We start from the raw sequence: 115,343 nt of genomic DNA on the forward strand, positions 1-115,343 counted from the left end.
CTGTTGAACAGCAGCATTATAAGCATCGACGAGAGGCTTTAGTTCGGTCTGCAAAGCAGTAGCCCGGGCGTTTGTCGCATCAATATCCGACTTATAGGTCGTTTTCATCTGCTCCACAGCGGTACGGTAAGCCTGAGAGCGAACAACTGCTGCTTCATAATTGGCAACTGCGATGCTGGTTCTGGACTGAGCTGCAGCCGGTGATGCCACCATTGCCGGTACCGACAAGGTCGCGAGGGCCAAAGCGGCCGATTTCAAAAGTGTCTTGGTTGAAAAAGTCATTAGAATTGTGTTCCTACATTGAAAGTGAATAGCTTTGTATCATCGCCAGGCTCTTTTAACAAAGCGCGGGCGACATCGATCCTGAACGGACCAAATGGAGAGTTCCAATTGACACCGATGCCAACGGAAACGCGGGGCTTGGCACTATCGCCAAAAAATTGTTCGGAGAAGCTGCCAGCAACCAGCGACGGTTCATTAGCCACACCATTAGCATCAACCGCATCGGTTGTTGAAACAACTCCACCATTGGCATCCACAGTGATAAAGAGCGGCGCGCCATTGGCATCGAGAGCCTGAACGCGTTGGTCAATCAATAGAGGCTGTGTCACGTTGAACACCGCGCCAGCATCAACAAAAATCGATGGCCGCAGCCCCAGTTCACGCGCGCCGCTGCCCAGTGGAATCTCCAGTTCAGCCCTACCCAGATAATAGGCCCGGCCGCCAATCGCATCATCGGTCACGTTGCTGCGGTCTTCGCGGAAATCAATAATTGTATTTACCGCGCGACCATCAACAACATCAGGCGTGAAACGTGATCTGATCACGCGTGGCCCAACGCCGCGAATATCAAAGCCGCGAATCTGTGGCTCGCCGAGGAAAAAACGGTCGGTCAGGCGAATATCATCAATTCCGTCCGCTGCGCTGCCACGATTTTCGAGCGGGTGGATATATCCACCCTCAGCGCTAACCGAGAAAATGAAGTTTCCGAGTACCCGCCAATATTTAGCTGCGTTTAAGCGACCTCTGAGATATTTAACGCTACCGCCCAAACCAGCAAAATCCAGACTGCCAACTACCGTTTGACCTCTGGTCGGCCGGACCCGGTTGTCGCGATCATCATAGATTAAGGACGCACCGATGGAGGATGTTGTCCTTTTGCCAATTGCATCACACAGAAAACGGCCGGCGACCAGTGGATCACAAGTATCATTAGGATTATTGCCACGAACATTATCGCCATCGGAATCGGTGAAAAACAAATCTCTGTCCAACGTCACGTCATCGTAGCTCAACCCATAGCGTAGAGAAGCCGATAAATATTCGGTGATTGGAACACCAGCACGGACTTGAAAGCCGGTGGTCAATTGCTCGAAGGTTGTTTCCCGATCATTGCCGACAAAGTTAAAACTGTTCAAATCACGACGAAAAACATCGACACCGACCGCAATGTTCCGGTCGAAAAGATATGGTTCGGTAAAGCCAAGTTCAACCGACTGGGAGAAACTGGAATAGCTAACACTGGCGCGAAGTTCCTGCCCCTTGCCGCGGAAATTGCGTTGGCGAACCGAGGCCTGCAGAATGAAATTCTCAACACTGGAGAAACCGGCAGACAATTGCAATTCGCCGGTCGCGCGCTCTTCGACATTCGCTTCAAGGATGATCCGGTCTGGCGCACTGCCTTGTTTCTGTTCAATTTCCAGCTCGTCCTGGAAAAAGCCCAATGACTTAATCCGGTTGGCAGAACGCTTGACTTGGAAACTGTTAAACGCATCGCCTTCATTCAAACGAAATTCGCGGCGTACCACTTTATCAACCGTCAGTGTGTTACCGTTAATGTCGATCCGCTCGACATAGACACGGTCACTTTCAGCCACCTGGAAATTAATTCCCATAGTAAGCGTTTCTTTATCGCGATTAAATTCTGGCCGAACATCTGCGAAAGCATAGCCGAACAGACCAGCAGTCTCTGACAGGCTTTCTACCGTGTCTTCCACTTGTTTTGCATTATAAAAATCGCCTTCCTTCATCGGAAGCAGCGGCGTCAGGGTTTCGGGTGTAAAATCACGAATTTCACTTTCAACCGTTACATCACCAAATTTGTAGCGATCGCCTTCTTCAACAACATAAGTAATGATGAAGTCTCTTTTATCTGGCGTAAGCTCTGCGACCGCTGAGATAACACGGAAATCAGCATAGCCCTCGGTCAGATAAAATTGGCGCAATTTTTGTTGGTCGAAAGCAAGCCTGTCTGGATCATAGGTGTCGCTGGAACTGAAGAAACGATAGAAACGCGATTGTTTCGTCGCCATTTCGCCGCGCAACTTGCCATCGGAGAACACATTGTTACCGATAATGTTAATTTGCTGAACTTTTGATTTCGGGCCTTCATTGACTTCGAAAACAATATCCACACGGTTCTGGTCCAGCTGAACCATTTTTGGTTCCACGCTGGCTGCAAAGCGGCCTTTGCGTTTGTATAACTCAACAATACGGGCAACATCGGCTCGTACTTTGGAACGGGTAAATATCTGGCGCGGTGCAAGGCGGATTTCCGGGCGAATCTTGTCTTCCTTGATCCGCTTGTTGCCTTCTAGCAATATCCGGTTGATGACGGGGTTCTCGATGACATCGATAACCACAGCACCGCCATTGTTGCGAATGCTGACATCTTTGAACAATTCCGTTTCAAAAAGATCTTTCAGGGCTTGGTCAGCCGCTTCCTGTGTATAGGTCTGACCGACGCGAAGCTTCATATAGGATAGAACCGTAGTCGATTCCAAACGCTGCGATCCGTTCACCACTATCGACCGGATCGTATTATCCACTGCTATGGTTGGTTGAACCGCCGGTGGTTGCGACGCAGGAGGCTGGGCCGCTGGCGTATCCTGCGCATGAGCGGGCACCGCGGTGCCTGCCAGAATTGTACCACTCATCAATATGGGCAGGAGCCGTTTTTTATGCTTCACAGACAAACTCGCTTTCACGCCTTAAACTCAAAAAATACTAACCAGTGCAAACTATGCATTAGCTTTTGCGAAACCCCTGCCTCAACCAGGCCAATCAATCAACGGGCAATTAACCCGAAAACACCCTGAATAGTCCGAAAGAGGCCAAATCATTAAACGTCACCACCAACATGAACATCACCACCAGTGCAAAACCCGATTGAAAGGCCCATTGTTGCACCACCGGACTGGTTGGCTTTCGCCGCACTGCCTCTATGGCGTAGAACATCAAATGTCCCCCATCGAGCATGGGGATTGGCAGGAGGTTGATGAACCCTAAGTTAATTGAGATTAACGCTACAAAGAATATAAACTGGTTCAACCCGGCAACAAATTGCTCTCCGGAAACCTGAGCGATTTTAAGCGGCCCGCCCAATTCTTTGACCGATCGCCTACCGCTGATAACCTGACCCAATGTCGTTACGATCAAGTCCACGATTTCCACTGTCTGGCGCGTGGCCACAATCGGCGATTCCCACAGTGAAACATCGCGGCGCTCAATACTGCCCGGCGCAATTCCCAACAGGCCAATCCGATATTGATTGCCAAATCGATCTTCCTCAAGACGGACACCAATTGTCGCTTCTTTTGAAAGGATTGAACCGTCACGTTCAAATTTAATCTCAACCTTTTTGTCGGGAATGATAGAAATTTCACGCGAAAGATCGGAAAAGCGACTGATGCTATCGCCGTCTACTTCCACAATTTTGTCGCCTTTTTGCAGACCAATTGCCTCAGCAGTCGATTTTTCCGCCACCGTTCCGACAATTGGGGGCGTGACGCTCTCCCCATAGGTCAATGCAAAACCGGCTAAAATCAAAATGGCAAAAAGGAAATTAATTGCTGGGCCAGCAAAAACAATCGCAGCCCGCTTCAAAAGCGATTTGGATTGAAATGTCTGATTACGCTCTTCTGCCGGTAGCTTCAGCCACTCTTCACTGGCCGAACTTGATGGGTCCATATCACCGGCAAACTGAACATAACCGCCTAAGGGTAAAGCGCCGATTTTCCAACGTGTTCCGCGCTTGTCGTGCCAGCCGAACAGCTCTTTGCCGAAACCAATTGAAAAAACGTCTGCTTTGACGCCGCACCAGCGGCCAACCAGATAGTGGCCCATTTCGTGAATGAAAACGAGCACTCCGATTGTGATCAGAAACGCAAATAAGGTTATCAATATACCGGGATTTTCGGTCAAACTTTAACATCCTCAATCATAGCCATGGCCCGCTTGCGCGTCTCTTTGTCGATAGCAAAAATATCCGCAAGATCATTCGGGTCAAGCGGGCTATAGCTGTCAACTAAACGCGATACAATCTCAGTAATTTCCAGAAACTGAACACCGCCTTTTAAGAAAGCAGCCACAGCTATTTCATTGGCAGCATTCAATATCGCCGGGACAGCACCGCCAGCCTCAATCGCTTCGCGTGCCAACTTGATCGCCGGAAAACGATCAACATCGGGCGCTTCAAAATCCAGTCGGCTAATTTTAGCCAAATCAAGCGGCACACAATCTGTGTTCATACGTTCCGGCCAAGCCAAGGCACTGGCAATCGGAATTCGCATATCCGGCGATCCGAGCTGCGCCAGCGTAGACCGATCATGATATTCCACCATCGAATGGATCACCGATTGGGGGTGTACCAATATATCAATATTTTCCAGCCCCACGGGGAACAGATGATGGGCCTCAATCAGCTCCAGCCCCTTGTTCATCATGGTAGCGCTATCGACTGAAATCTTGGCACCCATATCCCAATTGGGATGCGCAACTGCTTGTTCGGGCGTGACCGAAGCCATTTGCTCTTTGGACCAGGATCGGAAAGGCCCGCCACTGGCAGTCAAGGTGATCTTACGAACCTGATCGGTCCTGCCGCCCTGCAGACATTGGAAAATCGCGTTATGTTCAGAATCAACCGGCAAGAGCGTCGCGCCAGCCTCTTTGGCCTGCGCCATCATCAGTGCGCCAGCCGACACCAAAGCTTCTTTATTGGCAAGGGCAACCGTTTTCCCGCCTTTCAGAGCGGCCAAGGTGGGCGGCAAACCTGCACAACCGACAATGGCGGCCATCGTCCAATCGACATCCAATGCAGCGGCAGTAACGAGCTGATCAGGGCCAGCGGAGGCTTCCGTATTCGATCCCGCAAGCAATTGCTTCAACAGCGCATATTGTTCGGGGTCCGAAATAACCGCTACTTCAGCGTCAAATTCCATTGCTAGCTCGGCCAGCGCGGCGGCATTGTTGTGAGCAGTCAGCGCAACGACACGATATTTGTCACGATCCAACCGTATCAGATCGAGCGTGGACGTTCCGACTGATCCGGTCGCGCCGAATATCGAGACTGTTCTGGTTGTCACGTCTCTCATAGGCTGCCAAACAAGATGATGATCGCAACCACGGGTGCCACTGGAATCAATCCATCCAGCCTATCCATAACACCGCCATGACCAGGGAATATGGTCCCGCTATCCTTCACCCCTGCCCTACGCTTCATTTGGCTTTCAAACAAATCACCCATTTGCGCCAATACCGCCAGCGGCAAGCTGAGCAGGACTAGCCGAAACGGCAGCTGGAAATAGACATGCAGTGCGAAACTGAATAATCCCGTGACAATCACCCCGCCGATCAAACCAGCCCAGGTTTTGTTAGGGCTGAACGTCGGTGCCAGCTTAGGCCCGCCGATGGCGCGTCCCGAAAAATAGGCTCCGATATCGGTCGCCCACACCAGTGCCAGTGTCCAGAATACGATCAACAAGCCATTATCAACCCCGCGCAGGTAGAGAATGGATAGCGCCGGTAATCCGGCATATAATATACCCACAGCCAGCTTATACGAACGATCGAAGGCAGCGATGAACATCGCGGCACCAAAGATCAATCCAAGCACCAGAAACGATGGACCAGCGGCCATATAGGACATAATCGCCAGCGGTACGGATAGCGCATATTGCGCCAGTCGCTTATTCTCCAGCCGTCCCGTAAGGCCGGCCCATTCCGACAATATGCCAAGCGACATAAGAACAATGAGAAACCAAAAAGCATGCCGGCCGATAGGATGATCGCCCACAACGAGAGTAGCCACGGTGGTGGCGACCAATGCGACCCCCACAATGATCCGCGTTACCAGTTCATTTGGCGGCTTTTTCGCAGGACTGGCGGGATCGTTCATGACTTAACGGCCACCGAAACGGCGATCCCGATTACCAAAGGATTTCAAAGCCCGCTGTAATTCCCGCTTATCGAAATCCGGCCATAATGTGTCGGTAAAATAAAGCTCCGAATAGGCGGATTGCCACAAAAGGAAATTGGACAGACGAAGCTCACCCGATGTGCGAATAAGCAGATCGAGCGGCGGCATTCCTGCAGTATCCAGCGCGCCTGATATATGATCGACACCAATTTCCTGCGGATTGACAACGCCTTGCTTGACCGATTCAGCAATGCCCTGCACCGCACGCAGCATTTCATCCTGCGCGCCATAGTTGAGCGCAATGGCCAGCGTCATCCGGTCGTTATTCGCTGTGCGCTCCAATGCACTGTCGATGAGCTGGACGATATCGCTATCAAGCGCCTTGTAATTGCCGATAACCTTTAACCGGATTCCATTTTCGTCAAATTCATCAATGTCAGATTGGATATATTGACGAAGCAGCCCCATGAGATCGGTAATTTCGTCCGCCGGCCTGTTCCAGTTTTCCGAAGAAAATGCATAGAGGGTCATCGCCTCAATGCCCATTTCACCCGCAACTCGAACAATGTCACGAACGGCTTCGACGCCCTTTTTATGACCAAGGGCACGTGGCAAATGTTTCTTTTTCGCCCAGCGACCATTGCCATCCATGATAATGGCAATATGGCGCGCACCATGAATGGGATCAGCCACCTGCGCCATATCCGGGTCTACCGACCCTTTTTTTGTGGGCATCAGCCTCACTGTGTCAGGATTTCCTGTTCTTTGTCGGATGATAATTTGTCCGCTTCAGCGATCATATCATCGGTTAGCTTTTGAACTTCGGTTTCCAAACGCTTTTTATCGTCTTCACCGATTTCTTTCTTATTCTCGTCAGCCTTAATGTCGTCCATGCCGTCCCGGCGTACATTGCGGATGGCAATGCGGGATTTCTCGGCAAACTGACCGGTCATTTTGGCGAGCTCCTTGCGGCGCTCTTCCGTCAGATCGGGAATTGGCAAGCGGATATTAGGGCCATCGATCATCGGATTAAGTCCTAGGCCAGCGGATCGCACGGCTTTTTCAACTGGCTGAATATTGCCTTTGTCCCACACCTGAATGGACAGCATACGCGGCTCGGGCACCGATACGGTCGCCACCTGATTAAGCGGCATTTTTGCGCCATAGACTTCAACCGTAATGCTATCGAGCAACGCCGTATTGGCGCGGCCGGTGCGCAAACCGCTCAGGTCATGCCTCAGTGCTTCGATTGACGCCTTCATGCGTTTTTCTAGGCTGCTTTTATCATATTTCGCCATGGCTATACTCTCCTAATATCTATTCTGTCGCGCCAACGATGGTCGCTGTTCCACCGCCGCCAAGGACCGTCGCCAGATTGCCTTGCTCACGGATCGTAAAGACAACAATCGGGATATTATTTTCCCGGCACAGAGCAACCGCGCTGGCATCCATGACTTTCAAATTATCGGTCAGCACTTGATCAAAGCTCAGCGCATCGTAGCGCACAGCATCCGGATTTGTTTTCGGGTCCGCATTGTAGACACCATCGACGCTGGTTCCTTTGAACAGCGCCTCACAACCCATTTCGGCTGCGCGCAAGGCTGCCGCTGTGTCGGTGGTAAAATAAGGGTTGCCCGTTCCCGCTGCAAAAATAACGATCCGGCCCTTTTCCAGATGCCGAACCGCTTTGCGGCGGATATAGGGCTCGCAAACACTCGCCATCGGAATGGCTGACAAGACCCGTGTGTCACAGCCCATTTGTTCCAGCGCATTTTGCACCGCCAGCGCGTTCATGACGGTCGCCAGCATACCCATATAGTCGGCGCTGGTCCGATCAAAGCCCTTGGCCGCTGCGGCCAGGCCGCGAAATATATTGCCGCCGCCAACGACGAGACAGAGTTCATAGCCAGCTTCTTTCGCTGATTTCACTTCGGCTGCAATCCGATTCACGGTTTCGGGGTCGATTCCGAATTCACCCGAACCCATCAGAGCCTCGCCGGAAAGCTTCAGTAAAATGCGCTTAAACGCTGGTCTTTTCATGCAAAATCCATCCCACAAACTGTGACGCCTTGGCGTCTGGTCAGCCCCAAATATGACAATGGCGCAGACCATAGATAGTCCGCGCCATTGCGCCAAGTGTTAATGCGCCCAACTGATATTTGGACGCAATTTTGGGTGCTTAGCTGCCGAGCGTTGCGGCGACTTCTGCGGCGAAGTCTTCCTCTTTCTTCTCGATGCCTTCGCCCAGTTGAAAGCGGACATATTCGGTCAACTTGATCTCAGCACCGGCATCCTTGCCTGCCTGCTCAACAACCTGAGCGATTGGCGTCTTGTTATCCATGACGAAAATCTGGCTCAGCAGAGCGTTTTCTTTGGCAAATTTTGCCATCGCGCCGTCGACCATTTTCTCGACGATGTTCGCTGGCTTACCGGATTCAGCAGCTTTCTCTGCGGCAATCGCGCGCTCGCGTTCCAGCATGTCCTGATCCAGGCCATCAGCGTTCAACGCCAATGGGAAGGCCGCAGCAATGTGCATAGCGATCTGCTTGCCGAGTGGCTCGAGAACGTCGGCGCCTGCCGTACTTTCCAGTGCAACAAGCACGCCGATTTTGCCCATTGTAGGAGTAACGGCATTGTGGATGTATGGAACCACGGTGCCGCTGCTCACTGCAACAGTTTTCATCCGGCGGATCGCCTGATTTTCGCCGATGGTTGCGATATTATTGGTCAGGGTTTCCTGAACCGTGCCACCAGCAGGATAGTCTGCCGCAGCCAAAGCTTCGACATCATCGCTGCCCTGCCCAAGCGCAACTTCGGTCACGCCGCTAACAAAAGCCTGAAACTGATCGTTCTTGGCAACAAAGTCGGTTTCACTGTTTACCTCAACAGCAACACCTTTGGTACCGGATACAGCCACGCCAACCAGACCTTCAGCAGCGGTACGGCTCGATTTCTTCTGAGCGGCAGCAAGACCCTTGGTACGTAGCAAATCAACCGCTGCTTCCACGTCGCCATTTGTTTCGTTCAATGCTTTTTTGCAATCCATCATGCCAGCGCCGGTGCGCTCGCGCAGTTCTTTCACTGCTGCTGCGGTAATAGCCATGTTTATGTTCCTCAATTTTCGTGTGCGAGAATAGTGTGGTTTTAATAAAATGAAGGGGCAGCACCAATGCCGCCCCGCCATTTTCCTATGCGGTCAATATATGACCGAACGAAGACGCTTCAAGCTTAGGCTTTTTCGTCAGCTTTCTTGTCGTCGTCTTTTTTGGCGGCAGCTTTCTTGGCAGGCGCTTTCTTTGCAGCAGCTTTTTTCGCTGGTGCTTTTTTAGCGGCTGGCTTTTTCGCCGGAGCCTTTTCTTCTGCAGCTGGTTTTTCTTCAGCAGGCTTCGCTTCTTCCGCAGGAGCTTCTGCAGCAGGTGCAGCTTCTGCAGGAGCTGCTTCAACGATTTCTGCAACAGCAGCTGCTTCACCAGCAGCCATCGCGCTGGCATTGGCTTCGCTAGAAACAATCGCTTCGACCGGAGGCGCTACTTCCGCGCCCAAATCCTTGCCGGATGCGACAGCCGCTTCCTGGCCGCCTTTGGTCGCAGCCGCAGCTACTGATTCGCAGTACAGACGAATGGCGCGGGCCGCGTCGTCATTGGCTGGAACCGGGAATGCGATATTGCTGGGATCAACATTGGAATCGAGGATCGCAACAACCGGAATGCCAAGAACATTGGCTTCTTTAATCGCAAGCTCTTCCTTGTTGGCGTCGATCACGAACATCACGTCCGGAATACCGCCCATGTCGCGGATACCGCCCAAAGAAAGCTCCAGCTTATCACGCTCACGTGTCATCTGGAGGGCTTCTTTCTTGGTGAAGCCCGCCATGTCACCGGAAAGCTGCTCTTCGAGCGTCTTCATGCGGCGGATCGAGTTGGAAATGGTTTTCCAGTTGGTCAGCATGCCGCCGAGCCAGCGATGGTTGACGAAATGCTGTCCGCTCATCCGCGCAGCTTCTGCGATAGGCTCTTGCGCCTGACGTTTCGTACCAACAAAAAGAACCTTGCCGCCGGACGACACTGCGTTAGCAATGAAATCAAGCGCGCGAGCGAACAAGGGAACGCTCTGCGACAGATCAAGAATGTGGACGCCGTTACGGGCACCGAAGATATATGGTTTCATCTTCGGGTTCCAACGGTGAGTTTGGTGGCCGAAATGCGCTCCGGCTTCAATCAATTGCTGTAGGGTGACGACAGGGGCCGCCATAGTACTTCTCCTTATCCGGTTATGCCTCTGGAAAGCTGAGAACCTCAAACGACCTGAAAGGCCGCTATCAGCACCGGTATAAGTGCTTTCCATGTGGAATGAGCGTGCCGTTAGAGCGATGCGCAGGGAAATGCAAGGTTAAAGTGGGAAATTGCAGCCAGCATTGTGTGTGATATCCATTTAGCGTTTGAGGCGCAGGCGAGAATGTGATGATTTGCAGGTGCCAGAAACAATCATCGGCAACCGAACTGCGCGTCCAGGTAATGAATTGTTGATCGGGCTCCAATCCAAGGTTTGTGTCCGATTGCCGACTTAACTGCCGCCTAACGCCTGCCACAATGCAACCCGCGCGCGCGATGCTCGACCATTGGCAATGGCGACCTTCGTCCGTGTGGTGTTGAGAACCCGGCGAGCGTTGAGGACATCGCGAAAATCGCTCAGGCCATTGCGGTAGCGAATGCCGAGCAAATATTCGGCATCCTGTTCGAGCTCTTCTTGCGCTATCAGAGAGTTGAATTCGGCATCGACAGAAGCAACTTGACCATAAGCGGTCTCGACCTCTCCCAAGGCGGTGAAGACTGTCCCGCGATAGGAAGCAAAGGCTTCGCGGGCATTGGCTTTGCTCTGGTCAATCTGCGCACCTACCCGGCCGAAATCCAGCAATGGCCCAGCAATACCTGCGCCCAGACTGCCGACCACAGCATCACTACTGAACAGATCACCTAGCGCAAAAGACAATAGGCCGATTGCCCCTGACAGGGTTAGCTTGGGGAAGCGCTGCGCAGCGGCAGCTGCAATGTCCGCATCGGCGGCGGTCAGCCTGGCTTCGGCAGCGGCGACATCAGGACGGGCGCGCAACATTTCAGACGGTGCGCTCAGCGGCGGTTGCGGCACATCGGACAGCACCGTCTCGCCTTTCAGGCTGTCCAACACCATTACAGTTTCTTGGCCGGTCAGCGTTACCAGCGCACCGACAATGATGGCGCGTTCGCCGGGCAGAGCAGCCAATCGGGACCGGGCATCGGCGATCAGGCTTTGCGCCTGCACCGCATCCAGTCCGGGAGAAATCCCGGCTTTGGCTCGTGCTTCGGTCAAGCGCATCAAATTTTCAGCCGCCGCCAGGTCTTCCTCCAGAACGGTCGCGCGGGCCTGCAAAGTTCGCCAGTCCACGACATTGGCGGCGATGGCAGATATTAGGCCAAGCCGAACAGCGGCCGCATCGGCGGTGGCGGCGTCGATCCGAATATCGGCCGCGCGCGCACTGGCGCGCAAACCGCCAAAAATATCCGCGTCCCAGTTGGTAGTGATATTGGCGCCATAGCTGGTCTGATTACGGTCAATGCTAATTCCGGCTGGCAGGTTTGCCCCGATACTATCGGGGTTAATGCGTGTTCGCGTGATGCTGCTGTCAACGTCCACCGAGGGAAGGCGATTGGCGTTGGCACCTTTCGCTACCGCGCGTGCCGCATCGATCCGCGCCAAAGCAGCGGCCAATGTCGGCGCATTCTCTTCGGCGGCGTCTCGCAAGGTGGTAAAGGCCGGATCATCGGCGGGCAGCAGATCATCCAGCGCCTGACGGTCCTGCGCAACAACATCAGAGGCCAGCGCAAATGCAGTGGGAGGGACGACGCTTGCCGGGTTCAGAGCGGGGTCGGGCTTGCCAGACCCCAGCGTGGAGCACCCCGCCACCAGGAGAGATGTTGTCAAAGCAAGGGCAATCCTGATTGACTGGGTCATTTGGTTTCACTCGCCTGTTTCGCGCCATTTCTGGCACCATTTTTAGCCCGAACGAAAGCATCCACTTGCTGGCCGACAAAAAAACCCTGATCGGAAGGGATTTGATAGATGAGTTGCAAGACCCTTACATCGACCCGTTCTGTGGCCGAATTCGTCAGCGAGGTTTTGGGTGTGACCAGCGGTTCGGCCCGGACAAATTGTGCTTTGACGCGCTGATTGGCTTGTCCGCGCGGACTAACCACGGCTTCTTTGCCCATCTCGACTCGGCCAATTTCATTTTCGTCAATATCGATCCGAACATGCAGCGGCGCGGTATTGCCGATTTCCATATAAGGATCACCGCCGCCACCTTGCGGCCCGCCGGGATTGGCATATTCACCGGGGCGGATATTGACCGATAATATTTCCGCCGCAATCGGCGCTTTTACGGTGAGCCGCCCGAGATCGGTCGTGGCGCGGGCGCGGGCGGCCTCGGCGCTGCGAATATCGGCTTCGGCCTGTCTAAGCTGGGCTTGGGCGGTTCGGACGGCGCCGCTGCGATCAATAACCTCCTGCCGCGATACGGCGCGAGGGTCTTCGATGCCGCCGTACAGGGATGATTGCTGCCGGGCTGTCGTCAGTTGCGCTCGGGCGGTTTCACGCGCAGCGCGGGCCTGCGCTATCGCCGCGCTGGCCTCGCTGATTTGCGAGCGGATGGCGCGATCATCAACCAGAAATAGCGGTTGGCCGGCGATTACCTGGTCGCCGGGAGATACATAGACTTTGGTGATAATGCCCGCGAGGCTGGTGCCGATACTAATCACTTCGCTCGACGGTTCGACAACGCCTGCGCCGGCAACGCTGGGATCATTGCCAAAAGCGGCTGTCGCTGTGGGCGGGCTAGTCGCTGGCTGTTCCTCGCTGCGATCCGGTTGGCCGCTCAAGACGATAATGATAGCGATGATGATTGCCACCACCGCTAGGATAGGCAAAATCGTGCGCACGAAACTCACTTCTTTGAGTCGGTTCAATAATGTCTCTAGCACCTTGTCATCCTTTGCTTATCTCTCCCGATCAATGATCGGGCATTTCTTTGCCATCATGGGTGATGCGGCCATCTTCCATGACCAATATGCGGTCCGCCAGATCGAAAATGCGGTTGTCATGAGTCACGATGATTACCGTCCGTTCGGGCGCAAGCGCGACTTCCCGCAACAGATCCATCACTCGCCGTCCCGATTTTGCATCCAGCGCCGCGGTGGGCTCGTCGCAAACCACCAGCCGCGGTTCGTGGACCAGCGCGCGGGCAATTGCGACGCGTTGTTGCTGGCCACCGGATAACTGCCGGGGTAACTTGTCCGCCTGATCGGCAATATTGAGCTTGTCGAGCATCTCGCGACCGCGCTCCACCGCTTCGTCGCGCTTCATGCCCGCCGCGACCAGCGGCACCGACGCATTTTCCGCAGCGGTCAAAGTCGGAATGAGATTATATTGCTGAAAAATGAAACCGATATTCGATAGCCGGAACCGGACCAGATCATTGTCGGACAGGCTGTAAATATCCTGCCCAAAAACCGAGACCGATCCGTCGGTCGGATAAAGTATTCCGGCAATAATCGAGATCATTGTGGTTTTGCCCGAACCGGATTCTCCCACCAGATAGGTCAACTCACCAGACCGGATTTCAGCGTCGATGCCGTGCAACACCCGGATCATCTGGCTGCCAGCGCTGAATTCCTTGACGATGCCGTTAATCGTGATCGCCGTGCGTTTCTCGCTCATCTGAACACCTCGGCCGGTTCGGTTTTCAGCACGCTGCGCAGGGCGAGCCAGCCGGTGATCAGGATCATCGTCATGACCACAAATGCGGTGAGGACAGGAATTTCCCAGGGTGTATAAAAGCCCTTGAAATCAGGCGAGTTGGCGGCGCCCGAAGCGATGAAAATAGCAGCCAGCAATATCCCGATCCCATAACCGACCAGCCCGACCAGCAACGCTTGCGCGGCGACCATCATGCGGATTTTATTGTTGGTAACACCAATCGCTTTGAGCGCGCCAAATTGCTTGATATTGTCGCGAATGAATAGGCTGAAAGTCAGGCCGACAATCGCCACGCCGACAATGAAACCCAGCGCGACGGTAATGCCAAAATTGACTGGGATGCCGGTATTTTCGATGATGAAGTCAACTCCGTCACGGGCAAATTCTTCACGGGTCCTTGCTTTCAGCCCGGTGGCTTCGGTAATCCGCGTAGTGACCTGTTTGGCCGTCAGTCCATCGGACGCGCTGGCCAAGATGAAGGACATGCGGTTGCGCGTGCCGGGCACGAAAGCCAGCGCGTTGGAATAGCGGGTGTAGAGGATGACCTGGCTGGTGAAACTGGGGTCCACATCCACAATCCCGCGAATAACGGCGCGCCGGTCGTTCAGTTCCAGACGCACGCCGATGGGATCAAAGCCTTCGGGAAATAATTTTGCCGCGCCGACACTGTCGATGATCACGGCATCCGGTTCGTAAAGCGCCTCGCGGCTGCCCTTGATGAATTTTTTGGGTAGACCGATCAAGGTCGCATCATCCACGCCGACGACGGTCACACCCTCCAGATCACCCTCAGGTGTGCGCACCGTGGCCCCGGATCGCAGCAGCGGTGAGGCCCATTCGACGCCATTGACCGAGCGGACCTTGTCCAAGGCCGTCGGCGGCATTGGCAATGCGACATCGGTCGTGCGGCTGACCGGATCCATGACCCAGATATTGGCAGTCGGAATATTATAAACGGCGGTTGCCCCGCGTTCGATAAGATTGATGAAGATGGTCAGCTGCTGCGAAATAAGCAGCGCCGAAAACGCGACGCCGAATAGCAGGCCAAAGAATTTCTGGCGATCTCCCGTCAACATTCTGATGGCAATCCACGTCATCCTGTCCGGCCTTTTGTGATTAGGGTTGAACAAGGGGATAGTAAGAGACATAATGAACGTCAACGTTTTATTATACGGAACCGTTCATTAATGTTAGATAAGGCTTCCGCCTCGAATAAGTCCACTGCCCCAAATAAAGCATTGGGGCGCCCGGTCGATACGGCCAAGAGTGCGATCATATTAGATGCTGCGCGCCATGAGTTTTTCAATATCGGCTTTGCCCAGTCCAGCATCGAATCCATCGCCGCGCGCGCCGGTGTTTCCAAGGTGACGGTCTATAACCGGTTCAAAACCAAAGAAGCGCTGTTCGCGGCCGCCGTTGGCAATGAATGTGCGGTGATGCGCAACGCTCTCTCGGTTGAAGCTACGGCAGGTGGTAGCATAAGGGAGCGGTTGGTTCATTTTGGCATGGAAATGGTTGCGTTCCTGTGGCGCGATGAGATGGTCCGCTTTGAACGGCATCTTGCGGTTGAGGTGGAACATAATCCGGAAATCGGACTGTTGTTCCTCGACGCCGGACCGCGCCGACTGCATCAAGCACTTTCGCACTTGCTGGACGAAGCGGTGGAGGCGGGTGAGTTGCAGATTGACGATACCGAACAGGCGGCAGAACATCTGTCTGGCATGATCAAGGGACTTGCCGATCTTGAACGCCGCTTTGGTGCTAACATCTCGCAGGCAAAAATACCGGACCCCAAAGCCAAGAAACGGGTGAACAGCGCAGTGGACCTGTTCCTTAAAAGCTACAGCAAAAACTGAGAAGCTGTAAAGAGGTCAAACGATATGATCTCACCTTCTGTCTTTATCACTGAGATTTATCGCCGAAGTTTAAGTGAAATTTAGTTGGATAACCTATCACTGTAGCTCCATTCCAGTGTCCGCTTTGAAAGCCGAGGGCACGGATGTGCCCGCCCGGCGCTTGAGGTCCCACAAAAAAGTAACCTTTTCGCTTCTCGCTACGTATTCACAGTCATGTTCCAAAAAACATTTGACATGAGAACATATTTAGAACATTACTGGTTCATAGAAAGAACATACTGGATTTTGCCATGCTAACCATCGCTATTGCTTCCTTTTTTGCCCTTGCACTCGCCGGTGCAATTTTGACCATCGGAATGATGTTTCATGCTTATCAAGACAAGATAAAAGCAGTGATCATGGCTGAGCTTGGTGATGCAAATATGGCTGCCCCTGCCGTCTCACAGCGCAGTTCCAATGTGGTGATCAAACCCTATCGGGCTAATGTGCGCCGCCGCTCTTTTCAGCAAGTTCCGCTACGCGCTGCCGCTTGACCTTTGCATAGCTTCGGATGCTGAATGGGATCAGCACAATATAGCTGATGCTTATAACGCTGAGCGTGATCCATGGATTGTTGATCAGCGCCACACCGAGCAAAGCAAAACCAGCCAGCGCTTCCAGACGGATATTTTTCCGCAGGCGAAGCGATGACCAGCTATAAGTCGCAGTGTTGGATATCATCAAAAACGCAATCAGAACGATCCATGGTCCGACCACAAAATAATGGCGAAACAGCTCCTGATCCGTAATCACCCATAAATAGAGCGGAAGCATGGCTAGTCCCGCCGCAACAGGTGCCGGAATACCGGTCAGAAAGCCTGCTGACTTATGCGGTTGGTCCTCGTCATCAATATGGGCGTTGAAACGCGCCAGACGCAGAGCGCAACCGACAGCCATGGTCAGCGAAATGACCCAACCAAATTGCGGCATATGCTGCAAGGACCAGAAGAACATAACAACCGCTGGCGTCACACCAAAGGCGATAACATCGGACAGCGAATCCAATTCTGCACCAAAACGGCTTTGAGCATTGAGCAAACGCGCAATCCGGCCATCCAGCCCATCCAATATACCGGCCAGGACAATTGCCCCTGCCGCCAGCACCCAATTTTCCATAAACGCAAAACGTACACCGCTCAGTCCCACGCACAAAGCCAGCGCAGTAACTGCATTCGGTGCAAACGCCCGAAGGGAAATGCCGCGTTCCGGTCTCTGGATAGGCTCTATATCTGCCATTAGCGGTCAGATATGCTCTGCATCATCGCTATTGGGCTCATTGCCCGATGCCTTCAATTTCCTTCATCTGACCAATTTCAGCAATGACGGTTTCACCGGCAATGGTGCGCTGTCCCAAAACCACATTGGGCGTCGTTCCCTTGGGCAGATAAACATCTACGCGGCTACCAAATCGGATAAGCCCGATACGCTGTCCAACCGCAACAAAATCACCCTCTTTGACAAAGGACATAATGCGCCGGGCGACCAGTCCGGCAATCTGAGTGAAACCAACTTTCAAGCCATCATTCCGCTCGACCATGAAATGCTGGCGCTCATTCTCGTCGCTGGCCTTGTCGAGATCGGCATTGAGGAACTTGCCGGATATATAGGCCTGCCTTTTCACCGTGCCTTCAATAGGGGTTCGATTGATATGGACATCAAAAACACTCATGAAAATGGAAACCCGGATCAGCTCTTCATCGCCGAGACCACCCTCCCCTTGCAATTCAACCGGAGGCACAACTGGCATGATCAAATTTACTAGTCCGTCAGCTGGCGCAACAATATATTTGTCATCCAGCGGCGTCACTCGCTTCGGATCACGAAAGAAGGCCAGCACCCAGATCGTGATTCCTGCCATGGGCCACGCCAGCGTCTCCCACGCAAAAAAAGCAAAGGCCGCGGTAATTGCCGCCGAAATAACCGCAAATTTGCGGCCTTCAGGGTGGACCGGTGGAAAGGACCATTTGGCTTCGCCAAGGCCCTTGTTTGAATATTTTTCTATCGCCATGCATGTTCCTTAGAAGCAGTGTCCTGCTGTGACAATACTCCTACGTGAGTTTTGCTGCATCAATCATGAGAGTTTTGAACAGATGGTTGAACATATTGCGATCTTTGCTAAGAGATCGACATCTTAGATTCCTCCCACTGAGTGCGTCGATACATATTGCTTCCAGGAAAGAATAATCTCTATGTCAAAAATTAAGGTCAAAAACCCGGTCGTCGAACTTGATGGCGACGAAATGACACGCATCATCTGGCAATGGATTCGTGAAAAGCTGATCGAGCCTTATCTTGACGTGGAACTGCATTATTACGACCTCGCCATCCAGGTGCGCGATGACACAAATGACAAAATTACTGTCGATGCTGCCAATGCGATCAACAAACATGGCGTCGGCGTCAAATGCGCAACCATCACCCCAGATGAAGCGCGGGTAGAAGAATTTGACCTGAAACGTATGTGGAAATCGCCCAACGGCACCATCCGCAACATTCTTGGCGGCGTTGTATTCCGCGAACCAATTGTCATAGACAATGTGCCGCGTCTGGTCCCTGGCTGGACCGACCCCATTGTGGTTGGCCGTCACGCTTTTGGTGACCAATATCGTGCGACTGACTTCAAAGTTCCTGGCCCAGGTAAATTACGGCTGGTTTTTGATGGCGACGATGGCACCAAGATTGACGAAGAAGTCTTCCAATTCCCATCACCCGGCGTTGCGATGGCTATGTACAATCTCGACGATTCCATCCGTGACTTTGCCCGCGCATCGATGAACTACGGCCTGAACCGCAACTGGCCGGTTTATCTGTCGACCAAGAACACCATCATGAAAGCCTATGACGGGCGCTTTAAAGACTTATTCGAAGAGGTCTTTGAGACCGAGTTTAAGGACAAGTTTGAGAAGGCGGATATACTTTACGAACACCGCCTGATCGATGACATGGTAGCTTCCGCCATGAAATGGAGCGGTAAATTCGTCTGGGCCTGTAAGAACTATGATGGTGACGTTCAGTCCGACACCGTGGCCCAAGGCTTTGGCTCGCTGGGTCTGATGACTTCTGTATTGATGACACCAACCGGCGAAACCGTTGAAGCGGAAGCGGCCCATGGTACTGTTACGCGGCATTATCGCCAGCATCAGCAAGGCAAAGCAACCTCGACAAATCCGATTGCTTCGATCTTTGCCTGGACTCGCGGCCTGATTTATCGCGGCAAATTTGATGGTACGCCTGAAGTAACGCGCTTCGCTGAAACCCTCGAAAGGGTCTGTATTCAGACAGTCGAAAATGGCGACATGACGAAGGATCTCGCGATCTTGATTGGTCCTGATCAAAGCTGGATGACAACCGAGCAGTTTTTTGAAGCGGTGCGTTCGAACCTCGAAAAAGAAATGGAAAACTGGAAATAAATTCCAGCCTGTTTTGACTTGCTGACAAACCGGATGTTTCGCGTATAGGTGTCTCTTATGAGTACGCCTCTCGACAATCCGGCATTTATTGACGCTATCGTGATATTGGGCGCGGCGGGTATTGTTATTCCCGCCTTCGCGCGTTTTCGAATCACACCAATTATCGGCTTCATCTTAGTGGGCGTCTTGCTCGGGCCATCTGGTTTGGGTGCCCTGTCGGGGCAATATGATTGGCTGAAATTTGTCACGATAAATGACCGAGAGGCGATCGAACCCTTTGCTGAGTTCGGTATCATATTGCTCCTTTTTTCCATTGGTTTGGAGCTTTCGTTCAAGCGGCTCTGGTCTATGCGACAGCTTGTCTTCGGCGTTGGCGCTGCAGAACTAGCGATTTCAGGTCTGATAATCGGCTTCGTGCTTTATCTCATCGGGCAAAATCCAGCTGGAGCATTGGGCCTTGGCCTCGCGCTTGCCCTGTCATCCACGGCACTGGTATTGCCCATGTCCGGGACAAAAAGCCCAGTGGGACGAGCCGCGCTGGCCATGCTTCTATTCGAAGATGTTGCCATTGTACCGATCATCTTCCTGCTCGGTGCTCTCGCTCCCTCGTACGCGAGCGGCTCTTCGTGGGAAGAGCTGGTTCAAACATTAGTCGTCGGCGGCGCGGTGATTATTGGTATGCTGGTGCTCGGCCGGCTCCTGTTACCGCGTATTTTCGCGCAAGCAGCTCGTACAAAGAGCCCGGAACTCTTTTTATCCGTCAGCTTGCTCGTGATAATTCTAGCCAGCCTCGCAACCGCCGCTACCGGTCTTTCTCCGATCGTGGGGGCATTGCTGGCGGGCTTGCTCATCGCTGAAACAGAATATCATGGCGAAGTTGAGGTCATAACTGCCCCCTTCAAAGGCTTGGCACTGGGTGTATTCCTGATCACGGTGGGGATGCAAATCGATATCCGCGTCATTCTGGACAATTGGGCTAGCCTAATCATCGCGGTGGTTGGTGTCGTTCTAGTCAAAGCCATTGTCACCGGCGGGCTTCTACGCTTTGCTGGCGCACGCCCCGGTACGGCAACCGAAGCGGGTGTGCTAATGTCCAGTCCTTCCGAAACCACCTTGATCGTCTTGGCAGCCGCCACCCAGGCACAGTTGATTCAACCACAAACCGCGGCGTTCTGGCAGATCGTAACCGCAATTGGCCTAACGATCACTCCTCTATTGGCACGATTCGGCCATGATATGGCCCGGCGGATTGAGCTGCGAGGCGAGAATATCCAAGCTACTCAAGATCAAGTTATTGATGCAGAAAAGACCATCATCATTGGATTTGGACGGGTTGGTCGATTGGTTGCCGATATGATGAAAGCACATGACCAAAACTACCTCGCCATCGAGTCCAATATAGACGTTGTGGCGGGCGCACGGCGTGAGGGATATCCTATTCTTTTTGGGAATGTCGCCCGCAACGAGATGCTCGACCGTCTTAGGCTTGGTCATGCCAAGGCGTTGGTCCTCACGATGGATGAGCCCGTGCTGTCCGTCCAAGTTGTAAAGCGGGTTCGGGCCTGGGTTCCCGATTTACCGATAATCGTTCGGGCCCGCGATACGGATCATGCCGCCGAGCTCTATCAGGCAGGAGCGACCAATGCCGTTCCCGAAGCATTAGAGGGGTCGTTGCAATTGTCCGAAGCTATATTGGTCGAAAACGGCGTGGCAATGGGGCCGGTTATTGCTTCTATACATGAGAAACGTGACCAGATACGGCACCAGATTCAGGAAGACGGAAACCTTGCTGTCGAACCCAAGCTTAAATCATCGGCGTTAGACAATGATGCAGCTTCCGAGGCCAAGCTCAACCCGCAAGAATAGCTTTGATCGCTGCAATCGCATCGTCGGCCTTCGCTCCATCAGGACCACCGCCTTGCGCCATATCGGACCGTCCCCCGCCACCTTTGCCGCCAACGGCGGTAACAGCAGATTGAACTAGCTCAACCGCACTACGCGTGTCGGTAAGATCATCCGTAACGCCGACCGCAACGGTCGCGCGTCCGTCATTCACAGCGATCAGAGCGCTGATACCGCTCCCCATTTTCTTCTTCGCCTCATCAATCAAACCGCGAAGTTCTTTGGGATTCAGCCCGTTGATCACCTGACCACTGAAAGAGATATCACCTATTTTTTCAACATCGCTCGTTGCTGCACCGCTGCCATCGCCGGCCAAGGCCAAAGCCTTTTTGGCTTCGGTTAGCTCACGATCGAGCTTTTTGCGCTCTTCCACCAATACAGACACACGCTCCGCGGCCTCATCGGGAGAGGCTTTCAATGCCGCGGCGATGGATTTCAATTTACTATCGCGGTCGCCAAGCCACAGCCGGGCCGCTTCCCCGGTCAGCGCTTCGATACGGCGAACACCGCTTGATACAGCGGATTCAGAGATGATCACCATCAACCCGATATCACCAAGCGCATTGACATGGGTTCCGCCGCAAAGCTCAACCGAATAGTCGGTATCATCTTCAACACCCATGGAAAGGACACGGACCTCATCGCCATATTTCTCACCAAATAGGGCAAGCGCACCAGCAGCCACAGCATCATCCGGGCTCATCAAGCGCGTAACAACGGTGCCATTGCCGCGAACCTGTGCATTGACATCAGCTTCAACCGCTTTGATTTCCGCATCGGTTAAGGCCGCAGGATGTGAGAAGTCAAACCGCAGACGGTCCGGTGCGACCAGACTACCCTTTTGGGTGACGTGATCGCCGAGATGGTGACGCAGCGCTTTATGCAGTAAATGGGTTGCGCTGTGATTGGCGCGCAGTTGAGTTCGCCGCGTTGAATCGACGGTCAGATGGACCGTATCGCCGACGGACACAGAACCCTTATCTATTGTCATTTGATGTGCGTGAAGACGGCCAAGCGGTTTGCTCGTGTCAACAATGCTGGCAGAAAATCCATCCTGGCTCGTTACCGAACCACTATCACCCATTTGACCACCGCTTTCACCATAGAAAGGGGTCTGGTTGGTCAACATGATGACTTCATCACCGCTATTGGCAGATTGGATTTCAGCACCATCTTTGACCAATGCAATCACGACACCATCGCCAGCCTCGGCGCTATAGCCGGTGAATTCTGTGCTGCCTTCGCGTTCGGCTATGTCGAACCACACGGTTTCAGATGCCTGATCGCCCGAACCTTTCCATGCTGCACGAGCCGCGGCTTTCTGTTCCGCCATGGCTGCATCAAATCCTTCGCGGTCCACGCCAAGTGATTGCGCCCGTAATGCATCTTCGGTGAGATCATAAGGGAATCCAAATGTGTCATAGAGTTTGAAAGCCGTCGCCCCGGGCAGTGTATCCCCTTCGCTCATGTCGGCAATTTCAGCATCCAGCAGCTTGAGCCCCTTGTCCAGCGTCCTGCGGAAACTGGTTTCTTCCCGCAGCAAGGTCTCCTCGATCAGCGGTTTCGCACGGATCAGTTCGGGAAACGCGTTACCCATTTCACCTGTCAGCGCACCCACCATACGGTGCATGAGCGGATCTTTCGCGCCAAGCAAATGCGCATGACGCATAGCGCGGCGCATGATCCGGCGAAGCACATAGCCGCGGCCTTCATTGGCTGGCAAAACGCCATCGGCAACCAAAAATGATGATGCGCGCAAGTGATCTGCGATAACACGGTGACTAGCCTGATTATCGCCAGTTGTTTCTGTTCCGGTCAGCGTGCCCGACTGTGCAATCAATGCCTTGAACAGATCAATTTCATAATTATCATGGGTGCCCTGCATCACCGCAGCAACGCGCTCTAAACCCATGCCGGTATCGATGGATGGTTTTGGCAGGTCTATGCGATTGCCGTCGCCATGCTGTTCATATTGCATGAACACTAGGTTCCAGATTTCCACAAAGCGGTCACCATCTTCATCCGGGCTGCCTGGTGGGCCGCCGAAGATATGATCCCCATGATCGTAGAAGATCTCGCTACAGGGTCCACAAGGGCCGGTGTCACCCATGGACCAGAAATTATCGTTGGTCGCGATGCGGATGATGCGTTCTTCAGGAATGCCTGAAATTTTGCGCCACAGGTCGAAGGCTTCGTCATCGGTGTGATAGACGGTGACGGTCAAGCGATCTGCAGAGATTTCCCAAGTCTTGGTGATCAATTCCCAGGCGTTGTGAATCGCCTGCTCCTTGAAATAATCACCGAAGGAAAAATTGCCGAGCATCTCAAAAAATGTGTGATGCCGAGCCGTATAGCCGACATTGTCGAGATCATTATGCTTGCCGCCAGCGCGCACGCATTTCTGGCTTGATGTAGCGGTCGGATATTTGCTCTTCTCGGCGCCCGTAAAGATATTCTTGAACGGCACCATGCCCGCGTTGATGAACATCAATGTCGGATCATTATGCGGAATCAACGGAGATGAGGGAACAATTTCATGCCCCTGCGCCGCAAAATATTCTAGAAAAGAGCGTCTTATATCGTTCGTTGTAATCATGGATTCGACTTAGGCGAGGCCCGTCCGCTTTACAATCCCGTCAATGGAACGATTGGCGAAATTTGCGGCTTGATCAGGCATAAGCATAAGGTCCGCCTTTTTCGAGGGCGGTCTGATATTGCGGCCTGTCATGAATGCGTTTGAGCCAAGCTTGCAAATTGGGGAAACGATCATCAAGGCCAGCACGTGATTGGCTGGCTTCTAGAGGAAAACTCATCATCACATCGGCTGCCGTGAGTTCACCACCGGCAAAATAGGGACGCGATGCCAATTCGGTTTCAAGCCAGGCGAGTAATTCCTCAACCATGCCTAAAATCGGCTTCTTTGCGGGCCAGCCCAGAAAGCCGAGACGGTTGATGACGAGCGCACCAAATAGCGGCGGCATCATCGATCCTTCGGCGAAGTGCAGATACTGGGTATAGAGCTGTGCGCCGGTCTTGTCCTCTGGCGCGCCCAATGTCCCACCAGCCTTGGTTACGAGATATTCGACAATTGCCGCTGTTTCGATAATCACCTGACCATCATCTTCGATCATCGGTGATTTGCCGAGGGGATGGATGGCCTTCAGGCTATCGGGCGCACGCTGTGTCTTGGGATGGCGTTCATAGCGTTTAATTTCATAGGGCAGTGCCAATTCTTCAAGCAACCAGAGAATCCGCTGGGACCGGCTATTCTCAAGATGATGGACGATGATGGTCATGATTTGCCCCTTTTCAAATGATCACAAACTGGCTTGCCAGATATCGGCGTATGTCCAAAGTTCACACACATCACAGCTAAAAACCCAGAAAGACAAGAAACCAATCAGGTTCTTCCAACTTGTGACATGAAACCGCAGGATAGCAAACGAAAAGGGGCCGTCCTCAGTGTCGGGGGACAGAAGGACGGCCCGGATGCCATGGTTCGCCTCGGGGGAAACGAACCGGCAAACTCAAATTTTAGAGATAGAAGCAGAAGAAGGAAAAGCTCGCTTCTGCATCTTTCTTATTCGCTATCTTCGCTAACATCGGTATCGCCATCGGCGCCTACCGGGCCAGTCATCATTTCCTCGGCAATTTCTTCTTCATTGCCGCGAATCTGATTTTCCAGCTTCGCCATCATTTCAGGATTCTCGAGCAGGAAGCGTTTTGAATTTTCGCGCCCCTGACCGATACGCACCGAGTCATAGGAGAACCAAGCGCCGGATTTTTCGACCACGCCTGCCTTGACGCCAAGGTCAATAATCTCACCGACTTTGGAAATCCCTTGCCCGTACATGATATCAAATTCGACCTGTTTAAACGGCGGTGCAACCTTGTTCTTCACCACCTTCACGCGCGTGGAGTTTCCGACGATATCGTCGCGTTCCTTGATTTGACCGGTACGGCGGATATCGAGACGAACCGATGCATAGAATTTCAGCGCATTGCCGCCTGATGTGGTTTCCGGATTGCCGTACATCACACCAATTTTCATCCGCACCTGGTTGATGAAGATCACCATACATTTGGAGCGGCTGATTGAACCGGTCAGCTTGCGCAGCGCCTGGCTCATCAAACGGGCTTGCAGGCCGACATGGGTATCACCCATTTCGCCTTCAATTTCCGCCCGCGGAACCAAAGCGGCAACCGAATCGACCACCAGAACATCAATGGCATTGGAGCGTACCAATGTATCGGTAATTTCGAGCGCCTGCTCTCCCGTATCGGGCTGCGAAATGATCAACTCATCAATATCCACGCCTAGTGCATTGGCATAAACGGGATCCAGCGCATGCTCGGCATCAACAAAAGCTGCCGTACCACCTGCTTTTTGCGCTTCTGCAATGACATGCAGCGCCAATGTTGTTTTACCCGAACTTTCAGGGCCATAGATTTCGATCACGCGACCTTTTGGCAATCCCCCGATGCCAAGCGCGATATCCAGTCCCAAAGAACCCGTGGAGATCGATTCGACCTCCATGGCTTTGCGAGAGCCCAGCTTCATGGCTGAGCCTTTACCAAAGGCGCGATCAATCTGCGCCAATGCGGCGTCGAGCGCCTTTTGTCTGTCTGATGAATTCAACTGATTATCCGATTCTACGACTTTTAAATTGCCGGCCATTTGCCTGTCCCCTTCGCTAAATGCTTGTACGTTATCAATCAATGATGGATATTATGTACCGCATTTGTTCTACCAGAACAAGAGTGGAACAGAATTTTTCTCAAATTCCATTTATTGCATATATTATAATAACTTAAATACCATTTGACCTTCTATTTGGCATGTTCGGCCAAAATTTCTCCAACGGCTTCCGCAATTTGCGCGACGGAAAATGGCTTGGGCAGAAACGCGACATTGTCGAGATCGATCGACTTACGTAATTGTTCCTCGGCATAGCCGGACATGAACAGGATCGGCATATCCGGATATTGTGCACGGACCTCTTTGGCCATCGCCGGACCATCCATATTCGGCATGACGACATCAGATACAACCATATCGAAAATATCTTCCCCTTCGGCAAGGTCTTCGAGATGCTGCAATCCTTCCTCGCCATCGCTAGCGGTGACCACCGTATAGCCTTGGCGCGTCAATGCCCGTTCCGCGACAGCCCTAACCATGTCCTCATCCTCAACCAGCAATATGTGGCCACTGCCCCAAAGCTCTTTCTTGGCGACGGCCTTCAGCGGCTCCATCGTCTGAGCCGTTTCCTGCTCCGACATTTTGTGCACTGGGAAATAGATGGAAAAGGTTGCTCCCTTACCGGGTTTGGAGTCAGCAAAAATATATCCGCCCGACTGTTTGACAATGCCGTATACGGTAGAGAGCCCGAGGCCAGTCCCCTTGCCCACTTCCTTGGTGGTGAAAAACGGTTCAAAAATCTTGCCGATTAGTTCTGGCGCAATGCCTTTGCCGGTGTCGGTCACAAACAATGCGGTATAGTCTCCCACTGGCAAGATATCGCTTTTGAGCGCCCGTACATCGGATGCGGCAACCATTTGCGTGGTGATGGAAATCTTGCCGCCTTTAGCGCCGGTGGATTCAATCGCATCACGCGCGTTCACGCCCAGATTGATGATGACCTGCTCCAACTGCCCCGGATCAGCACGGACGAGCCCGAGATTACGACCATGCTTCACTTCCAGTTCGATACTGTCATCAAGCAGACGTTTGAGCAGGTTGGAGACATCCGCAACCACGTCGGGTAGTTGCAAAATTTGCGGCCGCAGCGTTTGTTGGCGAGAGAATGCCAAGAGCTGGCGGGTAAGACCAGCGGCGCGGTTGCTGTTATTCTTGACCTGCTGAATATCGTCATAGTCACTGTCGCCTGGTGCGTGACGGAGCAACATCAAGTCGCAATGCCCGATAATGGCGGTCAATATATTGTTAAAATCATGCGCCACACCGCCAGCCAGTTGCCCTACTGCTTGCATCTTGGTCGCCTGCGCCACCTGACTTTTAAGCTTCGTTTCTTCGCTATTATCCTTGATCGACAGCAACACCGCTGCATCACCCAATCCGCGTATCCCGGCAATGCCCAGTGCCACCGGATCTTCGCCGCCCGAGCGCAGCCGTACCGCAAGATCACCCGACATAGTCGGCCCGCTGGCATAGCGGCGGACGGCATCGGCCACTGCCGATTTATCATCACGGATCATCAGATCGCCTGGATAAAGCGGTTTCTCACCCTCCCGCAATCCGGCAACTTTACCAAATGCGCTGTTGAAGAACAGGAACCGGCCATCGCGATCGGTCAAAGCAAGACCAAGCGGCAGCAGCGAAAGCATCGATTCGATCTGTTCCAATGCCTTGCCGCGCTCAACCATCCCGCCATCATCATCGATCAGGAGGATTAGCGCAGGGCCCTTTTCCTGACTGCGGTCCAGCGGGATATGAAACAGCCGCACGGGCGTGCCATGTCGGCCATCACGTTCAAAAAAGATCGTGCCCTTGTCATCCGATCGCATGAAGTTGATGAAATTGCGCCCGGATATATTGGCTTCTTCTCGGCCCGTCGCTCTTAGTGCAAAACCTTGATTGGATCCCCTGATCCGTCCCTCACCGCCAATGACGCAAGTTAAAACACCCGCTTCAGACAACGCGCGACCAGTGGCGCCACCGACCATGCGGATCGTGTCTTCCAATATATCGCTGCGCCGTTGTGGTTTGAATTGCCAGAGCAGATATTCATCGCCCTGCCCCGCACGTATCACCTTTGCATTATATTCTGCGACGCCGCGCTTCAAACCCTCGGCATAGCCGCGGCCATCGCGCCATGCGTTCCGCCCGGCCGTCGCGAGAAGTTCGTTTCCACCATCCTGAAACGGTAATTGCGGCGGAACCGCCGGACCATTAAACCATTTTGTGAACAGTTCGTTGGCGCAGACCAGCCGCCCAGCGCGGTCGGTAATCGCCAATCCTACATTGGATTGATCGGCCACCAGACGGGTTACCGCCCAGTCAGCCAAAGCAGATGTCTCTTCATCCGCCGCACTATTCTGAGGCCTGAGGAAATAGACAATCGCGCCGGTTGTCGCCGCTAGCGCCAGAAAAGCGAAGAGCAGAGCAACATTTTGCACCTGCCAATAGAGCAGCCCCAAGGATCCGACTATGGCAATCACCAACAATGTTATGCGCAACCGCGCGTCATTTGCCGTCTTTTGCGTACTCTGGTTCAATAACCCGATATTGTCTCTTGCTTCACTCGCCATCAATTTTGCTGTCTAAACCTAATTTCCTGATCCGCCGCTCCCATTTTCGGGCCGTCCACCAACGCCACCCAAAAGAACTGATCAAATAGCCTAATGACGAAAATGCGATGCCTAGCAACAGAAAACCAAAGGCTGTCACTCCGGCTTCGCGGACAAACCAGCTTAGCCAGATACCAAATTCCCCGCGAATCTGATTGTTAATCGGCTGACCATAGGTGAGCGCGTCCACCCGCAGTACAAATTTCCCGATTTGATTGGCGATCGCAATCCAGAAGGGATAGGTGAACGGATTGGTGATAAATGTGGTCAGCGCCGCAACCGGGACATTCGCGCGAATAGGAAGCGCTAAAAACACGGCACCAAATATCTGTCCCACAGGAATCAGAAATGCTGCGAGCATGCCCAAAGCAACCCCACGCGGGACCGAACGGCGCGTAAACCGCCACAGGTCTGATCGTAAGAAGCGGTGCGCAATAGGCTTGAGATAGCGGTTCTCAGCCATCCCCTTGCGTGTCGGCATTTTGTTTTCGAGCCAGCGAAAGATGCGCATAATCGTACGCGCACCCCAATCTTTGCCCGGAGAGTTTGGATCAGCCATGTTCGCGCATCAAACGCCCTTGTTGACGCTTCCAGTCGCGATCTTTTTCGGTCGCGCGTTTGTCGGGGGCCTTCTTACCCTTGGCCAGAGCCAGTTCGATCTTGGCTCTACCCTTGCTGTTGAAATAGATCGACAGCGGTACAATGGTCATGCCTTTGCGCATCACGGCGCCATAAAATTTATTAATCTGACGCCGGTTGAGCAGTAGTTTGCGGGGGCGCTTGGGCTCGTGATTGTGACGATTACCATGGCTCCATTCCGGGATATTGGCATTGATCAGCCAAACCTCGTCATCCTTCACCTCAGCATAGCTTTCCGCAATTGTCCCCGATCCGAAACGCAAGGATTTCACCTCGGTCCCGGTCAGCATGATGCCCGCCTCAAATTTCTCATCAAGATGATAGTCATAGCGCGCACGCCGGTTCTCGGCGACGACCTTTTGCTTGTCATATTCGAGAGGACGGGGTTTGGCCATCAGATCAAGCCTGCTCCTTCTAGCGCAGCATCCACGGCTTTTCGCGCTGCATCCGAAGGCGGTGTCATCGGCAGACGTAAATCCGTCGGGAAACCATCAACCACGCGCGACAAGGCATATTTCACCGGCCCCGGCGAAGCATCAGAGAACATCGCTTTATGCAGCGGATAGAGTTTATCATTCAACTCCCGCGCTTTTTCATAGTCACCCGCAGCACAGGCTGCTTGAAATTCCGCGCATAATTTTGGCGCAACATTAGCGGTCACGGAAATACATCCGGCACCTCCGGAGGCGTTAAAGGCAAGCGAGAGTTCATCCACGCCAGACAAGAGACAGAAATCATCATCGCAAGCAAGCCGGTGATCGGTGACCCGGTCGATTTCACCGCTGGCATCCTTGATCGCAATGACGCTTGGTAATTTGGACAAGGCCGCGACGGTTTCGGGTAAAATATCGGTAACGGTTCGCGCAGGCACATTATAAAGAACGAGCGGAAGGTCATTGCCTTTAGTCAGCGTTTCAAAATGGGCATAAATGCCTTCTTGATTGGGGCGATTGTAATAAGGCGCCACAACCAGTCCCGCAGTCGCCCCACATTTTTTGGAGAAATTCAAATGCAACAAGGCGTTAGTGGTATCGTTGGAACCGCAACCCGCAATGACAGGCACACGCCCCGCCGCTTGCTCGATGCAAACTTCGATCACACGATGATGCTCGGCATTGGACAATGTCGAGGATTCGCCGGTCGTCCCGCAGGGGACCAGACCGCTACTACCCTGTTCAATCTGCCAGTCTACCAGGGCCCGAAATTCGCCTTCCGCGAACGATCCGTCGCGAAAGGGAGTCACCAGAGCCGGAATTGAGCCGGAAAACATGGAAATACTCCTTTAAATTTGGCTAAGAAATTGCCAAGGCTTACTCAAGCTTAACAATGATATAGTTCTTCGTTCAGCGCCTGATAAGGAGCCTACCCCCAAAATGTCCAGTATGGTATCAAGAATTATTCTCGCAAGCCTGCTTTTGACCCCGGTGACCTGCATGGCCGCCGAACAAAGCGGTGGGGCGACACTCTCCGATCCAACCCGTGGAAACGCGGTGCTTGGACTGCAACGCTGGCGCGTTCTGACCCAGTCTGACAATTATTCATTCGATGATTATGCCGGATTTCTCGTCACTTATCCAGGCTGGCCCGAAGACACCCGGATGCGCCGCAATGCGGAGCAGGCAATTGATATTAACAATTTCTCCGCTAGCCGGGTCATTGCCTTCTTTGACCGCTTTGCGCCGCTGACCAATGCCGGTGCTGCGAAATATGCTGTAGCCCTTCAATCCAGAGGGGAAACGCTGAAAGCCAATGCCATGGCACAACAGGCGTGGCGCGGCGGTACTTTGACAACCGAGGATGAAACAGCGCTGCTCAACCGCTTCCGCTCCGCACTGACGGTCGATGATCATGATGTGCGCATGGATGCGCTGCTCTGGGCCCGCGCGACGCGGGCCGCGGCCCGCCAGCTTGGCTTTGCCTCGTCTGGACGACGTGCGGTGTTTGAAGCGCGACTGGCTCAGTTGACAGACGCGCCAAATGCCAGTGCCAAAGCTAGCGCAGTCAACAGTCTGGCCCAATATGATGCAGGCTATATCGCCGACCGCGCTCGCCATTTGCGTAACAAGGGGCAAAGCTATAATGCCCGTCAGTTGATGGCTAACCGGCCGGTCTTACGCCAACGGCCCACCAGCGATTCTCAAATCGCCACATGGTATGAGGCCAATCTGATCAATGCCAAGGCCGCCGCCAACGATCGGCAATGGACCGTTGCATATAACATAGCTTCGAAAGTTGATGACGCCTTTGCCGGACCCACTGATATTGCCGCACAGAGCAGCCGTATCCGCGACAAATATTCCGATTTAACCTGGCTTGCCGGCAATGCTGCTCTTTGGGGGCAACGCAATCCGGCCAAAGCGGTTGCGATGTTCGACCGCTATGCACGCTCCTATAATAGCCCCAATATACGCTCGAAAGGTTATTATTGGGCAGGACGCGCTGCCGCCGATGCCGGACAATCCACTGAAGCCACAGCCTATTTTGAAAAGGCTGCTGCCTTCCCTGCCTATTTTTATGGGCAATTAGCCCATGAAAGGCTTGGCCGCTCTTTGCCCGCCTTTAGCCGCAAACCAGCAGTCGAGATTAGCGATCAGGACCGGCGAGCTTTTGATCAGGATCCTATGACTATTGCCGTTAAAGCCTCCGCACGAACCGGTCCATGGAGAGAACAGATTCGTTTCTATCGCGCGATGTCCTTCAATGCCCAGACCGACAAAGATTATGCCATGATCAGCGACTTATCCGCCCGGATTGGTCAGCGCGACCTCGGCGTCATATCAGGTATCAGCGCGCAAGGACAAAAACGAACCGCGACAGATTCGACCCTGTTCCCAACGTTGAAAGTGCCAAATGGTTATGAAAATAACTGGACCAGCATTCACGCAATTACACGTCAGGAAAGCCAATTCGCCCGAGGCGCGATCAGCCATGCGGGTGCCCGCGGACTGATGCAGCTGATGCCTGGGACCGCCCGCGAACAATCGGGCAAGGCCGGATTGCGCTATAACCTATCATCCCTGACCGCTGACCCACAATATAATATCCGCCTCGGCAGTGGCTATTTTCAGCGCATGCTACGCTATTATGGCGGATCACGCCCATTGGCAGTCGCAGCCTATAACGCCGGCCCCGGCAATGTGAACAAATGGCTACGCCGCAACGGCGACCCGCGTCAGGGCGGGATCGACTGGCTCAAATGGATTGAAGACATCCCCATTTCCGAAACGCGCAATTACGTCAAACGTGTGCTGGAAAATGCAGTGGTGTACGACACCCTAAACCCCCGCGGACCGGAACTGAAAAGCGATACGCCGCTAACGCGCTATATCGGGAAAAATTATAAGGGCTGAGCTGCGGTCTGTTTGATCCCGAAAGCGGACGTTAGCCTTGTCCGTTTTGAAGGCAAATTTTGGGCGGTTAACGGACTAGAGATTCGCCTTGTAGTAGACGCGAGAGGGTTTGACCGGACTGTTCTTCACCTTGATCGTCTGGTCTAGAGGTACCCGGCTACCATATTGCTCCGTGAGCAATGATTTCGAAGGGAAACGAAGATGATATTGGGGCAACCCACGATCGCCAAGATTGGCGGCTTTTTGCCGCAATTCCTCAAGCTCTTCGTAGGAGCAGTTTTTATCGTAGAGCCCCAAGTTCAACCTACAATAAAGCGAAACATAGGTCTCTTCCAAACTCAACACCTCGGGCAACCCAGCTAAGCACTCTCTATAACGGTCTCGGGCTTCTTCATGACGGCCTTCCAGACACATCAATTTAGCATCATAAGCCAAGAGGTAGTAAGGCGGATCATCGCATAAAGAGAATGCTGCGTCCAAACAGGCTCTTGCCTTTTTGTCCAGTCTGCGACTGCTATGATAGCGCGCAAGAAGTGAGTTTAACTCGAACTGTAGTTCTTTAATAAGTGCCTGAATTCGCATCCCAACATCATGAAGACTTTCGCGAATATTGGCAACTCTGCCGGTATGTCCGCTTTTGCGCCCATAGCAGGCCCTAATCGAGTTGAGATTAACTTGAGTATGCCATTTCTACAGGGCGCTTTCATAAAGAGACGGATTTAATTGCACTTGGAATTTTTCGTTCGAATGTTCCAGCACGGTCGGCGCATTACACCCTTGCTCGCGCTGCGGGAGTTTTTCCGAAAATCGTCTCCAAGACGATTTCTTCATGGGAAAAACTGGTAGCGGAGGAGGGACTCGAACCCCCGACACATGGATTATGATTCCACTGCTCTAACCACCTGAGCTACTCCGCCATTGATTTTTCATCGCGACCGGAGTCGCTGTAAAAATCCTTGGATCGCGGCGCTATAGTCATAGCATAGTTATCGGTCAACAAGTTGCCTGTCATTTTCTTATGCTTGCAACGAAGCTGGCTTCCGCGCTAACAGTCTTTCCCTTGCCGCTGGGCGGCGCAAAGGGGCCGAAGATGAACAAATCCTACGACATATTGATCGTTGGCGCGGGCCATGCTGGCGCGCAAGCTGCTATTGCGCTGCGTCAACAGAAGTTTGAAGGCACTATCGGTCTGATGGGTAATGAAAAATATCCGCCCTATGAGCGGCCGCCGCTATCCAAGGAATATCTTGCCGGCGACAAGCCATTTGAGCGCATCATGCTGCGTCCAGAAAGCTTTTGGGCCGAGCGTAATATTGACCTGCTTACCGGTTGCCGGGTTTCGAAAGTCGATCCGATGGCAAAAACGGTAACGCTGAGCACGGATGACGAGTTTGGTTATAGCAAATTAATCTGGGCCACTGGCGGTTCGCCGCGAATGCTCGACTGTCCGGGCAGCCAGGCCCGCAATATTCACGCGGTGCGGTCGCGCGCAGATGTGGACAAGATCATGGCAGCCCTGCCCTCTACTGAAAAGGTCGTGGTTGTTGGCGGCGGCTATATTGGCCTTGAAGCAGCAGCGGTGCTCACAAAGCTTGGTAAGAATGTAACGATTGTCGAATCGCTCGATCGGGTCTTGTCGCGCGTAGCCGGTGAAACTTTGTCGCGCTTTTATGAGGAAGAACATCGCCGGCAAGGTGTGACGGTAGAACTTGATGCGATGGTTGAGGCTTTTGAAACCAATGATGACGGCATGGCAACCGGCGTTAAACTCTCCGACGGACGCGTACTAGATGCGAATATGATCATTGTCGGTATTGGCATCATTCCGGAAACAGGCCCATTGGTTGCTGCTGGCGCCGCGGCTGGCAATGGCGTGGATGTCGATCAAACCTGCCGGACCAGCTTGAACGGAATTTATGCCATTGGTGACTGTGCGGCACATAGCAATCGCTTTGCCGATGGTGCGCATATTCGGCTGGAGTCTGTACAAAATGCCAACGATCAAGCCAAAGTGGCAGCGCTGGATATTATCGGCGAGGAATGCGAATATAATGCGGTGCCGTGGTTCTGGTCCAATCAATATGATCTGAAGCTTCAAACGGTTGGCCTTTCCACTGGTCATGATGAATATATCGTGCGCGGGGATCCGGCAAACCGATCCTTTTCGGTCGTCTATTTGAAAGACGACAAAGTGATTGCGCTGGACTGCGTCAACGCCACCAAAGACTATGTACAAGGCCGGAAGGTCGTGGAAGGCGGGCTATCGCTAGATCGTACGCAATTGGCAGATCCTGACATCCCGATAAAGGAAGTCGAACGCGTCTAGCCGCGAAACGGCCATTCGCCGATTAACTGCCAGGGACCATCCATATAATAATGAAGCGCCAAGCCTTTGATTTCAAATGGTCGCGATTCAAAATCCAGCAATAGTCGTGTCATCAGCTCTTTGGCTTCTTTCGCCGAAACCTTATTCTGCACCGTGATATGCAGCCGCGGCGTCTGTTGGTCCTGAGCGACCAGCAGCCCATGAAACTGGTCCGCCATTTCCATCCGCATATCGATAAGTTCAGGCGAATGGAGCTGATAACCAACACCGGTGCCCAGATGGATCAATCGCTGCAAGGACGTCGTGGGAGGCGAGCTGTGCCGAGTCAGTTCGATAACTGCCTGCTTGACCTCATTCAGCGCTTGTGGCGGCAGATGATGGAACAAAGTGATATGCGCTGGCAGGACATTGCGCTCTGACGGATAATATTGGCGGCGCAGACTATCGGCCCAGGCAAAATCCTGTTTGGCCATGATCGCCGTCATGATGATTGGTTTGTTCAGCGCCGTCATCCGTTCAGACTATCGCCAAAAAGAAAAGACCGCGAACGAATAATCACTCGCGGTCTTCTTGAGCATAAGACTGTCCAGCGATTAAGCCGCTTTCTGGACAGCTCCATTGTCATCAAGCCATGCGAGCATGGTTTCTGGTGACGTTTCGCCATAAGGGTCACTGTCAACGCCATCATCGTTAATGCCGGGCTCTTCAAACCACGCGCTGATTACGCCATCGTCAGCAATCATTGCATAGCGCCAGCTGCGATCACCAAAACCGAGATGGTTTTTCTTGATCAGCATGCCCATCCGCCGGGTGAAATCACCGGAACCGTCTGGCAGCAATTTGACATTTTCCAGACCAAGAGACTGGCCCCACTGATACATGACAAATGCATCATTGACTGAGATACAATATACTTCATCAACGCCTTTGGCTTTGAATTCGTCATAGAGACGTTCGAATGCCGGGCATTGTTCGTTCGAACAAGTCGGTGTAAAAGCACCAGGCAATGAAAACACAGCGATACGCTTTCCGCTGAACAAATCTTTTGTATCAACATCTTGCCAACGGAAAGGATTCGGACCTTCGATGCTTTCATCACGAACGCGTGTACGCAAGGTAACTTGGGGGATATTTCTACTAATCATTAACTTACTCCATCAGATTGAGAGCGGTCCTATAGAGACGTTTTAGGCGCATAAAAATGGATAAAATCAATCGTGGCTATTCACTGTTTCGATTAGTTCGATGGGGCCAGGAAAATCAACTTTCTCAGCGCTAGATATGCCAGTTGCAACCTCACCAGAATGGATCAGAAGAAACGTCCAAAACAGAAACCGGCGAGCAATTTGCCTTTGAACGGATAGCCATAAAAATCTCGATATAGTCTCGCGGAACATTCTGGTTTATAAAGGGTAATGTTCGAGACCTGGCCAAACAGAAATTGGCCGCGGGGAGGGAAAGGCACATGATACAAGATAAGAAAGTACCGATCTGGTTCTGGATCATAGGAATATTTGCCGTGATATGGAATGGTCTCGGCGTCGCCGCTTATGCCAGTGACATCATGATGACCGCAGAGGACTTTGCAAAACTGACCGAGGCGGAACAAAATTTATACGCCAATCGTCCCTATTGGGCGACTGCTGCGTTTGCGGTGGCGGTGATTGCTGGCTTTTTGGGATCCGTGATGCTGTTGCTGCGCAGACCGATTGCTGTGCGGTTGTTCCTCCTTTCGCTGCTCGCGGTGTTGATCCAGTTTAGCAGCTATTTCATTCTTGATGGCTATGCGGATTATATTAGCAAGACAGGATGGTTCATGCCGATATCCATACCGGTTCTAGCGATTGTATTTTTGATGTTCGCCCGGTGGGCAGAGAAAAACCACCTGCTCAGATAGCGCGATTCGAGGATCAAACCGTTGTCTTAAATGGTGTGAAATTCGTTGATTCATCATAGATATCAACGCCCTCTCGCCGTTTCAGCCAACCAACGACTGCGTAGGTAACGGGTGTCAGAACGACTTCCCATAGCACTTTAAGCAACCAATTGGTGACCATGACCGTCAACACGGCGGATGTCTCCCATACACCCCAGAAGGCCAGCGGATAGAAGATCAGGCTATCGACCCCCTGCCCGACAACCGTGGACCCAATGGTCCGCGACCAGAGCATTTTACCTTGCGTCCAGACCTTCATCCGCGCCATGACATAGCTGTTCACAAACTCACCAGCCCAAAAAGCGATGATAGAGGCCGCCACAATCCGGGGAACCTGACCAAAAACGCTTTCATAAGCGGCTTGCCCTTCCCACCCCTGTGCGGGCGGCAGGGATACCACCACCCAACTCATGAAAGCCATAAACACCAACGCCGCAAAACCGGCCCAGATCACTCGTCTTGCGCGTGCATAACCATAAACTTCAGTCAGAATATCGCCGATCACATATCCCAATGGGAAGAATAATATCCCCGCGCCGTAAACCCACTGCTCACCGCTAATGGTAACAAAGGTCGGCTTAGCCGCGCCAATAATATTCGACAGCAGCAGGATGGTGACAAAGGCCGCCATCACAAAATCAAAATAACGAAAATGATGACCAGCCTGACTGGCGGCGCTGCTACGTTTGATGGGATCGGTGCTCATCACGGGATGATTAACTGATTGCCGTGAAGTTTCAATGATATAACTGTTCGTTGCCTGCGCAACGCCCCGCGCAAGCAGATGCTTGGTCCGGCTAAAGTGGAGGGCCGAACCGGAAATCCCATATCGCTATGTTTCAACAGGCCGGCGCAAATTTCGAAAGCGGACGTTGGAGGTCCATACCTACGACATCCTCGGATTCCATACCCAATATACCTTTTAATCTTCGCCCAACACCGTTTTATCCACGGTCCCAGTGGTGACCGCATGATAGCGGCCGCGTGTTTTGGCATAGATGCGTTTGGCAATCGGTTTTCCCCATTCGCCTTGCTCCATCAGCGTCTCGAACAATGGCGCCACGAATTTGCGGCGACCGACAGTGGCGAGAAATTCTTCGGCTAGTGGTACTGCCGGATCATAGCGGTTCTGTAGCGATAACTTAAGCCAAGCGAACAGGATTTCATTGTTGGCCGATGCTGTCAGGCCAAGGTCGCCATCAAGCTTCGCCAATTCCTCGTCCGGCAATTGCTGCGGCAGTTTGCTCAACAGACGCAGGCGTTCCGCGCTGGTCCACTTCTCCCACACAGCCTTATCGAGCGTGCGGTTGGCTACATAGGCCGCCGCCGCCTTATCTACTTCGGCAAAAGCGGCTGGATCAGGCCGCAGCGCGTTTGATGGCAGGCCCGGCTGATAGACCCATTCATCCAGCAAAAGCTTCGCCTCCAATTCTTCGTCGCCCTTCACCAGATTTTTCCGCATATCAGCGAGGATCATTGCCGATGTCGCTGGTTCGAATGCATGTCGATCAAACCAGCTTTCCAGCCACGTATCGAATTTCTCTCGTCCTACTATCGCTTCTACAGTGTGAAAGAAACTCGCGCCTTTGTCGTATATGACACCGCTCGCCCCGCCTTCTGGACTAGCGTTCTCACCGGTTAGATGCAGCGCAGTAATGTCGGCGTCTGAGCCTTTTTCGGCAATTGTTTCTTCCATTGCCGCAAAGTTCAGAGCGCGTTCTTGGCTCGCTCGCTTGTTGCCGTATAATTTCTCGATAATCCGGTTTTCGAAATAGCTTGTAGTACCTTCATTCAGCCAACTGTCTGACCAATTGGCATTGGTCACCAGATTGCCGGACCAGCTATGCGCCAACTCATGCGCCACAAGGCCAGTCAGACTGCGATCACCGGCGATAAAAGTTGGTGTCAGGAACGTCATGACCGGATTTTCCATCCCGCCATAGGGGAAGCTTGGCGGCAGTACGATCATGTCATAACGGCCCCAGCGATAGTCGCCGTAGAGTTCTTCTGCCGCGTCGATCATCTTTTCCGTATCGGCAAGTTCTGCCGCCGCTTTGTCAAGCATTGCCGGCTCGGTCCACACGCCAGAGCGGGGTCCGAGTTCTTTGAACACAATATCGCCTGCCGCAATCGCGATCAGATAGGGCGCAACTGGTTTGTCCATCGTAAAATTGAAAACACGGCGTCCTTTGCCTGCATCCGTTGGATCGCCGCCTGAGAGGCCAGACATAACCACTGTCAGCGGTTCAGGTGCAGTGATTTTCGCCTCCCATGTTTGGCGGATGCCGGGGCTGTCTTGCGTGGGTATCCAAGTTCGATTCAGTGTCGGTTGGCCCTGACTTAGCAAATAAGGGTGTTTGCCACCGGCAGTCTGTTCGGGCACGAGCCATTGTAGAGCCTTGGCTTTGGGACCCGACTTATAAGCAATTATAACCTGTCGCTTGTCCCCCAACGTGATCGTAAGCGGCGCGCCTATCCCTTCTTTTGTCTCGCCCACTTCGAACGGCAGATCACTGCCTGCATTATCGGTGACCGACAATATCTCTAGCCCCATGGTATCAAGAATCACCTTATCAGCACTGTCCGCCGCCAGTACATCCAGCGTGGCTGTGCCGCTGACATCCCTATTTTCAAAATTCAGCTCAAGATCTAACGCCACATGGGTCACCCGCGCCACTTCGGGTTGGGCATAGCTATAGGGGTCTTTCGCATCCTCCGTAGTAAGGATGGGTGAAACCATCGGCGAACCATCGGCATCAGGCGCGCTGCCCTGCATGGAACAGGCACCCAGTGTAACGATGCTAAGGACTAAGGATAGGATAGCGAACAAACGCATAGAGGCTCTCCTGAAGAGGGAAATATCTCTGCGTCACTAGGTTCTGGGAGCGATGGTTGCAAATTATATTAGCGAAGGTTCAGGCAAGAAATGAGACGATCAACGTTACACAAATGGGGTCAATAGATCTCAACATAGAAACGGCCATACCAATCAATGAAAATCGTTTCGAAAGCGCCGATCGGTCTCCCAAAATCAATGTGCGGGTTGGTGTACATTTCTGACATATCTCAGATTCCGCTTTTGCCGCCAAAGCGGACAACAACACCGCTCAAAACACCCCACCCCGCCAGGCCGGCATCGCCGCGTCACCCAGCGCAACCGCAACGGCGGCTTTCGCTTGCAGCCGTGTGCTGTCGATGATTGGCAGGGGTGACACGTCTTCGGTGATCAGTAGCGGGATTTCCGTGCAGACCAGCGCGACAGCGTCGCAGCCTTTGCGTTGCAGATCGCCGATGATGCGGACAAATTCCGCGCGGGTCTCGGCGCGAAAATCGCCTAGGCACAGTTCATCGAAAATCGCTGTGTGAATGGTCTCCCGATCCACAGGCGTGGGAATGGAGCGTTCCAGCGTGCGGCGCGCTAGGGCATCCTTATACACCGCTCCTTCCATTGTCCAATTGGTGCCGAGCACGCCAATATGCCGCCGCCCGTCCGCCGCTGCCTGCGCCGCGACGACCTCGGCTATGTGCAGACACGGGATAGGAAAATCGGGGCCGGGTTCTTCCAGCGCAATATGCGCGGTATTATCTGGCAGGATGAAGAAATCCGCCCCTGCCGCGGCCAATCGCTTCGCATCGTCCCAGAAAATCTGCCGCAGCGCCGCCAGATCGCCGCGCTCCCATAGTTCCAGCGTCGGCGCCATCGCCCCGCCGCTCATCGTGATCCGCGGATGCTCATGCGCACCCATTTTGCGTACGCCTTCCTGCCACACAGTCCGGAACGACAGCGTCGCGCCCTCCGCGCTATGGGCGAGTATGCCGATATGGAGGGGCTGCGGTTTCGTCATCCGGCTACGCTTCGTTCTGCACCGCGCGCTCGCGGAGCTGTTTCATCCGCAGCAATAGATAGAGCGCAAAGCCTACCGCAACGCCGGGAATGATACCCAGCAATGCACAGATCCAGCCATGGCGGATATCCTCGGCGCGCGCTTCATAAGCGATCCATGCCACTAATATGATCCAGCAGGCCAGCACATCCGCCGAATAGCCGCTGGAATAGGGATTGACGAAACCCGCGGCAAACGCGCCGATTATGTCCGGGTCAGCAATCAGTGGCGGAATGATCCAGATGCAAAAGAGCAGTGTGAATATCAACGCGGCCGCGATGATGATGGATTTGAAAATAGCTTCATTCATGCGCGGTTCCTGCTCATTGTCTGGCTAGTGTGCTATCATTGCGCCGGATCGACTTTCAAGCTCGTAATCGCCGGAAAATCAATGCTCATCACCGCTCCGCCGCTGTCATACTGCTTGCCGGTTCCCAGGGTGATGGTCGCCGGACGCCGTTCAAATTTCGAGGCAAAAGATTGTTCTGTCATCCAGCTGATGCAACCGCCAACGGTGCATAAGGCAGTTTTCACCTCGCCCTCCGGCTGGCCCAGCGGGCGATAATGGACATAACAATTATCACCACATTCAAAACCGGTGAGCATGACCCGCTGCCGCTGCTCCGCCGGTGCAGTGATGCTCGAAGGCGTTTTGTTTGTGGACGGCCCGCTGCTAACGCAGGCGCTGACAGCCAAAAGAGCCATAGCGACGAAGAATAATATCTTCAACGGAGAGTTCTCCATTATTTGTCAATTCGTTGCTGCATCACCGCAACGGCTGCATCAATTTGCGCGCGCTTCGTCTCGCTAATGGTCCCGCCAATCACCCGGTAGCGAATTTTTCCACCCCGAAGCTCATAGATAATCGTTGCAGCATCTTTCTTGCCCGCCAACATCAGACTATTTGCCTCTTGCAAAAGCTCGGCATCTTCTGGCAGCGGAACCACACGATCACGAAGACGCAGAGCTCCCCCCGGTTCATCCGTTGTTCGCGGTAGGTTTTCCGTACTGGTATCTTGCGCTGCTGCATGGGGTACCATCGTCATGGCGGATAAGATTGTACCAAGGGACAAGGTTATGGTCAGTTTTTTCATGGCCCCGTTGTTCCACTACTCCGCTGGTTCGTCAACCATAGGGGTCGACCGAAAAGGCTTAAGCTTCAAACGGTACCGGATAGGTTGGCAGGTTCAGAATTTGCGCCGCCTGTGCGGGCGTGGCGATAGGCCGCCCCAACCGACCCGCCAGATCGACCACTTCCTGCACCAGCTCCACATTGCGCGGCGTGCGCGGGCCGCCATAGGGTTCGATGCCAACCTGGACATGGCCGCCACGTTTAATCGCTTCTTCGGCGAGGCCGCAGCCAACACAGTCGTCACCAAAAGCGGACACCGACCAAGGCAGATTGCTGCCCTCGATCATCTCCAGATAGGCGTCGAGCGCCTTGGCCGTTGGCGGCAGGCCGAATGACATGCAATCCGCACCGAAATAGAATTTCATGATCCCGCCCGGCGGCAATTTACCCGCGCGGTGCAGTGCCATGATGAACTTAACGAAGCCGGGTTCAAAGATTGAAATGCTCATCCCCAGCTTGAGCCGTCGACACGCTTCAACATAATAGTGGCTGTCATGCGCGTCATTGCGATAAACTAGGTCCGTTGGTGCAAAAACGCCATCTTCCAATGGCACCGAAACGCTGAAACTGCCAGGATCGCAGAGACCTTGTGCTATCAGACCTTCCTTCGCCATCGCCTCGATATGGGCGAAGCGTACCTCCACTGGAACACCGCCCGGATCGGCTGGCATGGTCGGCGTCAATATCGCATCAGGCCGGATCGCGAGCAGCTTGCGCCAAGGCCGGGCATAATCCTCAGCGTCCATTGATCCCGTCGGCCCGAACACTGGATCACGCGTATGATTATGAACCAGCGCTGCGCCCACTTCCATACATTCGACCGCCTGAGCAACGATATCATCGTCGTCATAAGGCACGGTCGGGTTCTGCTCCGGCTTCACCGAGCCGTTGAGCGAAACTTCAATTATGAGCGGTTGGTGGGTTTGGATCATATTTCGAAGCTAGCAGATGTGCGTAGGCTGAGAAAGAGAGGTTTGAGCGTTGGTTTGGTGACGGAATAATAACGAGCAGGCCGGGGCAACAGGTAAATGTTGGTTCCCGACCCACAAGTAAATGCGTTTACTTTGCTACCATCAGATATTGAACCTTAACCGGTAAATCACGATAATCGTTTCTGTCCCAAAATCTGAAAGCGCTGGACGAACTTATTTCCCATCCGCTGCCATTGCCCAACTCACGAGCTGATATCGTAAACTGCATAAGAGCATTGTCGTTCTGACTTCCAAGCTCATTTACACCAGCATGGTTGGGTGAAAGCATCAGATTCCAATCTTCTACAGTACCCCAAGGTACAAAAATTTCTTCGCCGTGTCTTACGAAACCACTTTCGGAAAGCACAAATTGATTTTCAATTGCTTCCTGTCGCTGCATTTCTGGATTGCTTGTTTGTTCAGTAGCCATAGTTTATCCTTTCATCGTGATTGACAGTAGGAAAGTAGATCGCAACCAACTCAAAATAGCGTGATGAGGGTCACGGCAGTTAGAAGAAATAATGCAAGCTAAATGCTGCGAACGAGAACCGGTATCTGGACTATCCCGCCTGATGCTTCCTATTGCGATCGCGGGTATTTTTTACGTCCATTAACAATCTGTTATCCAAAATAACATAGGACTGTTCCCGACGCATATGTGGGGATTGGAATGGCGAAGGCCGCTTATCAGGACAGCTTTACCGGCGCGCTGGATATTCCCGCGATCGACAAGCAGGAAGTCTCGCGCAAGCTGCTCATTGACGGGCTGGAGCGGCGGATTGCCGGGCAGCTTAGTGTCATCGTTCCGGTCGGGGTGATCGGATGGATAGCGAGCCTGACCGACAACCGCGCTTTATGGATTTTCCTGGGCCTGCAGATCATCGCGCAATTTGCCATCACCGCCTCGTCACAGTGGCTGCGCAGCGCCATCGAGATGGGCAAAAAAACCACGATACGCAAAAACCTGTGGATGATGGCAGAGGCATCCAGCGGCATCATATGGGCCGCGATGATGCTCGACGTTGGGGTGCTTATCGGCGGATCGGATGCGGTGCTGACCACCTGGGTCACGATATTGGTGACGATGGTCGTCTCCGTCCTGCTCGCCGCGCCGATTGCCGGCATTGCTTTCCCGCTACTTGGCGGATTTACGGCGGCGGTCGCTGCGGGCATATTGCTGTTTGGCAAGGATTTCAGCAATTTCGCCGAACTCGCACTGGCCTTCATGTGCCTCGCCCTGTTCATCATTGCCAAGGCGGTCAATCTTCAGGCACATAAAAGTTGCCACGACGGTATCGAGGTGGAACGGCTGAGCCAGCGACTAGCGGAAGAGCTGCAGCGCACGTCGTGGCTGTCGCAGCATGACAGCCTGACCGGACTGTTGAACCGCTCTGCCCTGCAGGAGCGCATCGCGGAACTCGGTGATATGCCGTCGCCGCTGATCCTGCTCGACATCGACCATTTCAAGCAGATTAATGACAGCTATGGCCACGGACAGGGTGACGAGGTGATTGCCGCCGTCAGCGCGTGCATAAGCGAAACACTCGAAGAAGCGGCACCCGATGCCTTGGCCGCGCGTTGGGGCGGGGAAGAATTTATTATCGCCCTGCCCGACTGTAATTCGCCCGACTGTAAAACAGATGCCGCCGATATCGCCGAGCATCTTCGCAGCGCGGTTGCGAAACTGACGCATCAGGACTGGCCGGCGCGGCTGCGGGTCACCGGCTCACTCGGCGTGGCATGTGGCCCAGCCAGCGCCTTTTCCGTGACATTCAAGAGCGCGGACAGCGCCATGTATGAAGCCAAGGAACAGGGCCGCAACCGGGTAGTCTGCGCGCCAGAAGGCGGCAAAAAAGCCCCTCGCGTACCGCGCGCCGCTTAAGCCGCCTGCTATTTAGGCCGCCTGCTGGGCAATCCGTCCGGTGGTCATATCCTCCAGCGTGATGGTGGTCAGCGTCTCGCCATCCGGTCCCAGAAAATCGGCCAGCCGGCCATCGGGCGCATAGAGGTTGAACAGCACCAGCGCGCCACCTGGCCCGCCATGCTCCATATGGACATCGCCCGGATCCTTCGCCGCATAATCCCCGGCGGCGCGAATGCGCTTCTCCCCGGCCCTCTCTATTTCAAATGGGCCACCTTCATAATCCACCACATGCAGCTCTCCCGCCAGCACCGTCGAGGTGGTCGCGCAGACATGGCGGTGGAAATGGCAATAGGCGTTCGGCTCCCAGCGGTAGAGCAGATCAATATGCCCGCCTGCGCCATCCGCGTCCGGCCGCACGGAAAGCACCGCGCCGTGATAGTCGATGGGATAGGCAAAACGCTTATCCGCGTCGGTAAAGTGGATCCATTTAAGGGCGGGGTTTTCGAGCAAATTCATGGCGTTACCTTATGCTGATTTGGCGCGAGCATATCATGGAATAATATGCACCAAAACCCATATTCATTATGGACTCACACGCGGCTAGCCATACTGCATCGCTATGGAGACCATCATGACACTATCGGCCACCCAAAAGCTCGCGCTTAGCCTGTTACCCTTTGCCCTGATCAGCGCCTGCGCTGGCAAGCCCGGACCCGTCGGCAATAAAACGGTGCCAGAGCCCGCCAAGGCGGTGGAGCTGGATCGCTATCTCGGCAAATGGTTTGAAATGGCGCGCTATGAAGCGCCGTTTCAAAAAGGCTGTGACGGCGTGACCGCCGATTATTCCCTGCGCGATGACGGTAAAATAAAAGTCCTCAACAGCTGCACCAAAGCGGGCAAGACCACCACCGCCAACGGCAAGGCGAAAATCGTCGAGGGCAGCCAGAATGCGAAGCTGAAAGTCTCTTTCTTCGGCCCCTTTTACGGCGACTACTGGGTGCTGGACCGGGCGGAAGACTATAGCTGGGCGATTGTCGGCGAACCCAGCGGGCGCTACCTGTGGATGCTCACGCGTCAAGCGCAGCCCGAACCGCAAGTGCGCGCCCAGATTGAGGCGCGGGTGAAAGAGCTGGGCTATGACTGGAATTTGGTGAGGGTTACGGAACAGGGTTGAAAAACATCGGTATTTGGCGGTCGCTTATAACAGTCTCGCTTAAGCCGCCTGCTATCTAAGTCGCCTGCCGCGCAATCCGCCCGGTGGACATGTCTTCCAGCGTGATGGTGGTCAGCGTCTCACTATCCAGCCCGAGAAAATCAGCCAACCTACTATTGTAGCGGAACAAAACTTTCTGGAGTGAAAGACAAAAGGTCTTAGAGCACTGGAAATCGTCATTTCCGTCCTGGTTGCGAAAAATATGCGCAGTGTTAGCGATGAAAATCTGACATTGGCATCCGCATGGCGTACGACCGCTTCCGCCCCGGTTGTCGCCATTCGCGTTTGTCCGATCTAATGTCCGCTTTGGGCGCAAAAGTGGATGATAATATTCCTCAAAATATAACTTTGGTCAAACAACAGAGCCGTGCCCGAGCATATTTTGTTGCATTTTTGGGAGTGACTTTGCGTATTTCTCCGTCAAGCATGCTCTTCTGCGCGATGCTTCCAACCAGCCATTAATATTAAAGAAATCAGATATAAAGTTGATGGGAAAAGTCCAAATGCAAGCATGATGCCTTGGACGGCCATGTCGCTCTGCGGAAGACCGGCGGCCGCTTTGGAAGAGTCGAAGCCTACTGCCGAGAGAGTTATGCCTATCAACAAGGTTCCTCCCAACGCAAAGCCAACCTTGTCCGCTGCAACCCAAAGCGACGAGAAAATTCCATCTTTCTCCTCTGCTTCCAGATCCGCGACCATAGAAAATCCCAGCATTGTCCATCCTGAATTTCCTACACCGGCAAGGAAAGCCCAAACGCATATGATCTCAAAAGGTGCTGTTGGCCAACCGATCCAGACCAAAATCGAACCGATATGCAATGTTGTAGCAGCCATATAGGCTTTCCGTTTGCCAACACGCTTTGCTATCGCGACCCACACCGGTTGTGACAAAATGATACCCAAAACAATAGCAAACATAAGGAGGCCAATCACAGATAGGGCATCGGCACGCTGCATATTGTAGGTCATGAAGTATAATAATGCTGCATAGTTCATGCCGCCGCCGGTCAGTTGAAGAATGTTGGCAATCAGCAATTTGGAAAAGCGCCGATCCTTCATGGCGGAGATGATTGCCGCCATGGACAGTTTGTTCAGTTCATGCGGCTCTATAACGTCCGCATTTGTCTCAACTGCGCCCTCCGCTGTGCTTACAACAGCAGCTTTGTAGGTACCGAGATATGCAATGAGCAACGAAATGGAGCAAATAATCGAGAGCACCACCGCCATTTCGATATATGCCGTTTCCCCTCCGCCACGCTGAGCCACAAAAGCTGGCGCGGCCCCGGCTGCGATGAGCAATCCCAATCCGGTAAACGCCAGGCGCCAAGCCATTAATTTTGTCCGCTCTTCCGGTGTCTGTGTCAGGGAAGCGGCAAGTGCCAGATAAGGTACTGAAAAACTGGAATAGATGGACATGTACAGAGAAAAAATAAACGCGACATAGATAAGTTTCATCTGCCACGCGATATCCGGAACGCTAAACAGCAATATCAACGGTATCGGTGCTAGAAATGCGCCCGTTAACAGCCAGCGCGACATCGGAAATTTGGCTTTGAGCCTGCTCGACAGGGAACCCATAACGATATCGCTACCAACGCCCACGAGAAGTTTTGGGAAGAAAATCGCAATACCTGCAAAAACGGGTTCTATGCCCTCAATATTTGTAAGAAAAAATAGAAGCAATAGAGAGGGCACATCTCTAAATATTTGACCAGCTATCTGCCCCAAGCCGTAACTTGCTTGCTTCCCAACGCCAAGTGGTTGATCCATAGGTTGTCCAATCATTCTAAAGGCAGAACAAGCATCTCAAAAACAGCCAATCGACCGTTTCGCGATGTTAGAATGATTGCATTGCGAGAATGTGGATCGTGAAACGCCTGCAAACTCAAGGGTATCTGCTGTGCGGTTATTCAGAGTGGTATGGGTACGGGTGAAAATAGCTATTCGGTCCATTTTCAGGAACCAATGTTCAAGACCGCCTCTGAGATCGGGTCGCATCCGATATTACCAACAATCAAGCTTGCCGACTAACACGAATGTCTGCTTTCGGGATAAAGCGGTCACTAAGTTCAAGGCTTCTCTACGACAAAAACCCACCCCAAAACTCCGCATAAGCCGCCATCACATCCGCGGCCCCTTCGGTCTGCGGATAATGGCCCAGATGGTCCAGCCGCCACGCCGGAACCGCTGGGTTCAGCGCCGCGACCGCGTCGACCAGATGGCCGCCGGAGACCGGGTCCTGGGTGCCGTTAATCAGCGCGATCGGGCATGGCGGGTGGGTCAGCTGGGCTTCCCAGCGGGGACCGTGGGTGCGGCGGTCGGCGATATAGTGGAGCAACCTGTGTTGCAGCCGGTGGCCGCCATGGGTGCAGATGACGGCCCAATAGGCGTCGAGTTCCGCTGCGCCGGGCTGCGTATCCTTGCCGAACACCTCGCTAAAGCTTTTGCCGAAACGCTCCCGGCTCATCAGGTGCACGAACAGCCAGCCAAAGGGTCCGGTGAGCAGCTTTTGAATAGGCCGCGCGCGATGCTGCGCGGGGAGCAGGCCGCCGTTGAGAAAGGCGCAGCTCAGCACCCTGTGCGCCAACTTGCCCTCGCCCTGCCGCGCGAGCAGTTCCTGCCCCGGGCTGACGCCATAATCATGGACAAGCAGATGAAAATCCTGACCCAATAAGATCTCGGCCAGATGCGCCGCGAGATCGCTCTGTTCCTGCAGATCATAAGCATGCCGCTTCGGCTTGTCAGAAAAACCAAAGCCGAGAAAATCAAACGCCACCACCCGATAACGCGCCGTCAGATCCGCCCACATCGGCAGCCAATCGAGGCTGGAGGTCGGAAAGCCGTGGAGCAAGAGCAGCGGCGGCGCGGATGGGTCGCCGCCGGTGCGGACGAATATCTGGTGGCCCTTCCACGCGATAAACTGTCCGTCCTTGCGCCATTGTTCTGCGCTTTGCGGGGTGATGGCGGTCGGTGTCTTATCCATAAAGTCTCCGGAATGGTCAGCTAGCCATTTATGTCATGGCCGTATGCTGCGTAAAGTTCCAACAACTTCTCCGCTCCAATCCCGTCCTCTTGCGCGATAGCCAGTGGATGATTGTCATCGTCAATCACAAATGTCGGTCGCTGACGAGCCGGTTGTGGATAGACCCAAGATTCAAAAGGAACTTGCTCGGTATAGCCCTTTATCCATGTGGAGAACCATCCAAACCATGGCCCGTCATCTGCATATTTGCCGTCGTCAAAACCTTCGACATAAATATCGAAGTTCTTTCTTGAAAGCGTCGACCAACTGCCAAAACCGAATTTCTCGGCGACGCCTGCAACTGGAATTTCCAACACGCCGCGCACGAAAAAATCCTCGCCGCCAAGGACACAGAAATCCTCGGATAGAAAATCGCCATCCATACGAATAGCGGAATTGGATTCTACCGGAAGATCGTCTCTGCGTTGCGACGGACGGTCGGCTGCGAGATCAAACATACCCCCATGTTCAATCTCGCATTGCGAACATGTCCAAGCGCCGCCATTCAAAATATCTAAGGCCGAACGTTTGCGTGAGAATAAACGCGGCAATTTCATTTCACCTGCCCCACCTGTTCGAGCGGACAGGGGAATTCCGTACCGTAATATTGCAACTGTCCGATATTTCCCTGCACGCGAAAGCTAACGTCTTCACCGGTGAAATGCAGGGTTTTGCTGTTCGGGCCGGGGCGCTTCATGATCGTGGCGACCCCGCCTTTTCCCCAACCGCCGGGGATGTAGAAGGCCAAAATATGCAGCGCGGCCTGCTGCGGGTTCGCGGGCCGCATGGTCACAATATAGTCGTTGAAAACCGCTGGCGGCATTTTGCAAACATAGCGCCGGTGGCTGCTGGGGGGGCGCGGCAATATCTGAAGATCCTCTCGATCTTGCACAGCATTGGCTGGAGCGGAAATACCCACCACTGCCAATGATATCGACACCGCTATGCTAATGACAAATTACTCCGCTGGTTCGTCCGCCTTTGGCGTCAGGCGCGCTATGATCTTGATCTCGACCAGACCGTCCGGGGTGTAGAGGCGGTCCACGTCAATCGCAGTCCAGGCCGGAAAAGGCGCTTTCACAAACCGCTTCTTGGCGGCAGCGAGCGGTGGCATCGATTGGTCGATATCGACATGATAAGTGGTGATATCGAGCACATCGTCCCAGCTTGACCCGGCGCGTTTCAGGATCGTGCCCAGATAGGTGAAGGTGCGCGTATAGCTCTCCTCATCGGTCATGCCCTCGGGTGTTGGGCCAGCAATAACGCCTGACATATAGACCTTGCCATCGTGGATGACGGCCTGAGAGAAACCGAACTGCTCCATGAAGGCGCGGCCCTGTTCGCTTTCAGGCATCAGGGTCTGCTTGGGCTCCGCCAGCGCGGCGGAGGTGGCCCCGATGATCGCCATGGCGGCGGTGAGCGATGTTCCTATGGTTTTCATGCGTTTACTCCGCTGGTTCTTCCACCTCATCCTCGGGCAAGTAAAGCCGGTCGCCCTTGTCCTTATAGACTTTCGCCATTTCGCGCATGCCTTCTTCTGCTGCGGCCTTGCTTGCCGCCGCTGTGTCTGCGCCCAGTTTTTCCGAGGCGATAAAGCCTTCGGCGCTCTGGTTTTGCTTGCTGGCAAAGTCGCGGACTTCCTGAGATATCTTCATCGAACAGAATTTCGGGCCGCACATGGAGCAGAAATGCGCGGTCTTGGCGCCTTCTGCGGGAAGCGTCTGATCGTGATATTGCATCGCGGTGTCTGGGTCGAGCGACAGGTTAAACTGGTCGCGCCAGCGGAATTCAAACCGTGCCTTGGACAGCGCATCATCGCGCACTTGTGCGGCCGGGTGGCCCTTGGCAAGATCGGCGGCATGGGCGGCCAATTTATAGGTGACAACGCCAACTTTCACGTCGTCGCGATCGGGCAGGCCCAAATGCTCTTTCGGCGTGACATAGCAGAGCATCGCGGTGCCATACCAGCCGATTTGGGCAGCCCCGATGCCGCTGGTAATATGGTCATAGCCGGGCGCGATGTCGGTGGTTAGCGGGCCGAGTGTATAAAAGGGTGCCTCACCGCAAACTTCCAGCTGCTTTTCCATATTTTCTTTAATCTTGTGCATCGGGACATGGCCGGGGCCTTCGATCATCACCTGCACATCCGATTTCCACGCGCGGTGGGTGAGCTCGCCCAGCGTGTAAAGCTCGCTGAACTGCGCCTCGTCATTGGCGTCGGCAATTGAACCGGGGCGCAGGCCATCGCCTAAGGAATAGGCGATGTCATAGGCTTTCATGATCTCGGTAATGTCGTCAAAATGTTCGTAGAGGAAGCTTTCCTTGTGGTGGGCGAGGCACCATTTCGCCATGATCGACCCGCCGCGTGAAACAATTCCGGTGACGCGCTTGGCGGCCATCGGGACATAGGGCAGACGCACACCGGCATGGATGGTGAAATAATCGACACCCTGCTCGGCTTGCTCGATCAATGTGTCGCGGAAAATTTCCCAGGTCAGGTCTTCGGCGACCCCGCCAACTTTTTCCAGCGCCTGATAAATCGGCACGGTCCCGATGGGCACAGGCGAGTTACGAATGATCCACTCGCGGGTGTCGTGAATATTGCGCCCGGTGGAGAGGTCCATCACGGTATCCCCGCCCCAGCGGATCGACCAGACCATCTTGTCGACCTCGGTCGCGACATCAGATGCCACGGCGCTGTTGCCGATATTGGCGTTGATCTTCACGAGGAAGTTGCGGCCAATGGCCATCGGTTCGGTTTCGGGATGGTTGATATTGTTCGGAATGATCGCCCGTCCTCTTGCGATTTCATCACGAACAAATTCCGGCGTGACATAATCGGGAATGGACGCGCCAAAGCTTTCGCCGTCGCGCTTATATTCTTTCAGCCGCTCCCGCCCGAGATTTTCACGCTCGGCAACATATTCCATTTCGGGTGTAATAATACCTTTGCGGGCATAGTGCATTTGGCTGACGTTCGCGCCTGCTTTGGCGCGCAGCGGGCGCTTCACAACATGCGGGAATTGCGGGACACCGCCGCTGCGATCCGGGCCGAGCTGGCCGTTATCTTCCGGCTTGATATCGCGGCCATCGTAGGACTCCACATCGCCGCGCGCTTCAATCCATTCGCGGCGCATCTGCGGCAGGCCAGCGTTGATGTCGATCAGTGCGTTCGGGTCGGTATAGGGGCCGGAAGTATCATAGACTCGTACGGGTAGTTCGCCACCTTCCAAACTGATTTCCCGCATCGCAACGCGGATGCCAGAGCCGCTATGCGCCGCCACATGGACTTTTTTGGAACCGCTAATCGGTCCAGTGGTTACACCAATTTCGGTCTTTGCAGGAATGTCAGCCATAGTCTTTACTCCATTAGCGGAGTGAAGAGGCGGGATTTTTGTCTAACACCGCTCCCTCCCTCCGCCCGGGTTAACGGGATCAGGTTCAACGGGTCGTGGTGTATTCCACTCTCAACCTGCGTTCACGCACAGGCTCCCCGGGGATGAGTCGCAAGCTAGTGCGCCCAAGCCCCAAGGTCCAGTGAAGATTATCTATGGTAGTGATTGAAGCTGCGTGACGAAGCGCGAATTGACTACCAGCCGGGGACGAAATATTTCGGCGGCACCGCACAGCCCCAGTAGAAGCCTTGCCCAAAGTCGGCGCCCAAGAGCCGCGCCTGCGCCAGATGATGTTTAGTTTCAATGCCTTCAATCACTGACTGCGCTTTGCGGCCGCGACAGAATTCCAGCATCGAGGCCAATAACGAAATCGGAATATCGCCGTCATAACAGGCGTTGAAAATCGTCTTGTCGATCTTGAGCTCATCAAACGGGATTTTCGCAATCCGTTCGAGATTGGCCAGACCAGTACCATAATCGTCAATCGAGATACCCAGGCCGTGACCGCGCAGAGCGTGGCAAACGGCGGCCAGCCTATCTACATCGACCACACGCGCTTCCTCGGTAATCTCTAACATTAGAGCACCGGGCGGTACGTCGGCATGTTTCAGACGGCTGATCAGCGCGTCGACAAAGCGGCGGTAGGTCATCATGATCGCGCTGCAATTGAACGAAACAGGCACCGACTTACCGCGTTTGGACAAAGCCGTGGCGAGTTTGATGGATTCGTCGACGACTACCAATGTCGCTTCGACCTCGACAGCAACATCTACCAAATCGGAAAAGATGATGGCGGGGTTTAGCGCTCGGCGTGTTTTCACCCTTGTCAGCGCTTCATAGCCAACGATTTTGTCATTATCCAAAGACTGTTTCGACTGGAACTCAACCGAAAGATTGGGCAGCAACCGGTCCGTCTCGACGAGCGCGCAAACATAGTCCAGGTCGTTGACCGTATGGCCACTGACGTCCGCCATGCGCCCGATCAAATTGCATAATGTCGGCACAGCATAAGGCTTTTGTAGCCGCTGCACGACACTGGCTGTATCAAAAGCAAGCGCATCGTCGCCGCTGTCTTTCGGGTTTGGCGTCAATATGACCGGCATGGAAGGCCGCAGGCCAGCAAACCGGTCGAGTAGGCCATGGCCATTTTCGCGCATGGTTTTGGGATCAACAATCAACGCATCGGGTCCAAAAACCAAACTGGCTTCCTCATCCAATTTGGAAAAGACGCAGGCGACAGCAATATCATGTGCCTCCAGATCGTCCTGCAAGGATCGGGAGAGCGCATTTTCTTCTTCAACAACAATGACTTTGGCTGTGGACATGACGGACCTCAATAGGGTGGGTTTCAGCGCCAGCTCCGCTGGGCGAAAGTTTTTCGGTAAATTGGTGGTAGGGACGATCGGGCGCTGTCACACTAGGGTGACAGGCCCCATAGCTGCTACGCAGTTATTTTCTGATCGCGATATTCTTGCATATGAGTAATGCTCAAACCATTCATGCCGGAGCGATGAATCGCCTGCTGCCAGGAGATTAATTCTTCAAGCGACAGACTATAGCGCTCACACGCCTCATCCGTGGTCAGCAGCCCGCCATTTACGGCGGCAACGACTTCTGCTTTGCGCCTAACAACCCAGCGAGTCGTGTCTGGCGATGGTAAATCATGTTCGGCTAGCGCTTCCCCAAGCGGGCCAATTACACGTGTTGCTTTTGGTAATGTTACTTCTTTCATACGGAACCTCAATTCTGCCTTGCGGCGTTGCCCTGTTCCTATGCCCACGCAGAAAATGCGCCGAGGACGTTAAGCCAATTTAAATTTATGTGGTTAACAGCCCTTAACGCTGCAATGCCGCCGTAAGTTGGCTTTCTGGGAGCAGAGACCCCTGTGCAAAAGCGGCAAGATAGCGCGCAAAATTGCAAAATCACCGAGCAATCATGACCCGGCGAAAACGTGTTCATCCAATGAATTTTTTAGAGCGCGGTTCAGGTCAACAGTTGCAAGCGCGAACGATCTTGCAGACGACTCGTTGCTTAGAAGGTGTAACCAACTCCGATGGCACCGAAATACTGATTGGCGTCGCCGCGTATCGATGTAATCGGTGAACGCTTCGCGTCTCCCAGCAAGCGTGAATAATTGCCGAGCAATATCACCGAAAAGCCGCCATTTGCTGCATTTCCGTCGAGGTCAATCGCTCCAAAAACGGAAGCACCGACATTTTTCCAACCGCCGGTTGCACTGAACGTCGGCAGGCCGCTCGCCACCGTACCCGCGGGTGAAACGCTGAAGTAATAATTGGCATAATCATCATCGACATGATCCGCGCTAATCGAGAAACTGACCGCTGCACCGCGGCTAATCGGTCTGAAATAGGTCAGGCTTGGTGAGATGACCTGGCCTTCATGCGCGCCCGCTACATCCCAAACCAGATCGACTTGCGCAGTAAGCGAATCGAAACGGCTGAACACCCGGTTGAGCTTCAAGCCCCCCACTGCGCCGAGCTCCACGGCCACATCCAGCTCGCCGAGATCGCGGACCACATCATCCCTGATCCCGCTATTACGTTCAAAACGCGCGCGGCCGACTGGCCCTAGGATGAAATCCACTTTAGCGCCATCTCGGTCAGGAATGACATCCAGCGCCAAACCGGGTCCACGGGGTTCAAAATCGATACCAGCGACGCTGCCCAAAATCACCGGCAACGGGTTAATGCGATAATTATCCGAACCGTCATAACTGGGACCAACCGCAAGACCCACGCCCAAGGTCACATAATCGCCATCAAAGACATTTTCTCCACGAGGCGGCCCCTGCCCCTCCGGCTGAGCCAGAACGGGGGATGAAGCAACGAAAAGGCTGGTTGCAGCCAAGGCATATTTGTACATTTTGTTTCCTGAAAACTGGGGGATGAATTCGGATCATATCATAGGATATATTTCATTTTCACGGCATAATTTACATTGTCTGCACCAATAGTGAACTGGGCTGATTTAAACTTGGGAGGCCCCATGCCGATTTTGGGGTTACGCGAAAAGCCAAAGCCTTCACGCGGCAAAAACAGACGTAAATCCATTTTTCCATTGGCGTTTTCATCATGGACCAAAGCCACTGCATAGGTGCCAGGCTTCACATTGGCGATTTTGACGTTGCCCGCATCGGATGCCGCAACCTTTATTTTACGTGCGGACTTGTCCTTTCGGCAATCGGGGAAATATTTCGGATTGCTACTTAGACAGATCAGAACATCGCCTTTTTCGGATCGCAGGTTGGAAATGGCAATATCAATGGTTGCCGTTACCACAGGTGCAACGGCAGCCTGATTAGCCCCCACTGCGCTCACTGGAAGCGTCGTCAAAACTGCCAAGCCCGAGGTCAGTGCCACAAACTTTGTCCCAGAACCGAAAATATAACCCATAATTGCCCCTATACGCACTGTGATGTTTTTCATGATGAGTAGCGGTTATCAGCCCTTTTCCTAACAGGCCGTTAACCAACCAACGCGGAAACATCTCCCACCCCATATGGTTTGTGACACCCATAATTGTCATAACCAGCAGAACAAGGCCCAAAACGCCAACATGAATCGGGACTGCGATAACCAGAATGGGAATGACAATTGCCCCGCTAATCGCCTCTATCGGGTGAAAACTCATGGCAGCCCAAGCCGTTGGCGGCCGACTTTCATGATGAACCGCATGGGCTAGTTCAAACCAGCCGCGTCGATGGAACAGGCGATGGGTCCAGTAAAACCAAGTGTCATGCAGGAACAGATAGAGAAACAAGGATAGCGGCAAATACCAAAGCGGATACAGGCCGATATCCGTGTAAATTTTTGTCCAACCTGCGTTCTGCCAGCCCCAAGCTATGATACCAGCAGGAATTCCATAGATGGCCGCGGAATAGAGTGACCAGCGAATTTCGCGTCTCATCTGGGGTTTCAGCTTGTCATATTGGCCCGGCCGGATGCGCTGCGTCAGCCAAGCGAAAAGGCCGCTGGTGATCAGATAGCGGACTCCGACAATGATGGTCATGACCAGTGCAGACAGAATAATGGCCGGAAGCAGTTCCATGGCAGCAAGCTATGCCGCAAAAACCTGCCGAGCAAGGACAAAGCGGTTTATTTCGCTACATGCTTTGAGACAGGCTTCCCCCCGCTTGCGCCTTAGGCTACGGCCACTCTATGACGGCAGCGAAACAATTTGATCTGGCAATAGCAGGCGGCGGACTGGCTGGTGGCCTCATTGCTCTGGCGCTCCGCGAGCGGCGCCCAGAATTGTCAGTGGCGCTGATTGAGGCCGACGATCATTTTGGCGGCAACCATGTCTGGTCCTTTTTCGAAAGCGATATTGCGGCGGAGCACCAATGGTTGGTCGAACCGCTCATCTCGTTTCAATGGGACAGCTATGATGTGCGCTTCCCGAAATATGATCGTACTTTGAATACTGGATATCGGTCCATCTTATCAGAAAATTTTGACAGGATCATAAGCCAGAAAATTCCGAAGAAAAATCGCATAACTGGTTCTAAAATTGAAACTATAAGCGCAGGCAAGATCGAGCTGGCGAATGGCGATAATATTCACGCAACCGCGATATTGGACGCGCGTGGGGGCGGTGACTTCTCAGCACTGAAATTTGGCTGGCAGAAGTTTGCCGGGCAGGTTTTGCGTCTCAATAAACCTCATGGACTGGATCGTCCGATTATCAAAGATGCCACGGTTGAACAGATAGACGGCTATCGCTTTGTCTATTCCCTGCCGTTCAGCGCGACCGAGATTTTCGTCGAAGACACCTATTATTCCAATGGCGGTGATCTGGACATCGAAGCCAGTCATCGGCGGATTGCCGAATATGCCGAAACCCAAAGCTGGGAGATTGCCGATATCAGCCGCAATGAAGCGGGTTGCTTACCCGTGCTCTACGGCGGTGACTTTGATGCATTTTGGGCATCTTATGACGGCATTGAAGCTCGTGCCGGTGCCAGAGCGGCACTGATCCATCCTGTTACAAGCTATTCACTACCCATGGCTGTCCGCACCGCGATGATGGTGGCAGACATAGCCGAATTGACGCAGGGCAGCCTAGATGAAATGCTGCGTGAATATGCGGCAAAGCATTGGGAGGGTTGTAAATTCTATCATATGCTCTGTGCAATGATGTTCGAGGCGGGTAAGCCCGAGAAACGCTATAAAACCCTCGAGCATACCTATGGCAAGGATGAGAATTTGATTGCGCGCTTCTATGCTGGCACGACGACCAAGCTGGATCAAGCCGCCCTGCTCTCTGGCCGTCCGCCGGTTCCGATTACCAAAGCCCTACCGATCATGATGAAATATAGATGAGCCCCGATAGACATGAATGACGTAACCAAAAGCCAAAGTAAATTGTTCAAAACGGCTGCCGTAATCGGCTCGGGCTTTGGCGGTCTGGCGCTTGCCATCCGCTTGCAGTCGGCGGGTATTCAGACCACCATTTTGGAAAGCCGCGACAAACCCGGCGGCCGCGCCTATTATTGGGATAAGGACGGCTTTATTTTTGACGGCGGTCCTACCGTGATTACCGACCCTGATTGTCTGAGCCAGCTCTGGGACCTGACCGGGCATGATATGGCCAAGGATATTGAGCTGATGCCAGTATCGCCTTTCTACCGGCTCAACTGGCCGGACGGGACCAATTTCGATTATGTCAATGATCCTGAAGAGCTTTACGCCAATATCGCAGCGATCGAACCGGACGATGTCGAAGGCTATAAACGCTTCCTTGAATATAGCGGCGGGCTCTATGAAGAAGGCTATGTCAAACTCGGCACCAAGGCGTTTCTCGATTTCAAATCGATGATCAAAGCCGCTCCGGCGCTGATGAAATTTGAAGCCTATCGCTCTGTCTATGCCAAAGTATCAGGCTTTGTGAAAAACGAAAAACTGCGTGAGTTTCTTTCGTTCCAATCACTATTGGTTGGCGGCAATCCCATGAAAACCAGCGCGATATATGGCCTGATCCACAAGCTGGAACGGCTTGGCGGCGTATGGTTCGCCAAGGGCGGTACGAATATGCTGATCGCTGCGATGGTGAAGCATTTTGAACGGATTGGCGGCACAATCCGCTTGTTCGATCCGGTGACCAGCATTGATACAATGGGTGATCGCGCATCGAGCGTTACCTGTAAATCAGGCTGGAGCGAGACATTTGATGCCGTCGCGTCCAATGCCGATGTCATGCACAGCTATCGCGACCTGCTGGGTCACAAGCATCGCAGCGACAAAGTGACAGCGTCACTTAAAAAGAAGAAATATTCGCCGTCGCTTTTTGTCGTGCATTTTGGCCTCAAAGGTACATGGCCAGGCATACCTCATCACATGATCTTATTTGGTCCGCGCTATAAGGGTTTGCTTGAAGATATTTACGATAATGGTGTTCTGCCTGAAGATTTCTCGCTCTATCTCCACCACCCGACGATTACCGATCCGGAAATGGCCCCAGAAGGTCACAGCACTTTCTATGTGCTGGCCCCCGTTCCCCATCAGGGCAAACTGCCGATTGACTGGGAGAAAATGGGACCGATTTACGAGAAGCGTATTCTCGACGAGATCGGCCACCGCCTCATCCCCGATATTCACGACCGTATTGTCACCAGCTTCCACTATACGCCTCAGGATTTTGGCACCGACCTCAACGCCCATCTCGGCAGTGCTTTCAGCTTGGAACCCCTGCTCACCCAAAGTGCGTGGTTCCGGGTTCACAACCGGGATGACGTGATCAACAATCTCTATTTTGTTGGCGCTGGCACCCATCCCGGTGCTGGTATTCCGGGCGTTGTTGGTAGCGCGAAAGCGACAGCAGAGCTGATGCTTGAGGATATATTACAAGACGCATAATGAACCGCGCCAACCTCGTCCTTCACGCCAAAGCCAGTATCGATCGCGGATCGAAATCTTTCGCGCTCGCGTCAAAGCTGTTTGCCGAACAGACGCGCGAGCGGGTGTGGATGCTTTATGCCTGGTGCCGGGAGTGCGATGATCTGGCCGATGGTCAGGATCATGGCCATGGCATGTCGGCGACCCCGGCATCGGAGAAAACCATTGCGGTCATGCGGATGCTGACGCGCCGCGCAATGGGCGGTGAACAGACGGGCAAGCCCGCTTTTGATGCCATGGGTGTGGTCGCGCAGGAATGCCGCCTGCCCAATAATCTCGCCAATGATGTGATAGACGGCTTTGCGCTCGATGCCAAATTATGGCGACCGCAAAGCGAAGATGATCTCTACCAATATTGCTATCATGTTGCCGGTGCGGTTGGGTGTATGATGGCGGTTGTCATGGGCATCCCGCCGCGCGACGATGAAACGCTCGATCGTGCCAGTGATCTGGGGCTCGCCTTTCAGCTATCCAATATTGCCCGCGATATTGCTGAGGATGCTGCAGCGGGACGCTGTTATTTGCCCAAAGACTGGCTCGCAGAGATGCGGATTGATCCCGATGACTTGATGAATCCAACACGGCAAGATGCCTTGATCCAGTTGATCGGACGGCTATGCAGTCTGTCAGAACGCTATGAAGCATCCGCCAGGATCGGGGCAGCGCGCTTGCCTTTCCGGTCACGCTGGGCAGTTTTGGCAGCAGCGGGTATTTACGGCGATATCGCCCGTGCGGTGAAGCGGAGCGACGGCGGTTCCCTTAACAAACGGATTGTGACCAGCAAGGCAGCAAAGGCTGGATGGGTTGCAAAAGCCTTTGGTCAGGCGCTGTTCAAATCGAAATGGACAGATCGTGAAGCGCTTTGGACCCGTCCGCGAAATCGGGCTTAACTCTGCCCTTCATTCTCTGAGAGAAATTTGGCAACCCGCGCAACAGCAGCAGCATGAATAGCTTCTGACGTACACAGCACGCCAAAAGCTTGTCCGTGCGTGCCGTTATAGCGTAGCTGTTTGCCATAAGCATCCGTGACCCTCGCCCCTGCCTCTTCAGCAATCACATGGGCTGCAGCAATATCCCATTCACTGCCCCAGCGCGTCGAGACGACCAGATCAGCGCGATCATCGGCCACCATTGCCAGACGCAGCGCTATGCTATTGGGTTTGAACACAGGCGTCAGATCAATATAAGCTGGTAGCTCTTCGACTGGCAATCGCGCGCCATTATAGTTCGTGCATTGGCTGGCTTTAAGCGCTTTGCCGTTGACCTCAGTATGGCTGCCGGCTTTAGCGGTCCAAATCTCATCCATCGCTGGCGCGTTGAGCACCCCGAATATTGGCGCTCCATTTTTTACCAGCGCCACCGAAACGCACCAACCGGGTTTTCCCTTCACGAAATCTTTGGTGCCATCAATCGGATCAACGACCCATGCCATTTCGCGGCCAGACAGGGATTGATCTTCTGCGGTTTCCTCCGACAGCCATCCCGCTTCCGGGAGCTGCGCCTCTAAACGCTCTCGGAGAAAGCGGTCCACCGCGATATCGGCTTCGCTCACAATCTGCCCAGGCGACTTTTCCCAAGTCTTTTCGGCATTCTTACCCGCCTGCCATTGCTGCATGGCAAGATCGCCTGCTTCTCTGGCTATCGCAATAATCTGATCAAAATCAACCAAACCCAAATAACTCCATTAGCCCCCAACCTGTTCCGGATATATTGGAACGGGGCCCTTCCTTGTCTGATAGTCGTGGTTCGACAAGCGCACCACTAACGATTTAGATTTGATCGGCTTTCCTAACCGCCGGCCACGGTCATGCTATCCGTGCGCAGGGTTGGTGCATTGACTGCATAACGATATTCCAGATCATCCGCCGGTATCAAACTGGCGAACATATCTTTCAGGTTTCCGGCAATCGTAATTTCAGAAACCGGAGCGCCAATTTCACCATCGGTAATCAGGAAGCCGCCAGCACCGCGGCTATAGTCACCGGTGACCGGGTTAACGCCTTGTCCTATTAATTCAGTGATATAGACACCATGCTTAATTTCCTTCATCAGTTCGGCCCTACTAATGGACCCGGCGTTCATATGAAGGTTCGTCACACTGACGCCCGGTGCACCGCCTACCCCGCGAGAGGCATGGCCCGTTGGCTGCAATCCCAATTGCCGCGCCGAAGCACTTTCCATAATCCATTGGGTTAGCCGCCCATTGTCGATCAATTTCGTTTTCGCCGTTGGTAATCCTTCACCATCAAAAGCCTTGGACCGCAGACCACGCTTACGGTGCGGGCAGTCGATAATATTGATCGCGCTGTCAAATACCTGCGTATCTAAAGCTTCCAGCAGAAAACTGGTTTTGCGCGCTATTGCACTACCCGCAATCGCTCCCACAAAATGCCCAAGCATCGAGTTACTGATCCGCGGATCGAATACCACTGGCATGGCACCGGATTCAAAATCCACCGGGTTCAAACGTGATACTGCCCGTTCTCCAGCCTCTGCGCCAATGGCTTCCGGCGTATCGAGGTCCTCAAAATGGCGGGTACTGTCATAGGCATAATCGCGTTCCATGCCATCGCCTTCACCAGCAATGACGCTAGCGTGGCAACTATAGCCACTGGTTGAATAGGCGGCCGAAAATCCATGACTGGTGGCAAGGGCAACAATCGATCGACCAGCGCTAGCGCCGCCACCTTCGCTGTTTGTCACGCCCTTAACGGCTCGAGCGGCGTCTTCGGCTTTCAAAGCCATCTCACGCAGCATTTCGGGATCAGGGTCGATGCCATCATCGCCATCAATCGGATGAGGATCGGATTTTAGAATCAATTCTTCCGGAGCCAAACCGGCATATTGGTCTTCCGGTGCCTCGCGCGCCATGTCCATTGCCCGGCCAACCAGAGCAGACAATATTTCCGGATCCATGTTCGACGACGATACGGTTGCTGATCGCTTACCCGCAAAAACCCGCAGGCCGATTTCTTCACCTTCGGATCGTTCGACATCTTCCAGATTGCCAAGGCGCATCGATACCTGCGTTGACGCATCGCAGACGTAAATCGCGTCCGCGGCATCGGCACCGGCTTTTTTGGCTTGGAAGATAAGGGCGTCGGCGCGGTCCTGCGCTTCTTGTGGCTTTAACATGCGCTGGACATAGGGTCGACGAGCAGCGAGGTCAACGCTGCGCGCAGGCTTTGTTTACAAAATGGAACTGTTTAAAAAATTGCGCCGAGAAGTTTGATAATGCCGACAAAAACAAACGGCAAACCCAGCGCCAAAATCCAGAGCGTTACCTGATCCTTGCGAAAGCGAGCGGCGAGGCTCTGTTCGCTAAGGCCGCTATGGGCAACATCCTGCCAGCGTTTTTCATATTTACGGCAAAACGGGACAATGACCGCAACCAGCAGCACCAGTCCGAAATAGGGCGCGATCGACATGCCCTTGGTTTCAATGAAGCTGAGAACGAAGAATATTTGCGCCATTGTGTAGACGAGCAAAGCCGTCGCACAATTATTGCTCATTTTCTTTTCCCATTGCACTGATGACGATGAGCGAAGCTCGCGATCATCGCGATGTTTTGCAATCGTTTTACGAGATGCTGCTGCAACCATATCCATTCCCCTTCAACATTCTCTCTCCGCGCTGTCGACTGTTTCCCCAAACTAGCGCCTACTGACACTATAACCGCTTTTCTCCAAAAGCCAAATCGGCTGATTTCTGTGTTAAAATGTCGTTAATATCACTTAGACCTTGCCAAAAATTACGTTGTTCGACAGAATCAGTTTCTAATCGCAATGCAATTACGACTTTAACTATCGGGGCAAATTCATGACCATACTCGCTGATCCACTCACCCTGCCCTGTGGCGCCATTCTTCCCAACCGCATTGGCAAGGGCGCGATGACTGAAGGTATGGCGACACCAGATGGTGTTCCAACCCCTGAGCTGGAGAAGCTTTATGGTATCTGGTCCGATGGCGGCGCGGGAATGCTGCTGAGCGGCAATATCCAGATTGACCGGGATCATCTTGAACGCCCCGGCAATGTCGTTATCGACAAACCCGCCGACGAATCAATGATGGCCGCGCTCAAAAGCTGGGCCGCGATTGCAACCCGAAATGGCAACCATTTCTGGGCGCAAATCAGCCATGCCGGACGGCAAACGCAGAGCAATGTCAACAAACACCCAAAGGCACCTTCCGCAGTAAAGCTTGGTCTACCCGGCAGCCAATTTGGCGAACCTGTAGCGCTAACGGTCCAAGAGATTGAGGAACTTGTCGATCGGTTCGCGCTGGCTGCAAAGACCTGTAAGGAAGCTGGCTTTACCGGCGCGCAGATACATAGCGCCCACGGCTATCTACTCAGCAGTTTCTTGAGCCCACGCGCCAACCAGCGCACCGATGAATATGGTGGCAGTCTGGAAAACCGAGCACGTTTTCTCTTGTCAGCAGTCGCAAAAGTTCGTGCCGCGGTCGGTCCGGATTTCCCGATCTCGGTGAAGCTCAACAGCGCGGATTTTCAGAAAGGCGGCTTTGCCTTCGAAGACAGTCTGCAAGTCGTGCAATGGCTCGAAGCGGCCAGCGTCGACCTGATCGAGATATCCGGCGGTACTTACGAACAGCCAGCGCTAATGGGTGCTGACGGGATGGAAGAGAAGGAGGAGCAAAATGTTGCTCCTTCAACCCAGGCCCGCGAAGCCTATTTCGTTGATTTTGCCAAAGCGATGCAGGCATCAGTAAAGGTTCCGCTTATGGTAACCGGTGGTTTCCGCACCCGCGCGGCGATGGAGCAAGCGCTAGAAGGTGGTGCGGCTGACCTGATCGGTCTTGGCCGCCCGATGTGCGTGATGACCGACGCGCCTAAACAATTGCTTGCAGGCCTCGACGAACTTCCGCGCTATGAAAACAGCCTGCAGCTCATTCCCGACTGGCTAGGTTTTCTGAAACGCTTTCAGATGGTCAAGGCGGTAGATGGTTTTGCCACTATTTATTGGTTCTACGAACAATTGTTCAATATCGGCAAAATTGGAAAAACTGACCCTGATCTAAGCGTTTTCAAAGGGTTCCGAGCGGTGGAAGCGCGGAACAAGAAGATATTAGCCGCTCGCAGTTAGTCAGTTCGCTCAGCTACCCGCTTTTTAATCCGGCTCAGTCCAACCGGAGTCACGCCCAGATAGAGCGCAATCTCATTTTGCGTCACCATGTCCGTGATATGTGGCATGGTTTTTAGCAATTCCCGGTAGCGGTCTTCAGCCGACAGGCAGAGCAGCTCATATTCGCGGCGTTCTTTCTTCATCGCAAAGGCGAGCAGGAAATCCACTACAACACCGGCAATATTGGCATTGTCCCGGCTCGCTCCATATATTTGACTGAAATTCAACCGGATCAACTCGGTCGGCTGCATACAAACCAGACTGAAGGATGAGCTTTGTCCGGCATAGCTGGCGGTCAGACTGCCGATAAAATCACCGGGCTGAATGAAGGACTTGATATGCTCCTTGCCCTCGCTCGATAGATAATAGGCCTTTAACAGCCCCTTCCGGACAGCGTAGAGCGATCCATGGTCTTCACCCTGGCGAAATAAATGCTCTCCCGCCTCTGCCTTTACCGGTTTTCCGTAGGTTTCGAGAAATTGAGAAAACTGCATCACTTTTAACCCAGGTTAATTACGGCACCGTCCTTGCAGCGTAACAGCGCCTTCAACGCAGTGCTAATCATTTTGAAAACAGAGGAAAAGTCCCATGACCATTAGCGGCAAACGGATTGTGATAACCGGCGGAGCTTCCGGCCTGGGCCTTGAGCTGGTCCGGCAGCTGGCAACCAACAATGAAATAATTGTCATCGCCAGAGAGTCGGGAGGTTTGAAACAGCTCGGCGGTGATTATCCCGAAATGACCATTTTTAAAGCCGACTTGTCTGACGATTCAGCGGTTAAACAGGCTGCAACTGATCTGGCCGCTCAGTTTCCGGCGATTGATGGCCTGATCAACAATGCTGCCTTGCAATATACGCCCAGCTTTCTCGATCCCGAATTTAAATATGATCAGATTGCTAAAGAAATCGCGACCAATTTCACTACCCCTGCTCAGCTTTGCTATCTGCTGCTTCCTTCCCTACTTAGAGGGAGCCAACCGTTCATTCTCAATGTGAATTCTGGGCTGGGTCTGGTCCCCAAAACCAGCTCCGCCATCTATTGCGCAACAAAGGGCGGCCTCAACATCTTCTCCCAAGCTTTGCAAAATCAACTGGAACAGACGGATGTTTCCGTTTTGCAGGCCTTCTTGCCGCTCGTTGATACCGCGATGACCGAAGGTCGCGGCGATGGGAAGCTGCCGCCGGATCGAGTTGCAAGCGACATCATCAGAGGAATTGCTGCACGCAAGGCCGACATTGATATCGGTAAAGTCAAATTACTGCGCCCCATCTCCCGGTTCATGCCGGGTCTTGCTCGCAAAATCATGAAATCAGGCTAAGAGGTAAATAATATGAAACCGCTTCTCAAAGTCATGGGTATATTGACCCTAATTTTCGCGTCCACTTTCATTCTCGGCCGGGTGTTTGGTATATTGACCGTGGAGAATGTCCGCTGGCTGCTCGAGGAAGCGCAGCAGGTTGATCCGACTTACGTCATCGCAGCGGTCATATTGTTGCTGTTTATCGACCTGTTTGTCGCAGTTCCGACGCTAACGATCACATTGCTGGCCGGCTATTTTCTTGGCTTCCCGCTCGGCATGGCATCGGCTTTGACCGGCACTACACTGGCAGTGCTGGGCGGCTATGTCATTAGTCGGCGATATGGCGACCGGGCGCTCGGTTTTCTGGTAAAAGACGAAGAAGAACGTAGCAAAATGGCACAGGCCTTTGCGCGCAGTGGCCCGGCCATGATCACGCTCGCCCGTTCGGCCCCGATGATTCCAGAAGTCACTGCCTGCATGGCTGGCGTCACGCGCATGCCGTTGCTGCGCTATCTTGCTTTCTATGCGCTCGGCACCGTTCCTTATGTCGGGATTGCGGCCTACGCCGGGTCGATCAGCACGTTGAGCGATCCCAAGCCTGCAATATTCGCGGCTTTGGGTTTATATGCAACGCTGTGGATCGGCTGGTTTGTCTATCAGCGGATAGAGGCAAAGAACAAACAGTCTAACCAATATTCGTGATCGTCGCTGTTTTCGGGATATAATCAGGAAGCGATCTTGGCGGCGCTTTTGCCCGGCTTGCCAGCACCGCTGCAATCGGACCACCATGGGCGATAATAGCGATATCTTTCCCTGCGGGTAGATCGCTCCAAGCATCCCATGCGCGCTCGACCAGCTCCGTAGTCGTTTCTCCCCCGCCCGGCCGATATCCGTTCGGATCATCTAGCATCCCATCCATAGCGTTTCCTGTTTCGCGATAGATGGCATTCCAACTGCGTCCTTCCCAACTGCCGAAATCGCGTTCGCGCCAGCGGTGATCCACTATGGTCTTAACCGACAGCGAGCGAGCGGTGCGCTCCGCTATCGTGCGTGTTCTTTTCCTGCCCGAATGGATGATGATTTCTGGCGATAGCTTCACCAGCTGCGACACCAGCGCCGTGGCCATGCGTGCGCCTTCCCGGCTTAATCCCATATCGCTGGTACCATAGCAGCGGTTCTGCCAGTGGAGCGCCACTGGCGGGTGTCGAACCAGCCAGATCATGGACCTACGACAGCCAACACGGCGAGAAGAATGATCAGTTGTCCGGCATAAGCGGCAAAGCCCAGACAATCGCCGGTGCTGCCATTTAAGCGCCGCAATAATAGCGCTCTGAACCAGAATAGGAACAAGCCCGCAGCCCCCACCCCCCAAAGCGCCGCTATCGGCTGAGAATAAGCAAAAAAACTGATGACCGGAGCCGCGATCAGCGCAGCGAGAAACAGATCAGACAGACCGGTGCGTCCGCCGACATCCTTGGCGAGCCCGACATCTTGCGTTGCCACCGGCGCGACCAAGGCCATGACCGCAACGGCCAGAAACCGGCCAAAACAAGCTGACGCGATGAGCGTGATTATTATGATATCCTGTGGCAAAGCGATCAACAAAGCAGCGCGCAAACCAACGGATAGAATCAAGCCAAGCGCACCATAGCTGCCGATGCGGCTGTCTTTCATGATCCGCCGGGTTGATTCCGCATCATGACCGCCGCCAAAAGCATCGCAGAAATCGGCTACCGCATCCTCATGAAAGGCGCCCGTTAGCCGTGCCTCAATCGCAAGCGCGATGATCACCGCAATAGCACGCGGCCAGATATGTTCGCTTGCCACCAATACGGCGGCGGTGATCACACCGATCAGAGCACCGACTAAGGGAAACCAAATGACCGAACGAGATAAGCCATATCGCGCTTGCTCGGCCGTTAGTGCGTTCAATCCTGGTACTGGCAAACGTGTCAGAAACTGCACCGCCAGAAGTGGCGGCATCCACCAGCTGATTAAAGGATTGTTGTTCATGGCATGATATCCGAAAGCTTCGCGACATCGGTCAGCAAAGCGGCTGCGCTATCAAGCAATGGCAGGGCCGTTAGCGCGCCCGTACCTTCTCCAAGCCGCATTTCCCATTCGAGCAGCGGTTCCAGTCCGAGATGATTGAGTGCCACCCGATGGCCGGGCTCCGCTGACAAATGGGCCGCGATCATATTTTTTGTGCTTCCGGGCATAAGATGCTCAGCGATTAAGGCCGCTGCCGTGGAAACATAACCGTCCAGCAAAAGGACCGAGCCCTGCCGCGCACCCTGAGTATAAAAACCAGCCATTGCCGCAATCTCAAAACCGGCAACATCCGCGATCGCTGCAACTGAATCATCCATCAATAATGTTTCTGCCCGTTTTGCCGAGCGTGCGACAATATCTCGCTTGTTCGATAACATGACGTCATCCGCACCCGCACCGCGACCAGTCGCGATGTCCGCATCGGCACCCGCTAACAACATTGTCAGACAAGCGGCAGGCGTTGTATTTCCAATACCCATTTCGCCAGCCATCAGCAGAACAAAACCCTGATCATGTGCTTGCTTAGCTTCGGTTTCACCAACAGACCAAGCGGCCTGAAACTGGTCCTTCGTCATTGCGGGGCCAGTTGCAAGATTAGCCGTTCCGGCAGAAACCCGAGCATCGCTAAAGGATGGCACCTCACTTCCGTGGTCTGGTGGCTGCATGCTGCCTACATCAACCAACCGAAGGTCGGCAGAATGGGCTGCCGCCAAGGCAGTGCTAGTGGCTTTCCCGGCAATGATCGTTTCCATCATGACCGTTGTTACCGCCGACGGCCAAGCGGATACGCCGCTTTCGATTACCCCATGATCGCCAGCAAATAAAACGATCCGGCGCGGTTGGGTCCGGACCTCTAAATCTTGTTGCGCAGCTGCGAGCTTGATCGCTAGCCCTTCCAGACGCCCCATACTGCCATGCGGTTTGGCCAGAGAATCGAGATATTCGGCCACATGTTCCCGCGTGATAGTCATCGCACAAACCGCGTTGTGGAAGAATTTATTCTGTCTTGCCAACCAAGCTTAACCAATTCCGGCTCATCACTTTTCTGCGCCGGATATCCCAGGCAAAGATAGGCTATGAAACGCCAATGATCGGGAACATCCAAAATCGCACTCATTGCATCCGGTTCCAGTATCGAAACCCAGCCCAGGCCAATATTGCGGGCCCTCGCGACAAGCCAAAGATTGTGGATCGCCATGACCACGGAATAGGCCATGGTCTCTGGCATCGTCTGACGCCCTAATCCGCGTCCTTCGGCCGCTTCATCATCACAAAAAACCGCGAGATGCACAGGTGCTTCGCGCAAGCCGTGAAGCTTCAATTTCTGATATTCCGATTGGAGTTGCTGATCATCATAAGCATCCGCTGCCTTCCGATTTTCGGCATCAACATGTTCGGTGATAGCCAATCGAACAGGCTCGCTTTGCACGGACACAAACCGCCAGGGCTGGGCATTGCCCACAGAGGGAGCCAGACAGGCACGATCCAGTAAATCATCCAAAATCGCCAGATCAATTGGCCGCCGGTCAAACCGGCGCACATCCCGGCGCCATGTCAAAAGCGTGTCGAGCTGTTCGCGAAAGTCTTCGTCGAAAATCGGTGCTTCTGAATAGGTCATGTGGCATCTCCAGCAATGGCGAGCAATCCATCGATATCCACATATTCCTCGAGCGCATTGGCTAGCGCGTCCAAAGCTTCATCAACCACTACGACCTGATCTTCTCCATTGGACGTGACGCCCAATTTTTCCAACCATGATCGGCGCTGTGATGCGGCGTTGAACAACCCATGCACATAGCAGCCGGATATGCGTCCATCTCTGCTCACGGCGCCGTCGAAACGTCCGTCTGAGAACCGTATCATAGGGCTTGTTTGATCCCGTTTTGCGATATCAATATGGGTTTCGCCAACGTGAATTTCATAGCCGTTGAAATCCTTATCATCCGTAATTGATTTGCCCGAACTGTTGGTGAGGGTCTTGGCTTTCGTCAATGTGGTTGTGACCCGAAGCAGCCCCAGACCCGCGACCGTTTCTGCCGCACCCTCGATCGCATGGGGATCAGCGATACTTTCACCCAGCATTTGATAACCGCCGCAGATACCTAGAACGTAGCCGCCGCGACGGACGTGGGCGGCGATATCGATATCCCATCCCTGCTCGCGGAGAAATTTGATGTCAGCGATGGTCGCCTTGGTCCCCGGGATGATGATCAGTGACGCAATTGCCGGTATCGGCTCGCCAGGCGGCACCATATGCAGACGCACCTGCGGTTCGAGACGCAAAGGATCAAAGTCATCGAAATTGGCTATCCGCGAGAGCATCGGCACTGCAATATCGATCATGCCTTTTCCCGCCGTTTCCGGTTGCTGGAGAACAACAGCGTCTTCGGCGGGCAGTTTATGGATCATCGGCAGCCATGGAATGATCCCAAGTCCCTTCCATCCGGTGCGCTCTTTTATGGCATCATAGCCATCTTCAAACAGGCTTACTTCGCCGCGAAACTTGTTAATCAGAAAACCTCGAATCATCGCAGCATCTTCACTGTCGATAACCGCCTTGGTCCCGACAATCGAAGCTATCACGCCCCCGCGATCAATATCACCGATCAAGACAACCGGTATATTTGCCGCGCGCGCAAAGCCCATGTTGGCGATATCGCCTGTGCGCAGGTTGATCTCGGCAGGGCTTCCCGCACCTTCTACAATCACGATATCCGCACCATCAGAAAGCCGGTGATAGGACGCCAGTACGGCATCCAGCAACTCTTGCTTATGCTCTCTATAGTAGTTCGCATCGCCAACATTGTGGATCTTTCCATGCACGATGACTTGTGCGCTTTTGTCCGATTGCGGTTTAAGCAGCACCGGATTCATATCCACATGTGGCGGCACCCAGCAAGCCAACGCCTGCAAGGCCTGCGCCCGGCCAATTTCGCCGCCTTCCGGTGTCACAGCGGCATTGTTGGACATATTCTGCGGCTTGAAGGGCCGGACAGTCATACCGCGATTGGTTAGCAACCGGCATATGCCAGCAACCAGTACCGACTTGCCAACATCCGACCCTGTACCCTGTAGCATCACAGCGCCCATATTAGCGCTCCTACGGCTAGCCAAAGTAGCAAGCAGGCACGTAGATAGATTGACAGCGCAACCCTAAGATCAGCCGCTTCCGGGCGTCGTCCATCTCCCAATGTCGCCCGCGCAATCCATTCGCCTTCATAGGCAGCCCCGCCGCCCATCTGTACCGATAAAGCACCAGCCATCGCCGCCTCCGACCATCCCGCATTGGGAGACAGATGTTTACGGGCATCCCGCAACATGATCCGCCATCCGCCAGGTGCAGCGATACAAATAAGACAACCGGCGATCCGCGCAGGAATGAAATTCATGACATCGTCCGTGCGCGCTGCTGCCCAACCGAAATAGCGATAGCGATTGTCGAGATGCCCGATCTGGCTATCCGCCGTACTGATCGCCTTGAACACGAATAAGCCAGGCAAACCGGCAATTAAAAACCAGAAAGCGGGCGCAACAATCCCGTCGCAGAAACTCTCGGCCAGACTTTCGGTCGCGGCGGCCGCGATGGCTTTTTCGTCGAGTTCACCGGTGTCGCGCCCGACGATCATCGACAGTCGTTTACGAGCGTCAACTAGGTTTCTTTCCTTTAACGGCTTCAATACCTTTCGGACGTGCAGATATAAGCTACGCTGTGCCAGCCCCGTTGTCGCGATCGCGATCATCAAGGCAATCCCGAACCAACCGGTCAATACATGTTCGAGTGCAAGACCAATAGCCGCAGGCAAAACGATAAGGGTCAATACAAGGCCTATTCCAGTCCAACGCTGCACCGCGGCGCTGCCCTTGTTCCATACCTCGTCCAAACCACCAATTAATCGCCCGACCCAAGTCACCGGATGCGGGATGCGCCTATGGAATGCGTCAGGATATCCCACAAGCGCTTCCAGTATCAAAGCGGCGAGCAACGGCACGCTGTTCGCGCCGACCATGATCCCGAACGACCCCAGAGCCGTCACAGACGCCGAACCGGAACCACCAATGGCTCTCCTGTATTGCTAGTCGTGATCTGAACCTCGACGCCATAGGCCTGTCCTAGCACCTCTGCGGTCATCACATCTTCACGGCGGCCAGCAGCCAATATTGAACCCTCTTTCAGGATCATGATGTTATCCGCAACACGCGCAGCCTGGGTGAGATCATGTAGAACCACGATCACCCCATTACCCGACTTGGCATAGTTTTTTAGGCGGTCGAGCACATCAAATTGATGCGCTGGATCAAGGCTGGCAAGCGGCTCGTCGGCCAACAACCATTGCGGTTCACCGGCCAATACACGGGCGAGTAACACCCGTCCCTGCTCCCCTCCCGACAGACGCATCGCCTGACGATCAGCAAGGTCCGTGCAATCCGTCGCAACCATGGCTTTGGTCACTGCTTCATGATCCGCAGTGCTCATCCCCCAACGACCTGAATGAGGCAATCGGCCCAACCCAACAATGGTTTTGACGTCGACATTCCAGTGAATATCCGGCCGCTGAGGTAATAGTCCAATCAGCCGACCGCGCTCCCTGCTGTCCATCGATAGCAGCGGGCGATCCCCCAAGGCCACTGATCCATCTTGCGGTTCACGAAGGCCGACGAGACAGGATAATAGGCTGCTCTTTCCAGCACCATTAGCGCCCAATATGACAGTCACCTTACCCGGCTGAAACTGACCACTAACCTTGTTAAGTATCTTGCGTCCGCGCAAGGTCAGGGACAGGTTTTCAAATGCTAGTGACATCAGGCTAGCTCCCGATGCATTTTGAACAGCAGAGCCATGAAGAACGGTGCTCCCAATAGCGCCATCGCAATACCGAGCCGCAATTCACTGACGCTCGGCAATATCCGCACGATGCTGTCCGCAATAACGATCAACAATGCCCCGGCCAGTGCAGAAGGCAACATGACAGCCGATGGCTGATGACCGGCAAAAGGGCGAACCAGATGCGGAACAATCAGACCGACAAAACCGATGATACCGGCGGCGGCTACCGAAGCTCCGACCGTCAATCCGACCCCGATCACCGCCAGCCACTGCAGCCGCAGCACATTGACGCCCATGGACCGCGCCGCATCTTCTCCTAGTGTAAGGGCATCAAGTGATCGTCCTGTAGCCATCAGAAAGACAATACCAATCGCTATGAGTGGCACTGCCAATTTAACATCATCCCAACTACGATCGGTCAACGCGCCCATAAGCCAGGTCACAATTTCGGTTGTTGCAAAGGGCGTTGGCGCGAGGCTGATCATCAAGGATGTTAACGATCCTGTAAGACTGGCGATAATCACTCCCGCTAGCGTGAAGAGGATCAAGCTGCCGGAACGACCTGCCAACAGCGCAAGCAAGCCCATTCCAACTCCAGCACCGATTAGAGCAAAGGCTGGCAAGAGCCATGCGGTCATTGCATAACCAAAATAGAGTGAAGTAACCGCTCCCAATGCCGCGCTGCTCGACACCCCGAAAACCCCGGGATCGGCAAGCGGATTGCGCAAATAACCCTGCATGGCAGCTCCGGCCATACCAAGCCCTGCGCCAATTGCTGCACCCAAAATCGTTCGCGGAATGCGCAGTTCCATGATGATGAGTCCACTGAGATCATCGCTCCACCATGTGGAAGGCGCGACCCAGACTTTGCCAGCCGCCAGCGACAATAGCATCGCCACCACCAGCGCAATGGCCAACAGACCGTTTAAGCGGAATGCTCTCATAGCCCTGCCTTCAACTTGCGCCGCGCAGCCGACAAGGTAGCCACTGCGTCGATGAGTGTTGGACCGGCACAATGCAATAATCGCGCGGGATAGTCGGCAATCATGATGCGGTGCGATAGCTTTTTCATTACCGGATGCGACAACATCCTATCGCGTCTGCCGGCGTTGGCCTCTAAAGCATTAGAGAACAGCAGTTGCGGCGGCCGTGCCACAAGATGTTCGAGCGGCAAGACATCCCATCGGCTCAAACCATAAGTGCTGCTGACATTCTCAAAACCCGTGCGGTGAAGCAGCTCGTCGGGCAAAGTCCCATCGCCGGGCACCAAGCCACCACGCCAGATGAGCGCTGGGATTTTTTTATCATCCGCCGGCTTGGCTTTGGAAAATGCAGTAGAAATGCGCTGGTTAACGTTGATACCGCGCTGCTTGGCACCCACAATTCCTGCCAACTGGCTAATTTGCTGCTGGCTTTCGGCAACGCTTTGCGGGATCGACAACTGAACCAGTGGAATCCCCAGACGCTTTAACGCGCCAGCCGTTGGCCGCGGCACAACCGAACCAGCCACCACCAAGTCGGGGCGCATAGCCAAAATCTCTTCCGCCGTGCCAGACGTCGCGGGAAATTGCAGCGCTTGCGTTAGAGGAATAGAAGTCGCGCGTTTGTCATGCGAATAGTGACTAACCGATGCGATCTGCCGTTTATCTGCCAACTGCATCAGCAAGGCATCCGCGCAGGGGTTAATCGATACAATACGTTTCGGATAAGCGGGTATTTTTGCCGCCGCACTGCGCGTCACAACCTCTGCATCCACCACCATGGTGGGCCAGACAAGCATTGCCGTTGCGGCTAAACAGGCAGCAATCCGCCTCAATATTCAACGCCCTTTTGCGCGTTAAATCCTGCCTTGAACGGGTGTTTCACTTCATCAAATTCGGTCACGAGGTCCGCCATCTCAATCAGCTCTGGCTTGGCATTGCGACCGGTGATGCAGATATGCTTTTCCATGGGGCGTTGTTCTAAAAACTCAGCCACCTCGGCAATATCGAGCGTGTCATCACGCAGCACGATGTTCAGTTCGTCCAAAATAACAAAGTCATATTCGGGGTCCATGATCAGTTCCTTGGAACGCTCCCAGGCTGCCTTGGCCGCAGCGATATCTTGTGCGCGATCTTGTGTGTCCCAGGTAAATCCATCCCCCATGACTTCAAACGTCACAAGATCGGGGTTGGCTTGGAAAAAATTCTTTTCGCCTGTCTCCCAGCTACCTTTGACATATTGGACAATCGCGACCTTCATACCCCAACCGAGCGAGCGAATAGCCATCCCGAAAGCGGACGAAGATTTGCCTTTGCCGTTGCCAGTATGAACAATCAGCAGACCGCGCTCAATGGTTCGGCGCGCCTGCATCTTCGCGCGCGCTGCCTGCACGCGTTTCATCCGCGCATTATGCTTTGCATGCTTGTCATCCGCTTCGGTCATTGCATTTCCCTCCATTGGCTCAAGGCATAGTCCAGTCGTCTCCATTCATCCTCGCCGCCCGGCAAACCAAAGCGTAGCCGCGAAGCGTCATCAGAAAATGGCCGAACCAATATGCCCGACTGGCCCAATATTTCAAATAATTCCCGTGCGTTATCATGAGAGATTAAGCGGAACAGTGATGTTCCTCCGACGATTTCAATTTCGGATTTCTCAAATAGTCTATCCAGGCGCTCGGCGGCTTCTTGCAAACGATGGCGCTGAACTTCTTGCCATTGCTGATCCTGATATGCAGCCAATCCTACGGTCGCCGCGATGCCTGATATCGGCCAGTCCCCCAGCATTGCTCGCAGTCGCTCCGCCACTGCGGTGTCCGCAATCACAAACCCCAGCCTAATTCCTGCCAGCCCGTAAAATTTGCCAAAGGACCGCAGGACAATCGCATCACCGCGTTCTGGCAGGATGCTCGTCGCCGGCGCCGTATCGGCAAAGGCTTCGTCGACAATCACTTGTCCCGGAAACGCCCCTAAATGATCTGGCGATACGATCCGGCCATCGGGATTGTTAGGATTAGCGAGAATAATGAGATCATGCCCTGCCGCCTCTTCGATAGTGATTTCCGAAGCGTTTGGCCAAGCGGCTTTGTGACCAGAATAAATCGGCGTCAGCATCGCGCCACGTTGGTTCGCGAATAATGCGCCGAGCATTCGTATCGCCATATCGCTGCCCGGCACAGCCACAATCTCGGCGGTGTTGTTCAAACCAAATACCCTGGCTGCCGCCAACTCCAAATCGGCAATCTGTTCCGGCTCAGGTAAGCGACGCCAAGCATCCAGCCCCAGCTCGGGAACCGGATATGCCCAGGGACTGATCCCTGTCGAAAGGTCAATCCAAGGCTTGGGTGCGTCTGCAAAATGCAAAGCCGCAGCCGCCAATCGTCCGCCATGAAAGCGGAACGGATCAGTGGCTGGGCTTTTGCTCATATTAGTAACGCAACCGGACGCCAGCAAAAGCGGATCTACCCGGCGTGCCATAGCGGAATATGGTTTCATATTCTTCGTCGAACAGGTTTTCAACGCGGCCATAGATTTCAATGTTATCGGTTATCGGCATAGCAGCACGCAGATCAACGACGACATAGCCCTCCACTTCGCGCGTATTCGATCCATTATCGAATTGCGATCCCACATGCGTGATCGTGGCGCCTGTTTTCAGGCCAAAGGACCAGTCATAATCCAGCGAAGCATTGATACTGTGCTTTGGCCGTCGCGGAAGTGTTAAATCCGTGTTGCGATCTTCTGTATCTACAAGACCGTAGTTTACAGCCCATGTCAGCGCTTCAACGGGGCGAATAGTAAGGCCAACTTCCACACCTTGTGCACGTGCGCGGTCCACATTGTCATATGTACCAAACGGGCGATCTTCACAGATTCCGGTTTGAACTGGACAGCTTATAAAATCGATCAAGTTACGACTATTCCGCCGGAATATCGTCGCACTGACTTCGACTTTCCCATCAATCAACTTTTGCGTGATACCTGCATCATAGCTTCGCGAAGTTTCTGCATCGAGTGTCGGGTTACCAAAATTACTGAATAGCTGGAACAGTGATGGCACCCTGAACCCCTCGCCATAGCTGGCGCGAAAAGTCGTATTGCCTTGATTGGGGCTGTAGACAATATCACCGGCGAAAGTCGTTTCGCCGCCAAATGTACTATGGTCATCATAGCGGATACCGGCGTTAGCGGTAAAACCTGCAACGGGTGTGATGCTGAGCTGGCCATAAAAACTATCTATTTCGGCGCTAAAATTATTGGCAGCGGCCCCGGACCCATCGCGATATTTAGATGTCTCTGTCTCGGCACCAATGGTCGCACTAAACATGTCGGAAATATCAAATATGCCCTGATACTCAAACCGTTCGTTCCGGCCCAATGCATCAAAAGTCTGTACATCCAGATTGAAATTATCACGCTTTACGCTGGTATAGGCAAAGGCGAACCGGTTTCGGAACCGGCCGTCAAACAGCGCGATATTCAACCCTGAATAGCCGACAAATTCCTCGGTATTCGCGACCGTTGGTGTATCCCCCAATCCGGTTGCAGTGAAACCGTCAATATCGGTCCGGCCATCCGAATAATAGCCGCGCAAATCCAAGGAAACTGCCTCGTTCAAGGTGATCTCAAATTTACCATTTGCTCCGAAATTGCGATATCCATCGCGCTCTGTCGCGCCGCGCTCTTCATTAAACGCAGAAATACTATCGCTGCGATAATAGCCGGCACCGACACTGGCAGCAACGGGACCGAAACGTCCGGAAACATTGCCAACAACTTGCCCGGTATCGCGATAGCCATATTCGGCTCGCGCGTTGATTGTAAGATCATCGGTCGGTGCCCGCGTGATGGTATTGATCACGCCGCCAATGGCCTGACTGCCCCAGATCACCGATTGCGAGCCGCGTAGCACTTCGATCCGCGATATGTTGCCGGTGAGCAGGTTGCCAAAATTGAAGCCGCCGCCGGGAGAGGATGGATCGTTGAGCTTTACACCATCGATCAAAGCCACCGTTTGATTGGAATCGGCACCGCGAATAAATACTGAGGTTGATGTCCCAATACCGCCATTGCGCGCGAAAGTGACACCCGGCACATTGCGGAGCAGATCGACAACAGCAACGCTCTGCGTTCGTTCGATCCGATCTTGATCAATGACGGTGATCGAACGTCCGGTTTGTGATAGTGGCTGCTCCGATCGAGATGCGGTCACCACGATGACCTCATCGCCGTCTTCGGTAACCACTGCCGTTTCAGCTAGAACCGGCTGAGCCATGACTAGTGCCGTGGTGGATAATATAAAACTATGAAAACGCATGAATATTCCTTTTTGACAATCATTCAAAAAGGCCACGCATATTTGACGCCCATGGGATTCCCACATGCGTAGCCCGATGGTAATCGTCGCTACGCGAGGAACTCCTCGATCATATGGCACACCCCGTCCGCATGATAGAACGACAGCTACGGGCAGGTCTCCTGGCTCTCGGGTCATCGCTGGGTTCGTCCCCTTCCCAGACATAAAGTCCAGTGGGATTTGACGAAAAAGCTCACCAATCACAGTTGCGGGGGCAGCTTCGGATCGGAAAATTGCTTTCCCTTCCGAATTCCCTTTTGATCCCGTCTCCGGGAACCTGTAGCAGAGGCTGCTCTACTCATCCCAATTCTGCGGAGCAAGACAATTATGCCTATCAAATCCGACAGAAGCGGCCAAATCACTCTGATATTGGGTGGCACCCGTTCCGGCAAAAGCAGCTTTGCGCAAAAAATGGCAGAGGAGAGCGGCCGTCAGCTTATCTATATCGCCACCGCAGAAGCCTTTGATGAAGAGATGACCGACCGCATTGCACGTCATCAGCAGGATCGGGGTCCAGTATGGCAAACAGTCGAGGAACCGTTGGATCTTGCCGCCGCTATCACTGCCCATAGCAGTCAGCAAACCACAGTGTTGGTTGACTGCCTAACGATATGGCTCAGTAACATCATGCTCGCGGATCAGGACATCACGGCCGCTTTGGACGCTCTGGGTCAAGCTCTGTCAAACGCATCAGGGCCAGTCATTCTTGTATCGAATGAAGTCGGTTCCGGCATTGTCCCGGAAACTCCTTTGGGCCGTCAATTTCGTGATGAGGCTGGCTGGATGAACCAGCGCATGGCCGCGGTTGCGGGCGACGTCGCGTTAATCACCGCTGGATTGCCGCTGTGGCTTAAGCAGGATGGTGCATAGGCTTAGACGAAATTAGGAAACAGCGTCCGTTTCATCTGAACGGGGTCGATGGCATAATGATCGGACAGCGCATCGGTCACTATGTCCTCAAACCGCATAGTCGGACGCAAATCCCGATTTTCAAATAGACTAGCAGCCGCAAGCCCCGGCCAATCGGCCTTCACCGTACCACCATTTTTCAGCGCGCCTCCGAAAAGCATGGCAGCGGATCCCGTGCCATGATCCGTTCCGCCTGTACCGTTGAAGGCAACCGTACGACCAAATTCGGTGGCGACCAGAACAAGCGTATTGTTCCAGTCTTCTCCCAAACCGTCTCGCAAAGCGGCAATTAGGGCATCCGCCTGTTTCAGTTGATTGCCCAGCCGCCCTTTCTGCCGGCTGTGCGTATCCCACCCATTGGTTTCCAACATTAGCACCCGCGCGCCTGCCGGCCCGTTCATCAATCCAGCCGCCATCGAACCCACCGCAGCGCCGCCGCGCATCTTGCCTTGCTGCACAGCCGCCATAGCATCGGTTTCGACTGCGTCCTGCCACAAAGAAGAGAGCGCGGGATCTTCGGCATAGAGCATCGCCACGCGCTGCATCAAATCTTCATCAGGGCCATTGCCCCGTGATTTTTCATAACTGCTTGCCGGGGCTGGTCCTCGCAAAATCAGCGGCACAGACGGTGCCACAGCCAATGCCTTTGCACTGTCGGCAGGCAGTAATGACAACAGCCGGTTCATCCATCCGTCGTCTCTGCCATATGGCTGCATAGCGCCAGATTCCATGACGTTCTGGGCATCAAAATGAGAGCGCTCGCGATAGCCAGAGGCCAGCGCATGAACAAAACTGGCTTGCTTTTGCTCAAACAGCCCTGCTGTCTCAACCATCGCAGGATGCAATGTGAACAAATCATCCAGCTTCCTGCCAGTTAGAGCTTCTTCGGCAAAATTGCCTCGGGCGCTTAGAAAATCGCGATCACCGGTTGGTGCAACAGTTGCGAGGCCATCTGCCGCTCCGCGCTGCAGGATGAATATAAACTTCTTGTCCGTTGCAGCCGATGCCCATGCCATTCCCGGATGGGCCATACTCATAGCAAGACCCGACAGACCGGCAGCAATGACAGAACGACGATGATATCGCATGATTATCTCCGTAAAAATTCTGGTGAAACCAGCAACAGCGAAAGGCCTTGAGACGGACTTTCGGCACGAGCAACGGCTTCAAATGTATTATTGGCAAGTAGTCCTGGCAGGATTTGCGGAGCCAGTATTCGCGCATCCACGCGGTCTGCGCTGCGCTGGGCAATGCGCTCCGCCATTTCAACCCGCCGCATCAAGGCCGCACTGCCCGCCCATGTTGCCGCCTCGTCGGCATAGCCCGCTGGTGATCCCGGTTTCCAGACCGGTTGACCAAGACGCCGCAACAGCTGCGCTGTTTTCATATTGCGCGGCAGTTCGTTGACGTTCAGCGCGCGCAGCGATGAAACAAGCCATTCCCATGGAGACTTAAACTTTGCTTGCGCACCGTTCCATTGGTCTGGCCAAGCCTCCGGCGCTTCGACCAGCGTGCGGTATAATGCGGGCAAGTCACCACCCGTTTTGAGAAAATTCTCTTCCAGCTTTTTGACCAAATTGTCCGGCGGTATATCCGAGACGAAATGCCGCGCCAGCTTGGTCGCAATATGACGGGCGGTAGCAGGATGGACCGCAAGATCGAAAAGGATCGCCTTGGCCTGTTCAGCACCATCGGCACCATAGCTTTTACCCATTATCCGCCGCTGGCCGGGCTCATGGACTGCATTTACAAAAACAGTGTCACCAGTCTTTGCGTCCGCGATCAGCCGCCGCTGCGCTGGCCCACCCGTTAATCCCGCAATAGTCCAGCCCGTCAGCGCGCGTGCCAGTTCGGTAACATCGGACTGGTCATAGCCAGTGCGAACACCAAGCGTATGAAGCTCCAACACCTCCCGCGCGAGATTTTCATTGAGCCCAAATTTCTTCCCACGCCGCCGCGATATCCGCTGCGCCATCGGACTAGCCGGACCGACAGACTGGGCCTGATCCAAAAACAGCAGCATTGCAGGATGCTGAACCGCCGCAAATAGCAAATCGGAAAACTTGCCCATGATATGTGGACGTATGGCTTCAAACTCATAATTGCCCGACAGCGCCACCACTGGGGGTTTCTCAACCGAGATAGCGAAATGATTCGACCAGAAATGCACCAACCGCTCTGCAAAATCCGTATCGCTATTCACAGCAATAGCTAGCCGCGCATCAACTGCTTCCATATGGACATTTCGCAAGCCTTTTCGAGACTCCTTGCGCTGCGCTTCCAGCATTGCGATTTGATCGTCAGTGCCTGTCTTGTTTTTGCGCAACTTTCGAAACTGCCGGGCATCCATTCGATAAGACTGAAACGCATCGGCAATGGCGTGGCGTGAAGGTTGATCTGCAATAGCTGCGGGAGATGGGTCATAACGCATCAGCTGATCGAGCAGCCAAGCTCGCGGCCCATCTGGCGCTCTATGGGCTGGACGGTGGCCGAGGCCGAACCGATTCATAGCAATGGCTGCCGCAATGGTCATACTCACTTCCAATCATGCTGCCCCGAACCTGACCATAATTCACGGAGGCCCGGCAGCAACTGAATATTTGTATCACTTTGTCGCAGAACATGTACGAGTCTTTATTTTATAGATAGTTATGAGATATATCTGATTAGTTATCCCTCCATTAGACTGTACAGATTCTAATAAGATTGCACAGAATGGCATGAGCCTCGGCGTCTCAATTTTTTGACTTCGCCCATTTTCTCCACGCAGCAACATCATAACCGAAATGCTTGCCACTCACCGCGGTTAGCGTGCCGATTACTTGCGACCTTAGCCATGGAGGATCATTTGCAAAGTCCAGTCTTGCCAACAGCGCTTCTATTGTTTCTCGATCATCCTGACCGGAAGCTGCGACAGCCCGCAATGCACTGAGCTCTATCTCAAAATATTTCTCATAGCTATTTGGCTTAGAGCTCCAGGGGTCGGTTAGATATGCGGTTGGTACATTTGCATGACCAGCTCTCTCCATGCCGGATAATAGAGTCGCGCGAGCAATATCTGTTGCTTTGAGCTGCATATTCCCGCCGAATGCGCTTATTTCAACAGGCGGTATCTCCGCTTTCAAACGCTCAGCAAAAAAACCAAATGGAGCGCCACTGACGGAAGCATGAACTATGAGTTTGCGAACTTCGCCGGTGCCCGTACCCGAATAGGTCGACGGATCGGACAAAAGCGCGTCAATTTTTTGACCGACCGCCTCCCAATCCAATGCGATCTTCTTGGTAGGGAGTTGTGAGATGAGCTCGGGCGGCTGGTCATGCAGCGGAATGATGTTATCACGAGAGCCCCAGACAATTCCCCGTCCATCATTTCCCGCTCCGGCTATATAGATTCCTCCAGCAATCGCTTGAATAGATACAGGTCGGCCGCTTTCTAAATCGCCATGACGGGTCCAGCTATTACCGTTTTGGCTCGACCATAGCCGTCCATCGTTGGAGACGATCCAGAGCTGATCACCGTCACTCGCCAAATCAACGAAAGGCCCCTTGAAGCCAACCCGGATGGATCTTCTCCCATCAAAGCGCCAGATTTCTCTCTCACGGCCACGCCCGACAATTCCAAAGAGCCCCTCTCTATGAACCGTCAGGCCGTTAAAATAACGATTGAGCGGCCAACTGCTGACGGTCTGGAAACCAGAGCCAGTCCACCTGACAAGACGTTTAACCTTGGTGTCTTTCAGCGAAGCATAAGTTTCACCGTCAAATACAAGCATCTCCTTGACCCGGCTGACATGCGTAGACGGCGTTGGGTGGATATAAAATTCTTCCCAACTGCGCCCGGCATCCCTTGATAGTTGCATACCGGCGTTGCGCGTTCCTGTAATTGCCAGCAATCCATCTTTCCACTCCAGCAACTGGCTAGTGTGATAAATAGGAGAATTGGGAATGGTCAAAGGTTGCCAAGTCACACCATCGGTAACCTCAACAACGCCTTCACCGGCAGATTGCAATGCATCTTCGAACGGCCAGTATAGCAATCCCCTGTAGACCAATGGATGCCCAGCATCCTGACTGTATAAATGCCGTTCATATCTCGTTTCGCGCGTGTCGGGATCGAAACTCCAGATATCGGCCGAATTGTGATTGCGGCCCTTGACCGAGTTCGCGAACCATAATTTGCCCCGATATCCGATCAGCCGAGACGCCACCGGCCAAGGGCCAACTTGCGCGATGACATCTAACTGTAATTTCTTGGTTTCTTGCCCCGCACTGTCCGACGAAGGATTCGCAACAGAATCGCGTGTAAAATAGAAAGTCATGATAACGGCGAGACACACAACCAAAGCTAACGTCATACCATTGCGGGAAATTTGCATATTTCGGGTCTACGAACCATTGGCTCAATTGCAATGCATTTTCTGTATGCTTTGAGCATCATTTGATGCCATAGCGTGGAGGCGACCCTTCGTTCGAAAGGGCGCTACATTTTATCATTGGGAGAAAAGATGCTCAGAATCGTGGCCTGTCTGGCGAAATCCAAAATGGGCCAACCATCTGACGCGCGCATTGGGAATGCCTCATGAGTTTGCGACTTCAGGGGGTTTCCAAGATATCCAATGGTGAGACGCACATCTATCCCACCGATCTGGAATTGCAGAAAGGAACGATGAACGTTCTGCTCGGACCAACATCGTCCGGCAAGACATCCTTGATGCGTCTCATGGCTGGGCTCGACAAGCCTGATACTGGCAAAGTCTTTTGGAAAAATGCGGACGTCACGAAAAAGCGCGTGCAGGACCGCGATATTGCGATGGTGTATCAGCAGTTCGTCAATTATCCCTCGATGACGGTCTATGACAATATTGCATCGCCGCTGAAGCTGCAGAAAAAGTCCGCAGCGGAGATTGATGCAAAAGTGCAGGAAATGGCTGAACTGCTCAAACTGACTTCTATTCTTGATAGCAAGCCCAATGAAATATCGGGTGGACAACAACAGCGGTGCGCGATGGCGCGCGCACTGGCGAAAGACGTCGGTTTAGTCCTGATGGACGAGCCGCTTGCAAATCTGGACTATAAGTTGCGGGAAGAGCTGCGCCTCGAAATCCCGCGGCTGTTCGAGGCGTCTGGGAGCATTTTTGTTTACGCGACGACAGAGCCGGAAGAGGCGCTTTTGCTTGGCGGAAACACTGCTACCCTCTGGAACGGCCGGGTGACACAATATGGGAAGGCTATGGATGTCTATCGCAATCCCGTGGATGAAACGACCGCTCGCGTTTACTCTGACCCGCCGATGAATTTTTTGTCCGTACGGAAAGATGGCACTGTCGTTCACTTTCCGGATGGGCAATCGACAAAGCTAAACGATGATTTGGCTCGTTTGCCCAATGGCGAATATCGAGCTGGATTCCGTGCCCATCATCTCGAAATGAGTGATGACCAGTCTGGTGCCATTGAATTTACGGCGAAACTGATTGTCACAGAGCTTACTGGGTCAGACACATATATTCACGTCAATGCGATGGATGAAAGATGGATCGGCCTGATCCCGGGGCTTCAGGCTTTTGAGGTTGGCCAAGTGTTGAAAATTTTCCTAAACCCGGAAAATATCTTCTATTTTGATCAGGATGAGAAGCTGGTTGCGTCACCAAATCATGAACCTGCAAAGTCGGGAGTATAGGTTTGGCCTCCATAGCTCTCGAAAATCTGGCGCATAGCTATCTCCCCAATCCGGGTGGGGATAACGATTTTGCTTTGAAGCAGGCAAGTCATATCTGGGAGGACGGGCGAGCCTATGCGCTATTGGGGCCGAGCGGATGCGGCAAGACAACATTACTCAATATAATTTCCGGCTTGCTGACACCAACCAGCGGGCGCGTTCTATTTGGCGACAAAGATGTTACGGCATCATCGACAGCCGAACGTAATATTGCACAGGTTTTCCAGTTTCCAGTTGTCTATGACACGATGACGGTTAGGCAAAACTTGGCTTTTCCATTGCGCAATCGGGGCATGGAAGCAGACTATATCTCTAAGCGTGTAGAGCGGATCGCGCAGATGATCGGATTGGAAGCGGATCTTCATAAAAAAGCGCGAGGACTAACCTCCGACTTGAAACAGAAAATCTCGCTGGGACGCGGTATGGTTCGGGACGACGTTAACGCGATCCTTTTTGATGAACCTTTGACGGTCATCGATCCCCATTTGAAATGGGAATTGCGGACTCAACTCAAGTCGTTGCACCGGGAATTTGGGCATACAATGATTTATGTGACCCATGATCAAACGGAAGCCCTGACCTTCGCAGAAAAAGTCGTGGTGATGCATGAGGGCCGAGTAGTGCAAATCGGTACCCCGAAAGAGCTTTTCGAAACACCGGCGCATGTCTTTGTGGGTTATTTTATTGGTTCTCCTGGAATGAACTTCATTCCTGTCTCTGTCACAGGAAACAAAGCGCATATAAATGGCAATACGATCCATCTCCATCATGATTATGGCAACCCGCAGGGTGATATTCTTCTAGGGATACGGCCTGAGTTTATTCAGTTGACCAAAAGCGATGGGTTGCCGGTTCAAATAAACCGTATTCAGGATGTGGGTAGGCATAAATTCATCAATGCAACATTGTTTGATACTGAAATCAACATCGCGGCTGACGAGGGCTTTGAAATCGAAGCGGACATGGTCAAGATAGAGTTTGATCCGGCCAACATCAGCATATTCCGTGATGATTGGCGCATTAATGGTAAGGCTATTAATCAAGGCGAAGGGGGCGCGGTCTAGTGGAAAAGACTGTCAATCAGCGCGCATGGCTTCTGGTTCTGCCGGTATTGGTCCTCGTCGCATTTTCATCAATCATCCCGATGATGACGGTGGTCAATTATTCTTTCCAGGATAGTTTTGGGGAGAATATATTTTTCTGGGTCGGACTGGAATGGTATGAAGAGCTGCTGCAATCGGAACGATTGTGGGATGCATTGGGTCGGCAGATACTCTTCTCTTCCATCATTCTCATGATCGAAATTCCTTTGGGTATCTTGGTGGCGCTGAGCATGCCGAAAAAGGGGCTATCAGCCTCGATCTGTCTGGTGCTGATGTCTTTGCCCTTACTAATCCCCTACAATGTTGTCGGGACGATCTGGCAGGTATTCGGGCGTGCAGATATTGGTTTGCTTGGTCGCGTTTTGTCTGATTTGGGTGTCTCTTACAATTACTCTCAAAACGCATTTGACGCGTGGGCCACCGTGATAATTATGGATGTCTGGCACTGGACATCATTGGTTGCACTGCTGGCCTATGCGGGACTTCGCTCTATCCCGAAGCCTTATTATCAGGCGGCTATGATCGATCAGGCAAGCCGGTGGAGCGTCTTTCGATATATTGAACTTCCGAAAATGCGCGGCGTTTTGATGATAGCCATCTTGCTGCGCTTCATGGACAGCTTCATGATTTATACGGAGCCGTTTGTTCTGACCGGCGGCGGGCCTGGAAACGCCACTACGTTCCTGTCTATCGACTTGGTGAAAATGGCATTGGGACAGTTTGATTTAGGCCCTGCGGCTGCATTCTCACTGATGTATTTTCTCGTCATCCTGCTCATTTCCTATGTGTTCTACACCGTCATGACAACCATCGACAAAGATGAGGCGAAGCAATGAGCGAGGACCGGCTTCCACCCAAAAAACGCGGCTCAAGGTCCACGCCAAAAGCGCGAATAGGGCCTGTTGTAATGGCCCTATATTTGATCTTCTTGCTTGTCCCGATCTATTGGCTGGTCATCATGAGCTTCAAATCGAATTCCGAGATATTGAGCTCATTCACGCTTTTTCCCGACGATTTTACGCTGAAAAATTACCGCACAATCCTTACTGATCCGTCATGGTATATGGGTTATGTGAACAGCTTCATCTATGTTTCGCTCAACACCGTAATTTCGCTTCTGGTCGCATTACCGGCAGCCTATGCCTTTAGTCGCTATCGATTTTTCGGCGACAATCATCTGTTTTTCTGGCTCCTCACAAATCGCATGGCACCGCCAGCCGTCTTTGCCCTGCCCTTCTTTCAGCTCTATTCCAGCGTGTCGTTATTTGACACGCATATCGCCGTTGCCTTGGCGCATTGCCTGTTCAACGTTCCGCTCGCCGTTTGGATATTGGAAGGCTTTATGCGCGGCGTCCCAAGAGAAATTGACGAGACAGCCTTCATTGATGGCTATGGCTTCACACGATTTTTCACAAAAATCTTTATCCCGATGATCGCGCCAGGAATTGGTGTGACCGCATTTTTCTGCTTCATGTTTAGTTGGGTCGAACTGTTGCTAAGCCGCACGCTCACCAGCGTGGACGCAAAACCTATTACGGCAATCATGACCCGAACCGTTTCTGCATCCGGTCTTGATTGGGGCGTGCTGGCCGCCGCGGGAGTTTTGACTATTATCCCGGGAGCGATTGTAATCTATTTCGTCCGCAATCACATTGCCAAGGGTTTCGCCCTTGGCCGGGTTTAGATAAGCGCAACATGGGAGGGATATCTTAAATGGAATGGATGGCTTGGACGCTACCAACTGCCATATTCTTTCTGTCTATCGGCGCTATGCTGATTGGTATGGGATTATTGCACATAAAACATCCCAGTACGCCCAGAGTCGGCATACTCGGAATAGAAACAATGCGCGGAGATCGCCTATTCATCTCTCTGCTCGGCTCTGCCTTCATCAATCTCGCGTGGATTGGCTTGCTGGACGCGCCACAATATGGTGCGCTAATCATTTGCGTCCTATTCGCAATATTTGTATTTCGCTGGGTATAAAATCAAAAGATCGGATCAATGAAATGAGAAATTTTCGAACAGCAGCAATAGTTTGCATGAGCCTGGCCGCGCTATCCTGTTCAGATTCGAGCGACACGAAGAACGACGCCCGGAATGACATCGACATATCCGATCCGGCAGGCGCGGCGAGCAAATTTTTGGATGAAGAAATTGGCGAATTATCAAGCCTCAGCCGGGAAGAACAGGAAGCCGAATTGGCTTGGTTCACGGACGCTGCGAAGCCTTTCAGGGGAATGGAAATTTCGGTGGTGTCGGAAACGATTGCCACCCACGAATATGAATCCAAGGTACTAGCGCCAGCCTTTACAGCCATTACCGGAATCAGGGTCACGCATGATCTTATTGGCGAAGGCGATGTGGTTGAGAAACTGCAAACGCAGATGCAGTCGAACGAGAATATCTATGATGCCTATGTCAACGATTCAGATCTGATTGGAACGCATTGGCGCTATCAACAGGTTCGTAATCTTACCGACTGGATGGCCGGTGAAGGTAGCGATGTTACCAATCCGAACCTCGATCTTCCTGATTTCATAGGAACCGATTTCACAACCGGCCCGGACAAAAAACTATATCAGTTGCCCGACCAGCAATTCGCAAATCTTTATTGGTTCCGATATGATTGGTTCACCGATCCGAAAATCAAAGCCGAATTCAAAGCACAATATGGATATGACTTGGGCGTGCCCGTCAACTGGTCGGCCTATGAAGATATTGCTGCATTCTTCACCGGCCGAGAGATTGATGGCAAAAAAGTCTATGGCAACATGGATTATGGCAAGAAAGACCCGTCATTGGGATGGCGCTTCACCGATGCCTGGATGTCAATGGCCGGCATGGGATCCGTGGGCGAACCCAATGGACTGCCGGTTGATGAATGGGGCATAAGAGTAAACGACAAGTCACAACCGGTCGGGTCCTGCGTCGCCCGGGGCGGAGCCACCAATTCACCCGCTGCAGTCTATGCGGTTGCCAAATATTCCAAATGGCTTTCCGATTACGCACCGCCATCGGCAGCCGGTATGACATTTTCAGAGGCAGGCCCGGTTCCGTCACAAGGTGCCATTGCACAGCAAATGTTCTGGTACACAACATTCACGGCCAACATGGTCGGCGAAGAGGCGTCTGCTGTCCTCTATGATGATGGAACGCCGAGATGGCGCATGGCCCCCAGCCCCCACGGTGCTTATTGGGAAGACGGCATGAAAGTGGGATATCAGGATGCTGGAGCCTGGACGCTCATGAAGTCTACACCGACGAAACGGGCCAAAGCGGCGTGGCTTTATGCGCAGTTCGTGACCTCGAAAACAGTCGATGTCAAAAAGGCACATGTCGGCCTGACATTCATTCGGGAGTCGACCATTCAACATAATAGCTTTACCGAACGCGCGCCAAAACTGGGCGGACTGGTGGAATTTTATCGCTCACCGGCCCGCACGCAGTGGTCACCGACCGGAACCAATGTTCCCGACTATCCCCGCTTGGCGCAACTCTGGTGGCAAAATATCGGCGATGCTTCCTCAGGCACCAAAACACCGCAAGCAGCGCTCAACGCCCTATGCGAACAGCAAGAACGTGTTCTCAGCCGGTTAGAGCGATCGGGGCTGCAAGGTGATCTCGGACCAAAGCTCGGCGAAGAACGAGGATATGCCTATTGGTTGAACCAACCCGGCTCGCCCAAAGCGAAATTGGCAAATGAGAAGCCCAAACCGGTGACCATCGAATATGATAAATTAATTGCGACCTGGCAGTAGCATAATTTATCTTATGTCTGATGACATCGGAGAATAGCTGGACCGAACGGAGCATCGTCTGTTGATTTGTCCATCCGGGTGATGAATTTAAATCAATTGCCCAACAGGCAAACGCAAATTGCAGAAACCGTATGCCGCCGAGTATATTTGCAATTTGTAGCGTCCATTTTTGTGTCTTTACCCCAGGCTAGCCTTATGTCCGCTACATCCCGAAAGCGGACGTTAGGAAATAGCCGGAAGCCCAAATTCGAACGGTATCACGTTGAAACATCGGAACCTGATGATCGCTTGCCAGTTGTTTGTGTATTTGTTACACAAAATCATGCGAAATGAATGATTCAGAAATAGATTAACCCACCGGATCAACTCACTGGCGCAATTAATGGCGCTAGAGTTTCGGTAATCTACAGACGCTTCGACGCTCGTCGATTATTTCTGGTGTTCAGCATGTTTTTCAAAAATCAATCTCGTTCACTTACGCCAGAAATGCGCGTAAGCTTCTTCTACTTTATTCAAGCTATGAGCGTTGGCGTAGTGAATGCTTTCGCTGGAATATGGTTAAACTCGATAGGCATAACTGCCAGTCAAACCGGTATTATTTTCGCTGCACCGGTGGCGCTAATTCTCATTGTTGGATCATATATTGGTCGCTTAGCTGACAGAGCAACTGACTGGCGAACAGTGATTTTAGGCGGAGCCATCATTTCAGCGTTACTGCCAGTCCTTCTTGTTGCTGCTCAAAGCTTCTGGAGTGTACTCATCGTTTGGACGTTGGCGATCACATCGCAAATGGCAATATTGCCGGTTACCGATGCCGCGGCTCTTCGTATGAGCCGCCGACGGGGCAATGATTTTGGTCTGTATTATGCGTGGAAAACTGTCGGCTATCTTTTAGTGGTCGTCCTGTCGGGCTTGTTGTTGTCCGAATACGGCGTTCAGGCATTTTTACCGCTTTTTATAGGTTTTTCGATTTTGCGGGGCACTGCTGCTCTCGGGCTCCCAAAATTTAGAGTGTCCATTACAGAAATTGCATCTCAAAAAACAGGGCAGCCTAGTTTCAACTTTCAACAAGCTTGGTTTGTGTTACCTTTGCTTGCTTGGTCATTGGTGCATTGCACGCATTTTTTGTTGAGCGGGTTTGTCGGACTATTTTGGTATCAGCAAGGCTTGTCTGAATTTTCGATAGGTGTTCTGGTGGGCGTGAGCGCTTTGTCTGAAACACTAATGTTTCTTGGGTTCAAACAATTTGCACGCCGTTTTTCTGCGCGTCTGCTGATCTTCGTATCTTGTTTGGTTGCGGTGTTTCGATGGACGCTTCTTTCACTGGAACCTGGATTTGAGGTACTTGTTGTTGCCCAAATCTTGCATGCTTTCACCTATGCACTCGGCTTTCTGGCGTGCACAAATTTTATCGCTGATTGGACAGATGAAGAGATTGCGGCAGAAGCTCAGAGTTTCTTCGTTGTATTACAATCGGTGATAGCGATTTGTGCGTTAACAAGTTTTGGGTGGTTATCGCAAATGTTCGGAGCTCAAGCCTTTTTGGGGACCGCCGGCCTCGCACTTTTGGGGTCCTTACTGGTTTTGATGTCCATTGTATTGAGTAATTCCCGCGATTGACCTCACCTACGATTTCTAATGTCCGCTTTTGCGCCCTTAGCGGACATTAGCGATGTATCTAACTATCGCGCCTTTAATGCTTTGAATTTCAATTTGTTACAAAGCTTGGCCCTTTCATTATAAGGTTGTACAATGAGTTCTTTATGAATAACGAGCCTCCTTCCCAAATGGAGAAATCGAATGACGAAATCATTTTTTGCAATATTGTCTGTTAGCGCATTGGCTTTGACTGCCTGCGCTGACAACGGAAGTGACCAAGCTGATGGTGCCGAAGCGGCGTCGATCACCGAAACTGCTGCATCCGAAACCTCATGTACTCAAGAGAACATGCAAGAAAAAGCGACAGAACTCGCTACCAAAATGCAAGGACTGGCTGGCGATCCAGACAAAATGCAGGAACTTTCTGCGGAAATGATGGAAATACAAAAAAAGGTTCAGGATAGTGCTTCAGACGGCAGCTATTCTCTTCAAGATGCGTGCGACGCATATGACGCGCTGCTCAAGCTGTAGGCTTCAAACCAGATTTGTATGAGGGGAATGTTTTGCAACAGCCGGCAGCTGTTCGTTTATCATTCTCCTCATCCATTCCTTCCACCTAACGAAACACGATGGCTTCGCGATCCAAACACAGAGAATTACTCTGCTGACTCGTCCCAAAGTTGATTAGGGCCAAATCAAGTCGCTTAAGCTCAACGTACGCTTTTGCGCCAATAGCGGACGCCAAGAATCACATTGAAATCGAGATCAAATCAGTCGTTCAACCCGAACACCATTGCCCCCATCGCCGCTGTCGCCTAAATCCCTCTACATGAGTATGATCAAGTCTAACCTTTTCGCGTTTCCCTTCCTTACGATTGCCGCGCTGGCCGTTACCGTTCCGGTGGCGGGGTGCAAGCGTATTCCGGATGAGGATGCGAACCGGCTGGAGACTGCACGGGCCTACCCGCCCGCCTCTCGGCCTGTGTCTGATCTTGCCGGTAACCAGTGGTCGACCGAGACTGCGCGTGACAAACGCGGTGAGGCTGAGGAGATTATGAAGGCGGCGGGTCTTTCGCCAGGCATGACGGTCGCTGATATTGGTGCTGGTGAAGGCTATTATACGGTACGGCTGGCCGATAGGGTTGGCGAAGATGGACGGGTGCTGGCGCAGGATATTGATGAGGACGTGATCAAACGGCTCGCCGACCGTGTGTCCCGTGACAAGCTGGACAATGTCTCGATCAAACTCGGTGCGCCCGATGATCCGCGCCTGCCCGAGGATAGTTTTGACCGCATTTTCCTGGTCCACATGTACCATGAAGTCCGAGAGCCTTATGCGTTTCTCTCACGCCTGCGCCCTTCCATCCGGCGGGATCAGGATGGGGACAGCTATGATGGCGGTGAAGTTATCGTAGTCGATGTTGACCGGCCATTTGTACAGCATGGCATTCCGCCGAAACAGCTCTTTTGTGAGTTTGAGGCAGTGGGCTATCAATTAATCGGTTATATGGAGCGCCCTGAGCTGGGCGGCTATTTCGCGCGCTTCCGCCCCGTTGGCAAATCACCGCTCCCGGGCAAGATAAAACCGTGTGAATTCAAAGGCTAAACTGCCTTTTTTTTTGCAGGTGCATCATTCCGCGCCTGACCTATCATGCAAAAATCACTTAAGGCGCAGTCGAGCGATTCGGTGTTGGCGGCGTGTATTTATGGGCCTTGCGCAAGATACGTTTCCAGTGGCGACGATCCCTGTCGTCCATAGACCGATCCGAAGCGCGCTTCCCCAGCACCGCAACCAGTTCATCACCATATTTCGTGTGCAATCGCCTCACTTCGAGTAAATCTTTTACGCGCCGATCTCGTGTTTCAAAAAGCGTTAACATTCCTAACCCCAGGACTGTGACGCGACCCCATTGAAATTTTGGTACACGAAATCAGGTAGTTCAGCAAACCTATTGAGACAATTTTTACGCAGTTTTACTTAACCCTCATCACCCATTTTCAGCGCTGCGATAAATGCCTCTTGCGGGATGCTGACATTGCCATATTCGCGCATCTTGGCTTTACCCTTTTTCTGCTTGTCGAGCAGTTTCTTCTTACGACTGATATCGCCGCCATAGCATTTGGCAGTAACATCCTTGCGCATCGCCGCGATCGTCTCGCGCGCAATGACCTTACCGCCGATCGCGGCTTGTACCGGGATTTTGAACAGATGGCGCGGAATCAAATCTTTGAGCCGCTCGCACATATGCCGTCCGCGCGCTTCTGCGGCATCACGGTGAACAATCATGCTCAGCGCATCAACCGGATCGCCGTTGACGAGAATGTTCATTTTGACAAGATCACCCGTCTGCAGTCCGACTTGATGATAGTCGAAACTCGCATAGCCGCGAGAAATGCTTTTCAACCTGTCGTAGAAATCGAACACCACTTCGTTGAGCGGTAACTCATAAACCACCTGGGCGCGGTCCCCGACATAGGTCAGGTTCTTTTGAACCCCGCGCCGGTCCTGACAGAGCTTCAGGATACCGCCGAGATATTCATCGGGGCAATAGATGGTGGCCTCAATCCACGGCTCGTCGATATTGGATATCTTCACGACGTCCGGCATGTCAGCGGGATTGTGCAGAAACTGCTCGGTCCCGTCATTCATCACCATGCGATAAACCACCGATGGAGCCGTTGTAATCAGGTCGAGATCATATTCGCGGGTCAGGCGTTCCTGAATGATCTCTAAGTGCAATAGTCCCAAGAAACCGCACCGGAACCCCTGCCCCAATGCTGCACTGGTCTCCATTTCAAAGGTAAAACTGGCGTCATTGAGCCGCAATTTACTGATGCTTTCGCGCAGCTTTTCAAAATCCGCCGCATCAACCGGGAACAGGCCGCAGAAGACCACTGATTGCACTTCTTTGAAGCCCGCCAATGCTTCTTCTGCGCCGCCTTTAACCGTCGTAATCGTATCACCAACGGCGGTCTGCGATACTTCCTTGATCTGGGCTGTGATAAATCCAATTTCACCAGCGGCCAATTCCGGCAGCTGCTCAATCTTGGGCCGCATACAACCGACACGGTCCACCAGATGCTCCGTCCCTTGCGCCATGAACTTGATGCGCAATCCTTTGGTCAGCACGCCGTCAATGACCCGGACAAGAATCACAACGCCAAGATAGGGATCATACCAGCTATCGACCAGCATCGCCTTAAGCGGCGCATCGCGGTCGCCGCCCGGGGCCGGTATCTTTTCGACAACCTGCTCCAAAATATCTTCGATTCCAATGCCAGACTTAGCAGAAGCAAGTACCGCTTCAGAGGCATCGAGACCGATAATTTCTTCAATCTCGTTGCGGACCCGCTCCGGCTCCGCGGCAGGTAGATCGACTTTGTTTAGAACCGGAACAATTTCGTGATCATGTTCGATCGATTGATACACGTTGGCGAGCGTCTGCGCTTCCACGCCCTGCGCCGCGTCAACCACCAGCAGTGCGCCTTCGCAAGCGGCAAGACTGCGAGACACTTCATAAGCGAAATCAACATGGCCCGGCGTGTCCATCAGGTTGAGCTCATAAGCCTCGCCATTTTGGGCGGTATAGCTGAGCCGTACCGTCTGCGCCTTGATCGTAATCCCGCGCTCACGCTCGATATCCATATTATCAAGCACCTGATCGCTCATTTCGCGCTCGGTCAGGCCGCCCGTATATTGGATCAGGCGATCCGCGAGCGTGGATTTGCCGTGGTCAATATGAGCGATAATCGAGAAATTACGGATATGGGAGCGTTCAGTCATGTCCGCGCCGATAGCAGGGGTTTTCGCTGCTGTCAGCAGGGAAACGCGTAAAATGCGCGCCGCCTGTCAAACTGTGTCAGGCGACGCGCTTCTATTCAGCTCAAAGCAGTGAGATCAACTCAAATCTAGCTGCCGCCGCCCAAGGGAATGCGGAAACCAACATTGAATATTGATTGTTCGCTCTTTACGCCCAAAGTCGCGGGCAACAGATTGACATCATAGTCGCCGCGATCGGTTGCACGGTAGGTATATTGACCGAAAAGCTCGAAGGACGGGCTCAATCGATAACTCACACCGGCCATGCCCTGATAGGCAAACCGTGTCTTCTTATCATCGACCACGTCGATTCCGGATGGTGCAAATTCGACATCCTGCCGGGTCAAGCCGACACCTGCGCCAATATAAGGCACAAGACTTTCGCTGATCTGGAAATCATAAAAAGCATTGGCGAACAAACCGTAATTTTTAATCTGACCGTCATCGGTGCTCAATACCGCGCCAACTGTCGGATTGGTCGGATCAGCAGCACCGCGTGTCAAAACGGCAGAATCAACGGTGTCGATCACCGTTCCACCGACCGCCAAATCACGGTGCAGATCCACACCGGCTTCGTTGTAAAAGCCTTGTAATTCCACCCGGAAGCCGTTGTCAAAACGGTAACCGGCGTGCAGATTCAGGTCGAGGCCATTGTTGAGCTCTGTCGTCCAATCGAGATCGGTTCCCGATGCAATAGCGTCAAAGTCAGCTGTTGCCGCCACATCACCTTCAAACTCTCCGCGATTTTTAGAATCACTCGGCAAATTGAGCCCGGCCGATGCGCCTACATAAGGCTCTCCTGCATGGGCGGCGCCACTAAACGCCAGAGACGTTCCTGCGGCAAGGACTGCAAATAGTTTTAAAGAACTACGCATATTCAACTCCAAACCCCTGTTCGGTGTTGCCCCGCTGCAAAGAGAGTTGGGGATATGCTTGCCGTTTTCAATATAAGCGAGGCTCGGTTCGTCGCAAAAAACCGCTGCTTTTCTGCTGTTTTTTGATGAGAAACCAGAAATAGTGGCTTACTTGCATCAGTTAAACCACTCGTCGCAAATCAAATGGATGCGTCATTATGACAGCGAGCCATCATAAGACGCCAGCTAGTAGATACCGCCTTCATCCTGCAAGAAATCAGCGTCATTTTGCGCAGGTCTATTCCCTCTGCCTTCGGCATTTCGATTACGCGCAGCCAGTTTCGCAGCTCTAATCTGGGCCTTTTTCGCTTCCAGACGTGCTAGCAGTTCTTCCTTGCGAATGGACCGTCTCGGCTCCGTTTCGGGTTTGAACACATCCCAAATCACCGCTGATTTCGGATCATCGGAAGGCCAACCGCCAAAGACGCGCTTGCCGCTCTTGCGATCCACCCTCACCATGCGAATACCGCGCGGTGCTACAAAGGGTGTTTTCGGCATTCCTGCCATCGCTTTTTGGGCAAACTGTTTGAATATCGGCGCGGCCAACGTGCCGCCTTGAGCATAGCCGCCCATATTCGCCGGCTGGTCAAAGCCCATATAGACACCGGCCACCATGTCTGGAGAGCCGCCTACGAACCATACGTTGGTCGGTCCGCTCGCGGTACCCGTCTTGCCAAATAATGGCCGGTCGAGGCTTTTCAGATTTTGTGCCGTTCCGCGGGTTATGACGCCTTCCAGGATGTTGACCATCTGATAGGCGGTCATCGGATTCATGAGCTGCTTACCAGCAGGCCGCGGCCGCGGCATCGGTTCTCCGTCCCAGTCGGCCTGGTTGCAATCTTCGCAATTCCGTTTGTCGGCCCGGAAGATGACCTTGCCCTGACGGTCCTGAACAAAATCGATAACCGTCGGCTCCAGCTCACGGCCATGATTGACCAGCATGGAATAAGCGTTGGTCAGCTTTGCCACGGTGGTATCACCGGCACCCAGCGCGAAGGCCAGATAAGGCTTATAGTCGCCAATGCCCATTGTCTTAATGGTTTGGACAACATTTTCCATGCCGGCATCATTGGCAGCACGAACGGTCATAAGATTACGAGATTGCTCAACGCCCCAGCGCAAGGTCTGTGCCCCTGCCCCGCGTGCACCGCCAAAATTGCGGAAACATTTGCGGCCCAAAGCGGCCGACTGATAAACACAGAAAGGACTGTCGACGATAATGGTCGCAGGCGTCATGCCTTGATCCAGCGCTGTCGCATAAACGAAAGGTTTGATCGTCGAACCTGGTTGCCGCTCAGCCTGGGTTGCACGGTTGAAAGAGCTCATCCGGTCATCAAATCCGCCCTGCATGGCCCAAACCCGACCATTGCGCGGATTTTGCACGACCATACCGCCAGAAACTTTTGGTACGTTGCGCAGCACATAGCTGCTGCCACCGGCTGGACTGACAGCGATAATATCACCCGCAGCTAGCTTGCTCGGCGCATTGCCCAAACGACCAGTGGTTCCATCTTTAAAGCCTATTTCGGCACGATTACCCTGACGGCTCAAAGCAACCGCAATCCGCCAATCGGCATAATCCGTATTGATGAAAGTCGACGCCAAACGCTGCGCCCATTTATCATCCATCTCGATCTTGTTGATCGGCCCGCTCCACGCCTTGCCGCGACTATAACGCAGCAAACCGGTACGCAGTGCATCTTTGGTATATTCTTGCAATTGGGGGTTTAGCGATGTTCGGACCCATAGGCCGCCGGAATAGACACTGTAAGGGCCGGCTTCTTCATTCTCACCAAATTGCTCGATCAGCTGGCGCCTGACTTCTTCGATAAAATAACCACCAACCCGTTGATACCGGGCACCACGAGATCTAATAGCTCCAAGCGGTTCGGCGACCGCCCGATCATGCTGTGCCTGTGTAATCCAGTCATTGGCGAGCATCCGGCCCAAAACCCAATCCCGCCGGTTAATCGCCCGCTGCTCGTTATTTTCGGGCCGATAGTTGGATGGCCCTTTCGGTAAAATCGCGAGATAGGCCATTTGATGCAGTGCTAGCTCATCAACATCCTTGCCGAAATAAGCCTGTGCCGCAGCTTGCACGCCATAGGCATTGCGGCCCAAGAAAATCTGGTTGAGGTAAAGTTCGAGAATTTCCTGCTTCGTCAGCACTTCCTCGATGCGATAGGCAAGCAAAGCCTCACGTACTTTCCGGCGATAGGAAACCTCGTTGGTCAGCAACAGGTTTTTGGCAACCTGCTGCGTGATTGTGGACGCACCAATGGGCCTGCCGCTGCTCGAAATATTGCTGACAATTGCCGTGGCGATACCGGGATAATCCAGACCGCCATGTTCAAAAAATGTCCGGTCTTCGGCGGCCAGATAAGCGCGCACCAATAGTGCCGGATATTCAGCATATTCCAGCTGCACCCGGCGTTCCCGCGCATAGCTGTGCACCGGCTCGCCATCATAGGCCCGCACCATGGTGGGTAATGGTGGTTCATATTGCTGCAGTGTTTTGGCATCAGGCAAATCGCGCGCAAAAAGAGCCCAAATCAATAACCAGCCGAGCAGACATAGGGCGATAAACGCCAAAAACAGGCGGAATAGCCGCTTTTGCCACAGCTTTTCCATCCAGCTTAAAAAACCGCCAGTATTACGTTCCAGCTTGTAAGCAAGACTTTCCGATGCCCCAGCGCCATCATTATCGGGTGTATTTTCAACCATATCTCGCGCTATCTAGCACTATCGGAGGCATTTTCCAGAAAATATCGATGAAAAATAGCATCGACCCAGGACGGGGCGATGGCGATAGTGAAACAAAGTCTAACCCGGTCCGGAATAAGCAGTCACTTTACAGGGTCGAGATCACCGCTGCGCCAGTTTTCGCGCAAAATGGGCTTCAATGGCGTTGGCAATACCAATTGCAACTTTCGACTGTCCATTGCGCGAGCTCAGCAACGCAACATCATCCTTGTTGGTCAGATAGCCTGTTTCAAACAAAACCGAGGGCGTATCCGGCGCTTTCAGAACAACCAGCGAGGCGAAGCGATGAGGATTGCTACGAAATTTGATCATGCGCTGCCCTTCGCGAATCAGCAATTTGGCAAAATCGGCAGAGACATTCATGGTTTCGCGCTGCGTCAGATCAATCAGGATAGAAGAAACATCCTGATTGGCACCGCCTAGATTTACGCCGTTGATAATATTTGCCCGGTTTTCTCGCGCAGCCAGCTTCGCCGCTTCGCGGTCCGAAGCGACCTCCGAAAGCGTATATACAGTCGCGCCATTGGCTGATTGATTGCCAGCGGCATCGGCGTGAATGGATATGAACAAATCAGCATCAAGACGCCGTGCGATGCCATATCTTTCTTCCAGAACCAGATATTTATCCGTATCGCGCGTCAAAGCGACGCGTACGCGTCCACTGGCAACAAGCTGGTCGCGAACCGCTTTGGCGATGGCAAGCACAACAGTTTTCTCATATTTTCCGCTATGCGGTGATACCGCCCCAGGGTCGTGACCGCCATGTCCGGCATCAATCACTACCAACGGCCTGCTCTTGTCGTCCGGGCCGGAAACTTTCGGCAGAGTAACCTTGTCTTGTGGCTTACCGAGCGGAACTTTCACACTGTAGGATTTCTTTGGCGGTTCTGCGCGAAACTGAACCGGTGGAAGAAAGGACTTTCGGCCTTTTTTCAAGGCATCACTACCAACCGACTGCAAGCTTAGTTTCAGACTTTTTCCATCAGCTGAAAACCCGCCAGCGGTAATGACTGCCGGGCGATCCAGATCAAAAACAATCCGCGCCGTATTGGGTGAATATTGCCCCTGACGCACCGATTTAATCATGCCTGCCGCGCGGCCACCGCGCCCTGCCTTGCCGCCTTTAATGTCGACCGCAATCCGATCTGGACCCAGCAATGAAAATGTCGAAGCGCTCTCCACAAGGCCGTCAAAAGAAACCGTGATTTGGCCGTCATTGGCATCGATACGGCTAACCGAACCGGCATTTGCAGGATTTACGGTCAAAAGGGAGGAAGCTAAAATTGCTGCGAATGGCATGGCCGCCTTATGCAATGCGCCAACCATATCGGTCCAGTCAAAATTCATATCTGCATTATCGCCCTTGGTTTCTCGCCGCAAAACGCGGTGAAAAATCCATTAAGGATATAATCGTAATCCCCGGTAAAATGAGATGGTTAATGAGAAATTTACCCTGTTCGAGATAGGCTTAGCATTAATTGATTGCACATGGACAAGAGCAGTCCAATCCGGTGATAGTTTGTGTTGCCGATTTGCAATTGCGGTGCTAGCACCCCATTTGTGACGTTAGAAATTATCCAAAAACGACACTAGCTAAGCTGGATTTTGGTCCAGCACATACAGGTTGAAGCGACATGAGGCATGACATCTCCGGCTCCGGAACTCTTCCACAGGGAAGCGTTTCTATGGACGGAAAGACCCTGGCTAACGGCCCGGGCCATGCATTTGTCGCAGACACATTTTTTTCAGAGACATTTGAATTTAACCGGATGACGCCGCCCGCTCCCCCTATTTTGGCAGCGCGCAAGAAGACGTCGTCCCTTTTATATTGCATGGTCCCACCGAGAACAGTTCCGATTGATCTTGGATTAGCGGGCCATGCCAGGAGTATATTTAATGACAACGCGCATGTTAATCGACGCGCGCCACCAGGAAGAAACCCGGGTGGCGGTCGTAAAAGGGAACAAAATTGAGGAATTCGATTTTGAATCTTCGGAACACAAACAGCTAAAAGGCAATATTTATCTAGCAAAAGTAACGCGAGTAGAACCCTCGCTACAGGCGGCTTTTGTTGACTATGGTGGAAACCGTCACGGATTTCTGGCCTTTAGCGAAATTCATCCCGACTATTACCAGATACCAAAAGAAGACCGTGAACGTTTGCTAGCCGAAGAGGCTGAGCATGCTGCAGAAGAAGCAGCCCTGCGTGCACAGGAAGAAGAGGAAGAAGATGCGCCTGCCGATATGGTGCGCAGCGATGCGACCGAAGAGTTGGACACGGCTCTGGTCGAGGTCGAGAAAGACGAAAGCGTCGACACGATTGACGTGACCGAGGGCGAAGTTCCTGCGGAAGACAATAGCGACGACGCCGGTGATGACGATGACGCCAGTGATGATGATGGCGACGACGAAGACGAAACGGCTGATGATGCCGATGCGTCTGCCGACGGCGACAAAGAAACCCAAGCCAAGGGCCGCAATAATCGCGGACGCGGCAAAGGCCGTAACCGTGGACGCGGTGGTCGTGGCGGCAAAAATGTTGCCAAAGCCAGCGATCAGGCCCGCCAGAAGCGCATGGCTCTGCGCAAACGCTACAAGATTCAAGATGTTATCCAGCGCCGTCAGGTCGTATTGGTACAGGTCGTCAAAGAAGAGCGCGGCAACAAAGGCGCTGCTCTCACCACCTATCTGAGCCTTGCCGGTCGCTATTGCGTGTTGATGCCTAACACCTCTCATGGCGGTGGTATCAGCCGGAAAATCAACAATGCTGGCGATCGCAAACGGTTGAAATCCATCATTGCCGACCTGAAATTGCCCAACACTATGGGCTGTATCGTGCGCACAGCAGGACTGTCACGCACCAAGCCGGAAATCAAACGCGACTTTGATTATCTCGCCCGATTGTGGGACGAAGTGCGCGAGAACACATTAGGCGCTGTGGCTCCGAAACTGATCCATAGCGATAGCGACCTGATTAAACGCGCCATTCGCGACATTTACAATCGCGAGATCGAGGAAGTGTTGGTCGAAGGCGCTGAAGGATATGCCGCGGCGAAAAGCTTCATGAAGCTGCTCATGCCTAGCCATAGCAGGCGCGTGAAGAGCTATGCCGATCCGGTATCTTTGTTCCAGCGCTATGGCGTTGAGGATCAGCTATCCGCAATGTATCAGCCGGAAGTTCAGCTGAAATCCGGCGGCTATCTGGTCATCAATCCGACCGAGGCCTTGGTGTCGATCGACATTAACTCCGGTCGTTCGACCCGCGAGCATGGCATTGAAGCGACGGCGGTCAAGACCAACCTCGAAGCGGCGGCCGAAATTGCGCGTCAACTGCGTCTGCGCGATATGGCCGGACTGGTGGTTATCGATTTCATCGACATGGACCGTCACGGCAATATCCGCAAAGTCGAACGAGCGATGCGCGATGCCCTGAAAAATGATCGCGCGCGCATTCAGGTCGGCCGAATCTCCAGCTTTGGCTTGCTCGAAATGAGCCGCCAGCGTCTGCGCACCGGTGTCCTTGAAGCATCGACCAAAGTCTGCCCGCATTGCGAAGGCACCGGCTTGGTTCGGACCGCCTCATCTTCTGCGCTTTCCGCATTGCGACTGTTGGAAGAAGAAGCAGCGAAGGGCAAAGCTAGCCAGATTACGCTGACTGCCAGCCAGGAAGCGACCATCTATGTGCTGAACAGCAAACGGCATGAAATTGACGACATTGAAAAACGCTATGGCGTTTCTATCGAGATCACGCCGGATGGTGAAACGGAAGGCGCCCGCATGGAGGTTAAAGGCTCCGGCGGCCCGCCTAAAAATGTTCCGAAATTCGAGCCCATTATCGACGATGATGACGATGATATTGTCGATACGGACGGCCAAGAGGAAGAAGCAGACGAGCGTCCTCGCAAGCGCCGACGGCGGCGTGGTCGGCGCGGGCGCGGTGGCGATCGCGGTGCTGAAGCCAATAGCGGCGAAGCCGGCAGCGACAGTTCTGAAAATCAGCCAACTGCCGATGCGAAAGCAGAAACAGCAGAGGAAGGCAGCGATGGAGGCGACAAGCCGAAAGCGCGCCGGTCTCGTGGCGGGCGCAAACGCAAGCCCGCTGGTGATGTGGAAGCAACTGCAGAAGGTGCAGAAGCACCGGCCGCAGAAGCCAAGTCTGATGAAGCGGCAGAACCGGCTGAAAAGCCAAAAAGAGCAAGCCGTTCACGCAAGAAAGCCGACGCACCAGCCGCTGCATCAGATGATGCAAAAATTGCGGATGATAGCGTAGCGAAAGACGCTGAGGAAAAACCGAAACGTCGCCGCGCACCGCGCAAAACGAAAGCGGCTGCGGATGCGCCTGATGCTGCGGCAGAAACGGCGGCAGAAACGGCGGATGATGCAAAGGCTGCAAAACCAGCTGCCAAAAAAGCACCGCGGTCGAGAGCCAAAAAAGCGGATGCAGATAGCGCAGATGCGGCGGCGAAGCCGGCAGCGAAATCTGCTGCCAAACCAGCGGCCAAGAAAACAGCTGCAAAAAAGCCTGCTGCGAAAAAGGCAGATGACGGAGCGGCAAAAGAAACCGGATCTGAAAATACTGCATCTGATAAAGCTGACGCGCCTCGCGGTGGCTGGTGGCAACGGACGTTCGGCTGACCAATACAGACCGGTTTCTGCGCATGTTTGCGCAGAAACCGGTTGTAATTTCATCGAAGGTTAAGCCTTATCGTGCCAATAGGAAGGTAAATTCGCTAGAGCTTCATCCAGAGGAAATTCATGTCATTGCCGAGTGATAACAAACGCCATCCTTTTGCTGGCCCCTCGCTGTCCCGTATCGGACAGCTCATCACCGCCCTTTTGGCGATGATCGCCATTACCGTCCAGCCAGTTGCTGCTCAGTCCATTCTCCGCGACGCAGAGACCGAAGCCCTGTTCAGCGATATGGTCTCGCCCCTGGTCGCCGTTTCTGAGCTGGATGCCAAGGATGTAGAAGTCATCCTGATCAACAGCAGCCAGATCAACGCCTTTGTTGCTGGCGGCCAACGTATGTTTTTCTACTCGGGAACCATCGAAGCCGCCGAGAGCGCCGTCGAGATTCAGGGTATCATGGCCCATGAACTTGGCCATATTACCGGCGGCCATATCATCCGGTTCGACGAAGGGATCAAAACCGCCACCGGCATTACCATTCTCAGCCTGATCCTGGGCGCTGCGGCCATTGCTGCGGGCGCCGGTGATGCGGGCGCAGGCATATTGGCGGCCGGTCAACAAGCCGCCACCGGCAAATTCCTGGCCTTTAGCCGGGTCCAAGAGCGTGCGGCTGATAGCGCTGGCGCCCGCTATCTTTCGGGCGCGGGCATAACGGGTCGCGGCTCGATTGATTTTTTCAAAAAGCTGCAAAATTACGAATTCCGCCTCGGTATTCCGCAAGAAGATAGCTACGGTCGTACCCACCCGCTGTCAGGCGAACGTGTCAGTTTGCTCCGCGATGTCTATCAAGCGGATCCGGCTTGGGACACCCCTCCTAATCCAGACATTGAGGCGCGGTTTCAACGGGTAAAGGCAAAGCTACTCGGCTTTACCAACGAACCCACCACGACGCTGCGCAAATTCCCGGAAAGCGACCAGTCCATTCCCGCGCGCTACGCCCGGGCTTATGCCTGGCACAAGAGCGCCTATCCCGATCGCGCGCTGATGGAGGTGAACAGCCTTCTGAAGGACCATCCGAACGACGCCTATTTCCTGGAATTGCATGGGCAGATATTGCTGGAGTCCGGAAATCCACAGGAAGCAATCGCCTCCCTTCGGAAAGCGGTCCGCCTAACCAATAATCAGCCGCTGATCGCCAGTCTATTTGGGCATGCCTTGATCGCGACCGAGGATGAAACGCATTTTGCAGAAGCTGAACGTGTCTTGAAGGCCGCTGTAGTCAAAGATAACCGCAATCCATTTGCGTGGTATCAGCTCGGCGTTGTATATTCTCAACAAGGCGATACGGCACGGGCACAGCTGGCCACAGCGGAAAGCGCACTGTTGCAACGCAATTATGGCAGCGCGATCCGTAGCTCCCAAATCGCGATGGCGGGTATCAAGGAAAATACGCCAGAATGGATCCGCGCACAGGACATCTCTTTAATCGCGAAAAACGAATTTGAGCAGTCGGACAGGCGTCGGCGCTGAGGCCCGGCCCAATCGATTTCGTATCCCATCTGTAACAATTGTGGACAATCGGACGAAGCTTCTACAAGGAGGCTTAACTCCTTAGTTTGGGTCCTTAGGGAATAGTGAAACGTGGAAAATAACAGAAAGTGGATGATTATGGCAGGTGGCGTTTTGGCCATAGCAGGGGCAGCGACTGTCTGGTTTATGCAAACCGGTGGCGCGTCGGCAAGTGAAGAGGCCACGCAGGCTGCGCTCGCAGCTGGCATTGACAGCAAGGAACAGGCCGCGATCGAAGCCATTGTCCGCGACTATATTCTGAAAAATCCGGAAATCATTCCCGAAGCGGTTGAGATTTTGCAGACACGGCAAAAGACCGCAGCCATTGAGGAAATCCGCAAAGACATAGAAGCGCCCTTTGCTGGCACTGCCTTTGCCGGCAACCCTAATGGCGACATCATTGTGGTTGAATATTCCGACTTTGCTTGTCCCTATTGCAAGCAGACTACGGCCGATATCGGAAGGGTTCTGAAAGAAGACAAGAATATCAAGGTTGTGTTCCGCGAACTTCCCATCCTGAGCGAAGCAAGCAACGATGCCGCCCTAATGGCTCTGGCAGCAGCGAAGCAGGGCAAATATTTCGCCTTTCACAAAACCATGTTTGCAACCGGACGCCCAACGCCATCCACCATCGAAAGTGCCGCCAAAGAAGTCGGCATCGACATGGCCGCTGCGCGCAAATTCATGGCTACACCCGAAGCGCAAGAAGAGGTGCAGCGGAATATTGAAGTCGCTCGCCAATTGCAATTTACAGGCACGCCAGCCTTTGTTGTCGGCAACCAGACAGCTGTTGGCGCGGTTGGCTATGATGGCCTGAAAGAAATGATCGCCAAGGCACGTGGTTCGAAATAGGTTCTTGTAAGGACCCTCCTTCGCGCTCACCCTGAGCTTATCGAAGGGTGCTATCGTAACCGTTGTGCCATTCACCCTTCGACAAGCTCAGGGTGAGCGCCAATGGATAGTGGCTCAATGCGCAAACGCCTTTCCTACAGGCTTGCCATCATGGTAAAAACCATGTGGCTCTTTCTCAGGTTTGAATATCCATCCCATCTCCGTGTCCGCGCACATGGGCCATGTGAATTGTGTGAACTTTGAACGCATCAGAAGGGAAAAAATTCCCAAAAGGGCTTTGTGCACTTTGTGAACTTCGTCGTACAATTCGCTCAAACCTTGAAACGGGAAGCTGTGTGATTTGTGTGAACTTTGGAAAATGTGCGGGTAAAAACAAATGCCCATAAGGACATTGTGAAGATTGTGAACTTCGCAGCAATTCAGGCGTTTTCCGGCCGCCCCTTAAACCCCTGTGCCACCACATACCATTCGGATGACCCCTTACGGCTAGCAGGCGGTTTGGCATGTTTCACGGTCTTGAAATGCTGCTTTAGCAAGGCCAGCAATTCATTATCGGTGCCGCCAGCCAATACCTTGGCTACAAATGCTCCGCCTTCCTGCAGATTTTCAACTGCAAAATAAGCTCCGGCTTCCACTAGACCCATGGTTCGCAAGTGGTCGGTCTGCTGATGACCCACAGTGTTGGCGGCCATATCGGACAAGACCAGATCCGGCGCACTGCCAAGCGCATCAATCAGCTTGTCCGGTGCGCTATCGTCCATGAAATCCATTTCGAAAATCGTGACGCCTTCAATGGCATCCACAGGCAGCAAGTCGATGCCGACAATCTTCGCTTGCGGAACAAATTTTCGGATGACCTGCGCCCAACCGCCCGGTGCAATTCCCAGATCGACCACAGCTTCGGCCTTGCGGACAAATTTAAACCGTTCGTCTAATTCCAATATTTTATAGGCCGCACGAGAACGATAACCATCGGCCTTGGCTTTCTTGACATAGGGATCGTTTAGCTGCCGTTCCAACCATCGTGTCGAACCGATCTTGCGACCTTTTGCCGTCTTTACACGCTGTTTGTTGCCGGAGCGCCCTCTGCTCACGATCGCCGCCTTTGTTCGTTTGAAGACATAAGCGAGCGCAATATTCCTTCTCTAATACCGCGGTCCGCCACGCCCACGCGGCTTGCCGGCCATATATCGAGGATTGAATCCAATATGGCGCAGCCGCCGACGACAAGATCTGCACGCTCTTTGCCGATGCACGGTATAGCTGCCCGTTCCTCAGGAGAGCATGCCGCCAGCATCGCGCTGATATCACGCATGGACTCAGTCGGAACGATCAGGCCATCGATTACTTTGCGGTCATAATGCGGTAATTTGAGATGCAGGCTCGCTAACGTCGTTACTGTGCCGCTCGTACCCAATAGCCGGAAATCGCTATTGTCTGATATCGGCAAGCGGCTCGCAAATTCGGCGAAACTCTCCGCCACGCGGTCGCGCATATTCTGGAAAGCCTGTCCCCGAGCAGACGGACTATCAACGTCAAATTTTTCGCTTTCGGTCAAGGACACCACTCCCCAGGGTGCGCTTAGCCAGTCGATTATCTCAGGCGCACTGCCAGACGTATCGACAAGCACAAGCTCCGTCGATCCGCCGCCAATATCAAATATCAATGCTGGTCCATCGCCCGGTTCCAATAGGATCTGACAACCCAAGACAGCCAGCCGTGCTTCTTCTTCAGCAGTAATAATATCCAGTGCGATACCGGTTTCCTGCCGAACCCGATTGATGAATTTCTCGCCATTACTGGCACGGCGACAAGCCTCTGTGGCAACCGAACGGGCCAGTGTCACATTGCGGCGTTTCAGCTTGTCTGCGCAAATCGATAGAGCCGCGACCGCGCGGTCCATCGCACGATTGCTGATCCGGCCCGTTTCCACCAAACCTTCGCCCAAGCGCACAACGCGCGAGAAAGCATCGGTCACGATGAAACCGTCAGAAGAGGGCTTCGCAACCAATAGTCGGCAGTTATTCGTGCCTAAATCAATAGCTGCATAGGACCGCAACTTTGGCCAGCGGGCACCGTTTCTATGGGAAGGAGACGCATTTTGAGTCCCATTCTTATGTGTCGCCGCATGTTTCGGGCGGGCCGTCCTTGCCGATTTTCCGCCGTCTTGTCGTTGCGGCGATGGGGATGCTTCATCCACCATAACCGTTACTCTTATATTCTCCGGATCGGGTAATACCGCCGGTACTTGGGCATAGCGATAACCGTAGCCCGGCCGATGTGCAAGAGTTTAGCGATAAACCTCTAGGGGAACCGCCTTTGGAAAACTCTTGACCGCCCCCTACCCTCAGCCTATTGCGCCCCCCGGCACTCCCCTGTCGTATAATGGTAATACCACGGACTCTGACTCCGTTAATTGAGGTTCGAATCCTCACGGGGGATCCAGATTTTGGGGGACCAAGGTGGGGAATGACAGACGGGGTCTGGCTACGTGACGCAGATGCACGAGCCAGGTGATCAAAATGCTACAAACGGCGACGCCAAACCCAAGGACGCCGAGACGACCATTAGCTTTTCGCTGGGTCTTGCCGACTTTCTTGCGACCAATGATATTTCTATCGGCTTCACCTCCTATCAGACCGGGCGGCTCTATCTGGTTGGCCGCGGACCTGATGGCAAATTGGCCGTCCATGAAGCGCTCTATCCTCAGGCCATGGGCGTTACTGCCAATGAAAGCCGCATATATCTCGGTAGTCTGACCCAAATCGTACGTCTTGAAAACGTCTTACCAATCGGACAGCTAGCCAATGACGTGCATGACAAAGTCTATGTTCCGCGCAACATGCAAACCACGGGTAATGTCGACATTCACGAATTGGGCATTCGCGAAGACGGCCAGATCATATTCGTCAATACGCTGCATAATTGCCTGAGCATTCCCAGTATTACGCACAGTTTCAAACCAATCTGGAAACCGGACTTCATTTCTGACCTGGCGACAGAAGACCGCTGTCATCTCAATGGTTTAGCCATGGTTGATGGGCAACCTAAATATGTCAGTGCCGTGTCTCAATCGAACACGAAAGACGGCTGGCGCGACAGACGGTATGATGGCGGCGTGATTATTGATGTCGAAACCAATGAGATATTGGCAGACGGCTTGTCTATGCCGCACAGTCCGCGCTTTCATGTCGGACGTGTGTGGCTGCTAAATTCTGGTACTGGGGAACTGGGGTGGCTCCATCCGACTGACCATGCGTTCACGCCCGTTGCATTTTGTCCGGGATTTTTGCGGGGTCTGGAATTCCATAACGATCATGCCTTTGTCACTCTTTCAAAACCGCGCCATGGTCATTTTGAAGGACTGGCACTGGACCAGAAACTTGAGCAGGCCGGCACCGCAGCCTGGTGCGGCATCCAGATAGTGTCTCTCTCCACCGGTGAGGTTGCCCAATGGGTGCGCTTCGATGGCCCGATCACGGAGCTATTCGATATCTGCATCTTGCCAGGCGTGATAAACCCGATCACCTTGGGTCCGCAATCCGAAGAAATCAGGGATTTTATTACGGTGGAACAGCCGGATTGGTAGTCTGGCTTCTCTGCGATTCACGTCTTTTTCAACAATTTGTGATCTTTTACGCGCATGGCAACGCCACTAGATCATATAATCTCTTCCTTTTCGGACCTTCAGCTTGGCGATTTCTGGGCGGTTATTGCTATTGGCATTCCCGTAGTCATAGTCACAATTCTGCGGTGGCGAAAACCAAAGAGCATGACATGGTCGCGCGAAGATGGTTTGATAAACAGCTTAAAATACCGAACCAAAGATGCGACACCCGAAGAGATCGAAAAAATTTGCGCCAAGATGCAGATTAGTCGCGGCGAGTTTGAGGAACTTATCAACCGCAAGTTTTAGTCTGGCCTTCCGGACTATTCCTCGCTGCAGGAACAGCAACTTGCCCACTCGCATTTTCTGTTTTCGGTTGCCTGCATGTGACGTCAATAATTTATCGTCCACCCTTCAGAAACCAGCCAAATGACCGTTCTTATGATCAGGACCAACAATTTGGACGAGAAAATGCCGCAATCGCTCAGCACAGACGATTATCAAACCTCACCGTCTGGCAACAGGCGAACTGTAAGAGAAATAGTTGAAGCCGAGATCTTTATCAGGCAATCGAATTCCCAGCTCTTTCGGGCAACGCTCTCAGATTTATCCGTCGCGGGCTTCAGGATGACAAGTTACACTCACCTTGATCGCAAGAAACCAGTTTTTATCCGGCTGCCTGGAATCCAGACCCTCAGTGCCGATATCAAATGGGTTGACCATGAGGAATATGGCTGTGAATTTGCCAATGAACTACATCCCGCTGTGCTAGAGCATCTGGTAGTACGGCTACGTGAATTCGGGTGAACTGAGAACCAAGTAGATTTCAAATAGCGGCTGTTATTCCGGTTCACCCGTCTTGTCATATTTCATCTCGAGATAACGACCACGGATTGACAAATTATCAATATCACCTTTGGCAATTTGCTGAGTAACACCCGAAATTTCTTTCTCGATCAACGAAAGGCCACTGATCAACTGTTCGTCCGGCGATTTTCCAGTATCGTTGCTTTTCTTGCGCATTGGTTCAGGAATTGCGCGATAGCCCGAGATGAGCTCAGGCAAATGTTCGCCCATCAGCTTGCGCACTTCATAGGCAGCCGGTTCAGCCTCATCGAGTTTCTGCAGTTGCGGCGACAACATATCGAGCTGTGTACCGATATCATTGATGATCTTGACCGCAGGCCTAGGTAATGCGGGACGCTGCGCTTCCAGCCAGATTTCTGTCTTTCCAGCCAGCGTTTTAAGGTCAGATTGTACGAGAGTAGACGGTGTCGGGATTTTCATTTTCGGAAATTTCATCGCCGCCCAGATGCCCCCTGCAATCAAGCCAGCCGAAATCATCACGCCCCAGAAACCGATGCCGTTTAATATCCCGCCGACCACACTGGCACCGACCAGCACTCCTGCCGTGATCAGGGCAGCCCGTCCCAGTTTTTTACGGAAGTAACCGCGTTTGAGACCCTTGGATCGCTCGCCGATGGATTCTGCAAATTTATAGCTGCGATAATAGTTCGCAGCATTGTCATAAATCTGCTGATTGCTCTCGCTCATGCGTCTTATTCCTCAAGCGCGCTTAGCGGGTTTTCGGATGGCGCCTCCAGTGCGGCTTTATCCTGTCCTTCGGCCCTTGCGATATAGCCTTTGGATTTCTCAATCTCACCGGACAGCGAAGTGACGGTGGTTTTCATATTTTCCAGCGCCTTGATCTTGAACGTATCGATATTGTCCATCGTATCATATACATTCTGGAACGCGCGTTGCAGCGTTTCGAGCGGAATTGTGGCCGAGGCCGCTTGCTCGTGAATAGCAGCAGTCTGGTTTTTCAACATATCGCCCGTGCTGTCGATAATGCCCGCTGTCGTTGTGTTAAGCGCCGTCACCTGATCCAGCACCAGTTTCTGATTGGTCAGCGCCTGAGCCACCGTCACGCCGGTACGCAGCGCGCTGACGGTGGTCGTGCTAGCGCGGTCGACACCTTTGACGAGTTCGACATTGTTTTTCTTGACGAGATCCAGCGCCAGATAGCCCTGAACCGTCACCGCCATTTGAGTCAGCAAATCCTGCGTCCGCTGGCGCACATAGAAAAGCGCGCTTTCACGAATGGCCTTGGCTTTAGCGGGGTCGGTCGCATCCAACTCCGCAGCTTTGTCTTCCAGACGTTGGTCCATGACCTTGGACACATGGATCATCTGCTCCAACCGGCCCATTGCCGCCCAGAGATTTTTGCGCTCCACATCAATGGCCGCGTTGTCCATCAGCAATTCATCTTTGCCGCCCTGTAACCGGGTCAATATCGACGAAATATGCCCCTGCGCGCTTTTATACCCATCGAAATAGTTGCGTAGCTTGGAACCGAAAGGAATGATCCCGAACAATTTGCGCGGTGCCAGCAAATTCCCGCGTTTACCTGGATCAAGGTCCTCCACTGTCCGGCGAAGCTCAGTCAGATCAGCACCAATGCCGGATTCTTCGTCCATTGTTCGAATGGGGCGGTCCAGAAAGCGGTTGGATTGGCCCGCCGCGTCGGAGATTTCCTTGCGGCCCATGTTGGTGATCTGATCGACTTTCTTACCAAATTCCGGGCTATTCTCATCCTGCGCCACCAGATCATCGATAAAGCTATCGACCTTCTCTTCCAGCTTTGACTTAACTTCATCGCCAACCGGTACCAGCCCAGCAGCTTTTGTCGGAGAAACAGCAACGACCGGATCAGGCGGTGTCAGGGTCAGGTCTTCGGTTGCAGTAATCGTCTCGGTCGCCATTGGCTCAATCTCCATCTCGCTGTCTATCGTGCAGCACTCCTCTCATAAATGGATGCAAATGTAGCACTTTTCAAGCGTTTCCCTACTGTATTATAAAAATAATACAGTTAATGCAAGAATACGCCTGATGCGGCTAGTGTTTCCAGTAGTTTAGCTATTATCCTTTGAGCGCCAACTCGACATCGAGCGCTATCCTCTCGACAATCACATCAATGCCTTGCGCATTTGGGTGAATACCGTCCGGCAATATCAAGTCGGACCGGCCAACTACGCCATCCATGAAAAATGGATATAGCTTCACGTCATATTTTCTCGCCAGCGCTGGATAGATTACATTAAACTGATCACTAAACTCCTTGCCCAAATTGGGCGGCGCTAACATTCCGGTTAGCATCACGGGAATATCCCGATCAGACAACTTTTGAACCATGGCTTCCATATTCGCCCTGGTATCCGATGGCTTCAGACCGCGCAGCAAATCGTTGCCGCCGAGCCCCAACAGGACAAGGTCCGGTTTTTTGGTTAAGCTATCCAAAACAAAATCCATCCGCCGCAGGCCGGCTGCCGTCGTATCGCCAGAAACGCCAGCATTATGGACCCTCACATCCTGCCCGGCATCATTAAGCGCCTTTTGCAGCTCTGGTGCAAAGCCTTCGTTAGGGGCCAATCCATAGCCGGCATAAAGACTGTCACCAAATGCCAGTATAAGCGTTTTGGCCTCTGCAACTGCTTCGTCCGCATTGTCACTAGCGGTTTGCTCTCCCACAATCGGAGCGGAATTTTCTTCCGCCGCTGGGCCACAAGCAATCAGAAGTTGAAGAATTGCAAAGCAAAACCCATATGTCATAAACCTGTTCAACATTGGATAACCCCTCCCACCATGTTACAAAAAACCGCCGCAGCCAGCGACGCCACAAATTCCAAACCCCATATTGCCATTGAAGCCCACAATGTCACCCTCTCTTTGGGAGAAGGTGACGCAAGGGTCGATATTTTGGGAGGGATCGACCTGTCGATCGATTCCGGCACCACCGTTGCCTTGCTGGGTCCGTCCGGCTCGGGAAAATCATCGTTAATGGCGATATTATCGGGATTGGAGCGCGCGACTGGCGGCACCGTCAATATTGCAGGCGCCGATTTTGGCGCGATGAATGAAGATCAACTCGCGATCGCGCGGCGCGGACGGGTCGGCATTGTTCTACAAGCATTCCACTTGCTGCCGACCATGTCAGCGCTAGAAAATGTCGCGGTGCCTTTGGAGCTTGATGGTCAAGCCGATCCCTTTGCGATAGCGGCGAAAGAGCTGGAAGCGGTAGGTCTCGGTGACCGGCTGTGCCACTATCCCACCCAATTATCCGGCGGCGAGCAACAGCGTGTTGCCATTGCCCGGGCCATGGCCTCTCGGCCTTCCATCATTTTTGCCGATGAACCCACCGGCAATCTGGATGGTGCAACTGGCGAGATCATTATTGAGCTTTTGTTCGAGCGTCAGAAAGCCAGTAACGCCACGCTGCTGATGATTACGCATGATCCGGAACTGGCCAAACGCTGTGACCGGATCATCGAACTGCGCGATGGTATGATCGAGAAAGATAGTGCCCAAAAGCTTGCAGAATCATGAGCGCTAACCTCTCCAAAGCCTGGACCATCGCCCGACGTGATCTGCGCGGACGCTTTGTCGGCCTGCGTCTACTGATCGTCTGTCTGTTTTTGGGTGTCGCGACGTTGGCTGCGATTGGCAGTTTAACCAGCGCGATCACCGATGAACTGGCTAATCGCGGACAGTCTATATTGGGCGGCGATTTGGAAATATCGGTCGCGCAACGCGAAGCGACGCCAGCGGAATTGGACGCTCTGAAAGCGACCGGCGAACTGTCCGAGACTTTGCGTATGCAGGCCATGGCACGCTTGCCAGATGGCAGCGACACGCAATTGGTTGAGTTGAAAGGCGTCGATGCTCCCTATCCGCTCTATGGAGATTTCACTTTGGAAGATGGCACAAATGCGCCGCCACTCGGACCCAGAGATATTTACGTCACGCCCGCTCTGATCCAGCGACTATCACTGGATGTTGGCGACAGCATCGCATTTGGCGAAGCGACATTCACCGTGAGCGGCGTGATTGGTGATGAGCCAGATCGGCTGAGCGAAGGTCTCTCTCTCGGGCCGGTTGCCATCACATCATTAGAGGGCTTGCGCGCCACCAACCTGATTCAACCCGGCAGCCTTTTTCAAAGCAAGTATCGGCTAAAATTACCTGCGACTGCCAATCCCGCTGAGCTGGGCGATGAACTGGAAAAGCAATATAAAAACGCCGCCTGGGAAGTGAAAACCCGCGACAATGGCGCACCAAGCACACGGCGTTTCATCGAACGAATGGGTCAGTTTCTGACTCTCGTTGGCCTCGCATCATTGGTCATCGCTGGCATCGGTGTCGGCAATGGTGTCGCTTCCTATTTGCGCGGAAAGCAGGGAGCAATCGCAACGCTCAAGATATTAGGTGCCGACAGTGCGATGGTCTTTCGCATCTATATGTTTCAAATTTTAGCCGTGGCCTTGGTTGCGATAGTCGCTGGATTGCTTGTTGGCGCCATTGCGCCCCTCGCCATCATTCAAGTCGCCGGTGACGTTTTACCGATCAAACCGGAATTTGCGCTCTATCCGTTGCCCCTCATCGTCAGCGCGGCCTATGGCATATTAATCGCAATCATCTTTGCGCTCCCCCCACTTTCGCGGGCCAAATTGATCCCAGCAGCCGGACTATTTCGGGGTGAAAGTCGGTCCTGGCGGGAAATTGACAAGCCGACATGGATCGCTGTCACCCTGGCTGTCGCTGCGATTGTTGCGCTGGCCGTTGGGACCGGACGGGAACCGATATTCTCGCTCGCATTTATCGGAGCAGCACTCGGTATATTGTTGCTACTCAGCCTGCTCGGCATCTTGATCCGCTGGCTGGCCAGCAAAGCCCCTCGCCCAAAGCAACCCTTGCTCCGCCTGGCATTGACCAATCTTCACCGGCCTGGCGCACAGACTGGGCAGCTGGTTGTAGCTTTGGGATTGGGCCTGACGCTCTTTGCTACACTTGCTGCGATCCAGACCAGCTTGACCAACGAAATCCGGTTTAGCGTTCCCCAACAGGCGCCTAATTTCTTTGTTCTTGATATCCCTGTGGAACGCGCCGACGAATTTAAAGATCAGGTCACTGCCGACGCGCCCGAAGCTGAGATCAACATCGTTCCCACCCTGCGCGGCATTATCACCGAATATGGCGGGCAAGTGGTTTCTGAACTCGACGAAATTCCCGAAGGCGCCTGGGTGCTGCGCGGAGACCGCGGCCTGACCTATAGCGGAGAACTTCCAGAAGGCAGTGAAATCGCTGCCGGAGAATGGTGGCCAGTCGATTATGATGGGCCGCCCCTGGTGTCAGTTGACGAGGAACAGGCAACCGCGCTGGGGCTGAAGGTTGGTGATAGCCTGACCGTCAGCTTGTTGGGTGTAGAGATTAAATCTACGATTGCTTCGCTACGCAGGATTAACTG

106 protein-coding genes, 2 tRNA genes, 1 pseudogene and 2 riboswitches (2 of these 111 cut by a window edge) are annotated in these 115,343 nt (G+C 53.2%); of the genes and pseudogenes, 33 read left to right on the forward strand and 76 right to left on the reverse strand.

Going from position 1 to position 115,343, the window contains the following annotated elements:
• The 14 genes and pseudogenes from ABJM21_RS09680 to ABJM21_RS09745 all read right to left on the reverse strand — a co-directional run.
• Positions 1-282, reverse strand: the start of a protein-coding gene (locus tag ABJM21_RS09680) for an OmpH family outer membrane protein (RefSeq protein ID WP_348301350.1). The gene continues 375 nt to the left of window position 1, outside the view; the window shows 282 of its 657 coding nt (coding positions 1-282); its start codon is at positions 280-282; the stop codon falls past the left edge of the window.
• Positions 282-2,936: an outer membrane protein assembly factor BamA gene (gene bamA, locus ABJM21_RS09685; RefSeq protein ID WP_348301685.1), complete on the reverse strand. Its 2,655-nt coding sequence runs from the start codon at positions 2,934-2,936 to the stop codon at positions 282-284. The genes ABJM21_RS09680 and bamA overlap by 1 nt, the downstream gene beginning before the upstream one ends.
• 142 nt (positions 2,937-3,078) lie before the next feature.
• Positions 3,079-4,203, reverse strand: a complete 1,125-nt coding sequence (gene rseP, locus ABJM21_RS09690; RefSeq protein WP_348301349.1) for an RIP metalloprotease RseP — start codon at positions 4,201-4,203, stop codon at positions 3,079-3,081.
• Entirely contained in the window at positions 4,200-5,363 is a 1,164-nt protein-coding gene (dxr, locus tag ABJM21_RS09695; protein WP_348301348.1) for a 1-deoxy-D-xylulose-5-phosphate reductoisomerase, read from the reverse strand. Before dxr ends, rseP begins: the two co-directional genes overlap by 4 nt.
• A 5-nt stretch (positions 5,364-5,368) precedes the next feature.
• Positions 5,369-6,175, reverse strand: coding sequence for a phosphatidate cytidylyltransferase (locus ABJM21_RS09700; RefSeq protein WP_348301347.1), 807 nt, complete (start codon positions 6,173-6,175; stop codon positions 5,369-5,371).
• Between the two features lie 3 nt (positions 6,176-6,178).
• Positions 6,179-6,931, reverse strand: a complete 753-nt coding sequence (locus ABJM21_RS09705) for an isoprenyl transferase (RefSeq protein ID WP_348301346.1) — start codon at positions 6,929-6,931, stop codon at positions 6,179-6,181.
• A 5-nt stretch (positions 6,932-6,936) separates the two neighbouring features.
• The gene (frr, locus tag ABJM21_RS09710; RefSeq protein ID WP_348301345.1) at positions 6,937-7,494 is read right to left on the reverse strand and encodes a ribosome recycling factor; all 558 of its coding nucleotides are present in this window, start codon (positions 7,492-7,494) and stop codon (positions 6,937-6,939) included.
• 19 nt (positions 7,495-7,513) lie between these two features.
• Positions 7,514-8,236 (reverse strand): UMP kinase, encoded by a 723-nt coding sequence (pyrH, locus tag ABJM21_RS09715; RefSeq protein ID WP_348301344.1) that lies wholly within the window; start codon positions 8,234-8,236, stop codon positions 7,514-7,516.
• A gap of 139 nt (positions 8,237-8,375) precedes the next feature.
• Entirely contained in the window at positions 8,376-9,299 is a 924-nt protein-coding gene (tsf, locus tag ABJM21_RS09720) for a translation elongation factor Ts (protein ID WP_348301343.1), read from the reverse strand.
• Between the two features lie 410 nt (positions 9,300-9,709).
• Positions 9,710-10,447: pseudogene (gene rpsB / locus ABJM21_RS09725) on the reverse strand (30S ribosomal protein S2); the annotation flags it as partial.
• A gap of 312 nt (positions 10,448-10,759) precedes the next feature.
• On the reverse strand, positions 10,760-12,154 hold the full coding sequence (locus tag ABJM21_RS09730) for a TolC family protein (protein ID WP_348301342.1): 1,395 nt from the start codon (positions 12,152-12,154) through the stop codon (positions 10,760-10,762).
• Positions 12,155-12,180: 26 nt separating this feature from the next.
• Positions 12,181-13,194, reverse strand: coding sequence for an efflux RND transporter periplasmic adaptor subunit (locus tag ABJM21_RS09735; protein WP_348301341.1), 1,014 nt, complete (start codon positions 13,192-13,194; stop codon positions 12,181-12,183).
• A 43-nt stretch (positions 13,195-13,237) separates the two neighbouring features.
• Positions 13,238-13,945, reverse strand: a complete 708-nt coding sequence (locus ABJM21_RS09740; protein WP_348301340.1) for an ABC transporter ATP-binding protein — start codon at positions 13,943-13,945, stop codon at positions 13,238-13,240.
• Positions 13,942-15,081, reverse strand: coding sequence for an ABC transporter permease (locus ABJM21_RS09745; RefSeq protein ID WP_348301339.1), 1,140 nt, complete (start codon positions 15,079-15,081; stop codon positions 13,942-13,944). Before ABJM21_RS09745 ends, ABJM21_RS09740 begins: the two co-directional genes overlap by 4 nt.
• A 90-nt stretch (positions 15,082-15,171) precedes the next feature.
• Between ABJM21_RS09745 and ABJM21_RS09750 the strand changes: the two genes are divergently transcribed.
• Positions 15,172-15,840 carry a TetR/AcrR family transcriptional regulator gene (locus ABJM21_RS09750; protein ID WP_348301338.1) on the forward strand — a complete coding sequence of 223 codons (669 nt, stop codon included), beginning with the start codon at positions 15,172-15,174 and terminating at the stop codon, positions 15,838-15,840.
• Positions 15,841-16,130: 290 nt separating this feature from the next.
• Positions 16,131-16,373, forward strand: coding sequence for a hypothetical protein (locus tag ABJM21_RS09755; RefSeq protein WP_348301337.1), 243 nt, complete (start codon positions 16,131-16,133; stop codon positions 16,371-16,373).
• Here the strand turns inward: ABJM21_RS09755 and ABJM21_RS09760 are convergent.
• Positions 16,321-17,115: a phosphatidylcholine/phosphatidylserine synthase gene (locus ABJM21_RS09760; RefSeq protein ID WP_348301336.1), complete on the reverse strand. Its 795-nt coding sequence runs from the start codon at positions 17,113-17,115 to the stop codon at positions 16,321-16,323. The genes ABJM21_RS09755 and ABJM21_RS09760 overlap by 53 nt on opposite strands.
• Positions 17,116-17,152: 37 nt before the next feature.
• Positions 17,153-17,887, reverse strand: coding sequence for a phosphatidylserine decarboxylase (locus ABJM21_RS09765; protein ID WP_348301335.1), 735 nt, complete (start codon positions 17,885-17,887; stop codon positions 17,153-17,155).
• A 181-nt stretch (positions 17,888-18,068) separates the two neighbouring features.
• Between ABJM21_RS09765 and ABJM21_RS09770 the strand changes: the two genes are divergently transcribed.
• Together ABJM21_RS09770 and ABJM21_RS09775 are read left to right on the forward strand one after the other, a co-directional pair.
• Entirely contained in the window at positions 18,069-19,289 is a 1,221-nt protein-coding gene (locus ABJM21_RS09770; RefSeq protein WP_348301334.1) for an NADP-dependent isocitrate dehydrogenase, read from the forward strand.
• Positions 19,290-19,346: 57 nt separating this feature from the next.
• On the forward strand, positions 19,347-21,155 hold the full coding sequence (locus tag ABJM21_RS09775; protein WP_348301333.1) for a cation:proton antiporter: 1,809 nt from the start codon (positions 19,347-19,349) through the stop codon (positions 21,153-21,155).
• On the opposite strand, the gene alaS is transcribed toward ABJM21_RS09775, so the two are convergent.
• The 7 genes from alaS to dapA form a co-directional block, all read right to left on the reverse strand.
• The gene (alaS, locus tag ABJM21_RS09780; RefSeq protein WP_348301332.1) at positions 21,139-23,787 is read right to left on the reverse strand and encodes an alanine--tRNA ligase; all 2,649 of its coding nucleotides are present in this window, start codon (positions 23,785-23,787) and stop codon (positions 21,139-21,141) included. The genes ABJM21_RS09775 and alaS overlap by 17 nt on opposite strands.
• A 73-nt stretch (positions 23,788-23,860) precedes the next feature.
• The gene (locus ABJM21_RS09785) at positions 23,861-24,487 is read right to left on the reverse strand and encodes a glutathione S-transferase (protein ID WP_348301331.1); all 627 of its coding nucleotides are present in this window, start codon (positions 24,485-24,487) and stop codon (positions 23,861-23,863) included.
• A 284-nt stretch (positions 24,488-24,771) separates the two neighbouring features.
• Complete coding sequence (recA, locus tag ABJM21_RS09790) at positions 24,772-25,869, reverse strand: recombinase RecA (protein ID WP_348301330.1); 1,098 nt, start codon at positions 25,867-25,869, stop codon at positions 24,772-24,774.
• Between the two features lie 152 nt (positions 25,870-26,021).
• Positions 26,022-28,460, reverse strand: a complete 2,439-nt coding sequence (locus ABJM21_RS09795) for a response regulator (protein ID WP_348301329.1) — start codon at positions 28,458-28,460, stop codon at positions 26,022-26,024.
• Complete coding sequence (locus ABJM21_RS09800; protein WP_348301328.1) at positions 28,450-29,058, reverse strand: DUF2062 domain-containing protein; 609 nt, start codon at positions 29,056-29,058, stop codon at positions 28,450-28,452. The genes ABJM21_RS09795 and ABJM21_RS09800 overlap by 11 nt, the downstream gene beginning before the upstream one ends.
• Positions 29,051-29,533, reverse strand: a complete 483-nt coding sequence (gene smpB, locus ABJM21_RS09805) for an SsrA-binding protein SmpB (protein WP_207987735.1) — start codon at positions 29,531-29,533, stop codon at positions 29,051-29,053. Before smpB ends, ABJM21_RS09800 begins: the two co-directional genes overlap by 8 nt.
• Complete coding sequence (dapA, locus tag ABJM21_RS09810) at positions 29,533-30,408, reverse strand: 4-hydroxy-tetrahydrodipicolinate synthase (protein WP_348301327.1); 876 nt, start codon at positions 30,406-30,408, stop codon at positions 29,533-29,535. The genes smpB and dapA overlap by 1 nt, the downstream gene beginning before the upstream one ends.
• 103 nt (positions 30,409-30,511) lie before the next feature.
• On the opposite strand from dapA, the gene ABJM21_RS09815 reads away from it, so the two are divergent.
• On the forward strand, positions 30,512-32,488 hold the full coding sequence (locus ABJM21_RS09815) for a lytic transglycosylase domain-containing protein (protein WP_348301326.1): 1,977 nt from the start codon (positions 30,512-30,514) through the stop codon (positions 32,486-32,488).
• A 75-nt stretch (positions 32,489-32,563) separates the two neighbouring features.
• Here the strand turns inward: ABJM21_RS09815 and ABJM21_RS09820 are convergent, their stop codons facing one another.
• On the reverse strand, positions 32,564-32,968 hold the full coding sequence (locus ABJM21_RS09820; RefSeq protein WP_348301325.1) for a hypothetical protein: 405 nt from the start codon (positions 32,966-32,968) through the stop codon (positions 32,564-32,566).
• 360 nt (positions 32,969-33,328) lie between these two features.
• Positions 33,329-33,405, reverse strand: a tRNA-Met gene (locus tag ABJM21_RS09825).
• A gap of 173 nt (positions 33,406-33,578) precedes the next feature.
• On the opposite strand from ABJM21_RS09825, the gene ABJM21_RS09830 reads away from it, so the two are divergent.
• Positions 33,579-34,814 (forward strand): FAD-dependent oxidoreductase, encoded by a 1,236-nt coding sequence (locus ABJM21_RS09830; protein WP_348301324.1) that lies wholly within the window; start codon positions 33,579-33,581, stop codon positions 34,812-34,814.
• On the opposite strand, the gene ABJM21_RS09835 is transcribed toward ABJM21_RS09830, so the two are convergent.
• Complete coding sequence (locus tag ABJM21_RS09835; RefSeq protein WP_348301323.1) at positions 34,811-35,326, reverse strand: 2'-5' RNA ligase family protein; 516 nt, start codon at positions 35,324-35,326, stop codon at positions 34,811-34,813. The two genes, ABJM21_RS09830 and ABJM21_RS09835, sit on opposite strands and share 4 nt — an antisense overlap.
• Positions 35,327-35,407: 81 nt before the next feature.
• Entirely contained in the window at positions 35,408-35,959 is a 552-nt protein-coding gene (locus ABJM21_RS09840; RefSeq protein WP_348301321.1) for a peroxiredoxin, read from the reverse strand.
• A gap of 320 nt (positions 35,960-36,279) precedes the next feature.
• Here ABJM21_RS09840 and ABJM21_RS09845 point away from each other — a divergent pair, with 320 nt between their 5' ends.
• A complete protein-coding gene (locus tag ABJM21_RS09845) occupies positions 36,280-36,711 on the forward strand; it encodes a hypothetical protein (RefSeq protein WP_348301320.1) in 432 nt (143 codons plus the stop codon).
• A gap of 13 nt (positions 36,712-36,724) precedes the next feature.
• On the opposite strand, the gene ABJM21_RS09850 is transcribed toward ABJM21_RS09845, so the two are convergent.
• The 8 genes from ABJM21_RS09850 to ABJM21_RS09885 form a co-directional block, all read right to left on the reverse strand.
• On the reverse strand, positions 36,725-37,456 hold the full coding sequence (locus ABJM21_RS09850; RefSeq protein ID WP_348301319.1) for a queuosine precursor transporter: 732 nt from the start codon (positions 37,454-37,456) through the stop codon (positions 36,725-36,727).
• Between the two features lie 216 nt (positions 37,457-37,672).
• Entirely contained in the window at positions 37,673-39,586 is a 1,914-nt protein-coding gene (locus ABJM21_RS09855; RefSeq protein ID WP_348301318.1) for a M1 family metallopeptidase, read from the reverse strand.
• 271 nt (positions 39,587-39,857) lie between these two features.
• Positions 39,858-40,595 (reverse strand): amino acid racemase, encoded by a 738-nt coding sequence (locus tag ABJM21_RS09860; RefSeq protein WP_348301317.1) that lies wholly within the window; start codon positions 40,593-40,595, stop codon positions 39,858-39,860.
• Between the two features lie 4 nt (positions 40,596-40,599).
• A complete protein-coding gene (locus tag ABJM21_RS09865) occupies positions 40,600-40,944 on the reverse strand; it encodes a DUF2834 domain-containing protein (protein ID WP_348301316.1) in 345 nt (114 codons plus the stop codon).
• Positions 40,945-40,979: 35 nt separating this feature from the next.
• Entirely contained in the window at positions 40,980-41,378 is a 399-nt protein-coding gene (locus tag ABJM21_RS09870) for a hypothetical protein (RefSeq protein WP_348419751.1), read from the reverse strand.
• Positions 41,378-41,728, reverse strand: a complete 351-nt coding sequence (locus ABJM21_RS09875) for a hypothetical protein (RefSeq protein WP_348301314.1) — start codon at positions 41,726-41,728, stop codon at positions 41,378-41,380. The genes ABJM21_RS09870 and ABJM21_RS09875 overlap by 1 nt, the downstream gene beginning before the upstream one ends.
• A 58-nt stretch (positions 41,729-41,786) precedes the next feature.
• Positions 41,787-42,698 carry a 3-keto-5-aminohexanoate cleavage protein gene (locus ABJM21_RS09880; protein WP_348301313.1) on the reverse strand — a complete coding sequence of 304 codons (912 nt, stop codon included), beginning with the start codon at positions 42,696-42,698 and terminating at the stop codon, positions 41,787-41,789.
• Positions 42,699-42,825: 127 nt separating this feature from the next.
• A complete protein-coding gene (locus ABJM21_RS09885; RefSeq protein WP_348301312.1) occupies positions 42,826-43,167 on the reverse strand; it encodes a hypothetical protein in 342 nt (113 codons plus the stop codon).
• Positions 43,168-43,395: 228 nt separating this feature from the next.
• On the opposite strand from ABJM21_RS09885, the gene ABJM21_RS09890 reads away from it, so the two are divergent.
• Positions 43,396-44,619: a GGDEF domain-containing protein gene (locus ABJM21_RS09890; RefSeq protein WP_348382152.1), complete on the forward strand. Its 1,224-nt coding sequence runs from the start codon at positions 43,396-43,398 to the stop codon at positions 44,617-44,619.
• Between the two features lie 12 nt (positions 44,620-44,631).
• On the opposite strand, the gene ABJM21_RS09895 is transcribed toward ABJM21_RS09890, so the two are convergent.
• Positions 44,632-45,117 carry a hypothetical protein gene (locus ABJM21_RS09895; RefSeq protein ID WP_348301310.1) on the reverse strand — a complete coding sequence of 162 codons (486 nt, stop codon included), beginning with the start codon at positions 45,115-45,117 and terminating at the stop codon, positions 44,632-44,634.
• A gap of 115 nt (positions 45,118-45,232) precedes the next feature.
• Between ABJM21_RS09895 and ABJM21_RS09900 the strand changes: the two genes are divergently transcribed.
• Positions 45,233-45,775 carry a lipocalin family protein gene (locus tag ABJM21_RS09900; RefSeq protein ID WP_348301309.1) on the forward strand — a complete coding sequence of 181 codons (543 nt, stop codon included), beginning with the start codon at positions 45,233-45,235 and terminating at the stop codon, positions 45,773-45,775.
• Positions 45,776-46,234: 459 nt separating this feature from the next.
• Here the strand turns inward: ABJM21_RS09900 and ABJM21_RS09905 are convergent, their stop codons facing one another.
• The 11 genes from ABJM21_RS09905 to ABJM21_RS09955 form a co-directional block, all read right to left on the reverse strand.
• Positions 46,235-47,584 carry an MFS transporter gene (locus tag ABJM21_RS09905; RefSeq protein ID WP_348301308.1) on the reverse strand — a complete coding sequence of 450 codons (1,350 nt, stop codon included), beginning with the start codon at positions 47,582-47,584 and terminating at the stop codon, positions 46,235-46,237.
• A 310-nt stretch (positions 47,585-47,894) separates the two neighbouring features.
• Positions 47,895-48,797: an alpha/beta hydrolase gene (locus ABJM21_RS09910; RefSeq protein WP_348301307.1), complete on the reverse strand. Its 903-nt coding sequence runs from the start codon at positions 48,795-48,797 to the stop codon at positions 47,895-47,897.
• Between the two features lie 20 nt (positions 48,798-48,817).
• A complete protein-coding gene (locus tag ABJM21_RS09915; protein ID WP_348301306.1) occupies positions 48,818-49,393 on the reverse strand; it encodes a DUF2199 domain-containing protein in 576 nt (191 codons plus the stop codon).
• A complete protein-coding gene (locus ABJM21_RS09920) occupies positions 49,390-49,776 on the reverse strand; it encodes a hypothetical protein (protein WP_348301305.1) in 387 nt (128 codons plus the stop codon). Before ABJM21_RS09920 ends, ABJM21_RS09915 begins: the two co-directional genes overlap by 4 nt.
• 18 nt (positions 49,777-49,794) lie before the next feature.
• Positions 49,795-50,277, reverse strand: coding sequence for a Rid family hydrolase (locus tag ABJM21_RS09925; protein WP_348301304.1), 483 nt, complete (start codon positions 50,275-50,277; stop codon positions 49,795-49,797).
• A 4-nt stretch (positions 50,278-50,281) separates the two neighbouring features.
• The gene (thiC, locus tag ABJM21_RS09930) at positions 50,282-52,192 is read right to left on the reverse strand and encodes a phosphomethylpyrimidine synthase ThiC (protein WP_348301303.1); all 1,911 of its coding nucleotides are present in this window, start codon (positions 52,190-52,192) and stop codon (positions 50,282-50,284) included.
• A 39-nt stretch (positions 52,193-52,231) separates the two neighbouring features.
• Positions 52,232-52,342, reverse strand: a riboswitch (TPP riboswitch).
• An 83-nt stretch (positions 52,343-52,425) separates the two neighbouring features.
• Positions 52,426-53,556, reverse strand: a complete 1,131-nt coding sequence (locus tag ABJM21_RS09935; RefSeq protein ID WP_348301302.1) for an EAL domain-containing protein — start codon at positions 53,554-53,556, stop codon at positions 52,426-52,428.
• A gap of 116 nt (positions 53,557-53,672) precedes the next feature.
• Positions 53,673-53,963, reverse strand: coding sequence for a DUF1153 domain-containing protein (locus ABJM21_RS09940; protein ID WP_348301301.1), 291 nt, complete (start codon positions 53,961-53,963; stop codon positions 53,673-53,675).
• A gap of 299 nt (positions 53,964-54,262) precedes the next feature.
• The gene (locus ABJM21_RS09945) at positions 54,263-55,114 is read right to left on the reverse strand and encodes a MipA/OmpV family protein (protein WP_348301300.1); all 852 of its coding nucleotides are present in this window, start codon (positions 55,112-55,114) and stop codon (positions 54,263-54,265) included.
• A 38-nt stretch (positions 55,115-55,152) separates the two neighbouring features.
• Positions 55,153-55,569: a DUF2141 domain-containing protein gene (locus ABJM21_RS09950; RefSeq protein ID WP_348301299.1), complete on the reverse strand. Its 417-nt coding sequence runs from the start codon at positions 55,567-55,569 to the stop codon at positions 55,153-55,155.
• Positions 55,550-56,299: a sterol desaturase family protein gene (locus ABJM21_RS09955; protein WP_348301298.1), complete on the reverse strand. Its 750-nt coding sequence runs from the start codon at positions 56,297-56,299 to the stop codon at positions 55,550-55,552. Before ABJM21_RS09955 ends, ABJM21_RS09950 begins: the two co-directional genes overlap by 20 nt.
• Before the next feature lie 110 nt (positions 56,300-56,409).
• Here ABJM21_RS09955 and crtY point away from each other — a divergent pair, with 110 nt between their 5' ends.
• From crtY to ABJM21_RS09970, 3 genes are read left to right on the forward strand one after another with little or no spacing between them, the layout of a single operon-like run.
• Positions 56,410-57,570 carry a lycopene beta-cyclase CrtY gene (gene crtY, locus ABJM21_RS09960; RefSeq protein WP_348301297.1) on the forward strand — a complete coding sequence of 387 codons (1,161 nt, stop codon included), beginning with the start codon at positions 56,410-56,412 and terminating at the stop codon, positions 57,568-57,570.
• A 12-nt stretch (positions 57,571-57,582) separates the two neighbouring features.
• On the forward strand, positions 57,583-59,103 hold the full coding sequence (locus ABJM21_RS09965) for a phytoene desaturase (protein ID WP_348301296.1): 1,521 nt from the start codon (positions 57,583-57,585) through the stop codon (positions 59,101-59,103).
• Positions 59,103-60,032, forward strand: coding sequence for a phytoene/squalene synthase family protein (locus tag ABJM21_RS09970; RefSeq protein ID WP_348301295.1), 930 nt, complete (start codon positions 59,103-59,105; stop codon positions 60,030-60,032). The genes ABJM21_RS09965 and ABJM21_RS09970 overlap by 1 nt, the downstream gene beginning before the upstream one ends.
• Here ABJM21_RS09970 and ABJM21_RS09975 read toward each other — a convergent pair.
• From ABJM21_RS09975 to ABJM21_RS09985, 3 genes are all read right to left on the reverse strand, one after another.
• A complete protein-coding gene (locus ABJM21_RS09975) occupies positions 60,029-60,817 on the reverse strand; it encodes a 3'(2'),5'-bisphosphate nucleotidase CysQ (RefSeq protein ID WP_348414138.1) in 789 nt (262 codons plus the stop codon). The two genes, ABJM21_RS09970 and ABJM21_RS09975, sit on opposite strands and share 4 nt — an antisense overlap.
• 113 nt (positions 60,818-60,930) lie before the next feature.
• Positions 60,931-62,277 carry a metallopeptidase TldD-related protein gene (locus ABJM21_RS09980; protein ID WP_348301293.1) on the reverse strand — a complete coding sequence of 449 codons (1,347 nt, stop codon included), beginning with the start codon at positions 62,275-62,277 and terminating at the stop codon, positions 60,931-60,933.
• Positions 62,278-62,348: 71 nt separating this feature from the next.
• The gene (locus ABJM21_RS09985) at positions 62,349-62,744 is read right to left on the reverse strand and encodes a hypothetical protein (RefSeq protein ID WP_348301292.1); all 396 of its coding nucleotides are present in this window, start codon (positions 62,742-62,744) and stop codon (positions 62,349-62,351) included.
• 217 nt (positions 62,745-62,961) lie between these two features.
• Between ABJM21_RS09985 and ABJM21_RS09990 the strand changes: the two genes are divergently transcribed.
• Positions 62,962-64,245, forward strand: a complete 1,284-nt coding sequence (locus tag ABJM21_RS09990; RefSeq protein ID WP_348301291.1) for an NADH:flavin oxidoreductase/NADH oxidase family protein — start codon at positions 62,962-62,964, stop codon at positions 64,243-64,245.
• On the opposite strand, the gene ABJM21_RS09995 is transcribed toward ABJM21_RS09990, so the two are convergent.
• The gene (locus tag ABJM21_RS09995) at positions 64,242-64,778 is read right to left on the reverse strand and encodes a Crp/Fnr family transcriptional regulator (protein WP_348301290.1); all 537 of its coding nucleotides are present in this window, start codon (positions 64,776-64,778) and stop codon (positions 64,242-64,244) included. The two genes, ABJM21_RS09990 and ABJM21_RS09995, sit on opposite strands and share 4 nt — an antisense overlap.
• A 94-nt stretch (positions 64,779-64,872) precedes the next feature.
• Here ABJM21_RS09995 and ABJM21_RS10000 point away from each other — a divergent pair, with 94 nt between their 5' ends.
• Positions 64,873-65,604 carry an SDR family NAD(P)-dependent oxidoreductase gene (locus tag ABJM21_RS10000; protein WP_348301289.1) on the forward strand — a complete coding sequence of 244 codons (732 nt, stop codon included), beginning with the start codon at positions 64,873-64,875 and terminating at the stop codon, positions 65,602-65,604.
• Between the two features lie 12 nt (positions 65,605-65,616).
• Positions 65,617-66,288 (forward strand): VTT domain-containing protein, encoded by a 672-nt coding sequence (locus ABJM21_RS10005; RefSeq protein WP_348301288.1) that lies wholly within the window; start codon positions 65,617-65,619, stop codon positions 66,286-66,288.
• Here ABJM21_RS10005 and ABJM21_RS10010 read toward each other — a convergent pair.
• The 12 genes from ABJM21_RS10010 to ABJM21_RS10065 are packed head-to-tail and all read right to left on the reverse strand — an operon-like array spanning position 66,272 to position 77,758.
• Positions 66,272-66,808 (reverse strand): histidine phosphatase family protein, encoded by a 537-nt coding sequence (locus ABJM21_RS10010; RefSeq protein ID WP_348301287.1) that lies wholly within the window; start codon positions 66,806-66,808, stop codon positions 66,272-66,274. The genes ABJM21_RS10005 and ABJM21_RS10010 overlap by 17 nt on opposite strands.
• Positions 66,805-67,599 (reverse strand): adenosylcobinamide-GDP ribazoletransferase, encoded by a 795-nt coding sequence (locus ABJM21_RS10015; RefSeq protein WP_348301286.1) that lies wholly within the window; start codon positions 67,597-67,599, stop codon positions 66,805-66,807. The genes ABJM21_RS10010 and ABJM21_RS10015 overlap by 4 nt, the downstream gene beginning before the upstream one ends.
• A complete protein-coding gene (gene cobT, locus ABJM21_RS10020) occupies positions 67,596-68,609 on the reverse strand; it encodes a nicotinate-nucleotide--dimethylbenzimidazole phosphoribosyltransferase (protein WP_348301285.1) in 1,014 nt (337 codons plus the stop codon). Before cobT ends, ABJM21_RS10015 begins: the two co-directional genes overlap by 4 nt.
• Positions 68,606-69,256 (reverse strand): 5,6-dimethylbenzimidazole synthase, encoded by a 651-nt coding sequence (bluB, locus tag ABJM21_RS10025; RefSeq protein WP_348301284.1) that lies wholly within the window; start codon positions 69,254-69,256, stop codon positions 68,606-68,608. The genes cobT and bluB overlap by 4 nt, the downstream gene beginning before the upstream one ends.
• Positions 69,253-70,728: a cobyric acid synthase gene (locus tag ABJM21_RS10030; protein ID WP_348301283.1), complete on the reverse strand. Its 1,476-nt coding sequence runs from the start codon at positions 70,726-70,728 to the stop codon at positions 69,253-69,255. Before ABJM21_RS10030 ends, bluB begins: the two co-directional genes overlap by 4 nt.
• On the reverse strand, positions 70,716-71,672 hold the full coding sequence (gene cbiB / locus ABJM21_RS10035; protein ID WP_348301282.1) for an adenosylcobinamide-phosphate synthase CbiB: 957 nt from the start codon (positions 71,670-71,672) through the stop codon (positions 70,716-70,718). The genes ABJM21_RS10030 and cbiB overlap by 13 nt, the downstream gene beginning before the upstream one ends.
• Positions 71,669-72,439 (reverse strand): ABC transporter ATP-binding protein, encoded by a 771-nt coding sequence (locus ABJM21_RS10040; RefSeq protein WP_348301281.1) that lies wholly within the window; start codon positions 72,437-72,439, stop codon positions 71,669-71,671. Before ABJM21_RS10040 ends, cbiB begins: the two co-directional genes overlap by 4 nt.
• Entirely contained in the window at positions 72,439-73,407 is a 969-nt protein-coding gene (locus ABJM21_RS10045) for an iron ABC transporter permease (RefSeq protein ID WP_348301280.1), read from the reverse strand. Before ABJM21_RS10045 ends, ABJM21_RS10040 begins: the two co-directional genes overlap by 1 nt.
• A complete protein-coding gene (locus ABJM21_RS10050) occupies positions 73,404-74,243 on the reverse strand; it encodes an ABC transporter substrate-binding protein (protein ID WP_348301279.1) in 840 nt (279 codons plus the stop codon). The genes ABJM21_RS10045 and ABJM21_RS10050 overlap by 4 nt, the downstream gene beginning before the upstream one ends.
• 32 nt (positions 74,244-74,275) lie before the next feature.
• A complete protein-coding gene (gene cobO / locus ABJM21_RS10055) occupies positions 74,276-74,887 on the reverse strand; it encodes a cob(I)yrinic acid a,c-diamide adenosyltransferase (RefSeq protein WP_348301278.1) in 612 nt (203 codons plus the stop codon).
• Positions 74,884-75,867: a threonine-phosphate decarboxylase gene (locus tag ABJM21_RS10060; RefSeq protein ID WP_348301277.1), complete on the reverse strand. Its 984-nt coding sequence runs from the start codon at positions 75,865-75,867 to the stop codon at positions 74,884-74,886. The genes cobO and ABJM21_RS10060 overlap by 4 nt, the downstream gene beginning before the upstream one ends.
• A 1-nt stretch (position 75,868) precedes the next feature.
• Positions 75,869-77,758: a TonB-dependent receptor gene (locus tag ABJM21_RS10065; protein WP_348301276.1), complete on the reverse strand. Its 1,890-nt coding sequence runs from the start codon at positions 77,756-77,758 to the stop codon at positions 75,869-75,871.
• 133 nt (positions 77,759-77,891) lie between these two features.
• Positions 77,892-78,093, reverse strand: a riboswitch (cobalamin riboswitch).
• Between the two features lie 31 nt (positions 78,094-78,124).
• On the opposite strand from ABJM21_RS10065, the gene cobU reads away from it, so the two are divergent.
• Entirely contained in the window at positions 78,125-78,667 is a 543-nt protein-coding gene (gene cobU, locus ABJM21_RS10070; RefSeq protein WP_348301275.1) for a bifunctional adenosylcobinamide kinase/adenosylcobinamide-phosphate guanylyltransferase, read from the forward strand.
• A 2-nt stretch (positions 78,668-78,669) separates the two neighbouring features.
• On the opposite strand, the gene ABJM21_RS10075 is transcribed toward cobU, so the two are convergent.
• From ABJM21_RS10075 to ABJM21_RS10085, 3 genes are all read right to left on the reverse strand, one after another.
• Positions 78,670-79,794, reverse strand: coding sequence for a DUF1501 domain-containing protein (locus ABJM21_RS10075; RefSeq protein WP_348301274.1), 1,125 nt, complete (start codon positions 79,792-79,794; stop codon positions 78,670-78,672).
• Positions 79,795-79,796: 2 nt separating this feature from the next.
• Positions 79,797-81,239 (reverse strand): DUF1800 domain-containing protein, encoded by a 1,443-nt coding sequence (locus ABJM21_RS10080; protein WP_348301273.1) that lies wholly within the window; start codon positions 81,237-81,239, stop codon positions 79,797-79,799.
• 202 nt (positions 81,240-81,441) lie between these two features.
• On the reverse strand, positions 81,442-83,082 hold the full coding sequence (locus ABJM21_RS10085) for a sialidase family protein (RefSeq protein ID WP_348301272.1): 1,641 nt from the start codon (positions 83,080-83,082) through the stop codon (positions 81,442-81,444).
• A 203-nt stretch (positions 83,083-83,285) separates the two neighbouring features.
• Between ABJM21_RS10085 and ABJM21_RS10090 the strand changes: the two genes are divergently transcribed.
• The 9 genes from ABJM21_RS10090 (at position 83,286) to ABJM21_RS10130 (ending at position 92,491) form a co-directional block, all read left to right on the forward strand.
• Positions 83,286-84,383 (forward strand): ABC transporter ATP-binding protein, encoded by a 1,098-nt coding sequence (locus tag ABJM21_RS10090; protein ID WP_348301271.1) that lies wholly within the window; start codon positions 83,286-83,288, stop codon positions 84,381-84,383.
• A gap of 2 nt (positions 84,384-84,385) precedes the next feature.
• Positions 84,386-85,486, forward strand: coding sequence for an ABC transporter ATP-binding protein (locus ABJM21_RS10095; protein ID WP_348301270.1), 1,101 nt, complete (start codon positions 84,386-84,388; stop codon positions 85,484-85,486).
• Positions 85,486-86,361: a sugar ABC transporter permease gene (locus ABJM21_RS10100; protein ID WP_348301269.1), complete on the forward strand. Its 876-nt coding sequence runs from the start codon at positions 85,486-85,488 to the stop codon at positions 86,359-86,361. Before ABJM21_RS10095 ends, ABJM21_RS10100 begins: the two co-directional genes overlap by 1 nt.
• Positions 86,358-87,209: a carbohydrate ABC transporter permease gene (locus tag ABJM21_RS10105; protein WP_348301268.1), complete on the forward strand. Its 852-nt coding sequence runs from the start codon at positions 86,358-86,360 to the stop codon at positions 87,207-87,209. The genes ABJM21_RS10100 and ABJM21_RS10105 overlap by 4 nt, the downstream gene beginning before the upstream one ends.
• Before the next feature lie 29 nt (positions 87,210-87,238).
• Positions 87,239-87,511 (forward strand): DUF2160 domain-containing protein, encoded by a 273-nt coding sequence (locus ABJM21_RS10110; protein ID WP_348301267.1) that lies wholly within the window; start codon positions 87,239-87,241, stop codon positions 87,509-87,511.
• Between the two features lie 56 nt (positions 87,512-87,567).
• Positions 87,568-89,286: an ABC transporter substrate-binding protein gene (locus ABJM21_RS10115; RefSeq protein ID WP_348301266.1), complete on the forward strand. Its 1,719-nt coding sequence runs from the start codon at positions 87,568-87,570 to the stop codon at positions 89,284-89,286.
• 447 nt (positions 89,287-89,733) lie between these two features.
• Entirely contained in the window at positions 89,734-90,906 is a 1,173-nt protein-coding gene (locus tag ABJM21_RS10120; RefSeq protein WP_348301265.1) for an MFS transporter, read from the forward strand.
• Between the two features lie 180 nt (positions 90,907-91,086).
• Positions 91,087-91,416, forward strand: a complete 330-nt coding sequence (locus tag ABJM21_RS10125) for a hypothetical protein (protein WP_348301264.1) — start codon at positions 91,087-91,089, stop codon at positions 91,414-91,416.
• Positions 91,417-91,714: 298 nt separating this feature from the next.
• Positions 91,715-92,491: a class I SAM-dependent methyltransferase gene (locus ABJM21_RS10130; protein ID WP_348301263.1), complete on the forward strand. Its 777-nt coding sequence runs from the start codon at positions 91,715-91,717 to the stop codon at positions 92,489-92,491.
• Positions 92,492-92,549: 58 nt separating this feature from the next.
• Here ABJM21_RS10130 and ABJM21_RS10135 read toward each other — a convergent pair whose 3' ends face one another.
• The 5 genes from ABJM21_RS10135 to ABJM21_RS10155 all read right to left on the reverse strand — a co-directional run bounded on the left by ABJM21_RS10135 (position 92,550) and on the right by ABJM21_RS10155 (position 99,729).
• On the reverse strand, positions 92,550-92,765 hold the full coding sequence (locus ABJM21_RS10135) for a hypothetical protein (protein WP_348301262.1): 216 nt from the start codon (positions 92,763-92,765) through the stop codon (positions 92,550-92,552).
• A gap of 98 nt (positions 92,766-92,863) precedes the next feature.
• Positions 92,864-94,669: a translation elongation factor 4 gene (lepA, locus tag ABJM21_RS10140; protein ID WP_348301261.1), complete on the reverse strand. Its 1,806-nt coding sequence runs from the start codon at positions 94,667-94,669 to the stop codon at positions 92,864-92,866.
• A gap of 125 nt (positions 94,670-94,794) precedes the next feature.
• A complete protein-coding gene (locus ABJM21_RS10145; protein ID WP_348301260.1) occupies positions 94,795-95,580 on the reverse strand; it encodes an outer membrane beta-barrel protein in 786 nt (261 codons plus the stop codon).
• A gap of 225 nt (positions 95,581-95,805) precedes the next feature.
• Entirely contained in the window at positions 95,806-98,250 is a 2,445-nt protein-coding gene (locus ABJM21_RS10150) for a PBP1A family penicillin-binding protein (RefSeq protein WP_348301684.1), read from the reverse strand.
• 234 nt (positions 98,251-98,484) lie between these two features.
• Positions 98,485-99,729 carry an N-acetylmuramoyl-L-alanine amidase gene (locus ABJM21_RS10155; protein WP_348301259.1) on the reverse strand — a complete coding sequence of 415 codons (1,245 nt, stop codon included), beginning with the start codon at positions 99,727-99,729 and terminating at the stop codon, positions 98,485-98,487.
• 549 nt (positions 99,730-100,278) lie between these two features.
• Between ABJM21_RS10155 and ABJM21_RS10160 the strand changes: the two genes are divergently transcribed.
• The 3 genes from ABJM21_RS10160 to ABJM21_RS10170 all read left to right on the forward strand — a co-directional run bounded on the left by ABJM21_RS10160 (position 100,279) and on the right by ABJM21_RS10170 (position 105,432).
• Positions 100,279-103,017 carry a ribonuclease E/G gene (locus ABJM21_RS10160; protein ID WP_348301258.1) on the forward strand — a complete coding sequence of 913 codons (2,739 nt, stop codon included), beginning with the start codon at positions 100,279-100,281 and terminating at the stop codon, positions 103,015-103,017.
• 207 nt (positions 103,018-103,224) lie between these two features.
• Complete coding sequence (locus ABJM21_RS10165) at positions 103,225-104,541, forward strand: M48 family metalloprotease (protein ID WP_348301683.1); 1,317 nt, start codon at positions 103,225-103,227, stop codon at positions 104,539-104,541.
• 111 nt (positions 104,542-104,652) lie between these two features.
• Positions 104,653-105,432 carry a DsbA family protein gene (locus tag ABJM21_RS10170; protein WP_348301257.1) on the forward strand — a complete coding sequence of 260 codons (780 nt, stop codon included), beginning with the start codon at positions 104,653-104,655 and terminating at the stop codon, positions 105,430-105,432.
• A gap of 419 nt (positions 105,433-105,851) precedes the next feature.
• Here the strand turns inward: ABJM21_RS10170 and ABJM21_RS10175 are convergent, their stop codons facing one another.
• Positions 105,852-106,526 (reverse strand): RlmE family RNA methyltransferase, encoded by a 675-nt coding sequence (locus ABJM21_RS10175; protein ID WP_348301256.1) that lies wholly within the window; start codon positions 106,524-106,526, stop codon positions 105,852-105,854.
• Positions 106,523-107,635 carry a Ppx/GppA phosphatase family protein gene (locus tag ABJM21_RS10180; RefSeq protein WP_348301255.1) on the reverse strand — a complete coding sequence of 371 codons (1,113 nt, stop codon included), beginning with the start codon at positions 107,633-107,635 and terminating at the stop codon, positions 106,523-106,525. The genes ABJM21_RS10175 and ABJM21_RS10180 overlap by 4 nt, the downstream gene beginning before the upstream one ends.
• 168 nt (positions 107,636-107,803) lie before the next feature.
• Between ABJM21_RS10180 and ABJM21_RS10185 the strand changes: the two genes are divergently transcribed.
• The 3 genes from ABJM21_RS10185 (at position 107,804) to ABJM21_RS10195 (ending at position 109,846) form a co-directional block, all read left to right on the forward strand.
• Positions 107,804-107,877 (forward strand) — tRNA-Gln (locus tag ABJM21_RS10185).
• A gap of 55 nt (positions 107,878-107,932) precedes the next feature.
• Positions 107,933-109,021, forward strand: coding sequence for a TIGR03032 family protein (locus ABJM21_RS10190; RefSeq protein ID WP_348301682.1), 1,089 nt, complete (start codon positions 107,933-107,935; stop codon positions 109,019-109,021).
• Between the two features lie 477 nt (positions 109,022-109,498).
• The gene (locus tag ABJM21_RS10195; RefSeq protein ID WP_348301254.1) at positions 109,499-109,846 is read left to right on the forward strand and encodes a PilZ domain-containing protein; all 348 of its coding nucleotides are present in this window, start codon (positions 109,499-109,501) and stop codon (positions 109,844-109,846) included.
• A gap of 33 nt (positions 109,847-109,879) precedes the next feature.
• Here ABJM21_RS10195 and ABJM21_RS10200 read toward each other — a convergent pair whose 3' ends face one another.
• The 3 genes from ABJM21_RS10200 to ABJM21_RS10210 form a co-directional block, all read right to left on the reverse strand.
• Positions 109,880-110,593, reverse strand: a complete 714-nt coding sequence (locus ABJM21_RS10200; RefSeq protein ID WP_348301253.1) for a hypothetical protein — start codon at positions 110,591-110,593, stop codon at positions 109,880-109,882.
• A 5-nt stretch (positions 110,594-110,598) separates the two neighbouring features.
• Positions 110,599-111,804, reverse strand: a complete 1,206-nt coding sequence (locus tag ABJM21_RS10205) for a toxic anion resistance protein (RefSeq protein WP_348301252.1) — start codon at positions 111,802-111,804, stop codon at positions 110,599-110,601.
• 157 nt (positions 111,805-111,961) lie between these two features.
• Positions 111,962-112,666 carry an arylesterase gene (locus ABJM21_RS10210; protein ID WP_348301251.1) on the reverse strand — a complete coding sequence of 235 codons (705 nt, stop codon included), beginning with the start codon at positions 112,664-112,666 and terminating at the stop codon, positions 111,962-111,964.
• Between the two features lie 18 nt (positions 112,667-112,684).
• Here ABJM21_RS10210 and ABJM21_RS10215 point away from each other — a divergent pair, with 18 nt between their 5' ends.
• Both ABJM21_RS10215 and ABJM21_RS10220 read left to right on the forward strand, forming a co-directional pair.
• Complete coding sequence (locus ABJM21_RS10215; protein ID WP_348301250.1) at positions 112,685-113,425, forward strand: ATP-binding cassette domain-containing protein; 741 nt, start codon at positions 112,685-112,687, stop codon at positions 113,423-113,425.
• On the forward strand, positions 113,422-115,343 hold the 5' portion of the coding sequence (locus ABJM21_RS10220; RefSeq protein ID WP_348301249.1) for an FtsX-like permease family protein. It continues 586 nt past the right edge of the window; only the first 1,922 of its 2,508 coding nucleotides appear in the window; the start codon lies at positions 113,422-113,424; its stop codon lies off the right edge, out of view. The genes ABJM21_RS10215 and ABJM21_RS10220 overlap by 4 nt, the downstream gene beginning before the upstream one ends.

The organism is Parasphingorhabdus sp. (genome assembly GCF_039977335.1).
In the GTDB taxonomy this organism is placed as follows: Bacteria; Pseudomonadota; Alphaproteobacteria; order Sphingomonadales; family Sphingomonadaceae; genus Parasphingorhabdus.

Excerpts from the sequence above, each read along its gene's own strand:
- ABJM21_RS10200 (WP_348301253.1), bottom strand. The coding sequence starts at position 110,593 with ATGAGCGAGAGCAATCAGCAGATTTATGACAATGCTGCGAACTATTAT.
- ABJM21_RS09895 (WP_348301310.1), bottom strand. The coding sequence starts at position 45,117 with ATGAATTTGCTCGAAAACCCCGCCCTTAAATGGATCCACTTTACCGAC.
- ABJM21_RS09775 (WP_348301333.1), top strand. The coding sequence starts at position 19,347 with ATGAGTACGCCTCTCGACAATCCGGCATTTATTGACGCTATCGTGATA.
- ABJM21_RS09840 (WP_348301321.1), bottom strand. The coding sequence starts at position 35,959 with ATGATTAGTAGAAATATCCCCCAAGTTACCTTGCGTACACGCGTTCGT.
- smpB (WP_207987735.1), bottom strand. The coding sequence starts at position 29,533 with ATGGCCAAACCCCGTCCTCTCGAATATGACAAGCAAAAGGTCGTCGCC.
- ABJM21_RS10080 (WP_348301273.1), bottom strand. The coding sequence starts at position 81,239 with ATGACCATTGCGGCAGCCATTGCTATGAATCGGTTCGGCCTCGGCCAC.
- ABJM21_RS09885 (WP_348301312.1), bottom strand. The coding sequence starts at position 43,167 with ATGGCTACTGAACAAACAAGCAATCCAGAAATGCAGCGACAGGAAGCA.
- ABJM21_RS10050 (WP_348301279.1), bottom strand. The coding sequence starts at position 74,243 with ATGCTTGTCTGGCCCACCATGGTGGTGGATGCAGAGGTTGTGACGCGC.
- ABJM21_RS09750 (WP_348301338.1), top strand. The coding sequence starts at position 15,172 with ATGTTAGATAAGGCTTCCGCCTCGAATAAGTCCACTGCCCCAAATAAA.
- ABJM21_RS09770 (WP_348301334.1), top strand. The coding sequence starts at position 18,069 with ATGTCAAAAATTAAGGTCAAAAACCCGGTCGTCGAACTTGATGGCGAC.
- ABJM21_RS09990 (WP_348301291.1), top strand. The coding sequence starts at position 62,962 with ATGACCATACTCGCTGATCCACTCACCCTGCCCTGTGGCGCCATTCTT.
- tsf (WP_348301343.1), bottom strand. The coding sequence starts at position 9,299 with ATGGCTATTACCGCAGCAGCAGTGAAAGAACTGCGCGAGCGCACCGGC.
- ABJM21_RS10215 (WP_348301250.1), top strand. The coding sequence starts at position 112,685 with ATGTTACAAAAAACCGCCGCAGCCAGCGACGCCACAAATTCCAAACCC.
- ABJM21_RS10010 (WP_348301287.1), bottom strand. The coding sequence starts at position 66,808 with ATGATCTGGCTGGTTCGACACCCGCCAGTGGCGCTCCACTGGCAGAAC.
- ABJM21_RS10075 (WP_348301274.1), bottom strand. The coding sequence starts at position 79,794 with ATGCGATATCATCGTCGTTCTGTCATTGCTGCCGGTCTGTCGGGTCTT.
- cobU (WP_348301275.1), top strand. The coding sequence starts at position 78,125 with ATGCCTATCAAATCCGACAGAAGCGGCCAAATCACTCTGATATTGGGT.
- ABJM21_RS10150 (WP_348301684.1), bottom strand. The coding sequence starts at position 98,250 with ATGGAAAAGCTGTGGCAAAAGCGGCTATTCCGCCTGTTTTTGGCGTTT.
- pyrH (WP_348301344.1), bottom strand. The coding sequence starts at position 8,236 with ATGAAAAGACCAGCGTTTAAGCGCATTTTACTGAAGCTTTCCGGCGAG.
- ABJM21_RS09875 (WP_348301314.1), bottom strand. The coding sequence starts at position 41,728 with ATGAAAAAACTGACCATAACCTTGTCCCTTGGTACAATCTTATCCGCC.
- thiC (WP_348301303.1), bottom strand. The coding sequence starts at position 52,192 with ATGGCTGACATTCCTGCAAAGACCGAAATTGGTGTAACCACTGGACCG.
- crtY (WP_348301297.1), top strand. The coding sequence starts at position 56,410 with ATGACGGCAGCGAAACAATTTGATCTGGCAATAGCAGGCGGCGGACTG.
- ABJM21_RS09915 (WP_348301306.1), bottom strand. The coding sequence starts at position 49,393 with ATGAAATTGCCGCGTTTATTCTCACGCAAACGTTCGGCCTTAGATATT.
- ABJM21_RS10145 (WP_348301260.1), bottom strand. The coding sequence starts at position 95,580 with ATGCGTAGTTCTTTAAAACTATTTGCAGTCCTTGCCGCAGGAACGTCT.
- bamA (WP_348301685.1), bottom strand. The coding sequence starts at position 2,936 with ATGAGTGGTACAATTCTGGCAGGCACCGCGGTGCCCGCTCATGCGCAG.
- ABJM21_RS10155 (WP_348301259.1), bottom strand. The coding sequence starts at position 99,729 with ATGAATTTTGACTGGACCGATATGGTTGGCGCATTGCATAAGGCGGCC.
- ABJM21_RS10180 (WP_348301255.1), bottom strand. The coding sequence starts at position 107,635 with ATGGTGGATGAAGCATCCCCATCGCCGCAACGACAAGACGGCGGAAAA.
- ABJM21_RS09795 (WP_348301329.1), bottom strand. The coding sequence starts at position 28,460 with ATGGCGAGTGAAGCAAGAGACAATATCGGGTTATTGAACCAGAGTACG.
- ABJM21_RS09830 (WP_348301324.1), top strand. The coding sequence starts at position 33,579 with ATGAACAAATCCTACGACATATTGATCGTTGGCGCGGGCCATGCTGGC.
- ABJM21_RS09785 (WP_348301331.1), bottom strand. The coding sequence starts at position 24,487 with ATGACCATCATCGTCCATCATCTTGAGAATAGCCGGTCCCAGCGGATT.
- recA (WP_348301330.1), bottom strand. The coding sequence starts at position 25,869 with ATGGCCGGCAATTTAAAAGTCGTAGAATCGGATAATCAGTTGAATTCA.
- frr (WP_348301345.1), bottom strand. The coding sequence starts at position 7,494 with ATGGCGAAATATGATAAAAGCAGCCTAGAAAAACGCATGAAGGCGTCA.
- ABJM21_RS09940 (WP_348301301.1), bottom strand. The coding sequence starts at position 53,963 with ATGAAAGAAGTAACATTACCAAAAGCAACACGTGTAATTGGCCCGCTT.
- ABJM21_RS09935 (WP_348301302.1), bottom strand. The coding sequence starts at position 53,556 with ATGTCCACAGCCAAAGTCATTGTTGTTGAAGAAGAAAATGCGCTCTCC.
- ABJM21_RS09740 (WP_348301340.1), bottom strand. The coding sequence starts at position 13,945 with ATGAGCGAGAAACGCACGGCGATCACGATTAACGGCATCGTCAAGGAA.
- ABJM21_RS10105 (WP_348301268.1), top strand. The coding sequence starts at position 86,358 with ATGAGCGAGGACCGGCTTCCACCCAAAAAACGCGGCTCAAGGTCCACG.
- ABJM21_RS10015 (WP_348301286.1), bottom strand. The coding sequence starts at position 67,599 with ATGAACAACAATCCTTTAATCAGCTGGTGGATGCCGCCACTTCTGGCG.
- ABJM21_RS09965 (WP_348301296.1), top strand. The coding sequence starts at position 57,583 with ATGAATGACGTAACCAAAAGCCAAAGTAAATTGTTCAAAACGGCTGCC.
- ABJM21_RS10045 (WP_348301280.1), bottom strand. The coding sequence starts at position 73,407 with ATGAGAGCATTCCGCTTAAACGGTCTGTTGGCCATTGCGCTGGTGGTG.
- ABJM21_RS09765 (WP_348301335.1), bottom strand. The coding sequence starts at position 17,887 with ATGGCGATAGAAAAATATTCAAACAAGGGCCTTGGCGAAGCCAAATGG.
- alaS (WP_348301332.1), bottom strand. The coding sequence starts at position 23,787 with ATGATTACAACGAACGATATAAGACGCTCTTTTCTAGAATATTTTGCG.
- dapA (WP_348301327.1), bottom strand. The coding sequence starts at position 30,408 with ATGTTTTCCGGCTCAATTCCGGCTCTGGTGACTCCCTTTCGCGACGGA.
- lepA (WP_348301261.1), bottom strand. The coding sequence starts at position 94,669 with ATGACTGAACGCTCCCATATCCGTAATTTCTCGATTATCGCTCATATT.
- ABJM21_RS10065 (WP_348301276.1), bottom strand. The coding sequence starts at position 77,758 with ATGCGTTTTCATAGTTTTATATTATCCACCACGGCACTAGTCATGGCT.
- cobO (WP_348301278.1), bottom strand. The coding sequence starts at position 74,887 with ATGACCGAAGCGGATGACAAGCATGCAAAGCATAATGCGCGGATGAAA.
- ABJM21_RS10090 (WP_348301271.1), top strand. The coding sequence starts at position 83,286 with ATGAGTTTGCGACTTCAGGGGGTTTCCAAGATATCCAATGGTGAGACG.
- ABJM21_RS09880 (WP_348301313.1), bottom strand. The coding sequence starts at position 42,698 with ATGATCCAAACCCACCAACCGCTCATAATTGAAGTTTCGCTCAACGGC.
- ABJM21_RS10165 (WP_348301683.1), top strand. The coding sequence starts at position 103,225 with ATGATCGCCATTACCGTCCAGCCAGTTGCTGCTCAGTCCATTCTCCGC.
- ABJM21_RS09910 (WP_348301307.1), bottom strand. The coding sequence starts at position 48,797 with ATGGATAAGACACCGACCGCCATCACCCCGCAAAGCGCAGAACAATGG.
- ABJM21_RS09900 (WP_348301309.1), top strand. The coding sequence starts at position 45,233 with ATGACACTATCGGCCACCCAAAAGCTCGCGCTTAGCCTGTTACCCTTT.
- ABJM21_RS09850 (WP_348301319.1), bottom strand. The coding sequence starts at position 37,456 with ATGAGCACCGATCCCATCAAACGTAGCAGCGCCGCCAGTCAGGCTGGT.
- ABJM21_RS09855 (WP_348301318.1), bottom strand. The coding sequence starts at position 39,586 with ATGCGTTTGTTCGCTATCCTATCCTTAGTCCTTAGCATCGTTACACTG.
- ABJM21_RS09815 (WP_348301326.1), top strand. The coding sequence starts at position 30,512 with ATGTCCAGTATGGTATCAAGAATTATTCTCGCAAGCCTGCTTTTGACC.
- ABJM21_RS10085 (WP_348301272.1), bottom strand. The coding sequence starts at position 83,082 with ATGCAAATTTCCCGCAATGGTATGACGTTAGCTTTGGTTGTGTGTCTC.
- ABJM21_RS10115 (WP_348301266.1), top strand. The coding sequence starts at position 87,568 with ATGAGCCTGGCCGCGCTATCCTGTTCAGATTCGAGCGACACGAAGAAC.
- ABJM21_RS10130 (WP_348301263.1), top strand. The coding sequence starts at position 91,715 with ATGAGTATGATCAAGTCTAACCTTTTCGCGTTTCCCTTCCTTACGATT.
- ABJM21_RS10000 (WP_348301289.1), top strand. The coding sequence starts at position 64,873 with ATGACCATTAGCGGCAAACGGATTGTGATAACCGGCGGAGCTTCCGGC.
- ABJM21_RS10160 (WP_348301258.1), top strand. The coding sequence starts at position 100,279 with ATGACAACGCGCATGTTAATCGACGCGCGCCACCAGGAAGAAACCCGG.
- ABJM21_RS10210 (WP_348301251.1), bottom strand. The coding sequence starts at position 112,666 with ATGTTGAACAGGTTTATGACATATGGGTTTTGCTTTGCAATTCTTCAA.
- ABJM21_RS10205 (WP_348301252.1), bottom strand. The coding sequence starts at position 111,804 with ATGGCGACCGAGACGATTACTGCAACCGAAGACCTGACCCTGACACCG.
- ABJM21_RS09870 (WP_348419751.1), bottom strand. The coding sequence starts at position 41,378 with ATGGAGAACTCTCCGTTGAAGATATTATTCTTCGTCGCTATGGCTCTT.
- cobT (WP_348301285.1), bottom strand. The coding sequence starts at position 68,609 with ATGACTATCACGCGGGAACATGTGGCCGAATATCTCGATTCTCTGGCC.
- ABJM21_RS10135 (WP_348301262.1), bottom strand. The coding sequence starts at position 92,765 with ATGTTAACGCTTTTTGAAACACGAGATCGGCGCGTAAAAGATTTACTC.
- ABJM21_RS09865 (WP_348301316.1), bottom strand. The coding sequence starts at position 40,944 with ATGAATGAAGCTATTTTCAAATCCATCATCATCGCGGCCGCGTTGATA.
- ABJM21_RS09980 (WP_348301293.1), bottom strand. The coding sequence starts at position 62,277 with ATGTTAAAGCCACAAGAAGCGCAGGACCGCGCCGACGCCCTTATCTTC.
- ABJM21_RS09905 (WP_348301308.1), bottom strand. The coding sequence starts at position 47,584 with ATGGATCAACCACTTGGCGTTGGGAAGCAAGCAAGTTACGGCTTGGGG.
- ABJM21_RS10030 (WP_348301283.1), bottom strand. The coding sequence starts at position 70,728 with ATGGGCGCTGTGATGCTACAGGGTACAGGGTCGGATGTTGGCAAGTCG.
- ABJM21_RS09760 (WP_348301336.1), bottom strand. The coding sequence starts at position 17,115 with ATGGCAGATATAGAGCCTATCCAGAGACCGGAACGCGGCATTTCCCTT.
- ABJM21_RS09985 (WP_348301292.1), bottom strand. The coding sequence starts at position 62,744 with ATGGTTGCAGCAGCATCTCGTAAAACGATTGCAAAACATCGCGATGAT.
- ABJM21_RS09925 (WP_348301304.1), bottom strand. The coding sequence starts at position 50,277 with ATGAAAACCATAGGAACATCGCTCACCGCCGCCATGGCGATCATCGGG.
- ABJM21_RS10125 (WP_348301264.1), top strand. The coding sequence starts at position 91,087 with ATGACGAAATCATTTTTTGCAATATTGTCTGTTAGCGCATTGGCTTTG.
- ABJM21_RS09845 (WP_348301320.1), top strand. The coding sequence starts at position 36,280 with ATGATACAAGATAAGAAAGTACCGATCTGGTTCTGGATCATAGGAATA.
- ABJM21_RS09755 (WP_348301337.1), top strand. The coding sequence starts at position 16,131 with ATGCTAACCATCGCTATTGCTTCCTTTTTTGCCCTTGCACTCGCCGGT.
- ABJM21_RS10190 (WP_348301682.1), top strand. The coding sequence starts at position 107,933 with ATGCACGAGCCAGGTGATCAAAATGCTACAAACGGCGACGCCAAACCC.
- ABJM21_RS10110 (WP_348301267.1), top strand. The coding sequence starts at position 87,239 with ATGGAATGGATGGCTTGGACGCTACCAACTGCCATATTCTTTCTGTCT.
- ABJM21_RS09800 (WP_348301328.1), bottom strand. The coding sequence starts at position 29,058 with ATGGCTGATCCAAACTCTCCGGGCAAAGATTGGGGTGCGCGTACGATT.
- ABJM21_RS09995 (WP_348301290.1), bottom strand. The coding sequence starts at position 64,778 with ATGCAGTTTTCTCAATTTCTCGAAACCTACGGAAAACCGGTAAAGGCA.
- ABJM21_RS09745 (WP_348301339.1), bottom strand. The coding sequence starts at position 15,081 with ATGACGTGGATTGCCATCAGAATGTTGACGGGAGATCGCCAGAAATTC.
- ABJM21_RS09835 (WP_348301323.1), bottom strand. The coding sequence starts at position 35,326 with ATGACGGCGCTGAACAAACCAATCATCATGACGGCGATCATGGCCAAA.
- ABJM21_RS10120 (WP_348301265.1), top strand. The coding sequence starts at position 89,734 with ATGTTTTTCAAAAATCAATCTCGTTCACTTACGCCAGAAATGCGCGTA.
- ABJM21_RS10005 (WP_348301288.1), top strand. The coding sequence starts at position 65,617 with ATGAAACCGCTTCTCAAAGTCATGGGTATATTGACCCTAATTTTCGCG.
- ABJM21_RS10060 (WP_348301277.1), bottom strand. The coding sequence starts at position 75,867 with ATGAGCAAAAGCCCAGCCACTGATCCGTTCCGCTTTCATGGCGGACGA.
- ABJM21_RS09700 (WP_348301347.1), bottom strand. The coding sequence starts at position 6,175 with ATGAACGATCCCGCCAGTCCTGCGAAAAAGCCGCCAAATGAACTGGTA.
- ABJM21_RS09955 (WP_348301298.1), bottom strand. The coding sequence starts at position 56,299 with ATGGAACTGCTTCCGGCCATTATTCTGTCTGCACTGGTCATGACCATC.
- ABJM21_RS10040 (WP_348301281.1), bottom strand. The coding sequence starts at position 72,439 with ATGTCACTAGCATTTGAAAACCTGTCCCTGACCTTGCGCGGACGCAAG.
- ABJM21_RS09705 (WP_348301346.1), bottom strand. The coding sequence starts at position 6,931 with ATGCCCACAAAAAAAGGGTCGGTAGACCCGGATATGGCGCAGGTGGCT.
- ABJM21_RS09860 (WP_348301317.1), bottom strand. The coding sequence starts at position 40,595 with ATGACGAAACCGCAGCCCCTCCATATCGGCATACTCGCCCATAGCGCG.
- ABJM21_RS09970 (WP_348301295.1), top strand. The coding sequence starts at position 59,103 with ATGAACCGCGCCAACCTCGTCCTTCACGCCAAAGCCAGTATCGATCGC.
- bluB (WP_348301284.1), bottom strand. The coding sequence starts at position 69,256 with ATGACCTATTCAGAAGCACCGATTTTCGACGAAGACTTTCGCGAACAG.
- ABJM21_RS09945 (WP_348301300.1), bottom strand. The coding sequence starts at position 55,114 with ATGTACAAATATGCCTTGGCTGCAACCAGCCTTTTCGTTGCTTCATCC.